The organism is Pseudomonas sp. LBUM1673 (genome assembly GCF_059695645.1).
On the sequence record NZ_CP166780.1, the window covers coordinates 456797 to 572139 of the forward strand.

At 59.9% G+C, this 115343-nt stretch carries 90 protein-coding genes and 3 pseudogenes (2 of these 93 running past the window's edge); 39 read left to right on the forward strand and 54 right to left on the reverse strand.

The window, feature by feature from the left end; translation table 11 throughout:
* The 3 genes in view from ubiB to ubiE are tightly spaced (each overlapping or abutting the next) and all read right to left on the reverse strand, a layout consistent with a single transcriptional unit that may run on beyond the window.
* Positions 1-1382: the 5' portion of a ubiquinone biosynthesis regulatory protein kinase UbiB gene (ubiB, locus tag ACA044_RS02105; RefSeq protein WP_497444952.1), read on the reverse strand. The gene continues 223 nt to the left of window position 1, outside the view; the window shows 1382 of its 1605 coding nt (coding positions 1-1382); its start codon is at positions 1380-1382; the stop codon falls past the left edge of the window.
* Positions 1379-2002 carry a ubiquinone biosynthesis accessory factor UbiJ gene (locus ACA044_RS02110; protein WP_497444953.1) on the reverse strand — a complete coding sequence of 208 codons (624 nt, stop codon included), beginning with the start codon at positions 2000-2002 and terminating at the stop codon, positions 1379-1381. The genes ubiB and ACA044_RS02110 overlap by 4 nt, the downstream gene beginning before the upstream one ends.
* Positions 2002-2772 carry a bifunctional demethylmenaquinone methyltransferase/2-methoxy-6-polyprenyl-1,4-benzoquinol methylase UbiE gene (gene ubiE / locus ACA044_RS02115; protein WP_008005057.1) on the reverse strand — a complete coding sequence of 257 codons (771 nt, stop codon included), beginning with the start codon at positions 2770-2772 and terminating at the stop codon, positions 2002-2004. Before ubiE ends, ACA044_RS02110 begins: the two co-directional genes overlap by 1 nt.
* 154 nt (positions 2773-2926) lie before the next feature.
* On the opposite strand from ubiE, the gene ACA044_RS02120 reads away from it, so the two are divergent.
* The 3 genes from ACA044_RS02120 to ACA044_RS02130 all read left to right on the forward strand — a co-directional run bounded on the left by ACA044_RS02120 (position 2927) and on the right by ACA044_RS02130 (position 4668).
* Positions 2927-3202, forward strand: a complete 276-nt coding sequence (locus tag ACA044_RS02120) for a polyhydroxyalkanoic acid system family protein (protein WP_497444954.1) — start codon at positions 2927-2929, stop codon at positions 3200-3202.
* Between the two features lie 247 nt (positions 3203-3449).
* Positions 3450-3872, forward strand: a complete 423-nt coding sequence (locus ACA044_RS02125) for a phasin family protein (RefSeq protein ID WP_497444955.1) — start codon at positions 3450-3452, stop codon at positions 3870-3872.
* 10 nt (positions 3873-3882) lie between these two features.
* Positions 3883-4668 carry a phasin family protein gene (locus ACA044_RS02130; RefSeq protein ID WP_497444956.1) on the forward strand — a complete coding sequence of 262 codons (786 nt, stop codon included), beginning with the start codon at positions 3883-3885 and terminating at the stop codon, positions 4666-4668.
* 317 nt (positions 4669-4985) lie between these two features.
* On the opposite strand, the gene ACA044_RS02135 is transcribed toward ACA044_RS02130, so the two are convergent.
* The 10 genes from ACA044_RS02135 to ACA044_RS02180 all read right to left on the reverse strand — a co-directional run bounded on the left by ACA044_RS02135 (position 4986) and on the right by ACA044_RS02180 (position 18048).
* A complete protein-coding gene (locus ACA044_RS02135; protein WP_258697947.1) occupies positions 4986-5606 on the reverse strand; it encodes a TetR/AcrR family transcriptional regulator in 621 nt (206 codons plus the stop codon).
* A 59-nt stretch (positions 5607-5665) separates the two neighbouring features.
* Positions 5666-7348, reverse strand: coding sequence for a class II poly(R)-hydroxyalkanoic acid synthase (gene phaC, locus ACA044_RS02140; RefSeq protein ID WP_497444957.1), 1683 nt, complete (start codon positions 7346-7348; stop codon positions 5666-5668).
* Between the two features lie 129 nt (positions 7349-7477).
* Entirely contained in the window at positions 7478-8332 is an 855-nt protein-coding gene (gene phaZ / locus ACA044_RS02145; RefSeq protein ID WP_497444958.1) for a poly(3-hydroxyalkanoate) depolymerase, read from the reverse strand.
* Between the two features lie 133 nt (positions 8333-8465).
* Positions 8466-10145 carry a class II poly(R)-hydroxyalkanoic acid synthase gene (phaC, locus tag ACA044_RS02150; protein WP_497444959.1) on the reverse strand — a complete coding sequence of 560 codons (1680 nt, stop codon included), beginning with the start codon at positions 10143-10145 and terminating at the stop codon, positions 8466-8468.
* A gap of 257 nt (positions 10146-10402) precedes the next feature.
* Entirely contained in the window at positions 10403-10783 is a 381-nt protein-coding gene (locus ACA044_RS02155) for a gamma-butyrobetaine hydroxylase family protein (protein WP_305424062.1), read from the reverse strand.
* A gap of 205 nt (positions 10784-10988) precedes the next feature.
* Positions 10989-12329 carry an ATP-dependent protease ATPase subunit HslU gene (hslU, locus tag ACA044_RS02160; RefSeq protein ID WP_497444960.1) on the reverse strand — a complete coding sequence of 447 codons (1341 nt, stop codon included), beginning with the start codon at positions 12327-12329 and terminating at the stop codon, positions 10989-10991.
* Between the two features lie 54 nt (positions 12330-12383).
* Complete coding sequence (gene hslV, locus ACA044_RS02165) at positions 12384-12914, reverse strand: ATP-dependent protease subunit HslV (RefSeq protein ID WP_497444961.1); 531 nt, start codon at positions 12912-12914, stop codon at positions 12384-12386.
* 232 nt (positions 12915-13146) lie between these two features.
* Positions 13147-13854, reverse strand: a complete 708-nt coding sequence (locus ACA044_RS02170; protein ID WP_497444962.1) for an SPOR domain-containing protein — start codon at positions 13852-13854, stop codon at positions 13147-13149.
* Position 13855: 1 nt separating this feature from the next.
* Positions 13856-15592 carry an arginine--tRNA ligase gene (gene argS, locus ACA044_RS02175; protein WP_497444963.1) on the reverse strand — a complete coding sequence of 579 codons (1737 nt, stop codon included), beginning with the start codon at positions 15590-15592 and terminating at the stop codon, positions 13856-13858.
* 236 nt (positions 15593-15828) lie between these two features.
* A complete protein-coding gene (locus tag ACA044_RS02180) occupies positions 15829-18048 on the reverse strand; it encodes a primosomal protein N' (protein ID WP_497444964.1) in 2220 nt (739 codons plus the stop codon).
* Positions 18049-18251: 203 nt separating this feature from the next.
* Between ACA044_RS02180 and rpmE the strand changes: the two genes are divergently transcribed.
* The 3 genes from rpmE (at position 18252) to ACA044_RS02195 (ending at position 20750) form a co-directional block, all read left to right on the forward strand.
* Positions 18252-18482 (forward strand): 50S ribosomal protein L31, encoded by a 231-nt coding sequence (gene rpmE, locus ACA044_RS02185; RefSeq protein ID WP_077747612.1) that lies wholly within the window; start codon positions 18252-18254, stop codon positions 18480-18482.
* A gap of 14 nt (positions 18483-18496) precedes the next feature.
* Entirely contained in the window at positions 18497-19297 is an 801-nt protein-coding gene (locus ACA044_RS02190; protein WP_497444965.1) for a thermonuclease family protein, read from the forward strand.
* A gap of 184 nt (positions 19298-19481) precedes the next feature.
* Positions 19482-20750, forward strand: a complete 1269-nt coding sequence (locus ACA044_RS02195) for a malic enzyme-like NAD(P)-binding protein (RefSeq protein ID WP_497444966.1) — start codon at positions 19482-19484, stop codon at positions 20748-20750.
* Positions 20751-20931: 181 nt separating this feature from the next.
* Here the strand turns inward: ACA044_RS02195 and ACA044_RS02200 are convergent, their stop codons facing one another.
* Entirely contained in the window at positions 20932-23370 is a 2439-nt protein-coding gene (locus tag ACA044_RS02200; RefSeq protein WP_497447151.1) for a penicillin-binding protein 1A, read from the reverse strand.
* Between the two features lie 218 nt (positions 23371-23588).
* Here ACA044_RS02200 and ACA044_RS02205 point away from each other — a divergent pair, with 218 nt between their 5' ends.
* The 11 genes from ACA044_RS02205 to hemE all read left to right on the forward strand — a co-directional run bounded on the left by ACA044_RS02205 (position 23589) and on the right by hemE (position 39520).
* Positions 23589-24653: a pilus assembly protein PilM gene (locus ACA044_RS02205; RefSeq protein ID WP_497444967.1), complete on the forward strand. Its 1065-nt coding sequence runs from the start codon at positions 23589-23591 to the stop codon at positions 24651-24653.
* Positions 24653-25219, forward strand: a complete 567-nt coding sequence (locus ACA044_RS02210; RefSeq protein WP_497444968.1) for a PilN domain-containing protein — start codon at positions 24653-24655, stop codon at positions 25217-25219. The genes ACA044_RS02205 and ACA044_RS02210 overlap by 1 nt, the downstream gene beginning before the upstream one ends.
* Positions 25216-25839, forward strand: a complete 624-nt coding sequence (gene pilO / locus ACA044_RS02215; RefSeq protein ID WP_497444969.1) for a type 4a pilus biogenesis protein PilO — start codon at positions 25216-25218, stop codon at positions 25837-25839. Before ACA044_RS02210 ends, pilO begins: the two co-directional genes overlap by 4 nt.
* Positions 25836-26363, forward strand: a complete 528-nt coding sequence (locus tag ACA044_RS02220; RefSeq protein WP_497444970.1) for a pilus assembly protein PilP — start codon at positions 25836-25838, stop codon at positions 26361-26363. Before pilO ends, ACA044_RS02220 begins: the two co-directional genes overlap by 4 nt.
* A 13-nt stretch (positions 26364-26376) precedes the next feature.
* Complete coding sequence (locus ACA044_RS02225; RefSeq protein ID WP_497444971.1) at positions 26377-28443, forward strand: type IV pilus secretin PilQ; 2067 nt, start codon at positions 26377-26379, stop codon at positions 28441-28443.
* Positions 28444-28447: 4 nt separating this feature from the next.
* Positions 28448-28966, forward strand: coding sequence for a shikimate kinase AroK (gene aroK / locus ACA044_RS02230; protein ID WP_201121330.1), 519 nt, complete (start codon positions 28448-28450; stop codon positions 28964-28966).
* 150 nt (positions 28967-29116) lie between these two features.
* Positions 29117-30217, forward strand: coding sequence for a 3-dehydroquinate synthase (gene aroB / locus ACA044_RS02235; RefSeq protein ID WP_497444972.1), 1101 nt, complete (start codon positions 29117-29119; stop codon positions 30215-30217).
* A 10-nt stretch (positions 30218-30227) separates the two neighbouring features.
* Positions 30228-31820: an AAA family ATPase gene (locus ACA044_RS02240; protein WP_497444973.1), complete on the forward strand. Its 1593-nt coding sequence runs from the start codon at positions 30228-30230 to the stop codon at positions 31818-31820.
* 508 nt (positions 31821-32328) lie between these two features.
* Positions 32329-36774, forward strand: coding sequence for a glutamate synthase large subunit (gene gltB, locus ACA044_RS02245; protein ID WP_497444974.1), 4446 nt, complete (start codon positions 32329-32331; stop codon positions 36772-36774).
* A gap of 33 nt (positions 36775-36807) precedes the next feature.
* A complete protein-coding gene (locus tag ACA044_RS02250) occupies positions 36808-38226 on the forward strand; it encodes an FAD-dependent oxidoreductase (protein ID WP_048396075.1) in 1419 nt (472 codons plus the stop codon).
* Between the two features lie 226 nt (positions 38227-38452).
* The gene (gene hemE / locus ACA044_RS02255; protein WP_497444975.1) at positions 38453-39520 is read left to right on the forward strand and encodes a uroporphyrinogen decarboxylase; all 1068 of its coding nucleotides are present in this window, start codon (positions 38453-38455) and stop codon (positions 39518-39520) included.
* 174 nt (positions 39521-39694) lie between these two features.
* Here hemE and ACA044_RS02260 read toward each other — a convergent pair whose 3' ends face one another.
* Complete coding sequence (locus tag ACA044_RS02260) at positions 39695-40936, reverse strand: MFS transporter (protein WP_497447152.1); 1242 nt, start codon at positions 40934-40936, stop codon at positions 39695-39697.
* 152 nt (positions 40937-41088) lie between these two features.
* On the opposite strand from ACA044_RS02260, the gene ACA044_RS02265 reads away from it, so the two are divergent.
* Positions 41089-41991, forward strand: coding sequence for a LysR family transcriptional regulator (locus ACA044_RS02265; protein ID WP_497444976.1), 903 nt, complete (start codon positions 41089-41091; stop codon positions 41989-41991).
* 45 nt (positions 41992-42036) lie between these two features.
* On the opposite strand, the gene ACA044_RS02270 is transcribed toward ACA044_RS02265, so the two are convergent.
* From ACA044_RS02270 to ACA044_RS02280, 3 genes are all read right to left on the reverse strand, one after another.
* A complete protein-coding gene (locus tag ACA044_RS02270; RefSeq protein ID WP_497447341.1) occupies positions 42037-42297 on the reverse strand; it encodes a hypothetical protein in 261 nt (86 codons plus the stop codon).
* 57 nt (positions 42298-42354) lie between these two features.
* Positions 42355-42795, reverse strand: a complete 441-nt coding sequence (locus ACA044_RS02275; RefSeq protein WP_497444977.1) for a hypothetical protein — start codon at positions 42793-42795, stop codon at positions 42355-42357.
* A 102-nt stretch (positions 42796-42897) separates the two neighbouring features.
* A complete protein-coding gene (locus ACA044_RS02280; RefSeq protein WP_497444978.1) occupies positions 42898-43422 on the reverse strand; it encodes a DUF4822 domain-containing protein in 525 nt (174 codons plus the stop codon).
* 315 nt (positions 43423-43737) lie between these two features.
* On the opposite strand from ACA044_RS02280, the gene ACA044_RS02285 reads away from it, so the two are divergent.
* On the forward strand, positions 43738-43956 hold the full coding sequence (locus ACA044_RS02285) for a hypothetical protein (RefSeq protein WP_497444979.1): 219 nt from the start codon (positions 43738-43740) through the stop codon (positions 43954-43956).
* A gap of 13 nt (positions 43957-43969) precedes the next feature.
* Here ACA044_RS02285 and ACA044_RS02290 read toward each other — a convergent pair whose 3' ends face one another.
* The 21 genes from ACA044_RS02290 to ACA044_RS02390 form a co-directional block, all read right to left on the reverse strand.
* The gene (locus tag ACA044_RS02290; RefSeq protein WP_497444980.1) at positions 43970-44416 is read right to left on the reverse strand and encodes an excinuclease; all 447 of its coding nucleotides are present in this window, start codon (positions 44414-44416) and stop codon (positions 43970-43972) included.
* A 29-nt stretch (positions 44417-44445) separates the two neighbouring features.
* Complete coding sequence (locus ACA044_RS02295) at positions 44446-45672, reverse strand: beta-ketoacyl-ACP synthase (protein WP_497444981.1); 1227 nt, start codon at positions 45670-45672, stop codon at positions 44446-44448.
* Positions 45672-46400 (reverse strand): 3-oxoacyl-ACP reductase FabG, encoded by a 729-nt coding sequence (gene fabG / locus ACA044_RS02300; RefSeq protein ID WP_038978620.1) that lies wholly within the window; start codon positions 46398-46400, stop codon positions 45672-45674. Before fabG ends, ACA044_RS02295 begins: the two co-directional genes overlap by 1 nt.
* Positions 46400-46858, reverse strand: coding sequence for a hotdog family protein (locus ACA044_RS02305; protein WP_497444982.1), 459 nt, complete (start codon positions 46856-46858; stop codon positions 46400-46402). Before ACA044_RS02305 ends, fabG begins: the two co-directional genes overlap by 1 nt.
* A complete protein-coding gene (locus tag ACA044_RS02310; protein ID WP_497444983.1) occupies positions 46855-48051 on the reverse strand; it encodes a beta-ketoacyl-[acyl-carrier-protein] synthase family protein in 1197 nt (398 codons plus the stop codon). Before ACA044_RS02310 ends, ACA044_RS02305 begins: the two co-directional genes overlap by 4 nt.
* A complete protein-coding gene (locus ACA044_RS02315; protein WP_497444984.1) occupies positions 48048-48548 on the reverse strand; it encodes a hypothetical protein in 501 nt (166 codons plus the stop codon). The genes ACA044_RS02310 and ACA044_RS02315 overlap by 4 nt, the downstream gene beginning before the upstream one ends.
* Positions 48548-49273 carry a class I SAM-dependent methyltransferase gene (locus ACA044_RS02320; RefSeq protein WP_497444985.1) on the reverse strand — a complete coding sequence of 242 codons (726 nt, stop codon included), beginning with the start codon at positions 49271-49273 and terminating at the stop codon, positions 48548-48550. Before ACA044_RS02320 ends, ACA044_RS02315 begins: the two co-directional genes overlap by 1 nt.
* Positions 49270-50517 carry an NAD(P)/FAD-dependent oxidoreductase gene (locus tag ACA044_RS02325; RefSeq protein ID WP_497444986.1) on the reverse strand — a complete coding sequence of 416 codons (1248 nt, stop codon included), beginning with the start codon at positions 50515-50517 and terminating at the stop codon, positions 49270-49272. The genes ACA044_RS02320 and ACA044_RS02325 overlap by 4 nt, the downstream gene beginning before the upstream one ends.
* Positions 50504-51664, reverse strand: a complete 1161-nt coding sequence (locus ACA044_RS02330) for a sodium:proton antiporter (RefSeq protein WP_497444987.1) — start codon at positions 51662-51664, stop codon at positions 50504-50506. Before ACA044_RS02330 ends, ACA044_RS02325 begins: the two co-directional genes overlap by 14 nt.
* Positions 51661-54000: an MMPL family transporter gene (locus tag ACA044_RS02335; protein WP_497444988.1), complete on the reverse strand. Its 2340-nt coding sequence runs from the start codon at positions 53998-54000 to the stop codon at positions 51661-51663. The genes ACA044_RS02330 and ACA044_RS02335 overlap by 4 nt, the downstream gene beginning before the upstream one ends.
* On the reverse strand, positions 53984-54586 hold the full coding sequence (locus ACA044_RS02340) for an outer membrane lipoprotein carrier protein LolA (protein WP_497444989.1): 603 nt from the start codon (positions 54584-54586) through the stop codon (positions 53984-53986). The genes ACA044_RS02335 and ACA044_RS02340 overlap by 17 nt, the downstream gene beginning before the upstream one ends.
* Positions 54583-55008 carry an acyl-CoA thioesterase gene (locus ACA044_RS02345; RefSeq protein WP_497444990.1) on the reverse strand — a complete coding sequence of 142 codons (426 nt, stop codon included), beginning with the start codon at positions 55006-55008 and terminating at the stop codon, positions 54583-54585. The genes ACA044_RS02340 and ACA044_RS02345 overlap by 4 nt, the downstream gene beginning before the upstream one ends.
* Entirely contained in the window at positions 55001-56545 is a 1545-nt protein-coding gene (locus ACA044_RS02350; protein WP_497444991.1) for an HAL/PAL/TAL family ammonia-lyase, read from the reverse strand. Before ACA044_RS02350 ends, ACA044_RS02345 begins: the two co-directional genes overlap by 8 nt.
* Positions 56526-57473 carry a lysophospholipid acyltransferase family protein gene (locus tag ACA044_RS02355; RefSeq protein WP_497444992.1) on the reverse strand — a complete coding sequence of 316 codons (948 nt, stop codon included), beginning with the start codon at positions 57471-57473 and terminating at the stop codon, positions 56526-56528. Before ACA044_RS02355 ends, ACA044_RS02350 begins: the two co-directional genes overlap by 20 nt.
* Positions 57470-58204: a glycosyltransferase family 2 protein gene (locus ACA044_RS02360; RefSeq protein WP_497444993.1), complete on the reverse strand. Its 735-nt coding sequence runs from the start codon at positions 58202-58204 to the stop codon at positions 57470-57472. Before ACA044_RS02360 ends, ACA044_RS02355 begins: the two co-directional genes overlap by 4 nt.
* A gap of 155 nt (positions 58205-58359) precedes the next feature.
* On the reverse strand, positions 58360-60042 hold the full coding sequence (locus ACA044_RS02365; protein ID WP_497444994.1) for an ApeI family dehydratase: 1683 nt from the start codon (positions 60040-60042) through the stop codon (positions 58360-58362).
* A complete protein-coding gene (locus ACA044_RS02370) occupies positions 60039-60584 on the reverse strand; it encodes a COG4648 family protein (RefSeq protein WP_497444995.1) in 546 nt (181 codons plus the stop codon). Before ACA044_RS02370 ends, ACA044_RS02365 begins: the two co-directional genes overlap by 4 nt.
* A complete protein-coding gene (locus ACA044_RS02375; RefSeq protein ID WP_007936741.1) occupies positions 60581-60835 on the reverse strand; it encodes an acyl carrier protein in 255 nt (84 codons plus the stop codon). The genes ACA044_RS02370 and ACA044_RS02375 overlap by 4 nt, the downstream gene beginning before the upstream one ends.
* Before the next feature lie 9 nt (positions 60836-60844).
* Positions 60845-61120, reverse strand: a complete 276-nt coding sequence (locus ACA044_RS02380) for a phosphopantetheine-binding protein (RefSeq protein ID WP_497444996.1) — start codon at positions 61118-61120, stop codon at positions 60845-60847.
* Positions 61101-61910, reverse strand: coding sequence for a lysophospholipid acyltransferase family protein (locus ACA044_RS02385; RefSeq protein WP_497444997.1), 810 nt, complete (start codon positions 61908-61910; stop codon positions 61101-61103). The genes ACA044_RS02380 and ACA044_RS02385 overlap by 20 nt, the downstream gene beginning before the upstream one ends.
* The gene (locus tag ACA044_RS02390) at positions 61886-62611 is read right to left on the reverse strand and encodes a beta-ketoacyl synthase chain length factor (protein WP_497444998.1); all 726 of its coding nucleotides are present in this window, start codon (positions 62609-62611) and stop codon (positions 61886-61888) included. The genes ACA044_RS02385 and ACA044_RS02390 overlap by 25 nt, the downstream gene beginning before the upstream one ends.
* 358 nt (positions 62612-62969) lie before the next feature.
* On the opposite strand from ACA044_RS02390, the gene ACA044_RS02395 reads away from it, so the two are divergent.
* The gene (locus tag ACA044_RS02395; RefSeq protein ID WP_497444999.1) at positions 62970-63740 is read left to right on the forward strand and encodes a ParA family protein; all 771 of its coding nucleotides are present in this window, start codon (positions 62970-62972) and stop codon (positions 63738-63740) included.
* A 132-nt stretch (positions 63741-63872) separates the two neighbouring features.
* On the opposite strand, the gene trxC is transcribed toward ACA044_RS02395, so the two are convergent.
* The 8 genes and pseudogenes from trxC to ACA044_RS02435 all read right to left on the reverse strand — a co-directional run.
* Entirely contained in the window at positions 63873-64307 is a 435-nt protein-coding gene (gene trxC, locus ACA044_RS02400) for a thioredoxin TrxC (RefSeq protein WP_497445000.1), read from the reverse strand.
* A gap of 84 nt (positions 64308-64391) precedes the next feature.
* Positions 64392-65606: a type II toxin-antitoxin system HipA family toxin gene (locus ACA044_RS02405; protein WP_497445001.1), complete on the reverse strand. Its 1215-nt coding sequence runs from the start codon at positions 65604-65606 to the stop codon at positions 64392-64394.
* A complete protein-coding gene (locus tag ACA044_RS02410; protein ID WP_497445002.1) occupies positions 65606-65923 on the reverse strand; it encodes a helix-turn-helix domain-containing protein in 318 nt (105 codons plus the stop codon). Before ACA044_RS02410 ends, ACA044_RS02405 begins: the two co-directional genes overlap by 1 nt.
* A gap of 188 nt (positions 65924-66111) precedes the next feature.
* Positions 66112-67575 carry a protein adenylyltransferase SelO gene (selO, locus tag ACA044_RS02415; protein ID WP_497445003.1) on the reverse strand — a complete coding sequence of 488 codons (1464 nt, stop codon included), beginning with the start codon at positions 67573-67575 and terminating at the stop codon, positions 66112-66114.
* A 48-nt stretch (positions 67576-67623) separates the two neighbouring features.
* Entirely contained in the window at positions 67624-70974 is a 3351-nt protein-coding gene (mscK, locus tag ACA044_RS02420; protein WP_497445004.1) for a mechanosensitive channel MscK, read from the reverse strand.
* Between the two features lie 34 nt (positions 70975-71008).
* Positions 71009-72751 (reverse strand): potassium/proton antiporter, encoded by a 1743-nt coding sequence (locus ACA044_RS02425; RefSeq protein WP_497445005.1) that lies wholly within the window; start codon positions 72749-72751, stop codon positions 71009-71011.
* Positions 72752-73038: 287 nt separating this feature from the next.
* A complete protein-coding gene (locus ACA044_RS02430; RefSeq protein ID WP_390176098.1) occupies positions 73039-73911 on the reverse strand; it encodes a methyl-accepting chemotaxis protein in 873 nt (290 codons plus the stop codon).
* Positions 73894-74883 (reverse strand): annotated as a pseudogene (locus tag ACA044_RS02435) (MCP four helix bundle domain-containing protein); the annotation flags it as partial. The pseudogene ACA044_RS02435 and the gene ACA044_RS02430, both read right to left, overlap by 18 nt.
* A gap of 54 nt (positions 74884-74937) precedes the next feature.
* Between ACA044_RS02435 and ACA044_RS02440 the strand changes: the two are divergent.
* The 4 genes and pseudogenes from ACA044_RS02440 (at position 74938) to ACA044_RS02455 (ending at position 77502) form a co-directional block, all read left to right on the forward strand.
* On the forward strand, positions 74938-75168 hold the full coding sequence (locus tag ACA044_RS02440; RefSeq protein ID WP_497445006.1) for a hypothetical protein: 231 nt from the start codon (positions 74938-74940) through the stop codon (positions 75166-75168).
* Complete coding sequence (locus tag ACA044_RS02445) at positions 75165-75467, forward strand: cell division protein ZapA (protein ID WP_007903196.1); 303 nt, start codon at positions 75165-75167, stop codon at positions 75465-75467. The genes ACA044_RS02440 and ACA044_RS02445 overlap by 4 nt, the downstream gene beginning before the upstream one ends.
* A 145-nt stretch (positions 75468-75612) precedes the next feature.
* A pseudogene (locus ACA044_RS02450) lies at positions 75613-76635 on the forward strand (HAMP domain-containing protein); the annotation flags it as partial.
* Positions 76636-76770: 135 nt separating this feature from the next.
* The gene (locus ACA044_RS02455) at positions 76771-77502 is read left to right on the forward strand and encodes a methyl-accepting chemotaxis protein (RefSeq protein WP_497447153.1); all 732 of its coding nucleotides are present in this window, start codon (positions 76771-76773) and stop codon (positions 77500-77502) included.
* Positions 77503-77648: 146 nt separating this feature from the next.
* Here ACA044_RS02455 and ACA044_RS02460 read toward each other — a convergent pair whose 3' ends face one another.
* Positions 77649-79451: an acyl-CoA dehydrogenase gene (locus tag ACA044_RS02460; RefSeq protein WP_497445007.1), complete on the reverse strand. Its 1803-nt coding sequence runs from the start codon at positions 79449-79451 to the stop codon at positions 77649-77651.
* 272 nt (positions 79452-79723) lie between these two features.
* Positions 79724-83677: a trifunctional transcriptional regulator/proline dehydrogenase/L-glutamate gamma-semialdehyde dehydrogenase gene (gene putA, locus ACA044_RS02465; RefSeq protein WP_497445008.1), complete on the reverse strand. Its 3954-nt coding sequence runs from the start codon at positions 83675-83677 to the stop codon at positions 79724-79726.
* 461 nt (positions 83678-84138) lie between these two features.
* Here putA and putP point away from each other — a divergent pair, with 461 nt between their 5' ends.
* The 8 genes and pseudogenes from putP to ACA044_RS02505 all read left to right on the forward strand — a co-directional run bounded on the left by putP (position 84139) and on the right by ACA044_RS02505 (position 96420).
* Positions 84139-85623 (forward strand): sodium/proline symporter PutP, encoded by a 1485-nt coding sequence (gene putP, locus ACA044_RS02470; protein ID WP_497445009.1) that lies wholly within the window; start codon positions 84139-84141, stop codon positions 85621-85623.
* A 363-nt stretch (positions 85624-85986) separates the two neighbouring features.
* A complete protein-coding gene (locus ACA044_RS02475) occupies positions 85987-88005 on the forward strand; it encodes a type VI secretion system Vgr family protein (protein WP_497445010.1) in 2019 nt (672 codons plus the stop codon).
* Entirely contained in the window at positions 87995-88732 is a 738-nt protein-coding gene (locus ACA044_RS02480) for a DUF4123 domain-containing protein (protein WP_497445011.1), read from the forward strand. The genes ACA044_RS02475 and ACA044_RS02480 overlap by 11 nt, the downstream gene beginning before the upstream one ends.
* Positions 88732-93387 (forward strand): RHS repeat-associated core domain-containing protein, encoded by a 4656-nt coding sequence (locus ACA044_RS02485; RefSeq protein WP_497445012.1) that lies wholly within the window; start codon positions 88732-88734, stop codon positions 93385-93387. Before ACA044_RS02480 ends, ACA044_RS02485 begins: the two co-directional genes overlap by 1 nt.
* Positions 93388-93389: 2 nt before the next feature.
* Positions 93390-93773 (forward strand): hypothetical protein, encoded by a 384-nt coding sequence (locus ACA044_RS02490; protein ID WP_497445013.1) that lies wholly within the window; start codon positions 93390-93392, stop codon positions 93771-93773.
* A 397-nt stretch (positions 93774-94170) separates the two neighbouring features.
* The gene (locus ACA044_RS02495) at positions 94171-94527 is read left to right on the forward strand and encodes a hypothetical protein (protein WP_497445014.1); all 357 of its coding nucleotides are present in this window, start codon (positions 94171-94173) and stop codon (positions 94525-94527) included.
* A 405-nt stretch (positions 94528-94932) separates the two neighbouring features.
* Positions 94933-95256, forward strand: a pseudogene (locus ACA044_RS02500) (hypothetical protein).
* A gap of 324 nt (positions 95257-95580) precedes the next feature.
* Positions 95581-96420, forward strand: coding sequence for a 23S rRNA (adenine(2030)-N(6))-methyltransferase RlmJ (locus ACA044_RS02505; protein WP_008009107.1), 840 nt, complete (start codon positions 95581-95583; stop codon positions 96418-96420).
* Between the two features lie 120 nt (positions 96421-96540).
* Here the strand turns inward: ACA044_RS02505 and msrA are convergent, their stop codons facing one another.
* From msrA to aceE, 5 genes are all read right to left on the reverse strand, one after another.
* Complete coding sequence (msrA, locus tag ACA044_RS02510; RefSeq protein ID WP_497445015.1) at positions 96541-97188, reverse strand: peptide-methionine (S)-S-oxide reductase MsrA; 648 nt, start codon at positions 97186-97188, stop codon at positions 96541-96543.
* A gap of 231 nt (positions 97189-97419) precedes the next feature.
* Positions 97420-100113, reverse strand: coding sequence for a sensor domain-containing phosphodiesterase (locus ACA044_RS02515; protein WP_497445016.1), 2694 nt, complete (start codon positions 100111-100113; stop codon positions 97420-97422).
* Between the two features lie 267 nt (positions 100114-100380).
* Complete coding sequence (locus ACA044_RS02520) at positions 100381-101778, reverse strand: alkaline phosphatase D family protein (protein WP_497445017.1); 1398 nt, start codon at positions 101776-101778, stop codon at positions 100381-100383.
* 479 nt (positions 101779-102257) lie between these two features.
* Positions 102258-104210: a dihydrolipoyllysine-residue acetyltransferase gene (gene aceF / locus ACA044_RS02525; protein ID WP_497445018.1), complete on the reverse strand. Its 1953-nt coding sequence runs from the start codon at positions 104208-104210 to the stop codon at positions 102258-102260.
* Between the two features lie 11 nt (positions 104211-104221).
* Positions 104222-106867 (reverse strand): pyruvate dehydrogenase (acetyl-transferring), homodimeric type, encoded by a 2646-nt coding sequence (gene aceE / locus ACA044_RS02530; protein WP_497445019.1) that lies wholly within the window; start codon positions 106865-106867, stop codon positions 104222-104224.
* A gap of 384 nt (positions 106868-107251) precedes the next feature.
* On the opposite strand from aceE, the gene glnE reads away from it, so the two are divergent.
* From glnE to ACA044_RS02565, 7 genes are all read left to right on the forward strand, one after another.
* The gene (glnE, locus tag ACA044_RS02535; RefSeq protein ID WP_497445020.1) at positions 107252-110191 is read left to right on the forward strand and encodes a bifunctional [glutamate--ammonia ligase]-adenylyl-L-tyrosine phosphorylase/[glutamate--ammonia-ligase] adenylyltransferase; all 2940 of its coding nucleotides are present in this window, start codon (positions 107252-107254) and stop codon (positions 110189-110191) included.
* Positions 110192-110504: 313 nt separating this feature from the next.
* Entirely contained in the window at positions 110505-111539 is a 1035-nt protein-coding gene (gene waaF / locus ACA044_RS02540; RefSeq protein ID WP_497445021.1) for a lipopolysaccharide heptosyltransferase II, read from the forward strand.
* A gap of 1 nt (position 111540) precedes the next feature.
* Positions 111541-112602 carry a lipopolysaccharide heptosyltransferase I gene (waaC, locus tag ACA044_RS02545; RefSeq protein WP_497445022.1) on the forward strand — a complete coding sequence of 354 codons (1062 nt, stop codon included), beginning with the start codon at positions 111541-111543 and terminating at the stop codon, positions 112600-112602.
* A complete protein-coding gene (locus ACA044_RS02550) occupies positions 112602-113723 on the forward strand; it encodes a glycosyltransferase family 4 protein (RefSeq protein ID WP_497445023.1) in 1122 nt (373 codons plus the stop codon). The genes waaC and ACA044_RS02550 overlap by 1 nt, the downstream gene beginning before the upstream one ends.
* Positions 113723-114529: a lipopolysaccharide core heptose(I) kinase RfaP gene (rfaP, locus tag ACA044_RS02555; protein ID WP_497445024.1), complete on the forward strand. Its 807-nt coding sequence runs from the start codon at positions 113723-113725 to the stop codon at positions 114527-114529. Before ACA044_RS02550 ends, rfaP begins: the two co-directional genes overlap by 1 nt.
* Complete coding sequence (locus ACA044_RS02560) at positions 114529-115263, forward strand: lipopolysaccharide kinase InaA family protein (RefSeq protein WP_497445025.1); 735 nt, start codon at positions 114529-114531, stop codon at positions 115261-115263. Before rfaP ends, ACA044_RS02560 begins: the two co-directional genes overlap by 1 nt.
* On the forward strand, positions 115260-115343 hold the 5' portion of the coding sequence (locus ACA044_RS02565) for a lipopolysaccharide kinase InaA family protein (protein WP_497445026.1). It continues 669 nt past the right edge of the window; 84 of the gene's 753 nt are visible here — the first part of the coding sequence; it begins with the start codon at positions 115260-115262; the stop codon falls past the right edge of the window. Before ACA044_RS02560 ends, ACA044_RS02565 begins: the two co-directional genes overlap by 4 nt.

The following is a 115343-nucleotide window of genomic DNA, read 5'->3' on the forward strand; positions in this document are numbered from 1 at the left end:
GCCAGGTGCGGGATCTGCTCGAACTGGCTCTGCACGTTGCCGATCAAGGCTTTGGGGCTGACGCGCTCGCGCATCCAGCGTTCGAGGAACGGCTGGGCGGTGTTCCACAGATCGAGGTCCGGGTACAGCTGACGGCCGAGACCTTCGATGTTCAACAGGGTTTTTTGCAGCAAGACCAACTGCGGCTGCACTTCCATGTTGAAGCGTCGAGCGGTCTGGAACAGGCGCATCAGCACCTGACCGAAGGAAATATCTTTTAACGGTTTTTCGAAGATCGGCTCGCACACCGTGCGGATCGCCGCTTCGAATTCGTTGAGTTTGGTTTCCGCCGGCACCCAGCCAGAATCGATGTGCAACTGCGCGACACGACGATAATCACGTTTGAAGAATGCGAACAGGTTGCGCGCCAGATAGTCCTGGTCTTCCGGGGTCAGGCTGCCGACGATGCCGCAGTCGATCGCAATGTACTGCGGGCTCCACGGTTGCACGGTGCTGACGAAGATGTTGCCGGGGTGCATATCGGCGTGGAAGAAACTGTCGCGGAACACCTGGGTGAAGAAGATCTCCACGCCACGCTCGGCGAGCATTTTCATATCGGTGCGCTGGTCGGCCAAGGTCGCGAGGTCGGTGACCTGGATCCCGTAGATGCGCTCCATCACCAACACTTTCGGCCGGCACCAGTGCCAATAGACTTGTGGCACATAGAGCAGCGGAGAGCCTTCGAAATTGCGCTTTAACTGGCTGGCGTTAGCCGCCTCGCGCAACAGGTCGAGTTCGTCGTAGATGGTTTTTTCGTAGTCTTGGACCACGTCCACCGGGTGCAGCAGACGGGCATCGGCCGAGAGCTTTTCGGCGGCCCGGGCGAGGATGAACAGCCACGCCAGATCCTGCGCGATGATCGGTTTGAGGCCCGGGCGGATCACCTTGACCACCACTTCTTCGCCGGTTTTCAGCTGCGCGGCATGCACTTGCGCCACCGAGGCCGAGGCCAGTGGTTCGACGTCGAAACGGCTGAACACTTCACTGATCTTTTTGCCGAGCTGCTCTTCGATCAGCCGGACCGACACTTGCGAGTCGAATGGCGGCACGCGGTCCTGCAACATCATCAGTTCATCGGCGATGTCTTCGGGCAGCAGGTCGCGACGCGTCGAGAGGATCTGGCCGAACTTGATGAAAATCGGCCCCAGGTCCTGCAGCGCCAGGCGCAATCGCGCGCCACGGCTCAGGTCCAGCGGCTTGCGCGGGAACCAGCGCCAAGGCAAGGCATAGCGCAGCGCCAGCAGAAACCAGGGCAGCGGCAGGGCGAACAGCAGGTCATCGAGGCGGTAGCGGATCACGACGCGCTGGATGCGCAACAAACGGCGGACGGCAAGCAGCTTCATGCGTTATCGCTTGGGTCGAGGGATCGGGAAAGGCGCTCGAAACGCGCCTCGAGACGTTCCAGATCGAGCTTGATCTGGTCCAGTTCATTGAAACGGGCTTGGGCTTCGCGTTGACCGACGAGGGTGCGTGATTCTTCGGCCAGGTATTCGCCCAGATTCTGGTTCAGGCTGGCGAACCCTTGCTGATACCAGCGTGCGCGACTGCGCAGGTGACCGCCGACCAGTTGCGTGGCCACAGGTCCCAGCACGCGTGCGAGTTCGTACTCCCAGTCCAGTTCGAGGTCCTGAAGGATCGCCGCCAGTTCCAGCAGCACGCCGCTGTCGCCGTCGAGTTCGACCTCCGGGGCATGCAGGACCGAGGCCTTGTCCTTGCTCGTCGCCAGCTTCAGCAGGCTTGAGGCCGGCGCACGCAAGGTGCAGTCGGCGCCGGTTTCCCACTGGGACGCCAGCATCAAGCCTTCGTCGCTGGGCAGGATGAACACTTGCAACGCCGGGCTGCGACAGTCGACGGCAATCACCTTGCCACCCAAATGCGCCAGCCGCGGCAGGGCCGTGCTGTCGAGACGCAGCACCCGGTTCAGACCGAGCTCAACGCTGGCGAGCAGGCCGGCCAGCAGCATCAGGGCTTGATGCCGCGGTGCAGGGCGACGATGCCTGCGGTCATGTTGTGGTACGTCACGCGGTCGAAACCGGCCTCGACCATCATCGACTTCAGGGTTTCCTGATTCGGGTGCATGCGGATCGATTCGGCCAGGTAGCGATAGCTTTCCGAATCATTGGTGATCAGCTTGCCCATCAACGGCATGAAGGCGAACGAATAGGCGTCGTAGGCTTTGGACATCAGCGCGTTGGTCGGCTTGGAGAACTCCAGCACCAGCAAACGGCCGCCCGGTTTCAGCACGCGCAACATCGAGCGCAGGGCATCTTCTTTGTGCGTCACGTTGCGCAGGCCGAAAGCGATGGTCACGCAGTCAAAATGATTGTCCGGGAACGGCAGCTTTTCAGCATCGGCCTGGACGAATTCGACGTTGCCGGACACGCCCAGATCCAGCAGGCGGTCACGACCGACCTTGAGCATGGATTCGTTGATGTCGGCCAGAACGACCTGACCGGTAGGGCCAACCAGGTGTGAGAATTTCCTGGTCAGGTCGCCAGTGCCGCCGGCAATGTCCAGCACACGGTTACCGGTGCGCACACCCGACAGTTCGATTGCGAAACGCTTCCACAGACGGTGCATGCCGCCCGACAGGAGGTCGTTCATCAGGTCGTACTTGGCCGCTACCGAGTGGAAAACCTCAGCGACTTTTTCCGCTTTCTGGCTTTCCGGAACGTTTTTGAAGCCGAAGTGAGTGGTGGGTTCGGCATCGCTGCCTTTGCGCTGATCAGTCATATCGCTGTCACCAAAAGAGAATGCGGGACATTCTAATCCCGGTGGCCTGCTTTGTCTTGGCAAGGCTGAAGGTAAGATAGGCAACCACCCGGACGTTTTGACGCAGCAACGGTCAAGATGCTTCAGGAAGTATTCATAAAGCAGGAGTCATTCGATGGCCCGTATTAGTGTTGAGCGCGCCCACGTCCTGGGTAAGGACGCGGCCCGCGAGAAGGCCGACAAGTTGGCGCAGAAATTGTCCGAACAATATGGCCTGGAACCGCAGTGGTCCGGCGACACCCTGAATCTCAGACGCTCGGGTGTAAAAGGGGCGGTGTATGTGGGCGAGGACTCGATCAAGGTCGATGTCGAACTGGGCCTGTTGATGTCCGCCATGAGTGGCACCATCAAATCGGAAATCGAAAGGGCGCTCGATAAAGCACTGACCTGATCCACTTCCATCTGTGAAATGCGGTCCCTGTGGGAGCGAGCCTGCTCGCGAAAGCGGTCTTTCAGTCGACATCAATGTTGAATGTGCCTGCCTCTTCGCGAGCAGGCTCGCTCCCACATTTGTTTGTGGTGTGCCCAAAGGTTTATGTCACTTGTTAGGGTGCCGTTTCTAATTATTCTCACTACTTTGTGCCTGAGCCCGACTCTTTGCGGGCAGTTCCTCGACCCTTCTGCGCGTGAGGTGCACCATGGCCAAAGTTATTTTGAAGAAAAAAGTCGACGTTGAAACTAACGCCCTGGGCGACGTCAAATCGTATGCCCGCAAGATCTGGCTCGCTGGCCTGGGTGCTTACACCAAGGTCGGTCAAGAGGGTAGCGAGTACGTTCAAGAGTTGATAAAAGCTGGTCAAGCTGTTGAAAAGAAAGGCAAAAAAATCGTCACTGAAAAACTTGAAGCGGCCAATGCCGAGATCGACGAAGCCAAGAGTGAAGTGAGCACTTTCAAAGGCAAAGTCGAACTTCAACTCGACAAAGTCGAAAGGGCTTTCGATACACGTATCGCAAGTGCCTTGAATCGTATCGGCATTCCGTCTAAACATGACGTTGAGACACTCTCTGCTAAGCTCGATGAGCTGACGGCATTGCTCGAACGTGTCGCGCGTAAATCTTAAGGAGAACGGGATGGCTGGTAAAAAGAATACTGAAAAAGAAGGCAGCTCGTGGATCGGGAAGGTCGAAGACTACTCCCGCAAGATCTGGCTGGCTGGTTTAGGCGTGTACTCGAAGATCGACACTGACGGCAGCAAGCTCTTCGATACATTGGTTAAGGACGGCGAGAAAGCCGAGAAGCTCACCAAAAGCGCTGTCGGTAAAAAAGTCGATGCCGCCAAGGATTCCGCTTCGTCGGCCAAGTCGCGCATCAGCGGCGTGAAAGATCGCGCGTTGGGCAAATGGGATGAGCTGGAAGGGGCTTTCGACAAGCGCCTGAACAGTGCCATTTCGCGCCTGGGCGTACCAAGCCGCAATGAGGTCAAGGCACTGCACAGCAAGGTCGATACCCTGACCAAGCAAATCGAAAAACTCACCGGTGCCAAGGTTGCGCCTGTTGCGGCGAAAACCGCGGCAGCCAAACCGGCAGCCAAAAGCACTGCCAAACCATTGACCAAGGCTGCCGCTAAACCGGCTACCAAAACTGCCGCGGCGAAACCTGCAGCCAAAGCGGCCGCAAAACCAGCCGCAAAACCGGCGGCCAAACCTGCAGCTAAAACCGCAGCGGCCAAACCCGCTGCAGCGAAGAAGCCAGCAGTGAAAAAGCCGGCAGCCCCGAAAGCGGCTGCACCGAAACCAGCAGCGGCTGCCGCCAAACCGGCAACCCCGGTCAGCACGGCGAACTCCGCCACTGCGCCGACCCCTGCTGTAACCCCGACTGCCGCGCCAGCTCCATCGACGCCAACCAGTCAGTCCTGATTTTCAGGACTCAAAAAAACGCCCGGCCTGCGAAGGTCGGGCGTTTTTGTTTGTGCATGGATTCTAGAAAGCACCACAAATCCAATGTGGGAGCGGCGGTGCGGCGATCCGACTTGCTCCTGTAGGAGCCAGGCTTGCCGGCGAACCAGCCGCCTCGGTCCATCAGGAATACCGCGTTATCGTTCTTCGCGGGCAAGTCGGATCGCCGCACCGCTCGCTCCTACAGGGTCAGATGCGATCCAGCGGATTCGCCTGACTGAACGACTCGGGCATTGGCTGCCCAATTCGGTCATGCATTAATCGCCGCTCCCACAGGGTTAGTCGTGCTCTTCGAGGTACTGCAGCGCCAACCGCTCGGTTGCGACTTTCACCGGCGGCAGCAAGTGTGGCGCCACCAGCATCATGATCTGATACACCACCAGTCGCACTTCACCTTCACGGTCGAGAATCCGCTGATAGTCCAGCGAGAACAGCAACGTCATGGTGATTTGTTCCACCAGCTGCCCCAGCGCCTGGGTGTCACTGACCAACTGACCTTGAGCTTTCAACTGTGCCAGCAATGAGGCCAGTGTGCGCTTCAACGCATTGAGCAGGTTGCGTATCCCCTTGGCCAGTTTCGGCAGGCGGCCGGCAAGGTTCGACAGGTCCTGGAACAGAAACCGGTAGTGGGCCAGGCGTTCGATGATCAGGTGCAGGAACAGCCAGTAATCATCGGGCGCCAATTCCACATCCGACGGTGGATCGAGCAAGGGCGTCAGTTCGGCCTGGAAGCGCTCGAACAGCCCGAGGATCAGTGGTTCCTTGCCATGGAAGTGGTAGTAGAGGTTACCCGGGCTGATGCCCATTTCATTGGCCACTTCCATGGTGGACACGTTCGGTTCGCCCTTCTGATTGAACAACTGCAGGGCACATTCGAGAATCCGGTCGCGGGTTTTCATCCAGTCTTCTTAATGGTCGAGTCATGCCACGGCCATTGGCGGCCGTGGTTCGTTGAACGTCAGCGCACGCGCACGTAAGTACCGGGTGCCGCCTCCATCGGTGGATAGTTCTGGTTGCCGAGGGGCATCTGGGTTTCACGTTGTGCGCCGGAGCGTTCCTGAATCCAGCCCAGCCATTGCGTCCACCAACTGCCTTCGACGCGCTTGGCGTCGTAATACCAGGCCCGCGGGTCGCTGCTCAGTTTCGGGTTCTCGACATAGTTGGCTTTCGAATTGTGGGGCGGGTTGAGAATGCTCTGGATATGCCCGCTGCTGGACAGCACGAAGCGCCGCTCGCCCCCCAGCAGTAATGTCGAGCGATACACCGCATCCCACGGGGTGATGTGATCGTTCATTCCGGCCACGCTGAAACTGTCGACGGTGACTTTCTGCAGGTCGATCGGTGTGCCGCACACTTCCAGCCCGCCAGGATGGTTCAGTGGGTTGTGCTTGAAGAAGTCCAGCAGGTCGCCATGAAGCGCTGCCGGCAGGCGCGTGTTGTCATTGTTCCAGTAGAGGATGTCGAACGCCGGCGGCTCCTTGCCCAGCAGGTAGTTATTGACGAAGTAATTCCAGATCAAATCGTTGGGGCGCATCCAGGCAAAAACCCTGGACATGTCGCGACCTTCCAGAACGCCCTTCTGATACGAGCGGCGTTTGGCCGCTTCCAGCGTCTGTTCGTCGACGAAGAGGGTGGCCGGGCTGTCGATCTGACTGTCGAGCAGGCTGACCAGGTAGGTCGCGCTGGACACTCGCCGCAGCTGTCGCTTGGCCTGCAAGTGCCCTTGCAGCGCGGCAATGGTCAGCCCGCCAGCGCAAGCCCCCATCAGGTTGACCTCGCGAGCGCCGGTGATCGCCCGGCATACATTCATCGCTTCTTCGGCGGCTTCGACGTAAGACGACAGCCCCCATTCGCGATGACGCACATCGGGATTGCGCCAGCTGATAATGAATGTCTGCAAGCCGTTTTTCAGGGCGAACTGGACGAAGCTGTTGCCGGGGCTCAAGTCGAAAATGTAGTACTTGTTGATCTGTGGCGGCACGATCAGCAACGGTTTGGAATACTGTTTTTCGCTCATCGGCTTGTACTGGATCAGCTCCAGCAGCTCATTGCGAAACACCACGGAGCCAGTGGTGGTGGCGACTGTTTTGCCCACCTCGAACGCTTGTTTGGTCACTTGTCTGGGCAGGCCGTTGTTGTGCAGAAGGTCGTCGACCAGATGGCCGATACCCCGCACCAGACTGTGGCCACCGGAGTTGAAGATTTCCTTGATCGCCAGCGGATTGAGCGGGGTGTTGGACGGCGCCATGGCGTCGTTGATCAAGGCAAAGGCAAAGTGGGCGCGGGCGCGATCGTCCGGGCTCATGTTGCTCTCGTCGATCCAGCTTTTGATCTCTTTCTGCCAACTCAAATAGGCCTGCAAGCTGCGACGATAAAAAGGATTGAGGCTCCACGTCGGGTCGGCAAAGCGACTGTCCTGCGGGTTGGTCGGGTGCAGGGTTTCACCCAACAACACGCGGCCCAGCTGGCCGCCCAGCCTCAAGGCATGCCGGGCCGTGTACACCGGGTTGCGCAGGCCGTGGGTGGCCAGGCTGCGCAAGGTCGAAAGCAGATCCCGGCCGCGCAGACCGGTGACCGCACTCTGTGCATTGATGAATGCAGCGGGAGCGGGCAAAGAGCCCTTCGCTGGTTTGTCGCGCATGAGTTAACACTCCTTCGTCATCAGGCCAAAAACAAACACCCCGAACCAGAACACCATAGACGTTGTTGCGGGTTGTTGCTCGATACGGCGTCCTGCCGACCCTTTTTCATAAACAAAAGTCGGGTTCGGTTAACTGCCCGATGGCGTCGGATGCGGATGCATCACTGCGCGAAGACGTTCTTCCTCAAGAAACTTCATGATGATCGGTGCCACCGCTTCGGCCCGGGTAATCAAAAACAGATGGCCGTCGTCGATGATGTGCAGTTGGGCGTTGGGAATTCGCCAGGCCAGCATGCGCATATTGATCAGCGGGATCAGTGGGTCGTCGTCGCCGGCCAGCACCAGGGTCGGTTGGTGGATCTTGTGCAGCCAGTGAATACTGGTCCAGCCGAGGCCGGCGAACAGCTGCCAGTAGTACCCGAGTTTGCCTGCCGAGCGGACCCTGGCAGCGTGACTGGCAGCCAGGGTCGGATCGCGACGGAACGAGCCGCCATAGATCATCGGTGCGATGCGGATCACATGGGATGGCTGGATGTAGCGTCGTGGGCTGGCCATCATCCACAGTACTTTCGGCTTGCCCGGAACCATCACCGCGCCGGCCGCGGTGGCCGCCAGCACCAGCTTCTTGCAGCGCTCGGGATAGTCATAGGCGAACTGCTGCGCCAGAGCGCCGCCCCACGATACGCCAATCACGTTGACTTGCCCGTAATCGAGATAGTCGAGCATTCGCGCCGTGAGTTTCGCCAGGCCCGAAAAGCGGTACGGTCGGTTGGGAGTCGATGAGCCGCCGACACCGGGAACGTCGAAGGCGATGACTTCCAGGTCCGGATCCAAAGCCTGGACGAACGGGAATATCAGCTCCAGGTTGGCGCCGATGCCGTTGAAAATCAGCAAGGGCGTCAAGTGAGGCTTGCCGGGGCGTACCGCGGTGCGGAGGGTTTGCCCATCCAGGTTGACGGTACGAAATACGAACGGTTGCGGCATGCACGGAGCCCTGTAGGTTTAAACGCGGATCGAGCCGTCCCGGGCCGTCGCAGAATGTTCGAGGCTGGCCTCGGGGGTTATTGATAGAGATCGCGGCACCTCCCAGTGCCGCGGACTGCGAGTTATTTGCGGCTCAACGTTCATGCACGTAAGTGCCCGGCGACGCTTCACCCGCGGGATAGGCCTTGTTGCCAAGGTTGGCGGGGGATTTCTTCAGCTTGCCCGAACGCTCGGCCTGCCACGCCTGCCAATGCAACCACCAGGAGTCGGTGTGCTTGGTGGAGTTTTCCATCCAGTCCTCGGCCTTGACCGGCATGTCGGTGCTGGTCATGTAGCGCGCTTTCGGATTGCCCGGCGGGTTCAAAATGCTCTGGATATGCCCGCTGCTGGACAGCACGAACTCGATCTTGCCACCGAACAGTTGTGCCGACTTGTAGCAGGACTTCCACGGGGTGATGTGGTCGTTGGTGCCGGCCAGGGAAAAGATATCGGCAGTGACCTGTTTCAGGTCGATCGCTGTGCCGCACACTTCCAGTGCGTTGGGCCGAATCAGTGGGTTGTTTTTGAACATCTCGATCAGGTCGCCGTGGAACGCTGCAGGCAACCGAGTGGTGTCGTTGTTCCAGAACAGAATGTCGAAAACCGGCGGCTCATTGCCCAGCAGGTAGTTGTTGACCCAGTAGTTCCAGATCAGGTCGTTGGGGCGCATCCAGGCGAAGACTTTCGCCATGTCGCGGCCTTCCAGCACGCCGGCCTGGTAGGAATGGCGCTTGGCGGCCTCGAGGGTTTGTTCGTCGACGAACAGGGCCACATCGCTGTCGAGGGTGGTGTCCAGCACGCTGACCAGCAGCGTGAGGGCGTTGACCTTCTTCTCGCCGATCGCTGCGTAGTGACCCAGCAGGGCGGTGCAGGTGATGCCGCCGGAGCAGGCACCGAGCATGTTCACGTCTTTGCTGCCGGTAATCGCTGTGACCACGTCGACCGCTTCCTTGAGCGCTTCGATGTAGGTCGACAGACCCCACTCGCGCTGCTCTTTGGTCGGGTTGCGCCAGCTGACGATGAACGTCTGCACGTTGTTGCGCAGGCAGAAGCGCGCCAGGCTCTTGTCCGGGCTCAAGTCGAAAACATAGAACTTGTTGATCTGCGGCGGCACCACCAGCAGTGGGCGCTCATGCACCTGCTCGGTGATGGGTCGGTACTGGATCAGCTCCAGCACATCGTTGCGAAAGACCACCGCGCCTTCGGTCACGCCCAGGCTCTTGCCGACTTCGAACGCGCCCATGTTGACCTGGCTCGGCATGCCGCCGTTGTGCACCAGATCCTTGGCCAGATGGGAGAGGCCGTCGAGCAGGCTTTTGCCGCCGGTTTCGAAGAAGCGTTTGATCGCCGCCGGGTTGGCCGCCGTATTGGTCGGGGCCATGGCTTCGGTCATGAGGTTGACCACGAAATGCCCGCGAGCGACGTCCTTGGGCGAGAGGTTGCTGTCATCGATCCACGCGTGGAGTTCCTTGCGCCACGCCAGATATGTTTGCAAATAACGTTTGTAGAGCGGGTTCTGACTCCAGGCGGGGTCGAGGAAGCGACGATCATCGCTTTGCGGTTGAAGCTCGGATTTACCGAACAGCACGTTCTTGAGTTCGATGCCGAAATGGGCGACATGCCTGGCACTGTGGATGGGTTGTTTGATGGCTTGGGCCAGCACCATTCGGGCGGAGCCCAGAAGATCCTTTCTACGCAGTCCAACAACAGGATTCAGCCCCAAGGTATTTTCCGAAGCCTGAAATTTCAGGTCATCGTTATGCTTGTTACTCATCTACGACGCTCCATTGTCCTGAGACGAATACCTGAGTCCAGCTGTGTAGTCACACAGCACGCCAGGTACTACTGCTCGGGTGACTGTAAATTGCGCATCGCTGCTTTTTAGTTCAGAGAGCACTGCACGGAACTTGCCAGTTCCATTGGTTACCCGAGTTTGATTTTTTTCGCAAGCAGGCCAATCATCGACCCCCGTAGCCGAGCATTCAAACAGATGGAATTAGAAAATGCCCTCTAAATAGCCAGAGGCCTGACCTAGAGCATCAGCTTGACGACTGACTCATTCGGATCACGGGTCTTTCCTGCTGCTTTGAGTTCTGCAAGATAATCGTTCCAAAGATCTTCCTGGCGCACTGCCAGTTGGTACAGATATTCCCAAGTGAACAGGCCGCTGTCGTGGCCGTCGTCGAAGGTCAATTTCAGTGCGTACTGACCGGCCGGTTCAACCTTGCTCAGGCCTACGCCGATCTTGCCAAATTGCAGGATAGGTTTGCCGTGGCCCTGGACTTCAGCGGAAGGAGAGTGCACGCGAAGGAACTCGGCGCTCAGGTGATATTCCTCGCCGGACGCGTATTTGAGCGTCAGGGTTTTCGAGGCTTTGTGGAGTTTGATGTCGGTGGGGAGTTGGGTCGTCATGGGGCCGGTCGTCCGTTTTTATGGAGGCCCTGTGTCGACGGGTGACCTGTGGCGAGGGAGCTTGCTCCCGCTCGGCTGCGCAGCAGCCGTAAATCCGGCGAATGGGGTCTTGCTGATAAACCGCATCCGACGATTTTGGGGCCGCTTCGCGACCCAGCGGGAGCAAGCTCCCTCGCCACAGAAGCCCGCTCACACAGATTGAGACCTACAGGATATAACGGGACAGGTCTTCGTTCTGCGCCAATTCGCCCAAGTGACTGTTGACGTAATCGGCGTCGATCAGGATCGCCTTGTCCTCGTGGGTGCTGGCCAGATCACCGGCGCTGAACGACACCTCTTCGAGCAGGCGCTCGAGCAGGGTGTGCAGGCGACGAGCACCGATGTTTTCGGTTTTCTCGTTGACCTGCCAGGCGATCTCGGCGAGACGCTTGATGCCGTCCGGCAGGAATTCGATGAGAAGACCTTCGGTTTTCAGCAGTGCACAATACTGTTCGGTGAGCGATGCATGCGGTTCGCTGAGGATGCGCTCGAAATCTTCCGGGCTCAGGGCCTTGAGTTCGACACGAATCGGCAGGCGACCTTGTAGCTCCGGCACCAGATCGCTCGGCTTGCTCAGGTGGAACGCACCGGAGGCGATGAACAGGATGTGGTCGGTCTTGACCATGCCCAGTTTGGTGTTGACGGTGCAGCCTTCGATCAGCGGCAGCAAATCGCGCTGCACACCTTCACGGGACACGTCGACGCCACCGGAATTGCCGCGCTTGGCGACCTTGTCGATTTCGTCGATGAACACGATGCCGTGCTGCTCGACGGCTTCCAGGGCCTTGGCCTTCAACTCTTCTTCGTTGACCAGGCGACCGGCTTCTTCGTCGCGAACCAGTTTCAGCGCTTCCTTGACCTTGAGCTTGCGGTTTTTGCGCTTGCCCTTGCCCATGTTGGCGAACAGGCTCTGCAGCTGGTTGGTCATTTCTTCCATGCCCGGTGGCGCGGAGATATCGACGCCGGACACTTCGGCCACTTCGATTTCGATCTCCTTGTCATCCAGCTGACCTTCACGCAGGCGTTTGCGGAACAGCTGACGAGTGTTGGAGTCGGCCGACGGTGCGGAGTCCTCGTTGCTGAAGCCCATGCGTGCCGGTGGCAGCAAAGCGTCGAGGATGCGCTCTTCGGCGGCGTCTTCAGCGCGGTGGCGAACCTTGGTCATTTCCTGTTCGCGCAGCAGTTTTATCGCAGCGTCAGCCAGATCGCGAATGATCGATTCGACGTCGCGGCCGACGTAGCCCACTTCGGTGAACTTGGTCGCTTCGACTTTGATGAACGGCGCGTTGGCGAGCTTGGCCAGGCGACGGGCGATCTCGGTTTTACCGACACCGGTCGGGCCGATCATCAGGATGTTCTTGGGGGTGACTTCGACGCGCAGCTCTTCGGGCAGCTGCATCCGGCGCCAGCGGTTGCGCAAGGCGATGGCGACGGCGCGTTTGGCATCGTCCTGGCCGATGATATGGCGATTGAGTTCGTGGACGATTTCACGGGGGGTCATGGGCATAATAATTGGCGGTCCTCAAGCAAAAGTGAGCCGTGGCGCTAGGCCAACACAGGCTTACTCAGCGAGATCCTGCTCCTCGATAGTGAAGGTGTGGTTGGTGAACACGCAGATGTCGCCAGCGATGCCCAGGGCGGTTTCGACGATTTCCCGGGCCGACAAATCGGTTTTCTTCAGCAGGGCACTTGCGGCAGCCTGGGCGTAGCCGCCGCCGGAACCCAAGGCGATCAGGCCTTCTTCGGGCTCAACCACGTCACCGTTGCCGGTGATGATCAGGGAGGCATCTTTGTTGGCGACCGCGAGCATGGCTTCGAGGCGGCTCAGGGAGCGGTCGGTGCGCCATTCTTTGGCGAGTTCGACGGCGGCGCGAACCAGGTGACCTTGATGTTTCTCGAGCTGGCCTTCGAAACGCTCGAAGAGGGTGAAGGCGTCAGCGGTGGCCCCGGCAAAACCGGCGATAACCTGGCCGTGGTAGAGGCGGCGAACTTTCTTCGCGTTGCCTTTCATCACGGTATTGCCGAGCGAAACCTGGCCGTCGCCGCCCATGACGACTTTGCCGTGGCGGCGAACTGAAACGATGGTGGTCAAGGGAGAGTCTCCACGCAGCGGGGCGAAAATGCCTTCTGCCAACTCATATGGGGGTGGTAGAGCGTTTTTCAACTGTAGGACGGGGCGGGGGACGAGCGGTGTGGGGCAGGGATGGGGTGTGTTGTCTGTTCGGACGCCTTCGCGGGCAAGCCTCGCTCCTACAGAGATTTAGGTGATCCTGTAGGAGCGAGGCTTGCCCGCGAAGAACGATGACGCGGTGTCTCTGACGAAATCAGCGGCTCTGGCGCTGTTGTAACAACAGGTTGCTGAAGCCGCTGCCGGCCAGTTGTTTCTGGGCGGTGGTCAGTTGTTCGCGGTTGCTGAACGGGCCGACCAGAACCCGATACCAGGTCTCGTCCTTCACGGTACCGGATTCAACCGACACGGCCTGCCCCAGCAAAATGATCTGCGCACGAACCTTGTCGGCATCGGCCTCCTTGCGGAACGAACCGGCCTGCAGGAAGAACTTGGTCACCGGTGCAGCTTTTGCCACCGGTGGCGCTGGCGGCGGGGTGATGCCGGCCAATGCCGCTTGAGCCCGGGCGGTGTCGATTTTCGCCGCTTCCGCAGGTGTTACCGGCGTGGTCGGAATGGCCGGCACTTGTGGCGTCGGCAGGGTTTTCTCCGGCACCGCGTCCGGCGGCACGATGACTTCCGATTCCGGCAGCAACGTGTAGAAGTCGTACTTCGGCTTCACCGGCTGCGTCGGGCTCGGCGGGGTCTTGTTGGCCTCGGCGATCTTGGTGGCTTTCTGCTGCTCGATTTTTTCGCGCTTGACGGTATCGCTGCCCTTGCCCGGCTCCAGCTTCATCAGGAACACAATGAACGCGCCGACCGTCAGGCCGATGGCCATCCACAACCAGCCCGGGATCGGTTGCTTTGCAGGAGCTTGGTAACGGCTGGCGCCACGCTTGGGTGCAGGTTTTTTCTTGGCAGCCAACTTACATACGCTCCAGAGTTTCCAGACCCAAGAGTTCCAGGCCTTGCTTGAGAGTGCGGCCGGTCAGCGCGGCGAGGCGCAAACGACTCTGCATTTGCGCCGGGGTGTCGGCACCGAGAATCGGGCAGTTCTCGTAGAAGCTGGAGAACAGGCCGGCAACATCGTACAGGTAGGTGCAGAGGATGTGCGGCGTGCCTTTGTCGGACACGTTGTTCAGGATCTCGCCGAACTGCGCCAGTTTCGCCGCCAGCTCATGTTCGTGCGCCGCTTCGAGGACGATCTGCCCTTCGACTTCGCTGAAATCCTTGCCGAGTTTGCGGAACACGCCGGCCACCCGGGTGTAGGCGTACAGCAGGTATGGCGCGGTGTTGCCTTCGAAGTTCAGCATCAGGTCGAAGTTGAAGCTGTAGTCGCTGGTGCGGTGCTTGGACAGGTCGGCGTACTTCACGGCGCCAATACCCACGACCTTGGCGATTTTGCGCAATTCGTCTTCGGCCAGCGTCGGGTTCTTCTCCTTCACCAGCGTATAGGCGCGTTCCTGGGCTTCGGTCAGCAGGTCGATCAGCTTCACGGTGCCGCCGTCACGGGTCTTGAACGGACGGCCATCGGCGCCGTTCATGGTGCCGAAGCCCATGTGTTCCATTTCCATCGGGTGCGTCACGAAGCCGGCCAGGCGCGCGACCTGGAACACTTGCTGGAAGTGCAGGGCCTGGCGCTGGTCGACGAAATACAGCGCGCGATCGGCCTTCAGCACGCCGCTGCGGTAGCGCACGGCTGCGAGGTCGGTGGTGGCGTAGAGGTAGCCACCGTCAGCCTTGACGATGATTACCGGCAGCGGGTCGCCATCGGCGTTCTTGAACTCGTCGAGGAACACGCATTGAGCACCGTTGCTCTCGACCAGCAGGCCAGCGGCCTTGAGGTCGTTGACCACGTTGATCAGGTCGTCGTTATAGGCGCTCTCGCCCATCACGTCGGCCATGGTCAGTTTGACGTTCAGCAGCTCGTAGATTTTCTGGCAGTGGGACAGGGAGATGTCCTTGAACTTCGTCCACAGCGCCAGGCAGTCCGGGTCGCCGGCTTGCAGCTTGACCACCAGACCACGGGCACGATCAGCGAACTCTTCGGATTCGTCGAAACGCTGCTTGGCGGCGCGGTAGAAGTTTTCCAGGTCCGACAGTTCATCGCGGGTGTCTGGGTTTTCCTGCAGATAAGCCATCAGCATGCCGAACTGGGTGCCCCAGTCGCCGACGTGGTTCTGACGGATCACGGTGTCGCCGAGGAACTCCAGAACCCGGGCCACGCCGTCGCCGATGATGGTCGAGCGCAAATGGCCAACGTGCATTTCCTTGGCCAGGTTCGGCGCCGACAGGTCAACCACGGTGCGCTGCACCGGGTCGGCCTTGCGCACGCCAATGTGGTCGTCGGCCAGCGCCGCGTCCAGGCGGGTCGCCAGGGCTTGAGTGTTCTGGAAGAAATTCAGGAAGCCAGGGCCGGCGATTTCGGCTTTGGAGACGTTCTCGTCAGCCGGCAGCGCGGCGATGATTTTTTCGGCCAGATCACGCGGCTTCATGCCGGCCGGTTTGGCCAGCATCATCGCGATGTTGCTGGCGAAGTCGCCGTGAGTCTTGTCACGGGAGTTTTCCACCTGGATCACCGGCGACAAGCCTTCAGGCAACACACCTTCGTTGACGAGTTGGGTGATGGCTTGTTGGATCAGCTGGCGAATGGTGTCTTTCATGGTCTTCTCTTTCGACCGCAAGCGCGGCGGCGCTTCGATGCGCTGGTGGAAAAACTGGGCATTATCCGTTGCGAAGGCGGGCTTGCCAACTATAGCGGGCAGGTTATGGATATGTGGTGACAAATAGACCGCCTTCGCGGGCAAGCCTCGCTCCTACGGATTTACGTCGTTCGCGGATGTTGTGTGCAACCCGGACCTTGTAGGAGCGAGGCTTGCCTGCGAAGGCAATCTTCCAATCAATACAAATCGACCGGATCGACATCCAAAGACCAACGCACCGCCCGCCCACTCGGCATCTGCTCCAAAATCAGCAACCAACTGCTCAACAATCGATGCAACGGCGCCCGGGCCGTGGCCTGCAACAACAACTGTGCGCGGTAGCGTCCGGCCCGGCGTTCCATCGGCGCAGGCACTGGCCCCAATAATTCGATACCGCTCAGATTCTGTTCGGCCAGCAAACGCTCGGCCTCGCTGCACGCCTCATCGAGGAAGCCTTCGGCCTGCCCCGGTTTATGCGCTTCGGCCCGCAGCAGCGCGAGATGCGCAAACGGCGGAAGCCCTGCGGAGCGGCGTTCGCTCAACGCCTGTTCGGCAAAGGCGAAATAGCCCTGTTCGGTCAGTTGCACCAGCAGCGGATGGTCCGCCAGGTGCGTCTGGATGATCACTTTGCCCGGCTCTTCGGCCCGCCCCGCGCGCCCGGCGACCTGGACGATCAGCTGTGCCATGCGCTCGCTGGCGCGGAAGTCACCGGAGAACAGTCCGCCATCGGCATCGAGAATCGACACCAGGGTCACCCGTGGAAAGTGGTGCCCTTTGGCAAGCATCTGCGTGCCGACCAGAATGCACGGCTGGCCCTTCTGGATGGTGGCGAACAGCTGATTCATCGCATCTTTGCGCGAGGTGCTGTCGCGGTCGACCCGCAGCACCGGGACGTCTGGGAACAGAATCCCCAGGCGTTCCTCGGCGCGCTCGGTACCGGCGCCCACGGGCCGCAGATCGACCTTGCCGCACTTCGGGCAATGCCGGGGCACTCGTTCGACGTAGCCACAATGGTGGCAACGCAGTTCGCCTGAGCGCTGGTGCACGGTCATTCGCGCGTCGCAGCGCTGGCATTCAGACATCCAGCCGCAATCGTGGCAGAGCAGTGTCGGGGCGAATCCTCGGCGGTTGAGGAACACCAGCACCTGCTGGCCGGCGGCCAAGGTCTGACCGATGGCTTGCTGCATCGGCCCGGAAATGCCGCTGTCCAGCGGACGACTTTTCACGTCCAGGCGCAGGAAACGCGGTTGCTTGGCGCCTCCGGCCCGCTCATTCAGGCGTAAGAGGCCGTAACGACCGGTGTAGGCGTTTTGCAGACTTTCCAGCGAAGGTGTGGCGGAGCCGAGAACAATCGGGATGTTTTCCTGCCGGGCGCGAACCAGTGCCAAATCGCGGGCGTGGTAGCGCAGGCCTTCCTGCTGTTTATAGGACCCGTCGTGCTCTTCATCGATGATGATCAGGCCGGGGTTCTTCATCGGCGTGAACAGTGCCGAGCGGGTGCCAATAATAATGTCGGCCTCACCATCCCGTGCTGCCAACCAGGCCTCCAGGCGCTCGCGGTCGTTGACGGCGGAGTGGATCAGCGCGATGCGTGCATTGAAACGCTGCTCGAAGCGCGCCAGGGTTTGTGGGCCGAGGTTGATCTCCGGGATCAGCACCAGGGCTTGCTTGCCGGCCTCGAGGGTTTCGCGGATCAGCTGCAAATAGACTTCGGTCTTGCCACTGCCGGTGACGCCGGCCAGCAGAAACGCGTGATAACTGTCGAATCCGGCGCGAATCGCTTCATAAGCCGCGCGCTGCTCCGGGTTGAGCGGTAATTCCGGTTGCGCCAGCCAGTGTTCGTGGCGAGCGCCGGGTGCGTGCTTGCGGATGTCTACCTGCACCAGATCCTTGGCCAGCAACAAGTCGAGGCTGTCCTTGCTCAGCATCAGTTTGCTCAGCAACTGATGGGCGACGCCGTGGGGATGCTGGGCCAGGGTTGCCAGGGCTTCACGTTGCCGTGGGGCGCGGGCAATGCGCGGATCATCAAGGCTGGCGCCCGGCGCGGCAGACCAGAAGCGTTCCTGGCGCGCTTCGGCGAGTTCGCCCTGACGCAGCAACACCGGGAGCGCCCAGCTCAACGTGTCGCCAAGGCTGTGCTGGTAATACTGGGAAGTCCACAGGCACAGCTTGAACAGCGCAGGCGGCAGCGGTGGTACGGCATCGAGCAGCGCCAGGGCCGGTTTGAGCTTTTCCGTCGGGACTTCGCTATGGTCGGTGATTTCCACCAGAATCCCGATCATCTCCCGCCGACCGAACGGCACCCGCAAGCGCATGCCCGGGTGTAGCTGGGTGCGCAAGACTCCGGCCGGGGCACGATAATCGAACAGGCGGCGCAGGGGCGAAGGCAGGGCGAGGCGCAGAATGGCGTCGGGCACGCGGGGGGATCTCTTTGGGCGGGCAATAAATGAAAGGCTGGCGCATAACCTGTGAGACGGCGCCTTGGGTCGGGAGCCTAGCAGACGGTCGGTCTCAGCGACAGCTTGCGTGATCGGCATTGTCTGGTAGAATCCGCGGCCTAATTACGTGCGGTATTCAACAATAGTGTTGGGTGGCGGCACGCTAGCCCGAGGAAGACACCATGAAAGCTGATATCCATCCAGATTATCCAGTCATTGCTGTTACTTGCAGCTGTGGCAACAAGTTCGAAACCCGTTCGACCTTCGGCAAAGCTCTGCCGATCGACGTTTGCAACGAGTGCCACCCGTTCTACACCGGTAAGCAGAAGACTCTGGACACTGGCGGCCGCGTTCAGCGCTTCGCAGACCGTTTCGGTGCTTTCGGCAAGAAAGCTCCGGCTGCTGCAGAGTAAGGCAGAAAAGCCCGATGGGCTTTTACTTGCTGATAAAAAAGGCGTCCCTCGCGGGCGCCTTTTTTGTGTCCGCGATTTGGCTCTCTGGCGCGCAGGCCTTCTGCCCGGCGCCAAGCGGGCTGACGCCAGTCGCGGTGCAGCGGGTGGTGGATGGCGACACCTTGCGTCTGAGCGATGGCCGCAGCGTACGCATGATCGGTTTGAACACGCCGGAGCTGGGCAAGCAGGGCCGTTCTGACGAGCCGTTCGCCGTGGCCGCGCGCAAACGCCTGGAAGCGCTGGTGGCCGCCAGCGACGGGCAGGTCCGTTTGCTGCCGGGTAAAGAAAGCAAGGACCATTACGGCCGCACCCTCGCCCATGTCTACGGCGTCGATGGTGCCAACTTCGAAGCGCAGATGCTCGCCGAGGGCCTCGGTTTTCAGGTGGCGGTGGCACCGAATGTCGCTTTGGTCGGCTGCCAGCAAGTGGCGGAACGCAGTGCCCGTCAGGCCGGCCTCGGGTTGTGGCGGCAATCTCCTGTACTGAAAGCGGAGCAGATCAGTGTTTCCGGTTTCGCTGTACTCAGTGGTCGTGTGAGCAAGGTTCAGCGCAATCGCGGCGGGATTTGGATCGAGTTGCAGGATTCGGTTGTATTGCGGGTTGCACCCAATGTGCTGGGGCAATTCGATGTTGCGTCGCTTGAAAAGCTCAAAGGCAAGAAAATCGAGGCTCGTGGCTGGGTGGTGGATCGTTCGCGCCGTGGCGGGCTGAAACCGGGGCAGGCGCGCTGGCTTCTGCCGCTGACCGATCCGGCGATGTTGCAGACAACGCCGTAAGAAAAAAATTGTAGACATTTTTTATATCGATTGTGAACAGTATATCCCTTGTGTTCCGTGGCTCTTGGCCCTAAGTCGTAGGGCTGGGCGCTTGACAGGGGTGACTGGTCAGTCTTGTGGGGACTTTGCGACACGCGTATCCTCGGCGGTCCGTCTGTCCAACAGTAAAAAGCGGAATGCCCACATGTCTGATCTGAAAACTGCCGCTCTCGAATATCACGCCCATCCTCGTCCAGGGAAGCTGAGTGTCGAGCTCACCAAGGCCACCGCTACCGCTCGCGATCTGTCGCTGGCCTACAGCCCCGGCGTAGCCGAACCAGTACGCGAAATCGCCCGCGATCCTGAACTGGCCTACAAATACACCGGCAAAGGCAACCTGGTTGCAGTTATTTCCGATGGCACCGCGATTCTGGGCCTGGGTAACCTCGGTCCATTGGCTTCCAAGCCGGTAATGGAAGGTAAAGGTGTGCTGTTCAAGCGCTTCGCCGGCATCGACGTATTCGACATCGAAGTCGACTCCGAAAGCCCGCAAGCCTTCATCGACACCGTTAAACGTATCTCCATCACCTTCGGTGGCATCAACCTGGAAGACATCAAGGCACCTGAGTGCTTTGAGATCGAACGCGCTCTGATCGAGCAGTGCGACATTCCGGTATTCCACGATGACCAGCACGGTACTGCGATCGTGACCGCCGCCGGTATGATCAACGCCCTGGAAATCGCCGGTAAAACCCTGCCGGATGCCAAGATCGTCTGCCTGGGCGCCGGTGCGGCCGCCATCTCCTGCATGAAATTGCTGGTGAGCATGGGCGCCAACATCGAAAACATCTACATGGTTGACCGTACCGGCGTGATCCACTCCGGCCGTGACGACCTGAACCAGTACAAGGCTGTCTTCGCTCACGCGACCGACAAGCGCACCTTGGCTGACGCTCTGAAAGGTGCTGATGTGTTCGTTGGCCTGTCCGGCCCGAACCTGCTGAGCGCTGAAGGCCTGAAATCCATGGCGGCCAACCCGATCGTGTTCGCGTGCTCCAACCCTGATCCGGAAATCGCCCCGGAGCTGGCTCACGCCACCCGTGACGACGTGATCATGGCCACCGGCCGTTCGGACTACCCGAACCAGGTCAACAACGTACTGGGCTTCCCGTTCATCTTCCGTGGTGCCCTGGACGTTCGCGCCAAGCGCATCAACGAAGAAATGAAAGTGGCTGCCGCCAACGCCCTGCGTGAACTGGCCAAGCTGCCAGTACCTCAGGAAGTGTGCGACGCCTACGGCGGCATCAAACTGGAATTCGGCCGTGAGTACATCATTCCGAAACCAATGGATGCCCGTCTGATCACCCTGATCTCCGATGCCGTAGCCAAAGCTGCGATCGAGACTGGTGTGGCGACCCTGCCGTATCCGAAGAACTACCCGCTGAAAAGCGTGGATGACGTGTTCAACGGCTAAGCCGTTGTAGCGCTTCAACCAAAAGCCCCGGCTCTCGCGAGTCGGGGCTTTTTATTGCCTGCGGTTTTTGCACACCCTGTAGGAGCGAGGCTTGCCCGCGAAGGCTGCCTGATAGGAAACCCAGCTACTAAAAAGCCCCGCCTTCCAGAGAAGAGCGGGGCTTTTAGGTGTTGCAGCGCGATCAGAACAAATCGATCGGCGCCGCCTCGTCCGCCGGCAGCGGGCTGCCCGGCACATTGCCGTTACCCAGCTCGTTCACCGACGGTGGCGTGTCTTCGGCCTTGAACAGTTCGAAGTAGGCTCCAGGCGTGCTTGGGGTGGCTGCACGACCGCTGACCGGGTCGACCCGCAGGCTGAGAATGCCTTCAGGTTCTGACTGGGTATGAGGTGGCTTGTCTTTGAGGGCGGCGCCCATGTAGTTCATCCAGATCGGCAGGGCAACGGTGCCGCCGAACTCGCGTTTGCCCAGGCTTTCCGGTTGGTCGAAGCCGGTCCAGACGGTGGTCACGTAATCGGCGTTGTAGCCGGAGAACCAGGCATCCTTGGATTCGTTGGTGGTACCAGTCTTGCCCGCGATGTCGCTACGGCCCAGTGCCAGGGCGCGGCGGCCGGTGCCGAGTTTGATCACGTCCTCGAGCATGCTGTTGAGGATGTAAGTGGTACGGCCATCGATGATGCGCTCGGCCACGGCTGACGTTTGTGGTGCTGGCTGAACGCTCGGTGCTTCGCCTGGAGTGGCGTTGACCGTGAAGGTGTTGGAGGCCGGCACGGCGATGCCATCGCTGGCTACGTCGCCTTTCGGAACGCTCGGTGGGTTGGCGACGAACAGGGTGTCGCCATTCCGGCTTTCGATCTTGTCGATGATGTACGGGGTGATCTTGTAACCGCCGTTGGCGAAGGTGGCCCAGCCGGTGGCGATTTCCATGGGCGTTAGGGTTGCCGTGCCCAGTGCCAGGGACAGGTTGCGCGGCAGGTCCTGCTTGTTGAAGCCGAACTTGCTGATGTAATCGATGGTGCGGTCGACACCCAGCGCTTGCAGCAGGCGGATCGATACCAGGTTGCGCGATTTGTAGAGTGCTTCACGCATGCGGATCGGGCCGAGGAATGTGTTGGTGTCGTTCTTCGGGCGCCAGACTTTGTCCAGGTATTCGTCGACAAACACGATCGGTGCGTCGTTCACCAGGCTGGCGGCGGTGTAGCCGTTGTCCAGGGCGGCGCTGTAGACGAACGGCTTGAAGCTCGAACCCGGCTGACGCTTGGCCTGCATGGCGCGGTTGTAGTTGCTCTGCTCGAAGGCGAAACCGCCGACCAGCGAACGAATGGCGCCGTTCTGCGGATCGAGGGAAACCAGCGCGCCCTGGGCCTGCGGAATCTGGGTGAATTTGAGCGAATTGTCCGGCTGACGCTGCACGCGGATCAAATCACCGACTTGCGCGACATCCGACGGCTGCTTCGGATTGGCGCCCATGCTGTTGGTGTTCAGGAATGGGCGAGCCCACTTCATGGTATCCCAGGCGACGTGTTCTTCACCGGTGCGGGTCAGTACCTGCACGCCGTTCTTGTCGACCTGGGTCACGATCGCCGGTTCCAGGCCGCTGATGATCCGCTGCTTGGTCAGCTCCAGGGTCCAGGCTTCTCGGGTTTTACCTGGCAGGCGTGATTCGGGGCCCCGATAGCCGTGCCGTTGATCGTAGGTCATCAAGCCTTCGTGAACCGCGGTGTTGGCCATCTCCTGCAGACCACTTGGCACCGTGGTGGTGACGCGGAAACCTTCGGTATATGCATCGCTGCCATAGCGGCCGACCATTTCGGCACGGGCCATTTCAGCGACGTACGGTGCGTTCACTTCCGGGGTCGGCACGTGGTAGCTGGCGTTCAGCGGCTCATTGATTGCAGCGGTGTAGTCGGCTTCGGTGATCTTGCCGAGCTTGTACATGCGCCCCAGGATCCAGTCGCGCCGTTCCTTGCTGCGGGCCGGGTTGGCCAGCGGGTTGAAACGTGACGGGGCTTTTGGCAGGCCGGCGATCATCGCCATCTGCGCCAGGCTGACGTCACGAATCGACTTGCCGTAATAGACCTGCGCCGCCGCCTCGATGCCGTAGGCGCGGTTGCCCAGATAGATCTTGTTGACGTACAGCTCGAGAATCTCGTCCTTGGTCAACTGCCGTTCGATTTGCAGGGCCAGGAGAATTTCGGTGGTCTTGCGCGAGAAGCTGCGTTCGCTGGTCAGGAAGAAGTTCTTCGCCACTTGCATGGTGATGGTGCTGCCGCCGGACTGAATGTGTCCGCTCTTTACCAACTGGGTGGCGGCACGCATCAGGCTGCTGGGATCGACGCCATAGTGGTTGGCGAAATTGTCGTCTTCAGCACTTAGTAACGCATTGATGAAATTGGGGGGAATGTCGGCGAAATGGATTGGCGTGCGGCGCATTTCGCCAAATTCTGCGATCAACTTGTTGTCGCTGCTGTACACCCGCAAAGGAATCTGCAACTGAATACTTCTTAGCGCCTCCACGGACGGCAATCCAGGGCTAAGGTAAAGAAAGGCGCCGCTCAGACCCAGGAGCAGTCCGCAGAAAACGGCGACGATGGACCAACCGAAAAATTTCAGCAGACGAATCAAGGCTTTTGGATATCCAGGGCAAAGAATGAATTAGGCATCAGGGTTCAGGCTATACAGAGAATGACCCGCGCTTGCAGTAAAAGCGGAAAAAACGCTCGGCATTATAAGCATTTTTCCGTCGGTAGCGTCATTTGCGCTTCTGTCAAGACGGGGGGTATTGAACGCAATGGATATTACAGAGTCCGTAACTCACGGATAGTCATAGGGAATTGGTAGTGCTAGGACTCTTCAATAAAAAAGCCAATACGCTTCTGGGGATCGACATCAGCTCCACGTCGGTGAAGCTGCTGGAGCTAAGTCGCCAGGGTGACCGCTACCGGGTCGAGGCCTATGCGGTCGAGCCGCTGCCCGCCAGTGCTGTGGTCGAGAAAAATATCGCCGAGCTCGAAGGTGTGGGGCAGGCCCTTGCGCGCGTGCTGTCCAAGGCCAAAACCAGCCTCAGAAACGTGGCCGTGGCCGTGGCCGGTTCGGCGGTCATCACCAAGACCATCGAGATGGACGCCGGTCTTTCCGACGACGAGATGGAAAACCAACTGAAGATCGAGGCCGACCAGTACATCCCTTATCCACTGGATGAAGTGGCGATCGACTTCGAAGTGCAGGGCGTGTCGGCGCGCAACCCCGAGCGGGTCAATGTGCTGCTGGCGGCCTGTCGCAAGGAAAACGTCGAGGTTCGTGAAGCGGCCCTGGCCTTGGCCGGGTTGACCGCACGAGTGGTCGATGTCGAAGCCTATGCCCTGGAGCGATCGTTCGGCCTGCTGGCAACCCAGCTGGCCGCCTCTCAGGAGCGTCTGACCGTAGCGGTGGTCGATATCGGCGCCACCATGACCACCCTGAGCGTGCTGCATAACGGGCGGATCATTTACACCCGCGAACAATTGTTCGGCGGCCGTCAACTGACGGAAGAAATCCAGCGTCGTTATGGCCTGACGGTCGAGCAGGCGAGGCTGGCGAAGAAACAGGGCGGTTTGCCGGACGATTACGTCAGCGAGGTCTTGCAGCCGTTTCGTGATGCATTGGTGCAACAGGTGTCGCGTTCGTTGCAGTTTTTCTTTGCCTCCGGCCAGTACAACTCGGTCGATCACATCCTCCTGGCCGGCGGCACCGCCTCAGTCCCTGGGCTGGACCGGTTGATCGAGCAACGACTGGGTACGCCGACCCAGGTCGCCAATCCATTCTCCGACATGACCTTGAGCAGCAAGGTCAACGCCGGTGCCCTGGCCGGCGATGCCCCGGCACTGATGATCGCCTGCGGGCTGGCCCTCAGGAGTTTCGACTGATGGCGCGAATCAATCTTTTACCCTGGCGCGAAGAGTTGCGCGAAGGGCGCCGCAAACGTTTTTTGCTGGCGCTGGCCGGTGTACTGGTGGGATCAGTGGGGGCGCTGCTGATTGCAGACCAGGTCATTAACGGTGCCGTTAATCGACAAGTCGCCCGTAACGATTACATCGGCAAGCAGATTGCCGTGGTCGACGAGCGGATCAAACAGATCAGCGACCTGAAGGCCCGTCGACAACAATTGGTCGAGCGCATGCGCATCATTCAGGACCTGCAGGGCAACCGACCGATCAGCGGGAGGGTTTTCGACCAATTGGCGCGTACCTTGCCGGATGGGGTTTATTTCACCGAAGTGAAAATGGTCGGCAAGACCTTGTCCATCACCGGCGCTGCGGAGTCCAACAATCGTGTTTCGGATTTGATGCGCAACCTTGATGCATCCGACTGGTTCGATGCGCCCAATCTCACGGAAGTCAAAGCGACCACTGCTGGTCAGTTGGATCAGGCCAATGTTTTTCAGTTGACCGTCCGTCAGACTCAGCCCGCAGTTGTGGGGGACGCTAAATGAGGCCATCCGAATGGTTAGAAGGGTTGCGCCAGATCGACATCAACGATCTTGACACCAACAACATGGGGTCCTGGCCAGCCGCGATCAAGGTTCTGGCAAGTGTCCTGCTTATGGTTCTGGTGCTGGCCCTGGGCTACAGCTTCTTGATCAGCGACCTGCAAAATCACCTCGAACTCAAGCACGAGGAAGAGTCGACGCTCAAGGAGCAGTTCGCGACCAAAGCCCATATGGCGGCTAATCTGGAGCTGTATACCCAGCAGATGAAGGAAATGGAGAGCTCCTTTGGCATGCTGCTGCGGCAATTGCCCAGCGACACTGAAGTCCCCGGCCTGCTGGAGGACATCACCCGCACCGGTCTGGGCAGCGGCCTGGAGTTTGAAGAGATCAAGCTGCTCCCGGAGGTCACCCAACAGTTCTACATCGAACTCCCTATCCAGATCACCGTCACCGGCGCTTATCACGACCTGGCCACTTTCGTCAGCGGCGTGGCCGGGTTGCCGCGGATTGTCACCCTGCATGACTTCGATCTGGCGCCGGCCAATCCAGACGGCGGTCCGAAGTTGCGCATGAGCATCCTTGCCAAAACCTACCGCTACAACGACAAAGGGGGGCAAAAATGAGCCCGAGTCGTTACCTGTCGATGGTTATGTGCCTGGTCGTCCTGGCCGGTTGTGGTGGTGACAATGATTTCAACGATCTGGACGCCTACCTGAACGAAGTGCGTCTGCGTGCACCCGGCAAGATTGAACCAACGCCGACATTCCGGTCTTACCCGACATTCACCTACAACGCTGCCAACCTGCGTAGCCCGTTCTCCCGGCAGGTCAGAGTCGATCTGGCTGGCCAGAAGCATGGCTCACGCAACGTCAAACCCGACCCCAATCGGGTCAAGCAGTACCTCGAAGGTTTCAACATCGAGCAATTTGAAATGGTCGGCACCCTCTCCAATGCAACCGGCTCCTTTGCGCTACTGCGCGGGGCGGGTGGTGTGCATCGGCTGAAAGTCGGCGATTACCTGGGGCGTAACGATGGGCGGATCGTCGCCATCAGCGGTTCGCAAGTCGAAGTGGTCGAAATCGTTCCCGATGGCGAAGGCGCCTGGCTGGAGCGGCCGCGGACCATCCCTTTGAAAGAGCACTCATAGTGGAACTCGAATAATGAACAGGATTTTTTCAACCTTCGGTATTTCGCTATGGATAGCGTTTCTGTCGCCGATGGTACAGGCGGCCAACCTCAAAGCGCTGGATGTCGCCGCGCTGCCCGGTGACCGTGTCGAGTTGAAGTTGTCGTTCGACGGGCCACCGCCGCAGCCCCATGGTTACACGACAGAGCAGCCTGCGCGGATTGCGCTGGATCTGCCGGGGGTCACCAGTCAGCTGACCAACAAAAATCGAGACCTGGGCGGCGGCAATGCCCGCAGCGCCACGGTGGTGGAGGCCAAGGACCGCACACGGCTGATCATCAGCCTGACTCAATTAACCCCGTACAACGCCCGCGTCGAAGGGAACAATCTGTTCGTGGTCGTCGGGCAGGGAGCCGGTAGCAAGGCGCCCAAGCCGATCGCCAGCGCACCGCGCGCAGCCACTGCGATGCCCGCACCCGCTAGAGCCGCTACGCCCGTGGGCAAAGCCATCCGGGGCGTGGATTTCCAGCGCGGGACCCAAGGTGAAGGCAATGTGGTCATCGATCTGTCGGATCCATCCATCGCCCCGGACATCCAGGAGCACGATGGCAAGATCATCGTCGGTTTCACCAAGACTCAACTGCCTGAACGGTTGCGCGTACGCCTCGACGTCAAGGATTTCGCCACCCCGGTACAGTTCGTCAACGCCAGCGCCACAGGCGACCGTGCCATTATCAGCATCGAGCCCAGCGGCGCTTTCGATTATTCGACCTACCAGACCGATAACAAACTGACCGTCAGCATCCGGGCGATGACTGTCGATGACTTGCACAAGCGCAACACCGAGCGCTTTGCCTACAGCGGTGAAAAACTCTCGCTGAATTTTCAGGACATCGACGTGCGCTCGGTGCTGCAACTGATCGCCGATTTCACCAACCTCAATCTGGTGGCAAGCGACACGGTGCAGGGCGGCATCACGTTGCGCCTGCAGAATGTACCGTGGGATCAGGCGCTGGACCTGGTGCTGAAAACCAAAGGTCTGGACAAACGCAAGATCGGTAACGTGCTGCTGGTGGCGCCGGCCGATGAAATCGCCGCCCGGGAGCGCCAGGAACTGGAGTCGCAGAAGCAGATCGCCGAACTGGCGCCCCTGCGTCGCGAGCTGTTGCAGGTCAACTATGCCAAGGCTGCCGATATCGCCAAGTTGTTCCAGTCGGTGACCAGCGCCGAAGCGAAAATCGACGAGCGAGGTTCAATCACTGTCGATGAGCGGACCAACAACATCATTGCCTACCAGACCCAGGATCGCCTCGACGAACTGCGCCGCATCGTTGCGCAGCTGGATATTCCGGTGCGTCAGGTGATGATCGAGGCGCGCATCGTCGAAGCTAGCGTTGATTACGACAAGCAGTTGGGCGTGCGATGGGGTGGAAGCAAGACCGGTGGCAATTGGACGGGGTCGGGCGGCGCTTCCCCCTCCAACCCCATTACAGGGCAAAGCACCAGCCAACCCTTTGTTGATCTGGGCGCTACAAGTGCCACGTCCGGGATCGGCATTTCCTTTATCACTGACAACACGCTGCTGGACCTCGAGTTGAGCGCCATGGAAAAAACCGGCAATGGTGAAATTGTTTCGCAACCCAAGGTGGTCACGGCCGATAAGGAAACCGCAAAGATCCTGAAAGGTACTGAAATTCCGTATCCGGAATCCAGTTCCAGCGGCGCGACGTCGGTGACGTTCAAGCCCGCAGTCCTTTCGCTGGAAGTGACCCCGCAGATCACCCCGGACAATCGAATTATCATGGAGGTCAAGGTCACCAAGGATCAGCCGGACTACGCAAACCTGGTCCTTGGGCAGCCGCCTATCAACAAAAACGAAGTCAACGCCAAGGTCCTGATCAACGACGGCGAGACCATCGTCATTGGTGGGGTTTTCTCAAATACTCAGAGCAAGGTTGTAGATAAGGTGCCATTTCTCGGTGATGTGCCGTATCTTGGCCGCCTTTTCCGGCGTGACGTGGTTTCGGAGAAAAAATCCGAGCTGCTGGTCTTTCTCACTCCGCGTATCATGAACAATCAGGCGATTGCTGTGAGTCATTGATTCTGTGCGAAATTTGATTCTTGTTGGACCGATGGGGGCTGGAAAAAGCACCATCGGCCGGTTGCTGGCCAAAGAGCTGCGCCTGCCGTTCAAAGATTCCGATAAGGAAATTGAATTGCGCACGGGCGCCAATATCCCGTGGATTTTCGATAAAGAAGGCGAACCGGGCTTCCGTGACCGCGAGCAGGCGATGATTGCCGAGCTGTGCGCGTTCGATGGCGTGGTGTTGGCGACCGGTGGCGGAGCGGTAATGCGCGAAGCCAATCGGCGGGCACTGCATGCCGGTGGTCGGGTGGTCTATCTGCATGCGTCTGTCGAGCAGCAGGTCGGCCGAACGGCTCGCGACCGCAATCGGCCACTGTTGCGTACCGCCGACCCGGCCAAGACCCTGCGGGACTTGCTGGCGATCCGTGATCCGCTGTATCGGGAAATCGCCGACCTGGTGGTGGAAACCGATGAGCGGCCGCCGCGGATGGTGGTGCTCGACATTCTCGACCGCTTGCAGCAGCTACCGCCCCGTTAATGCGCGGCGCGAAATGCGCTATCCTCGGCGTCCTGTCGCAGCCGCTCAAGGTTGTGGCGGATGGCTACCGAACGGCGTCACACCAGCAGACGCTGTGGAATTCGTAAACTCAAGGCAGGATGCCTGATTCCATCTTCACTGTGGGGACACATGCAGACACTCAAGGTCGATCTAGGCGAGCGCAGCTACCCGATTCATATTGGCGAAGGTTTGTTGGATCAGCCTGAGCTGCTGGCCCCGCATATCCGCGGGCGGCAGGTGGCGATCATCTCCAACGAGACCGTCGCGCCGCTCTACCTCGAGCGTCTGACCCGCAGCCTCGCACAGTTCTCGGTGATTTCCGTGGTGCTGCCCGACGGTGAAGCCTTCAAGACCTGGGAAACCCTGCAGCTGATTTTCGACGGCCTGCTGACCGCACGGCACGATCGTCGCACCACAGTGATCGCCCTCGGCGGCGGCGTGATCGGTGATATGGCCGGTTTTGCGGCTGCCTGCTACCAGCGGGGCGTCGATTTCATCCAGGTGCCGACCACGTTGCTGTCGCAAGTCGACTCCTCGGTGGGCGGCAAGACCGGGATCAATCACCCGCTGGGCAAGAACATGGTCGGCGCCTTCTATCAGCCCAACGTGGTGCTGATCGATACCGCCACCCTCAACACCTTGCCGGCCCGCGAATTGTCTGCGGGGCTGGCGGAAGTCATCAAATACGGGTTGATCTGCGACGAGCCGTTCCTGACCTGGCTCGAAGAAAACGTCGATCGCCTGCGAGCGCTGGACCAGACGGCCCTGACTTATGCTATCGAGCGTTCCTGCGCGGCCAAGGCTGCGGTGGTCGGTGCCGACGAGAAAGAGACGGGCGTACGTGCCACGTTGAACCTGGGCCACACCTTCGGCCACGCGATCGAAACCCACATGGGCTATGGTGTCTGGCTTCATGGTGAAGCAGTCGCTGCTGGCACCGTAATGGCTCTGGAAATGTCCGCGCGCCTGGGCTGGATCAGCGATCAGGAGCGTGATCGCGGTATTCGCCTGTTCCAGCGTGCCGGTCTGCCGGTCATCCCGCCGCAAGAGATGACCGAAGCCGATTTTCTCGAACACATGGCAATTGACAAGAAAGTGATCGACGGTCGTTTGCGTCTGGTGCTGCTACGCCACATGGGCGAAGCAGTGGTGACCGACGATTATCCGAAAGAGGTTTTACAGGCCACGCTGGGAGCGGATTACCGTGCCCTGGCTCAGCTTAAAGGTTAATAAGATCCCAATGACTAGTTTGCATGCCGACGAGGCTTTCCTCGGCCATTACCAGTTAAGTCATGACCCTTTCGCTCCACGGGTGCCTGGCTTCAAATTCTTCCCGGCCCAGCGCAAACCGGTGCTGGGGCAGCTGCATCATCTGGCCCGCTACAGCCAGTTGCTGCTGGTGGTCACTGGCCCTCAAGGCAGCGGCAAAACCCTGTTGCGTCAGGCATTGGTGGCCAGTACCAACAAACAGTCAGTGCAGAGCGTGGTGGTTTCCGCCCGCGGTGCCAGCGATGCAGCCGGTGTGCTGCGTCAGGTGGCTCAGGCGCTGAGCGTCGAGCAGGCTGAAATCGGCGCGATCCTGGGCCAGGTGGTGCAGCTTGCCCTCACGGGGCAGGAAGTCTATTTGCTGGTGGATGACGCCGAGCAACTTGACGGGTCCGCGCTGGAAGCCTTGCTGGCCCTGGCTGCCGGTGCGCCCGAAGGTCGCCCGCATGTGTTCCTGTTCGGCGAGTCCTCACTGATTGCCCAACTTGAAGCGCTGAGCCTCGAGGAAGAGCGTTTCCACGTCATCGAATTGCAGCCTTACACCGAAGAAGAAACCCGCGAATACCTGGATCAGCGTCTCGAAGGCGCCGGCCGAGGTATCGAACTTTTCACTGCGGATCAGATCTCTGATATTCACGAAAGCTCCGACGGCTGGCCTGGCACCATCAACCAGGTCGCCCGCGATGCAATGATCGAAGCCATGATTGCCAGCCGCTCAGCGGTCAAGCGTCCAAGTATGGGGTTCAACATGCCGAAGAAACACGTATTGGCGATTTCCGCCGTCGTCGTGGTCGCGGTAGCTGCCGCCTGGTTGATGCCGGGTCGCAGCAAAGCACCGACCACCGGCGCGCCTGCCAACGAACAAGGGCAACTGCCGCTCGGTCAGGGCGCGCCACAACCAAACAGCGGTGGTGCTCCCGCCGTGGAGTTCGCCGGTAACTCACAACCGATGCCATTACCGCTGGTCGGTAATTCGCAGCCGGTGATGCGTGGTCCGCTGGCCGAAGCGGCCGGTGGTATTACCGAAGGCGACGATGGGGTGCCGGTCGAAGGTTCCAGCGCCACGCCGCCGACTGTGACCACCGTCGCTCCACCGGCAGGCGTTCCGGCGGGACCTGCGCCAGCACCGACACCGGCTGCCAAGCCGACGCCTGCGCCAACTCAGGTTGCGACCGCCAAGCCAGCCCCTGCGCCTGTTGCCAAACCGGCTCCGGCGCCCGCCAAGCCGGCCACCGCGGTGAAACCTGTCGAGAAGCCAGTCACCGTGGCCAAAGCCGCCGGTGGCAGCTGGTACGCGGGCCAGGCACCGGGTAACTACGTGGTGCAAATCCTCGGCACCAGTTCCGAAGCGACCGCGCAAAGCTTCGTCAAAGAGCAGGGCGGCGAGTTCCGCTACTTCAAGAAAGTGCTCAACGGCAAGCCGCTTTACGTCATCACCTACGGTAGCTTCGCCAACCGCGATGCAGCCGTTACTGCCATCAAGGCCTTGCCAGCGAAGGTTCAGGCTGGTAAACCTTGGCCTCGCACTGTCGCCAGCGTCCAACAGGAACTGGCAACAACTCGCTGAAGATTCGGCGGCCTTACCCAGGCCGCCTCTCCCGGCACCTCAAAATTTCTGCAAGTGCATGCCGTCTCTAGGGTCTGTTGGCGCTTGCTGACGACCGCGTTGCGCGCCAACATGCGCGAAGCTGCGTTGCGGGATTTGCCAAGGGAAGAGCCATTGGCGGCATCCCGCGCCTTGCCTCGCGCACGTTGGCATCACAACGCGGTTCGTCAGCAAGCACCAACAGACCCTGGACCGCGTGCCTTGTGGTGTCTGCGTCACAGTAGTTTTTGAGTCGTTGCGGTCAAAACTAAAAAAAGTTTTGACTAGCACAGCATATCGCTTTAAACCTTTCACAAATGCGACATAGATTTGCGACATTTCGTCGTCAAATTTGTGAGCCTCTGTGTCGGTGTGTACAATGACCTCCCTTTTGCCCCCGCAAAGCTGGCGTACGTTCGGCGCGGATGGCAACTGGTTGAATTGAAAAGAAATTTGCCTCGACAAGAGGCAGCCTGGTGAGAAAGTGTCTATGAAAGCAGGTCTGTACCAACCAGATGAATTCAAGGATAACTGCGGTTTTGGCCTGATAGCCCATATGCAGGGCGAACCCAGTCATACCCTTTTGCAAACGGCCATTGAGGCCCTGACCTGCATGACCCACCGCGGTGGGATCAACGCCGACGGCAAGACCGGTGACGGTTGTGGTCTGCTGATTCAAAAGCCGGATGCGTTCCTGCGTGCCATCGCCCAGGAAACCTTCGGCGTCGAACTGCCCAAGCAATATGCCGTGGGCATGGTCTTCTTCAATCAGGATCCGGTCAAAGCCGAAGCCGCTCGCGAGAACATGAACCGCGAGATCCTGGCCGAGGGCCTGCAACTGGTCGGCTGGCGCAAAGTGCCGATCGACACCAGCGTCCTCGGCCGCCTGGCTCTCGAGCGCCTGCCGCAGATCGAACAAGTGTTCATCGGTGGTGAAGGCCTGAGCGATCAGGACATGGCGATCAAGCTGTTCAGCGCCCGTCGTCGCTCGTCCGTGGCCAACGCCGCCGACGTCGATCACTACATCTGCAGCTTTTCCCACAAGACCATCATTTATAAAGGCCTGATGATGCCGGCGGACCTGACCGCCTTCTATCCAGACCTGAGCGACCAGCGCCTGCAAACCGCAATCTGCGTGTTCCACCAGCGCTTCTCCACCAATACCCTGCCGAAATGGCCGCTGGCTCAGCCATTCCGCTTCCTCGCCCACAACGGCGAGATCAACACCATCACCGGCAACCGCAACTGGGCGCTGGCCCGTCGCACCAAGTTCACCAACGATCTGATGGATCTGGAAGAACTCGGTCCGCTGGTGAACCGCGTCGGTTCCGACTCCTCCAGCATGGACAACATGCTCGAGCTGATGGTCACCGGTGGCATCGATCTGTTCCGTGGCGTGCGGATGCTGGTTCCGCCGGCGTGGCAGAACGTCGAGACCATGGACCCGGACCTGCGTGCCTTCTACGAATACAACTCGATGCACATGGAACCGTGGGACGGCCCGGCCGGTATCGTCATGACCGACGGCCGCTATGCCGTCTGCCTGCTCGACCGCAACGGTTTGCGTCCGGCGCGTTGGGTCACGACCAAGAACGGCTTCATCACCCTGGCCTCGGAAATCGGTGTATGGAACTACCAGCCTGAAGACGTGATCGCCAAGGGTCGCGTTGGCCCGGGTCAGATCTTTGCCGTGGACACCGAAACCGGTCAGATCCTCGACACCGATGCCATCGATAACCGTTTGAAGTCCCGTCATCCGTACAAGCAATGGCTGCGCAAGAATGCCCTGCGCATTCAGGCGACCATGGAAGACAACGACCACGGTTCGGCGTTCTACGACGTCGATCAGCTCAAGCAGTACATGAAGATGTACCAGGTCACGTTCGAAGAGCGCGACCAGGTGCTGCGTCCGCTCGGCGAGCAAGGCTACGAAGCCGTCGGTTCCATGGGCGACGACACGCCGATGGCCGTGCTGTCCCAGCGCGTGCGCACGCCGTACGACTATTTCCGTCAGCAGTTCGCGCAGGTCACCAACCCGCCGATCGACCCGCTGCGTGAAGCTATCGTCATGTCGCTGGAAATCTGCCTCGGTGCCGAGCGCAACATCTTCCAGGAGTCGCCGGAACACGCCTCGCGCGTGATCCTCAGCTCGCCGGTCATTTCTCCGGCCAAGTGGCGTTCGCTGATGAATCTCGATCGTCCGGGCTTCGAACGCCAGATCATCGACCTCAACTACGACGAGAGCGTCGGCCTCGAAGCCGCGGTGCGCAATGTCGCCGATCAGGCTGAAGAAGCCGTTCGCGCCGGTCGTACCCAGATCGTGCTGAGCGACCGTCACATCGCTCCGGGCAAGTTGCCGATCCACGCTTCCCTGGCCACCGGCGCGGTGCACCACCGTCTGACCGAAAAAGGCCTGCGTTGCGACTCTAACATCTTGGTGGAAACCGCCACCGCTCGCGACCCGCACCACTTCGCGGTGCTGATCGGTTTCGGTGCCTCGGCGGTCTATCCGTTCCTGGCCTACGAAGTGCTGGGCGATCTGATCCGCACCGGTGAAGTGCTGGGCGACCTCTATGAGGTGTTCAAGAACTACCGTAAAGGCATCACCAAAGGCCTGCTGAAGATCCTGTCGAAGATGGGTATCTCGACCATCGCCTCGTACCGCGGTGCGCAACTGTTCGAAGCCATCGGCCTGTCCGAAGAAGTCTGCGAACTGAGCTTCCGTGGCGTGCCAAGCCGCATCAAGGGCGCGCGTTTCGTCGACATCGAAGCCGAGCAGAAAGCCCTGGCTGCCGAAGCCTGGAGCCCGCGCAAGCCGATCCAGCAGGGCGGTTTGTTGAAGTTCGTCCACGGTGGCGAATATCACGCGTATAACCCGGACGTGGTCAACACCCTGCAAGCCGCTGTGCAGCAGGGCGACTACAGCAAGTTCAAGGAATACACGGCGCTGGTGGACAACCGTCCGGTGTCGATGATCCGCGACCTGTTCAAGGTCAAAACCTTGGATACGCCGCTGGACATCAGCGAGATCGAACCGCTGGAATCGGTGCTCAAGCGCTTCGACTCCGCGGGCATCTCTTTGGGCGCATTGTCGCCGGAAGCCCACGAAGCCCTGGCCGAAGCCATGAACCGCCTCGGTGCGCGTTCCAACTCCGGTGAAGGCGGCGAAGACCCGGCGCGCTACGGCACCATCAAGAGCTCGAAAATCAAGCAGGTCGCGACCGGCCGTTTCGGTGTGACACCGGAATACCTGGTCAACGCTGAAGTGCTGCAGATCAAGGTCGCCCAGGGCGCCAAGCCGGGCGAAGGGGGTCAGTTGCCGGGCGGCAAGGTCAACGGTCTGATCGCCAAGCTGCGTTACGCAGTGCCGGGCGTGACCCTGATCTCGCCTCCGCCGCATCACGACATCTATTCGATCGAAGACTTGTCGCAGCTGATTTTCGACTTGAAGCAAGTCAACCCGAAGGCGCTGGTCTCGGTGAAACTGGTGGCAGAAGCGGGCGTCGGCACTATCGCTGCCGGTGTGGCCAAGGCTTACGCGGACTTGATCACCATCTCCGGCTACGACGGCGGCACCGGTGCATCGCCACTGACGTCGATCAAATACGCAGGCGCTCCATGGGAACTCGGCCTGGCCGAAACCCACCAGACCCTGCGTGGCAACGACTTGCGCGGCAAAGTCCGGGTACAAACGGACGGCGGTCTGAAAACCGGCCTCGACGTGATCAAGGCAGCGATCCTCGGCGCTGAAAGCTTCGGCTTCGGCACCGCGCCAATGATCGCCCTGGGCTGCAAATACCTGCGTATTTGCCACCTGAACAACTGCGCCACCGGTGTCGCGACTCAGAACGAGAAGCTGCGCAAGGATCACTACATCGGTACTGTCGATATGGTGGTGAATTTCTTCACCTACGTCGCCGAAGAAACCCGTGAGTGGCTGGCCAAACTGGGCGTGCGTTCCCTCGAAGAGCTGATCGGCCGTACCGATCTGCTGGAGGTGCTTGAAGGCCAGACCGCCAAGCAGAACCACCTGGACCTGACCCCGTTGCTCGGCAGCGATCACATCCCGGCAGACAAACCTCAATTCTGCCAGGTCGACCGCAACCCGCCGTTCGACAAAGGCCTGCTGGCCGAAAAAATGGTCGATCTGGCCACCTCGGCGATCAACGACCTGAGCGGCGCCGATTTTGCCCTGGATATCTGCAACTGCGACCGTTCCATCGGCGCGCGGATCTCCGGTGAAATTGCTCGCAAGCACGGCAACCAGGGCATGGCCAGCGCGCCGATCACCTTCCGCTTCAAAGGCACGGCGGGTCAGAGCTTCGGTGTGTGGAACGCCGGCGGTTTGAACATGTACCTGGAAGGTGATGCCAACGACTACGTCGGCAAAGGTATGACCGGCGGCAAGCTGGTCATCGTTCCACCGAAGGGCAGCGTCTACAAGACTCAGGACAGTGCCATCATCGGCAACACCTGCCTGTATGGCGCCACTGGTGGCAAGCTGTTCGCCGCCGGTACCGCGGGCGAGCGCTTCGCGGTGCGTAACTCCGGTGCTCACACCGTGGTTGAAGGCACAGGCGATCACTGTTGCGAATACATGACCGGTGGTTTCGTCTGCGTGTTGGGCAAGACCGGCTACAACTTCGGCTCAGGCATGACCGGCGGTTTCGCCTACGTGCTCGACCAGGACAACACCTTCGTTGACCGGGTCAACCACGAACTGGTGGAAATCCAGCGGATCAGCGGTGAGGCGATGGAAGCCTATCGCAGCCACCTGCAACGCGTGCTGAACGAATACGTCGAGGAAACCGACAGCGAGTGGGGTCGTAACCTCGCTGAAAACCTCGATGACTATCTGCGTCGTTTCTGGCTGGTCAAGCCCAAGGCTGCCAACCTGAAATCGTTGCTTTCCAGCACCCGTGCCAACCCGCAGTGATATGCGCCTGAAGAGTTTGATGAGGTTTTAACAATGGCTGAACGTCTGAATAACGACTTCCAGTTCATCGATGTCGGGCGCAAGGATCCGAAGAAGAAACTGTTGCGTCAACGCAAGAAAGAGTTCGTGGAAATCTACGAACCGTTCAAACCCCAGCAGTCGGCCGACCAGGCCCACCGCTGCCTGGGTTGCGGTAACCCGTATTGCGAATGGAAGTGCCCGGTGCACAACTTCATTCCCAACTGGCTCAAACTGGTGGCCGAGGGCAACATCCTCCAGGCCGCCGAGCTGTCGCACCAGACCAACACCCTGCCGGAAGTCTGCGGCCGCGTGTGCCCGCAGGATCGTCTGTGCGAGGGTGCCTGCACCCTCAACGACGGTTTTGGCGCGGTGACCATCGGTTCGGTCGAGAAGTACATCACCGACACTGCGTTCGCCATGGGCTGGCGCCCGGACATGTCCAAGGTCAAACCGACCGGCAAACGTGTTGCCGTTATCGGCGCGGGCCCTGCTGGCCTGGGCTGTGCCGACGTGTTGGTACGTGGCGGCGTGACCCCGGTGGTGTTCGACAAGAACCCGGAAATCGGTGGTTTACTGACCTTCGGCATCCCCGAGTTCAAGCTGGAAAAGACCGTGTTGAGCAATCGCCGCGAAGTCTTCACCGGCATGGGCATCGAGTTCCGATTGAACACCGAAATCGGCAAAGACGTGACCATCGAGCAACTGCTCGAGGAATACGATGCGGTGTTCATGGGCATGGGCACCTACACCTACATGAAGGGCGGCTTTGCCGGTGAAGACCTGCCGGGCGTGTATGACGCGCTGGACTTCCTGATCGCCAACGTCAACCGCAACCTGGGCTTTGAAAAGTCGCCGGAAGATTTCGTCGACATGAAAGGCAAGAAGGTGGTGGTGCTCGGCGGCGGTGACACGGCGATGGACTGCAACCGAACTTCGATTCGCCAGGGCGCCAAGTCGGTGACCTGTGCCTATCGTCGTGACGAAGCGAACATGCCGGGCTCGCGCAAAGAGGTGAAGAACGCCAAGGAAGAAGGCGTGAAATTCCTCTACAACCGCCAGCCGATTGCCATCGTTGGTGAAGACCGCGTTGAAGGTGTGAAGGTGGTCGAGACCCGTCTCGGCGAACCGGACGCCCGTGGCCGTCGCAGCCCCGAGCCGATCCCGGGTTCCGAAGAGATCATCCCGGCCGACGCCGTGGTCATCGCCTTCGGTTTCCGTCCAAGCCCGGCGTCGTGGTTCGAACAGTTCAGCATCCAGACCGATAGCCAGGGCCGCGTCGTGGCGCCGGAGCAAGGTCAGTACAAGCACCAGACCAGCAACCCGAAAATCTTCGCCGGTGGCGACATGGTGCGCGGTTCCGACCTGGTGGTAACGGCGATCTTCGAAGGCCGCAATGCCGCTGAAGGGATCCTGGATTACCTGGGCGTGTAAATCTGCTTGATCGGCGTCGCTCCATTCGCGGGCAAGCCTCGCTCCTACAGGGATCACATAACCCTGTAGGAGCGAGGCTTACCCGCGAAGAGGCCGGCCGAATCAACGCAGAATTAGCCGATGTAACCCGCGACAAATTGACCCGATAGACAAAAGGAACGGCTCTTGCCGTGCCTTTTGCGTCGCGCTCTGAGAAAATGCCCGCACTTTTTTTCCGGATGCCGACATGACTGCCCTGAAGAACGACCGTTTCCTTCGCGCCCTGCTCAAGCAACCCGTAGACGTCACCCCCGTGTGGATGATGCGTCAGGCCGGTCGCTACCTGCCTGAATACCGCGCCAGCCGCGCCAAGGCCGGTGACTTCATGAGCCTGTGCATGAACCCGGCGTTCGCGTGCGAAGTCACCATGCAACCACTCGACCGCTATCCGCAACTGGACGCGGCGATCCTCTTCTCCGACATCTTGACCATCCCCGATGCCATGGGCCAGGGCCTGTACTTCGAGACCGGTGAAGGTCCACGCTTCAAGAAAGTCGTCAGCACGATGGCCGACATCGAAGCCCTGCCGATTCCCGATCCACAGAAAGACCTCGGCTACGTCATGGACGCGGTCAGCACCATCCGCCGCGAACTGAACGGTCGCGTGCCGCTGATCGGCTTCTCCGGCAGCCCGTGGACCCTGGCTACTTACATGGTCGAAGGCGGTTCGTCGAAAGACTTCCGCAAGACCAAGGCCATGCTCTACGACAACCCACAAGCCATGCACCTGTTGCTGGACAAGCTCGCGCAGTCGGTCACCTCGTACCTCAACGGCCAGATCATGGCTGGCGCGCAAGCGGTGCAGATCTTCGACACCTGGGGCGGCAACCTCTCTGCGGCGGCCTACCAGGAATTCTCCCTGGCCTACATGCGCAAAATCGTCAGCGGCCTGATTCGCGAGCACGAAGGCCGTAAAGTGCCGGTCATCCTGTTCACCAAGAACGGCGGCCTGTGGCTGGAAAGCATCGCCGACGCTGGCGCTGATGCGTTGGGCCTGGACTGGACTTGCGACATCGGCAACGCCCGCGAGCGCGTCGGCAACAAAGTCGCCTTGCAAGGCAACATGGACCCGACCGTGCTTTACGCCAAGCCAGAAGCCATCCGTGCCGAAGTCGGTCGCATTCTCGCCAGCTACGGCAAGGGCAGCGGCCACGTGTTCAACCTGGGTCATGGCATCACCCCGGAAGTCGATCCGGAGCATGCCGGTGCGTTCTTGCGGGCAGTGCATGAACTGTCGGCGCAGTATCACGAGTGATCGCTACCCGATAACGAAAACGCCCGGCTTATGCCGGGCGTTTTTGTATGACGTTCCAGATCGTACGCGGTCAATGTGGGAGCGGGCTTGCTCGCGAAAGCGGTGGATCATTCAGCATCGATGCCGACTGACCCACCGCTTTCGCGAGCAAGCCCGCTCCCACAGGGTTGAGCATCACGCCTTCAAATTTTCCAACGGCGGCAACTTCGCCAGCTTCAACGCCACCAGCAGCGCAATCACCAGCAATCCACCAATGAACAACCCGATCCCGTTCCAGCCACCCAAGTGCCAGGCCACGCCGCCTGCCGTACCCGCAACACTCGACCCGGCGTAGTAGCTGAACAGATAAAGCGACGAAGCCTGCCCCTTGGCCTTGATCGCCCGACGCCCAATCCAGCTACTCGCCACCGAATGCGCGCCGAAGAAGCCGAAGGTGAAGATCAGCATGCCGATGATCACCACTGGCAGCGGAGTGAACATGGTCAACGCAAGGCCCGCGAGCATCAGTACGATCGTCGCCCAAAGCACTTTTCGCCGTCCCAGTCGGTCGGCCAACGAGCCGATTTTTGCCGAGCTGTAGATGCCCGACAGGTACACCACCGAGAGCAGCCCGACGAAAGCCTGGTCCATGTGGTAGGGCTCGGCCAGCAAGCGATAGCCGATGTAGTTGAACAGGGTGACGAACGCGCCCATCAGCACGAAAGCCTCGACGAATAGCAGCGGCAGGCCAGCATCGCGAAAGTGCATGGTGAAGCCGTCGAGCAAGCTGCGTGGGTGCAGCGAGCGAGCGCGGAAGTTGCGTGACTCGGGAAGGATTTTCCAGAACACCGCTGCGGCAATCAACGCCAGGCCGCCGATGACCAGCATCGCCGTGTGCCAGCTGACGAAGTCGATCAATACCCCGACGATCAACCGTCCACACATACCGCCGATAGCATTGCCACCGATGTATAAACCCATGGCCAGACCAATGTGCTGTGGGTGGATCTCTTCACTCAGGTAAGTCATCGCGACCGCCGCCAGACCGCTCAACGACAGCCCCACCAGCGCCCGCGTCACCAGCACGCCTTGCCAGCTCGGCATCATCGCGCTGGCCATGGTGCAGAGTGCGGCGGCGAACAGCGCGGCGACCATCACCGGCTTACGCCCGATGCGATCAGAGATGGGGCCGGTTATCAGCAAGCCTATGGCGAGCATGCCGGTAGCGACCGACAGAATCAGGCTGCTCTGGGCCGCATTGATGGAAAACTCGCGGGACAGCAGCGGCATCATCGGCTGCACGCAGTAGAGCAGGGCGAAGGTCGCGAAGCCGCCGGAGAACAGCGCCAGCACTGTGCGCATGAACATCGGCGTGCCTTTTTCGATGTAGATATCGTTTAGCTCAACGATGACATCGTCCGGCGCGGCGGGCGGAATTTCATGGGCGAGTGGGGCGACAGCAGTTTTCACTTCGAACCTCGGAGGGATGCAGCCGGTCAGGCAATGAAAAAATCATATAGCTGGCTAATGTTTCTATCCAATATATTGTTCGACATGTTTGATAGGTTTAACGACCTAATGGAGTTTTCATGGAATTGCGCCACCTGCGCTACTTCATCGCCGTCGCCGAAGAACTGCATTTCGGTCGCGCCGCCCAGGTGCTGGGCATCTCACAACCGCCCCTGAGCCAGCAGATTCAGGCACTGGAGCAAGAGGTGGGTGCACGTCTGTTCGAACGGACCAATCGTCGGGTCGAACTCAGTGAGGCTGGCCGGCTGTTTCTGGAAGAAGCGCGGCTGGTACTGGCTCAGGTCGACAAAGCAGCGGATGTGGCACGGCGAGCACAACTCGGCGAATTGGGCGAGTTGAAGATCGGCTTCACCTCGTCGGCGCCGTTCAACTCGACCATTCCTCAGGCGATCTTTTCGTTTCGCCAGCGTTTCCCGGCGGTGCATCTGAACCTGCGGGAAATGAGCAGCACCCAAGTGGCCGATGCATTGGTGGAGGAGTCGATCGAGGTCGGCATCATGCGGCCACTGAGCTTGCCGGACTCCCTCAGCGTGGTGGAACTGATGCGCGAGCCATTGGTGGCGGTGCTCAGCTCCAAGCATCCGCTGGTGAGCGGCAGCGAAGACGGTTTATTCCTCTCGGCGCTGGCCCTCGAACCATTCGTATTTTTCCCACGCAGCTACGGCAGCGGTCTGTACGCACAGCTGCTCAGCCTGGCGCGGGATGTCGGGTTCAGCCCGCACTTCGCGCAAGAGGCTGGCGAGGCGATGACGATTATCGGGTTGGTGGCGGCAGGTTTGGGGGTGTCGGTGTTGCCGGCGTCGTATCAGCGGATGCGTATTGATGGCGTGGTTTACCGCCCGTTGCTCGATCCGGAAGCGGTGTCGGCAGTGTGGCTGGTGCAGCGCAAGGATCAGAAATCGCCGATGGCCAAGGCGTTTGTGGAGTTGCTGACGCGTAAGGTTGAACCATTGAAGTCTTAACTACGGGTGACCCCAGTGAGGTCACCCGTTTTTCTTTACCAGGCACTACACCGAAACCTGCACCTGCAATCGTCGCCCGATGACATCCATCAAATCGCAAACATCGCGCAATGACGTCACCAACACCCGCGCTAGCTCACTGTGAACGCCCTCGCCAAACGCGAAATTTTCCAGCAGTTGGGTCGCGGTGCGAATGCGATAGGCCGCGAACTCATGCGCAACCAACCTTGCAGGACGATGAGATCGTAAGGCGTTAAAGCGAAGGAAGAAGACGGTCGGGCCATGCGCATAACCAATCCATGACATTGGGCGCACAGCATATCGTTACCGGTAGATAAATAATTAAGGCTCAGTCAACCAGCATCACTGGGCAGTTTGCGTTTGCTGTGCCTTGTTTTGTTCCGCCTGTGCTATCGCTTTGAAATCATAGGTCGGATAGAACTCGGTTTTGTAACTTCCCCACGCTGTATTTTCAAGTGCAAGGTTTACTTCAGCAAGACGGGAGGCTGGGAAGCGCACTGTGACGACTTGTCCGATACCCATCATTATGTTCCAGCTGACAATTTCTACTCCCGCAGGTGGAAATGCCTTATAGAATCCTTGTTTGGCAAGTTGAGCCTTTAATTCGCCCAATGGCCGTGATTGATCGTGCTTTAAAAATACGGTCAGCATGACGGCATTATCTGGCGTGGCAACGGCATTTTTTGCAGGGGAATTTGTTGTGGACTGCGCATTGACAGCGCCGCAGAAGGCCGAGGTTATCAATAGCGTAGATGCAATAAGTGTTTTGAGTGATTTCTGCATGTTGAAACTCCATGTTTTATTAGTAGGCAATATTGATTTCAAGCGGTAATGCTACTCCAGCGGAACTGCCTGAGTCATTTAGTGTGCTATGGGCGACTGGTTTCAGTTTGTGATATTTGTATCTGGCTTAATGGCGGACTTTATTTCTACTGTTCCGGTGTAGGGGGCATGAACTACATAGATACGCACTAGAGGGTTACTGGCTATCATGTCGCGAGGCACTTCGCGAGAATAGGTGAATTCATTTGGATTCAACTTTTCCAATCGCCTGACCACGGTTTTGGTTGGCCCGACATCGGGCACTAAAATGTGGCTTTTTTGATCGCCAGTGACAATGAAGTAACCTCCACCTCCACTGTCGTACTTTGATTTTCCCGTATCAGTGTAAAAGAACTCATAGCGATTGCGTTCGGGATCCCACGTCGATATTCCGACCACGCCAGGATAATTCGCTTTTACGTCCGTTTGTGGTGCGCCCTCTATATAGACCTTGGTTGTCAGCCATCGAGGGGAGGATGCCAGAGCCCGAGTGTCGGCAGGGGTGGGGGCTTGTTGCGCAAAACTACCCAGAGGACAGAACAATGCCGCAAGAAGTAGGCATGTAGAAGTAATATTGTTCTTTTGCATGCGGATAACTCCTTATCTGCTTTTGTTGGTTGCTCGCTATTGATTATCCAAATTCAATGCGTGAAAAGTATAGGCTGGGAGTGAGGGGGGCAATAGCGGGGTAATGAATTGTAATAGTTTGGCATTTTTTTGAAGTAATACTTTGTCGCACTTGTTTTTAAATGTGTTGGTTGTCGGAGTTTACCTATATATCGAAATTACAAGGCTGGCTGTAGGACCTTTCCGAAATGACACGCTCCGTTTCCCTATGTTTCATTTGTTTGCCGAGGACTCAGATGTGGCGAGCCCGTTACTTGATCCAGAGGTGTCGGCGATATGATTAATGCAGCGCAAGGATCAGAAATCGCCGATGGCAGGGCGTTTGTGGAGTTGCTGACGCGTAAAGCGTTTAAAAGATCGCAGCCTGCGGCGGCTCCTACGCCGATATATCCAGGAGCTGCCGAAAGCTGCGATCTTTTGATCCTGATATTCAAGGCACTGCACCAGCCCCCACGCATCAACTCAATCGGTAATACCTGGGTGTGTCGCGGCTAATCTGCGTCAGGCGTTACTGAACCTTCGCCAAATCCCCTTTCAACGCAACACCCGCCATGAGCGCCCCAGCATGGCACTCATAGGTCTTGGCATCCTTGCGCTCATTTTTCTTGTAGAAACTGACGATGTTGGTCACGGCGTTGGCGCCGGCGTTCTTCGCTGCCTGGTGCAGGCTGATGATTGCCGATTGCGCGACCCATTCGCAGGCCACTTCGTCAGACTTGTTGAAGGCGTTGGTTTTCTTGTTGGTCACGGCACCCGCGCTGACTACGGTGACGTTGCCAGTCGGTGTATTGCCTGCCAGGTAGAACTTCACACTGCCATCAATTTTGCCGGCACGGGTTGCTTCGGCGACTGCTTTGTCAAAAGGCAGATACACCGCGGTGTCACGGGCCTGGCTGATGCCCGGCAACGCGCAGATCAGCAGGGTGGCGGCGGCAGCGAGTTTCTTGAAGTGCATAGAGGTCTCCTTGACCCTGAGTAATTCGATTACGACCAGCGGCGGAAAATCAACGAGGTGTTGACCCCACCAAAAGCGAAATTGTTGTTCATCACGTACTGGTTGTTCATCTGCCGGAATTCACCGCGCAGGTAATCAAGCATGCCGCACTTCGGATCGACCTCATCGAGGTTGAAAGTGTGCACGTACTGGTCGCGGTTCATCATTTCGATGCTGAACCAGGACTCCAGCGCGCCGCAGGCTCCCAGGGTGTGACCGAGGAAACTCTTCTGCGAACTGATTGGCATGTGTTCGCCGAACAACGCGCTGGTGGCCAGTGTTTCGGCAATGTCGCCCTGTTCTGTAGCGGTGCCATGGCCATTTACATAGCCGATGGCCGAAGGCTGCAGTCCGGCGTCTTCCAGGGCGAGTTCCATGGCCCGGCGCATGGTGAGCTGCTCTGGACGGGTGGCGTGCTGACCGTCGGCGTTGCTGCCGAAACCGACAATCTCCGCGTGGATATGTGCGCCGCGTGCCAGGGCGTGTTCGAGCTCTTCGAGCACCAGCATGCCGCCGCCTTCACCGATCACCAGGCCATCGCGGGCGGTGTCGTAAGGGCGGGGGCTGGTTTGCGGGGCATCGTTTTTCAGACTGGTGGCATAGAGCGCATCGAACACCATGGCTTCGGTCGGACACAGCTCTTCGGCACCACCGGCGAGCATCAGCGGCAGGCGGCCGAACTTGATCGACTCGTAGGCGTAACCGACGCCCTGGCTGCCGCTGGTGCAGGCACTGGAGGTCGGGATCAACCGGCCAGTGAGGCCGAAGAAGATGCTGATATTCGCCGCCGTGGTGTGCGGCATCATCCGCACGTAGGAGTTGGCGTTCAGGCCTTCGGCCACCGAGTTGAGCAGCATGTTGCCGAACGCCTTGATCTCGTCGGTGCTGCCGGTGGACGAGCCGCAGGCCACGCCCATGCGCCCGTCCTTGATCGACTCGTCACCCAGTAGCCCGGCGTCCGCCAGGGCCTGTTCCGCCGCGCCCACTGCCAGCCGCGATACCCGGCCCATGCTGCGCAGCTGCTTGCGGGTCCAATGGCTTGGCACTTTGAAGTCATCGATCGGCCCGGCCAGGCGCGTGTTGAGTTCGGTAAAACGATCCCACTCGTCCATGCGGCGGATGCCGCTGCGGTTGGCCGCGAAGTTGGCGGCGATGGTGTCCCAATCGCTGCCCAGTGAGGTGATACCGGCCATGCCGGTGACGACGACGCGCTTCATCAGCACAGGCCTCCGTTGACGGCCAGAACCTGCCGGGTGATGTACGACGCTTCCGCCGACATCAGGAAATTCACCGCGCCAGCCACCTCTTCCGGGGTGCCCATGCGTTGTGCGGGGATCATTTTCATCAGTTCTTCCACCGGCACGTTTTCATCGAGCATCGCCGTGTCGATCAGGCCGGGTGCGACACAGTTAACCGTGATTTTGCGCTTGCCCAGTTCGATCGCCAGCGCCTTGGCTGCGCCGATCAAACCGGCCTTGGACGCGCTGTAATTGACCTGGCCGCGATTGCCGATCAACCCGGAAACTGAAGTGATGCAGACAATCCGTCCGGCGGCGCGACGACGGATCATCGGCATCATCACCGGGTGCAGCACGTTGTAGAAACCGTCGAGATTGGTGCGCATCACCAAATCCCAATCCTCTTCGCTCAGGGCCGGAAAAGCACCGTCGCGGGTCAGGCCAGCGTTGAGCACCACGCCGTAATAGGCGCCGTGGGTTTCGACATCGGCTTCGAGAATAGCTTTGCAACGGGCACGGTCGGACACGTCGAATTGCAGGATGCGAGCGTTGCGGCCCAGGGCCTCGACTTCGATCTTGACGGCTTCGGCATCCGCAAGGCCGCTGCGGCAATGCAGCACGATGTCATGCCCGGCCCGAGCCAGACGCAACGCAATGGCGCGGCCGATACCACGGCTGGAGCCGGTGACCAGTACGGATTCAGTCATCACTCGACTCCTTGGGGTTCATGAAGATATTGCGCAGCCTGAGGTGGGCGAAACACGTTCAGCCGGGCGGTGGCGTGGATGCCGGGGGCGGTGAGGTGGCATTCGAACACACCCATGCCGTTGTCGTCTTCCAGCGAGCGTATCCCATGGATGGTCAACTCGGTGCCGGCGGGGAAGTGTTCCACATTGCATTCGAATTTACGGGTGCCGAGCAGGAAACCCAACTCCACCGCATTGCCTTTCTGGCGCGCATGGCAGCCGGCGTACGCGGCGACGCTCTGGGCCATCAGCTCGATGCCGACCCAGGCCGGCAGGCTGCCGTCGGGGCGATTGAACAGGCCGCCGGGTTTGACGGTGAGTCGGGTGTGAATCTGTTCGTCATCGAACGACAGGATTTGCTCGACGAGGATCATGTCGCCAGCATGCGGCAGCAGTTCGGCGAGCGGCCAGGTAATCATGGGGCGTCTCCGATAATCAGGCTGACGTTATTGCCACCGAAGGCAAAGGAGTTGCTCATCAGGCGGCGAGGTGCAATGGACGTCAGGTGGTCGGTCGGGGTCACCCAATGCAGGGCCGGTAATTCGGGGTCGGGCTGGCCGTCCCAGACGTGGGGCGGCAAGGCATGTTCGCTGTTGTCCGCGCTCAGGCTCAACCAGCAGAACGCCGCCTCCAGGGCACCGGCAGCGCCGAGAGTATGGCCGGTCATCGGTTTGGTCGACGAGCAGGGCACGCCTTCCGGGAATAGCGTCGTCACGGCCAGGCTTTCCATGGCGTCGTTGTGTTGGGTGGCGGTGCCGTGCAGGTTCAGATAACCGATCTGCTGCGGTTGCAGCCCTGCGCGGCTCAAGGCTTTGCGCATCGCTTGCAGGGCGCCACGGCCGGTCGGTTCCGGCGCGGAGATATGGTGTGCATCGGAGCTGGCGCCACTGCCGAGCAGGGCAATCGGTTGGCTGTTGCCGGCGTTTTTGCTCATCAGGAACAGCACCGCCGCTTCGCCGATATTGATGCCGTTACGGTTCGCCGAAAACGGATTGCAGCGCTGCCCGGACACCGCTTCCAAGGCCGAGAAACCGTTGAGGGTCAGCTTGCACAAACTGTCGACACCGCCGCACAACACGGCGTCGCACACGCCCAGGTCGAGCAGTCGTTGGGCGCTCATCAGTGCCCGGGCGCTGGAGGTGCAGGCGGTGGAAATAACATAGGCCGGGCCGCTCAATTGCAGCCAGTCGGCGAGGAACGTCGCCGGCGCGCCGAGTTCCTGTTGCTGATAGTCATAGTCGGCGGGGAACTGATGCTCTCGAATGTAATGGGCCAGACCGCTGCTGGCCTCGTGAATGCCCGAGGTGCTGGTGCCGAGAATGACGCCGATACGGTCGCGGCCGTAAGTCTGGATCGCCTGCTCGATGTCTCCGCGAATTTGCAGCGCAGCCTCCAGCAGCAATTGATTGTTGCGACTGCTTTGATGGGCCAGCTCAGCCGGAATCGGCGCCAGCTCACCGCGCACCGCCGCCACGGGCAACGAGCGTTCCGCCACCCAGCCGGCCTCGCTGCGCATGCCCGAGCAATCGCCGGCAAACAGGTTGCGGGCGACTTCCTGCTTGTCGCGGCCCAGGGCGCAGATCATCCCGAGGGCGTTCAGATAAGCCGTCATGGCGTGTGCTCGCCTAACGGAGTGACGCGATAATTCGGGCCTTGGGACACGTTCAATTCAAAGCTCAGTGGTTGTGAGAAGCTTGGTGGTTGTGAATAGCGGATGCTCCAGCGCGGTGACAAGGACCGTTGCCCGCCATGCTGCCGGGCGGCGGGATAGTTGCCAGACAACTCGCTCGCCGGGGTCAACGCAAACAACAAAGCGGCGAACAGTTCCCGGGCTTCCGGATTGGGCGGCAACAGACCGTCGGCCTGCCATTGGCCATCGATCAGTTTCTGCCGAGCCACGGGAATCCCCAAGGGGTCCATCATCGACCAGCGAATACCAGGGCCTTCACGCTGGATCACCAGCAGCCAGTCCTGACGTTGCTCGGCCATCTGCCGTTCGATGTGCAGCTGCAGCGGCAACGCCAGATTCGGGGTTCGCTCGGGCAATGGAGCCTGGCTGGCGCAGGCGCTCAGCAACAGGACACAACCCAGAAGCAGGAAACGAATCATCAGGCACTACCTTCAAGGGGCTTGCGCGCGACCACATTGACCAGGGTTTCTTCCCGTTGGCCAAAGGGTTTCGGCTGGCGCAGGCCGAAGCGTTCGAGCAGGCCGAAATCCTTGGCGCGACTCCACCACAAGTAGGGGTAAGACACGTTTTGCGGGCCGAATTCGAAACCCTGCCGACGAAGCATGTCCAGGTAGCCCTCGGCGCTCTTTTGCACGTGCATCGGGTGGCGGAACAGCCAGCGAATCACCCACGTATCAATGTAAGCCTCGGTGGACTCGGCGAACAGCAAATAGCCGCCCGGCTTGAGCACCCGATAGAACTCGGCCAGGGCCTGATCCTGCTCGACAAGGTGATGGAAGGTCTGGTGACAGAACAGCAGATCGACGCTGGCGTCCGGTATTTTGATGCTCGCGCAGTCACTGCCGATCAGCTCTACATCCATGCCCTGGCGGGCCGCTTCTTCGCCGCTCAGGTTCAGGCTGTGAGGGTCGGCATCCAACCCGATCAGGCGCTTGGGCGCGAAGGTCTGGCGCAGGTACTGGAATGACTTGCCCTGGCCGCAACCGGCATCCAGCAATACCGGATCACCGGGCAGCGGCGTGCTGAACAGACCGCGCAAATCGTTGATCGCCACTCGCAATACATGGTGCTGCCAGGTGTGGCTGCGCAGGAACCAGAAACCGAAACGGGTTTCTTCGACGTAGTTATCACTCAAATAACTCATGTCGCATCCCTTGCGCAAAGGTCCGAGATCATCCGCAGCCGACGTTTGGGTTCGCTGACAAACGGGTTGCGTTCATCCCAGGCGTAACCCGCGAGGATCGAGCTGATCATGCGGCGGATATCCGCTGTGCCGCCCTGATAGAAAATCACATCCTGAAAGGTCCCCGCGTACCAGCCTTCGACGTAGCAACGGAAGGTGTTGACGCCGCGCTTGAGCGGTTCGGCGAACTCGGTCTGCCAGTCGACGCTTTCACCTTGCAGTTGGCGGTGCAGCACCCCGGCGGCCATGCTCGCCGAACGCATGGCGATGGTCACGCCGGAGGAGAACACCGGGTCGAGAAATTCCGCCGCATTGCCCAACAGGGCGAAACCTTGGCCGTGCAGGGTTTTGACGTTGGCCGAATAACCGCCGATGGTCCGCGCGGGCGTATCCCACACGGCATTGTTCAGCACACCGGCCAGGCTTGGGGTTTCAGCGATGAAGCCGCGCAGGCAGTCGTCCAGATTCTCGGTGCGACCTTCGAAGTGTTCGGCGGCAGCCACCACGCCCACAGAGCAACGGCCGTTGCTGAACGGGATGGTCCAGAACCAGATGTCACGTTGGGTTGGATGGGTGGTAATGAGGATTTTTTCCCGCTCGAAAGCCGGGCTGTCGATACGGTCTTCGATATGGGTGAACACCGCCTGGCGCACCGGAAAGTTCGACGGTGCCTCAAGGTCCAGCAAGCGCGGCAGCACGCGACCGTAGCCGCTGGCATCCAGCACGAAATCGGCCTCGATGCGGTATTGGCTGCCGTCTTCGCGAAGCACATCGAGCTGCGGTTTCGCCAGGCTGAAATCGACGCTGACGATGGCTTCGCCGTAACGGACGTCGACACCTTGCAACTCAGCCTGATCGGCCAGCAGCTTGTCGAAATCGGCGCGCTGGACCTGGAACGTCGTCGGCTTGCCGTTGCTGAACGTCTCGCCGAAATCGAAGGCGCTGTACTGATCGCCCCAGGCGAATGCCGCACCGTTCTTGCGCTGGAACCCGGCAGCATTGACCGCCTCGAGCATGCCGGCTTCTTCGACGAAATCCAGGCAGTGGGACAACAGGCTTTCACCGATGGAAAACCGGGGGAAATGCTGGCGCTCGACCATCAGCACGTCATGACCTTTACGCTTGAGCAGCGCGGCGGCGATGGCGCCCGAGGGGCCAGCGCCGATCACCAGTACCTGACGACATTCCATTTCAACTGTTGGCACGGGTGCTCCTTGCCGGGGCGGCGATGTTCAAAGGGATTCGGTGCATGCCGGCCAGTGCCGGCAGCAGGGTTGCGATCAGGCCCATCAACATCAGCGCGAAATACAGCGCGGGGCTGATGAGCTGTTGTTGCAGCAGCAGGTTGAGAAAGACGATCTCGCTCAAGCCGCGAATATTCAGTAAAAGGCTTTCCCGCCAGCGGCTGGCACCTTCAAACGAGGCACCAGCCCAGCCGAGGCCCAGCCAGTTTCCCAACAATTTGCTGGCGATCGGCAACAGCAGGAGCGCGGCCAGTTGCACGCCGCTGAGACTGTCGATGGCGCTATGAACGTTGATCTGCACGATGCCGAACGTGAGGATCAGCGGGATGGCGATCCAAGTCTGCAAACGGTTCATCCACGCCGCCGACAATGGCAGCACCAATGGCACCTTGAGCGCGGCCATGCACAGCAGATAGCCGATACCGAAGATCAGCGCATTGAGTTTGAAGTGTTCGGCGACCACCAGCAGCGCGAAGAAGCAGCCGCTGTGCAGCAACGGTTGGCGCAACCCGGCCAGTCGCAGCAACAACGGCAGGCAGGCGCCGGCCAGCGGCAGCAAGAGGCTGCTCAGGTGCAGGCTGCCCTGGGCGAACGCGAACAGAGTCCAGCAGGTCAGGTCGATCAGGATCGCGGTCTGCACCAGGCGTCGGGTGGCAGCGGGCGGGTAGTTGATGTGTCGCAGGTACAGATACAACACCGGAATCGCGGTGATGGCGAACAGCAGACCGACCGCCAGCGAGCTGATCCACGGCTGCGGCGGCAACAGCCAGACCGCTGTCGCCAGCCCGCAGGCAAACGGAATGCAGAAACTCGGTAAGGCGATTTTCAGGCTCTGGCGTTCCAGTCGCAGGTCGATCACGTCGCTGAGGATGTGCCCCAGCAGCAAGGCAAAGCTCAGGCTGTAGAGGTTCTTCAGCCAGTCTGGAGAGATCAGGTCGGCACCGCTGAGGTGCCAGCCCGGTTCGATCCAGAAATACATCAGCAACGGCAGGCCGAAGGTCGCCAGCAGCAACTGGCTGACGATCGGAATCAGACCGAAATGACGGCCGACGCGAGTGGCCATGGCGAACAACACCAGGGCCATCACCCAGAACACTGCGACCATCATGCTGCCGGCTCCACGACCGGGGCGGCATGGACTTGGCGTCCGGCCCACGGTGCCAGAATGAAACTGAAGGCCAGGCCAAGGCTCACCGACAGGCCGAAGTTACTCACCGCCGGCGTGCTGGATACCGCCAGCAGGCCGAACGACAGCCAAGTGGTCACCGCTGCCAGCAAGGTGCCCAGCAGACTCGCCGCGGCGCCGCCGATCTGTTCACGCATGAGGATCGCGTAATCGACGCTGATGGCCGTCACTAGCAGCAGGCCGAACAGGCTGAACAGTGTCAGCGGCTGACCGAGCCAACCGAGGCTTGCCAGACTGCACAGCGCCGCCAGCAACGGCAGAGAGACGATTCGCAGCGCGCCACCGAAACCGAATGGCAGGATCAGCACCAGCACGATCAACACGCAGGAGGCGAGTTTCAATTCGGCGGCGCTGATTTGCGTGGCGGCGAAAACCTGGTTCAGTTCGCCGAGGCGATCCACCAGTTCCACACCCGGCAAGTCCAGCGCCTGGACCCGCAACAGCGTGGGATTGTTCAAGCCTTGCAGGCTGACCATCGCAGCCACGCCGTCATCGATTGGCCCCAGCCACAGCGTGCGGTAGGGCTCGGCCAATGGGCCGGCCAGCGCGGCGTCGATGTCTTCGGTGGGCAGCGCCTGCAACGTTGCCAACTCGGCCTGCAACGCGGCGGCCGGTACGCCGAGGTCGAGCAACGGTTTCCAGAACTGCGGCAGTTTGCTCAGTGCTTCACGCACTTTGCGCTGTTCGCTCGGCTGGCTGACCAGTTGATTGAGCGACAGATAGCCCTGAAGTTTTTCCAGATTGACCAATTGATCCAGACGCTCGCTCAGTGCCGTCAGGCGTTCGAGCAACTCCTGCTGATTGGCCGCGCGCACCAGGAAAAACTGGCTGGTAGGTTGATAGCCGGTGATGCGCGCGATGGTCTGGGCTTCGTCAGTCAGTTGCTGCGGCGTGCCGACCCATTGGCGAATATCGTTTTTGCTCTGTAGCTGCAACAGACCGCCGACACAGAAGGCGATCAGCAGTGCCAGCAGTACCGGCGTGCGCAAGTATTTCAGCAGCGATTCACGCAGCTCCAGCAACTTCTCGGCGATGCGCATCGGCCATTGCGCCGGCCGCAGATCCACGCCCTTGAGCAGCGCCGGCAACAGGCACACTGCCGACAGATAGGCGCCTACCAGGCCGGCGGCGGAGAACACGGCAATTTGGGTCAGGGCCGGGAACGGCGTCCAGGCCAGGGCCAGGTAACCGATGCAACTGGTGATCAGGCTCAGCGTCAGCCCCGGCAAGGTCAGGCGCAATGCCGGCCAGCTGTGCCAGGGTTTCAGTCTCCAGCTTTTGGACAGGTAATGCAGCGGGTAATCCACCGCCACGCCGATCAGGCTTGAACCCAACACCAGCGTCATCACATGCATGTGACCGAACAGCGCTACGCAGGCGACTGCGCCGAACAGCATGCCCACCAGCACCGGGACGAACGCCAACAACACCCGCCAACGCCGGAAGGCCAGTAACAGCAACAACAAAATCCCGACCGTGGCGCCGCCGCCGACCCAGGTCATTTCGCGAGCGGCTTGGCGTTGACCGCTGGCGGCGTACAACAGGCCGCTGGCGGCGAGCAGTTGCACATCCGATCGGGCGGCTTCTTCGCGACTGTGCTGGAGCAGGTCGGCCACTTGCAGTGGCAGGTTCATGTCGAACGCATTGCCGGCGGTTCGCGCCCGCAGCATCACCCAACTCTTGCCGTCGGCATCGGCAACCAGCGTACCGCTGCCGATGTCCAGTTGCACCGAACCATGCTGTGGCTGGCTGTTCTGGATGCGCCCGGTCAGGCCGAGCCAGTCGTCCTGGCTCGGCACCAGGCTGAAGCCGGTGAACGGGTCGAACAGGGCTTGTACCCGTTGCTGAATAAAGGCGTCGGGGTGTTCGATGAGTTGCTGCCGGTCGGCCGCGGACAACATCGCCAGTCGGCCTTGCAGTAATTGTGTGCGCACCGCCGGCAGGTCGGCCTGCAGGTTCCACTTGACCCTTTCGAACACGCCGCTGGCCTGCCACTGCTCGCCGAGTTTTTGCGCCATGGCGATGGCTTGCTGGCGGTCTTTATGGCCGACCAGCACCAGCATTTCCCGGTTCAGCGGTTCTTGCATGCGTTGTTCGGCGCGCAGTTCCAGCGCGTCCGGTGCCGTGCCCGGTACCAGCTCCATCAGGTTGGCCGACAGCGGTGCACCGTCACGCCATTGCCAGCCGGCGAGCGCGAGCACCGCCAGCAGCAGGATCAGAAACAGCCGCGGCAGCATCCGTTCACTCGGCAAAGTCATGTTGCTCCGCATCGCTCAAAGGTTGTGCGCTGGTGCTGTCCTGCATGCGCAACAGGGTTCGGTCACCCTGGGTTTCGAGCAGCTCGATGCTGTGCACCAGTTCGCCGCCGTCAATGTTGATCTGATTGAACACCTGCTTGAGCAGCATCGAACGCGGGGTCAGGGTCAGCTTCCAGTTCTGTGCATCGCCGCTCAGCGAAAGCTCGAAATCCCGTTGCAGGCCAGTGCTGTCGCCTTGCAGCACCGCGAGGAACAAGCGGTTCTGCTCGGCGCCGGCGCTCTTGTTCGGCAACATTTGCCAGCCGCTGGCATCACGCCGGGCAATGCCTTTGTCGCTGATGCGGTAGTCCTGTTGCAATGGCGTTTTCAGCAGCCAGAGCAGGCCGTGATTCTTCGCCAGAACGAAGGTGCCCTTGCTGGTCAGCGGCTGGGGCAGGGCGCGCAGGTGTTTTTCCTGGATGAAATTGCCGTGGATCACATCGGGTTTGGCCAGTTGATCGCTGAGCTGCTGCAGATCGAAGGCCTGCGCCAATGATGAAAGCCCGAGCAACGCTAAAGCGCCGAGGTATTTGAACAGCGAATTCATGGCAGCACCCTTTCAACCGCGTCGGTGAACACCTTCGGTGAAGCCAACTGCATTTCGCGGCTGCTCATGTCGACGGCGACCTGGACGGAGCTGGCGCGGGTCAGGCGCTCGCCGGAGGCCAGATCGCTGATCAGGTAATTGATCTTCAGGCGGTTTTCCCACTCCACCAGGCTGGCGCGCACATTCAGCTTCTGGCCGAACACCGCACCGCGCACATAGCGCAGTTGCAAGTCGATCACCGGCCACGCGTAACCCGAAGCAACCATGGCGTCGTAGTTGTGGCCGATCTTGTCCAGCAGCGCACAGCGGGCGACTTCCAGGTATTTGACGTAATGGCCGTGCCAGACCACGTTCATGGTGTCGACGTCAAAGAACGGTACGAGGATTTCCGTGTCGGTGTGAAGCACTCCCTTGCTACGCATGCAGCCTCCAGTGTTGTTCGGCGATACGTTGCAGGCACAGGCGCAACTCGCCTTCCAGTGCACGGTCTTCGATGACCGGCGGGAAGTCCTTGGCCAATTCTTCGTGCATCGCGGCCAGTGCTGGTGGCAGTGGGCGCGCGTCTTCAGCCTGGCCGCGCAGCCAGACACCTTGGTTGGCGGCCAGCAGCGTGGCAGCAGCGACTTGTTCGGTCAGCTCCAACACGCGGATGGCGTCGCGGGCGGCGATGGTGCCCATGCTGACTTTGTCCTGGTTGTGGCACTCGGTGGAGCGCGAAAAGACGCTGGCCGGCATGGTGTTTTTCAGGGCTTCGGCGGTCCAGGCGCTGGTGCCGATCTGCACGGCCTTGAAGCCGTGGTTGAGCATCGCGCGGTCGGCGGTGGCGCCAGACAGGTTGCTCGGCAAGCCATGGTTGTAACGCTCGTCCACCAGCAGTGCGAGCTGGCGGTCGAGCAAGTCGGCGACGTTCGCCACCAGGTTTTTAAGGCTGTCCATGGCGAACGCGATGTGGCCGCCATAGAAGTGCCCGCCGTGCAGCACGCGTTCGGCTTCGGCGTCGATGATCGGGTTGTCGTTGGCGCTGTTGAGTTCGATCTCGATGAACGAGCGCAACCAGTTCAGGCTGTCGGCCAATACACCGAGTACATGCGGCGCACAACGCAGGGAATAGCGGTCTTGCAGGCGATGCAGCGGCGCGGTCGGCGCATCGATCGCCAGGTCCTTGCGCAACCACGCGGCGACTTGCATCTGCCCAGGATGAGGTTTGGCCGCGAACAGGCGCTCGTCGAAGTGCTCCGGGTTGCCCTGCAAAGCGACCACGTTCAGCGCGGTGATGCGCGTGGCCAGTTGCAGCAGGTAATCAGCGCGGGCGTAAGCCAGGCAAGCGAGGCCGGTCATCACCGCGGTGCCGTTCATCAGCGCCAGCGCTTCTTTGGGGCGCAATACCAACGGTTCCCAGCCCAGTTCGCTGTGCACATCGGCGGCTTGTCGACGCTCACCACGGAACATCACTTCGCGCTCGCCGGACAAGGTCGCGGCGACGTAGGACAGCGGCGTCAGATCACCGCTGGCGCCGACCGAACCTTCTTCCGGAATTAGCGGCAGAATGTCGTGTTCGAGGAAGGCTTGAAGACGCTCCAGCAGTTCCACGCGTACCCCGGAAACGCCGTAGCAAAGCGATTGCAAACGCGCCGCCAGCACCGCGCGGGTGGCTTGGGCGTCGAGCAGTTTGCCCAGGCCGCAACCGTGGAAGGTATACAGATGACGGGGCAGGGCTTCGACGTGGTGCAGCGGCACCGCTACCACACAAGAATCACCATAACCGGTGGTCACACCATAGATCACGCCTTCCTTGTCCAGCAGGGAATCAAGGAATTGCGGGCCCTTGGCGATGCGCTGGCGAAACTCGGGGTCGCCCTGCAACTGCGTCGGCACCTGACGGTTGGCCAGGGCCAGCACGTCTTCGATGCGCAAAGGGAGTTCGCCGAAGGTTACCGGCTCAAGCGTTGGCGTCGTCATCGGTCTTCCAGAAAGGGTAAAAGTTGAACCATTGTTGGGGCGCTTCGAGGCAATAGTGACCCAGGCGTTCGGCGTAGCGGGAGGCCCACTGATGAATGACCTGTTCGCGGTCGCTGCGTTTCCACACGATGGCGTCGGCGAACGGTTCGAGGGTCAGTCGATAGTCGCCCGTGGGTTTCTTCAGGCACAGCATCAGGTTGATCGGGCATTTCAGCAGACCGGCCAGCAACCAAGGGCCTTGCGGGAAGGCTGCCTGATGACCGAGAAAGTCCACTGTCACGCTGCGTCCGCCATGCAGCGGCACGCGGTCGCCAGCAATCGCCAGCCATTCGCCGCGTTCCAGGCGTTCATGCAGTTGCAGCATGATCACCGGGTCCAGTTCGCTGACCTGGATCAGCCGCAGATTGGTCGCCCCGGCTTCGCCCAGCAGGCGGTTGAATTGTTCGGCGTGCTTGGTGTGCACCAGCACGTTCATGGTGACTTTCTCGCCGATCTCCGCCAGCGCCCGGCAGACCTCGAGATTGCCCAGGTGTGCGCCCACCAGCATTTGCCCGCGGGTGCCGCGCAGTTTATTGCGCAGCAGCGCCGGGTCGATGATTTCGATTTGCTCGATGCTCAGCTTGCCGTTCCATACATCGAGTTTGTCGAGCATGGAGTCGGCGAAGGCCATGAACTGGCCGAACACCCGCCAATGGGTCGGGCGCAATTCGCTGCGAGCGCTCCAGTCGGCGAGCCGCTGCTGGTATTGCCAGGCGCTTTGGCGAGCGCTGCGCCCGAACAGGAAGAAGTACAGCACGATGCCGTACAGCAGCGGGCTCAATAGCCGGCGGCCCAAGACTTTTGCGCAGAGCGCGGTGAACTTCATCAGCCAGAAACTGCCGCGCTCCTGGCGGTCGGCCCAGTGCTGTTTGTCTGCGTTGTCGCTCATGCTCGCCACCGTCGCCAGAGGATTACCGGTGCCCGTAGCAACATGCCGAAGAACAGCCGGGTGTGCATGCTTGAAATCAGTACGTTGTCGTGGAACAGGCGGAAATGCGAGACGCCGTCCAGCGGGTAATGGACCCTGGTTTTCAGCCACCGCATCGGCTGATTGCGCCAGGCCAGGCGCACCAGGATGTCTGAGTCGAAGTCCATGCGTTTGCCGATCCTGGCCGAGTCGATCAGTGCCAGGGTCGGTGGTAACGGGTAAACACGGAAACCGCACATCGAGTCGCGAATCTGCAACGACAGGGTGTTGATCCAGACCATGACGTGCGTCAGGTAGCGAGCGTACAAACGACCTTTCGGCACACTGGCGTCGTATTGCGGATAACCGCAGATGACCGCCTCGGGATGGGCGCGTGAGTGTTCGATGAAAGCCTTGACGTCTTGCAAGTCATGCTGGCCGTCGGCGTCCACCTGTAGGGCGTGGCTGAAGCCCAGACGCGAAGCCTCCCGCAGACCGGTCATCACCGCGCCGCCCTTGCCTTGATTGACGGTGAGTCTGATCAGGTAAACCCGGTCACGCTGGGCCAGTTGGTCAAGCACCTTGGCGCAGGCCGGGCTGCTGGCATCGTCCACCAGAATGCATGGCAGGCCACTGGCAAGCAGCGCATCGAGCACGGCGGTGATTGCGGTTTCGTGGTTGTAGACCGGAATTACGGCGCAGGGATTATGCATGGTCAGAAACCTCCACAGAACCCTTGTTGTGAAGGCGCTTACTGTGGCGAGGGAGCTTGCTCCCGTTCGAGTGCGAAGCGCTCGCAATAAAGTCCGCGTCGGTTGATTTTGGGGCCGCTTCGCGGCCCAGCGGGAGCAAGCTCCCTCGCCACAGGTTATGCATCGCTGGCCGCCTCCAGCAAAATCCGCCCGCTGGAGCAGGTGGCGGCTTCATTGCGATAGGCGAAATACAATTTACTGCGCGCCGGGTCGAAGCGCAGGTGCAACTGGACTTCATCACCAGGGCGCACCAGTTGCTGAAATTTCAGCACTTCCATGCCGGCAAATTTTGCCGGCAGGTCCATCAATTGCTGGCCCAGGCTCAATGCCCAATCCACTTGCACCACGCCGGGCAAAACCGGCGCTTGGGGAAAGTGGCCGCTGAAATACGCCAAGTCTGGCGGGACGGCCAGTTGCAGACTCCACTCGCCATCGACTTCGACCTGTTCCAGCACTTGCGGCGTCTTTGGGCGGGGCGCCAGCAGCAAGGTTTCAACCTCGGCCTGAGGCAGTTTGCCCTGCGCGTTCAGCGGCAGTTGCCGCAGCAAGCGCCAGCGTCGTGGCAGGGCCAGCGTTTCACAATGCTGGCTCAGATGCTGACGCAAGGCTTGAGTCAGGCTGCGTCGCCCCTGATTGCGCAAGGCATGCAGGCCTTGCTCGCTGAGCACCAGCAGCGCACCCAATGAGGCGCGGTTTTCCTGAACCACGCCGAGGCGCGCTTCGGTGACCCAGGCGTGAGCCATCAGCGCTTGTTCGAGCATGGGTAGCGAGATACGTTTTTCTTCCAGTTTGACGATCCGGTCCAACCGCCCCAACAGCTCGAAACGGCCATCGGCAGCAATGCGCGCGGCATCGGCGGTGTGTTCGATATGGCCGGCCGGCAAGTACGGTGATGCGATAAGCAGGGCGCCGTCGCTGTCCTGGCTCAGTGCAACATCGGCGAAGGGTTGCCAGAGATCCTGGCCCTGACGCCAGGCGATGCCGCCGGTTTCCGAGCTGCCGAGGATCTCCGTCGGCCATTGTTGCAGGCGTTCGTACAAGCTTTGCGAGGCTTCGGCGGGCAACGCGCCACCGGAGGAGAACACTCGGCGCACCGCGCTCAGCGCTGGCCAATCGAGGTTGTCACCCATGCGCTTGAGCAGTGCCGGGCTGGCGACCCAGGCGAAGGCCGGGTGTTCGCGGCTGGCGCGTTGCAGGTCTTCCGGGAAAGCCAGTTGTTTACGCACGAACGAGCGCCCGGCGCACAACGGCCACAGCACCCGAAACAGCAGCCCGTAGATGTGCTGGGTGGCGACGCTGCCGATGATGCAGGCCTGGCCCAGATCCGCGCCCCACAATCGCTCCAGCGCTTGGACTTCATTGGCCAGTTGGCGCAGGGTTTTGTCGATGCGCTTGGGTTCGCCACTGGACCCGGAGGTGCACAGGCTCAGCTGACAGCGATCCAGATCCAGGGGGTTGGCCGGTAGCGGTGGATGCTGATAATCGCGCAGATGCGCATCATCGGCCTGATCGGTCAGCCACAGATCGACCTCGCTCGACCAGCGCTGGCGAGTTTGCACTTGCAGGTCGGCGGGCAGCAGCACGCTGACCCCGGCACGCCAGGCGCCGAGCAGGGCGATGGCCAGGTCAGCGGCGTCCTCAAGGTGCACGGCCACGCGCTGCACGCCTTGAGTTTGCAGGCCGGCCGCCAGGCTCAGGGCCTGTTCGCACAATTGCGCGTGATTCAACGCCGGCTCCACCGTCACGGCACGGTCCGGCTGAGCCTTGAGCAACAGTTGCTCAAGTTTTATCCAATTCATGGGCGGCCTCGTACCCGTTGTCGTATGAGCCATTCAATGGCAAACATCAGGCCGATCAATCCATAGGAGATCAGGCCGGTGTACAACATCCACCAGCTCAGCGGCGCCCAAAGGGTCAGGGCGGCGGCGCATAAGCCGTTGCAGAGAAAAAACACGCTCCAGGCAATCGTCACCTGGCGGGTGTAGCGAATGGCCCTGGCCGGTAATTGCGGTTCTCGCAGACGGGCCAGGCGTTCGATCATCGGCGGGCCATATTTCAGGCTCATACCGAACAGCACCAGCATGAACGCGCTGATCAGCACCGGGTACCAGCGCAGCAGCACCGGGCTGTCGAACAGCGCCAGCAGCAGGCAGAACCCGATGGCGACTGTGGCCATCCACAGACTGCCAGGCCGCCGCTCGCCGGTCAGCGCCCGCGCCAGCCACAGGCTACCCAGCAGCAGACCGAACTGCCACGGGGCGAAGTGTTCCATGCCGAAATACACCGCAAAGGGGTACAACAGGCCTGCCAGCAGCAGGCCAAGGCCGATCAGTCGGCTCATGCGGCCGGTTGAACCAGTCGGTAGACTGCCTCGACCACGTCGCTGACGGTACGCACCGATTTGAATTCTTCGGCGGCGATTTTCTTGCCAGTCTGGCGTTTGATGTGATCAATCAGGTCCACCGCATCAATGCTGTCGATTTCCAGATCCTGATACAGGTTGGATTCCAGACTGATGCGCTCGGGGTCCAGCTCGAAGAGTTCGACCAGGGCATCGCGCAGGGTGTTGAAAATGTCGTCACGAGTTTGCATGGTCCGGTCTCAAGCTGCCTGTTTTGCAGTGACGAACGCCGCAAGGCTCGCCACGTTGGTGAAGTGATTACGGGTGTCCTTGGCGTCGGCATCGATTTTTATGCCGTACTTTTTCTGGATCGCCAGGCCGAGTTCCAGGGCGTCCACCGAATCCAGGCCCAGGCCTTCGCCGAACAGCGTCTGGTCATCGCCGATGTCTTCGACGCTGATGTCTTCGAGGCCCAGGGCTTCGATGATCAACTCTTTGATTTCCAGCATCAGGCTATTAGTGTGCAGATCGCTCATCTTCGGCGAGCTCCTTGATAAAGTAAGAGTGCAAATAGTCGTTGAGCTTGCGCGAGGCCTGAGGCGCAGGTCCCTGTGTCGCGAAGGCCTGTGGGTCTATATCGGCCCCGACACGGAAACTGAAGTGCACGCGGCGTTTGGGAATCCGATACCAGGGTTCGGCCTTGGTCAATGTGGTCGGGCTGACCTTGATGATCACCGGGGTGAGGATTCTCGCACCGCGCAGGGCGATTGCCGCGCCCCCCCGATGAAAGGCCGGCGGTTTGCCGGGTTGGGTGCGGGTGCCCTCGGGAAAGATGATCAGGGTCTGACCGCTTTTCAGCGCGTCGGCAGCGGCATCGAGCATGTCCATGCTGCCATCATTGCTGATGTAATCGGTACGGCGTAGCGGACCGCGGGTGAACGGATTTTCCCAGAGGCTTTTCTTGACCACGCAGTTGGCGTGGCCCACCAGGCCGATCAGGAACACCACATCGATCAGCGAGGGGTGATTGGCGACGATCATCTGGCCTGGCCGTCCGAGCTTTTCCGCCCCTTGAATGTCATAGGTCAGCACGCCACTGCGAGCCATGAAACGAATGAAAAACCAGAAACACCGGCTGACGGTTTGTCGTGCCCGCTGACGATGGGCCTGGTCGTCTCCCGGCAGGCAGTTCAACAGCGGGAACACCACCAGGCGCAGGCATAGCCCGCCCAACCCGAACAGGGTAAAGCTTGCGGCAGTGGCCAGCAGGCGCCAGTAATAGGCGTCGCGGTTTTTATCGCTTACAGATTGCGTTGCCAGGTCCATACACGATTTTTCCAGGCATGTTGGCAGGTAGTCTGCTGGCCGAGCAGGGTACGCAACAGATTCAGGGCATGGGGCCAGTGGGCTTTGGACAACGCTTGCGAGGTGCTGTTCAGCGACAGCTGCCACTGATCACCGGGGGTGATCAACAGGCCGACCGCGTAAGGAAATGGCACATCGTCGATCCAGGCCGAGTAGGCCGCGGGCGGTTGCTCTTCGGTCACGACCAGCAATACTGCGGGAGCGCCTTCCTCAAGCAGCGCCGCAGCCTCTAGCATGCCGTGCTCAAGGCCATCGCCGGCCGCGGCGAGGGCGGTCATTTCGCTGGTTTCGCCACGCATGATCGACCACAGGCCGATGACCGCGTTGTGTACCGACAGGCTGAACTGGGTCGGCGACAACGGTTGGTCGAGCGCCAGGTCGCTGAGAATTTCGAAGGTGCGCGGTGTTTCGCCGTGGCGGGAAATAAAGACCAACGGCAGGTTCTGGCGGCCATCGGCCAACGGCCAGCCGACACTGAATGCCATCCGCGCCAGACGGCTGAGTCGTCGGCGCTGCATGGCCGGCAGAAACGACACATCGGGGGCGGCATCGCTGCGCTCGAGCACGACCGGCTGTCGGCTCCAGGCCTGCCAATCATCCACGCTTTCAAGCCCAGGGGCCCACGCGCGCCATTGGGCGATGTTGAAGTTGATCACAGACATTCATCCCGCCCCTGCGGGCTTCCTTGACGCGGTGAGTCGCAAAAAACGCGGCTGACCTTATGTGGCGCTTGACGCCGAGTGGCGCGCATTATCCCGGTGCGGCGGGCGTGTAGCAAATGCTGGTTACATTTTGCGCAACGAAATGTACCGTTCGGTTCGCAAAAAAAAGCTGTCGTTTGGCCATTATCCACATTGCATTGGACGTGTCTGTAGGCTCTATCGGCTGTCGATGGATGAATTGGCAGCTTCTTAGCCGTAGATTTGCCGATGACTGTGTAGTCCCAATGCCTGCGAGGTAGCTAAGCAGCGTCGTGGACTACTACACTCGGTCATATCTTTGATACACGGAGGTTTTGACATGCGGCGCGTGGTGTTCAATCAGAAAGGTGGGGTGGGCAAATCCAGCATTGCCTGCAATCTGGCGGCGGTCAGTGCCAGCGAAGGCTATCGCACACTGTTGGTGGATCTCGATGCTCAGGCCAACTCCACTCAGTACCTGACGGGGCTCACCGGTGATGATATCCCGATGGGAATCGCTGACTTCTTCAAACAGACCCTGTCCTCCGGGCCGTTCTCGAAGAAAACCCAGGTCGACATTTACGAAACTCCGTTCGACAACCTCCACGTCATCACCGCCACCGCCGAGCTGGCTGACTTGCAGCCCAAGCTTGAGGCCAAACACAAGATCAACAAGCTGCGCAAATTGCTCGAGGAACTGGACGGCGATTACGACCGAATCTACCTCGACACCCCGCCAGCGCTGAATTTCTATGCCGTCTCGGCATTGATTGCCGCTGATCGCGTGCTTATCCCCTTCGACTGCGACAGTTTCTCGCGCCAGGCGCTATACGGCTTGCTGGCGGAAATCGAAGAATTGAAGGACGACCACAACGAAGGGCTGGAAGTCGAAGGCATTGTCGTCAATCAGTTCCAGGCCCGCGCCAGTCTGCCGCAGCAGATCCTCGACGAATTGATCGCCGAAGGGCTGCCTGTGCTGCCTGTGTACCTGGCCAGTTCGGTGCGCATGCGCGAATCCCATCAGGCCAACACGCCGCTGATCCACCTCGACCCGCGGCACAAGCTGACTCAGCAATTCGTCGACCTGCACAGCTTGCTGGAAAAAACCTGATTCCTGCAGCCAGCACAAAACCATGTGGGAGCGGGCTTGCTCGCGAAGGGGTCATAACAGTCAACATCATCGTTGATTGATAGACCGCTTTCGCGAGCAAGCCCGCTCCCACATTTTGCATCCGTGTAGTTTTCAGATCCCCTGACTGCGCAACCAGCTCATCAACTGCGGTAACGGGAAGGCTCCGCTCTGGCGAGCCACTTCCCGGCCGTTCTTGAACAGAATCAGGCTCGGAATCGAGCGAATCCCCAATTGCGCCGACAGCTGCTGGTTCGCCTCACTGTCGAGCTTGGCCAGTCGACACTTACCCGCCAATTGCCCCGCTGCCTGTTCGAACACCGGCGCAAACGACTTGCACGGCCCGCACCAGTGCGCCCACACATCCACCAGCAACGGCAGGTCACCCTTGATCTGACTGGCGTAATCGCCTTGCTTCAATTCGAACGGCTTGTTGAGCAAGACTTCGGTCTTGCAGCGGCCACATTTGGGATGGTCGTTGAGGCGTTCGGCGGGGATGCGGTTGAGGCCGTTGCAGTGGGGGCAGGGGATGAGCAGTGGGTCGGACATCAGAGAACTCCTGAAGCAAGCAGATTCCTGGTAATTGGAGGTGGCCGGCAGAGATATCAAGCCCGTCAGCTGCCATCCCTGACGCTAGAGCATTCTGGCATTGCTGATAGCGCCAATGGCGGCTTGATAGTCCACGCCGCTGAGTTGTGCGGCGTAATGCTCACGCAGTTCGCTTTCCCACTCCAGCACCTGATCAAGAATGGTTTCGGCACCCCGCAGATCCAGTCCGAAATGCTCATGGTGGCTGAGAATGTTTTGCCGACTGATTCTCGTGCCTTCGTTTCCCAATGCCATGGCCATCGTGGCGGGCGACTCCACGGGTGACGGGACCACGTCGTACATGGGTGAAAGACGCCAGGTACCGCCACGCCAGATGATGGCCAGGTTCTTGGCATGCGCATCATCATTGCCTACCAGAACGTGGAAGCATATTTGCACGTAGAACTGCTTCAAATCTTCCAGGGGGACGCCACGCCTGCGCATTTCATCGGCAACACCGGCATAGCGCCAGCGGCTGTGATCAGTCGAGGACCAGTCAGCGTCCAGCAACGTCAGCGCAGTGAGCATGGGGATCCGGCGCATGCGACCGTCAATTTCAATCCGGTCGAAACGATCCACCAGCAACGTAGAACGCTCATCAGTGATCAACCGCGTTCTTGCGGTGTGGATACCTTTTGATGCCGCAAACGTCATACAGGCGTGTTCGATCGCCGGGATATCGACGATATCGAAACGATCCCTGGCTTTGGCCAGCACCAGCGTATGGCCATCGCGCAGTGTGCGTTTTGGCCGAGCACCGCCCAGAGAGGATCGATGACGTACCAGCAGGATTTTCTGTCGATCGGGGTCGATAAGCTGATGGCTTTGAATGATATCGGCGGTATTGACGAACTCCTCCAGCCCTTGCAGCGACGGGATATGTTCACCTCCGATACCCGGTGGCGCCGTTCGTGCTGTTCCAGCCATCAGGTTGCCGGAACGATCGTTGTTAGGCGATCTGATCAACATATCGACAGGGGTCATGGTTTGACCATGCAGAGACCTGAGCAATTGCTCCCCCCATGAATCGGGCATGCAATCGCGAATGAATCCCGGAATACCGTGATTGGTCGTTACGCGAAATACCTGATCGCTTGGGGGATAACGAATCGGATCTGGCACCCAATCGTTTTGCGCAAGGTAGGCGGGGGCGTACACGAATTCTCCGACCCCGTCGCGGGCTGTATTCAACCGACCCAAGGTGATCGTTTCGGCGGTGAGTGGGTGCTCCATGTAGATATACGCCGCAGGGATGTTCATCAGAAGCTCTCTTCGGTCACACGCTTGATGCGCACTCGTTGGCTTGCAGGCTCGGGGGCTTTTTTGCTGATCGGCTCGTCGTTGAGTACTTCTGAAAGCAGGCCCAGATGCCACAACACCAACATGAAGGTGCGCAGTTCGACGACAGGGTCACCGGCCTCGATCTTGCTCAGCGTGCCTACGGCTACGCCCACCACTTTGGCGAGGTCTTTCTGCCTGAGACCGCGTTCTTGGCGGCGATTTTTAGCCAGAAGGCCTATTTTTACGAGGCTTTCCGCACATTCAAGTGGAAAAAAGTGCTCATTAAGCCTTTCCAAAGTGATCGTTAAGTCAATTAGGCAACAGTATAGGCAGCCTTAACGATACGCAAGGGACGTTCGAAGATGGCGGGAAAAAGTACTTGGATATTGATATCTGTTGGCAGTTAAGAGCCAATAAATTGATTCTTAACCTAATTAAGCATCAGTGTGTTGACTCTTATCTGTAGCATCTCAGAATGCCTGGATTACGATGAACAACTGATCTCCAGATGCTTGCCCCACTCCGGCGGCCGCTCGGCATAGCTCTCCATCCCAGGCTGCTCCTCGAACGGATTGCTCAGTACCGCGTGCAAACGACGAACTTCTGAATAGTCGCCGCTTTGCGCTGCATCGATGGCTTTCTGCGCCAGATAGTTACGCAGGATGTACAGCGGATTGACCGCATGCATGCGCGTGCGACGCTGTTGCTGATCGTCATTGCCTTCACGAGCAACCCGTGCGACGTAGAGCTCGCCCCATGTATCAAAGCCCTTGATGTCGACGAAGTCATCGCGCAAACGGGCGACAGCCAGTTCGGGTGACTCATCCCCCAGGCGGCGGAAGAACAGGCTGTAGTCGACGCCGCTGTTCTGCATCAGTTGCAGCAGGTGCTCCAGCAGTTTCTGGTCGTCATCTTCGGCAGTGGTGAAGCCGAGACGGCGGCGCATCAGGTCCAGGTAGTGGGCCTGGAACAGTGGCAGGTACAGGCCAAGAGTTTCGCGCAGGGCTTCGACGCTGATGAACGGCGTCAGGGCCTGGGCGAGGGCGCTGAGGTTCCACTGGCCGATGGGCACCTGGTTGCTGAAGGAGTAACGGCCCTGGTCATCGGAGTGGTTGCAGATGAAGTGGGCGTCGAAGTCGTCGAGGAAGGCGAACGGGCCGAAGTCGAAGGTAATGCCGAGGATCGACATGTTGTCGGTGTTCATCACGCCGTGGCAGAACCCATAGGCTTGCCATTTGGCGATCAGCTCGGCGTTGCGCTCGACGATTTCGCGGAACATCGCCAGGTACGGTTCCGGCTGCTCCAGACAGTGCGGGAAGTGCATGGCCAACACGTGCTCGCCGAGTTCTTTCTGCTGCTCGGGGCGCTTGGTGTAGTAGAAAAATTCGAAATGACCGAAGCGCACATGGCTCGGCGCCAGGCGCAGGACCATGGCTGCGCGCTCCTGCTTTTCACGCCAGACTGGCGTGTCGGAGCCGATCACGCACAGCGCGCGAGTGGTGGGAATGTTCAGGGCATGCAAGGCTTCGGAGGCGAGAAACTCGCGGATCGACGAACGCAGCACCGCCCGTCCATCGCCCATGCGTGAGTAAGGCGTCTGACCGGCGCCCTTGAGGTGCAGGTCCCAATGCTCGCCGGCTTCGTTATAAACCTCGCCCAGTAACAGGCCGCGCCCGTCGCCCAACTGCGGGTTGTAGGAACCGAACTGATGCCCGGAATAGACCATCGCCCGCGGCTCGGCTTCGGCCCAGAGCTTGTGGCCACCGAACAGTTCGGCGAACACCGGCGTCTCGGCCACAGCTGGGTCCAGGTCCAACAACGCCATGGCGGCGGGGCTGGCGACCACCAGTCGCGGAGCGGCGATGGGCTCGGGCAACACATGGGCTGAGAACGTGTCGCCCAGGCGGGCGAAGCGATTGTCGAAGTTCAGTTCGTCGAGGGCTTTCAACGGCCATCTCCAGCAGAATGTCCGAGCATTCTGCTAGGGATAGAGCGGTTAGTCGAGTTCGACAGGCGGAGGCTCACGGCGCGATTGGCCATCGGGCAGCGGCACGATGGTTTTGGTTTCCGGCTCGACCGGAACCATTTTGTATTCCTGGCCGTGAAGGTTCTTGAGGTAAACCTCCATTTGCCGGAACGAGATGTTGATGTGCTGCTTCTTGAACTCGCGATTGATGAAGCGGTTGACCTCATCGAGCACCGGGTTGCGGTCGCCGAGGTCGCGCACGTGCATGCGCAACTCGTGGTCGAGGGTGCTTTCGCCGAAGTTCAGGAAGTACACGTGGGGTTCAGGGTCCTTCAGCACGCGCGGGTTATCGCGCGCCGCCTTGAGCAGCAGTTCTTTCACCAGGTCCAGGTCCGAGCCGTAGTCGACGCCGAGCTTGAGCGTTACCCGGGTGATGGTGTCGGTCAGGGACCAGTTGATCAGTTGCCCGGTGATGAACGTCTTGTTCGGGACGATGATGTCCTTGCGGTCGAAGTCGGTGATGGTCGTGGCGCGGATGCGGATCTTGCTCACCGTGCCCGACAGGTTGCCAATGGTGATGGTGTCGCCGATCCGCACCGGGCGTTCGAACAGGATCATGATGCCGGAGATGAAATTGGCGAAGATCTCCTGCATCCCGAAACCGAGACCGACCGACAGCGCTGCCACCAGCCATTGCAACTTGTCCCAGCTCACGCCGAGCGTGGACAGGGTCGAGACAAAACCGACACCGGCGATCACATAGGACAGCAGGGTGGTCGTGGCGTAGGCACTGCCCTGAGCCAGGTTCAGCTTCGACAGCACAAACACTTCCAGCAAACCCGGCAGGTTGCGCGCCAGCGCAAAGGTGATGCCGATGATGATCAATGCCCCGAGCATGTCGCCGATGCTGATCGGCACCATGCTCATGTTGGCGCCGGTGCCGCTGGTGTATTCGTAAAGGGTGATGTTGTCCAGGTACGAGAACACCGAGATCAGGTCCGACCAGACCCAATACAACGCCGCGATGAAACCGCCGAGCAGTGCCAGACGGATCAGTCGCAGGGATTGCTCGTTGACCTTTTCGATGTCCAGGGTCGGCTCTTCGATCACCGCTTCGCCGTCGCCGGCTTCTTTCGCGGCCTGGCGCTTGGCCAGGGCGCGTTGATAGGCCAGGCGCCGTGCCGCAACGCTGAGGCCGCGCACGAAGGTGGCTTCGATCACCAGCCAGAACATCAGCAGGTAAAGCGTGTTGATCAACCGGTCACTGAGTTTCAGCGCGGTGTAGTAGTAGCCAAAGCACACGGCGACGAACAACGCGATCGGCAGGGCGGTGAACAGAACCCCCACGGCCTTGCGGAACAGTGAAGCGTTCTGGTGAGTCGGGCTGCTAACCAGCAGGCGGCTGAGTAGCCAGGCCATCAAGGCGTAGCAGGTCAGCACCACCGGCATGCCGAGCACGTCATCGGCCAGTATCGCTGGTTGCAACTCGGCGACCGCTACCACCGCCACCAAAGCCATCACTACCAGCCCGAGTCTGCGTATCCAGCCTTGAAGGAATTCGACCTGGGGTTTTTCCCAGCGGAAATGCAGCTCGGCCACGCCGCCCGGCGCGAGGATGCGGTAGGCGGTGTAGAACACCAGCCAGGCCTGGGCCATCTGCAGCAGCGCCGCGCCCATATTGGCGTTCTGCCCGCGAGCGTCGATCTGCAAGGCCAGGCCGCACAGGGCCAAACCCAGGGACACCGGCATCGCCAGCAGGATGTTGATCAGAATCGCTTGCGGGGTGTGCCACTGGCTGTCGCGTTTGAAATGGCCAATGTCCTGGTGAACTTTGTTCAGGCGGGCATAGAGATTTTTGCGGCGCCACAGCAGCGCCCCGATCAGCAAGGCCAGCGGCAGGAACAGCAGCGGCCGCTGCGTCAGGCCATCGGCCAGTTCGCTCAGGCTCGAAGCCCACGGCAGGGTGGTGACCTGACGTTGCAGACGATCCGGCACGCCGTACATCCACTCGAAATCCAGCGGCTTGTTGCTGGGAATCCAGAACATTTGCTCGTCGAGGGTCGCCCGCAGACTTTGGGCGGTGCTGAGCAATTGCTTCTGGTTGAGTTGCAGCGTGATGGATTCGTTGAGCACCGCGCTCAGTTCGCGATTCAAACGCTCCAATAGGTCCGCGCGGGTGGTGGCCAGTTCCAGCAGGCTCTTGCGCAATTGCGGGGTGACTTGCTCGGGCGGTTGAGTGGCCAGCAGGTTGTCGACATAGGTGGTCGGGTTGCTGAGCAGTTCCCGTTGTTGGCTGACTTCGAACTGATACAGACGAATGTCGGCGATCTGGTCGGCCAGGTCGCGGTCGAGCTTGAGGCGTGGCAGGGCTTGCTTCTGTTTGTAGAGAATCTTGGAGAGCAGCAGGCTGCCCTTGAGCACGTTGATCTGTTCGTCCAGCGCTGAATCGCTCTGGGTCACGCTGTCCAGTTGCTGCTTGGTCTGCAGGTTCTGTTGGGTGACTTCATTGAGGCGGTCGGTGCTTTTAAGCAGGTAGTCGGAGAGCTTCAGGTTGGCCGCGCTTTCGGTGGCCAGCAGGCTGCTGCCGCCGGCCTTCTGCGCTTCGATGGACTGCTGGGTCACCGTTTCTTGCGACTGGGCCAGGCGTTTCTGGTTGATCAGGGTTTGCAGGTCCTGGATTTCCTGGTCCAGACGGTCGGATTTTTCCATGAGCAAGTCATGCTGGCTGTTGCCCAAATCCTGCAACTGACTGTTGCCGGCCAGTTCCTGGCGACGCAACGGGATCAGGGCATTCAGCGCCGCGAGCTCGGCGTTGAGCTGGTCGCGCTGCTCACCGCTCAACGTCTTGCCGTTGTCCTTGCCGAGCTTGAGTATGTTGTTGATCTGCTGAATGCGAGTCTGGCTGGTGGAAATTTCAGCCTGGGCGCGCTCGGGACGGGTCTGGGCAGTAATCACCAGACTGTTGGCGTCGGCCAGTGCTTTTTGCAGATCGCTCTGTTGGGTGGAGCGCTCGGTCAACAATTGCTCAAGCTGTTGAATGGTCTCTTTGGTATAGCGTTGCGCCACCGGCAGCACTTTGGTGGCCTTGAGGCGGGTCAACTCGCGCTGGTTTTCGATGTTCTGCTTTGGAGCATTGGCCAACTGCTGCTTGAGATCGATCAGCTTCTGATCGTAATCACGCTGGTTGTTGAGTTGGGTGAGCGTGCTCTGCAGGATGGTTTGCAGGGCTTTCTGATCGGCTTCCGGCAGTTTGCGGTCGGCGATCTTGTCCAGGCTTGCCTGCACGGCGGCGCGGGAAGGCGGTTCGGCGGCTTGCAGCGTGCTGATGGAAAGACTCAAGCCCAGCAGGGCCATGACGAAAAAAGTGCGCAGGGTTGACATAAAGACCGATCGAAAACGAGATGAAGGGTGGAGTTTAGAGGAACAAGCCGGGACCCGGGCGACTTCCTTCGGGGAATCTGACGCCCACTTTACCAATCTTGTTCCCTTCCATGACAGCGACGGTCCAGAGGGTGTTGTTCCATTCCACCTGGTCGCCGACTACTGGCGCGCCGCCGACTTTCTGGGCAATGAAGTGGCCCAGGGACATGCCTGGATCGATGCCTTCGACTTTCAACCCGTACAGGGCAGCAACCGCGCCCAGCTGGGCATCTCCTTCGAGTACGAAGTCGCCGAAGAAGCGCAAATCCAGCCCCCGTTGCGGTGCCTGACTGAAGAGCTTTCCGAGGGCCGGAAGGTTGTGTTCATGGCCGATTACGCAAAGCAAATCACCGACTTCGAGCACCGTACTACCCGACGGATGGAGCAGTTGTTGGCCACGAAACAGTGCCGCGATACGGGTACCTTCGGGCATTTTCAGTTCGCGAAGAGGGGATCCAATGCACCATTTCTCGGCGCCGAGGCGATAAACGAACAACTCCCACTCGCTGGTGACATGCACTTCCAGCGCCGATCGGGAGATCGGCAAGGGCTCCGGCGGGACGGTCACTTTCAAAAGCTTGGCAACCCAGGGCAGGCTTGTGCCTTGCACCAGCAGCGACACCAGGACGATAAAGAACGCCAGATTGAAGTAGAGCTGAGCATTGGGCAGCCCCGCCATCAGCGGGAACACCGCCAGAATGATCGGTACGGCACCGCGCAGGCCTACCCAGGAAATGAATGCCTTTTCGCGGCCATGGAACGCCTTGAAGGGCAACAGGCCGACCAGCACCGAGAGCGGACGAGCAAACAGAATCATCCACAGCGCCAGGCCCAGCGCCGGCAACGCAATCGGCAGCAGGTCATGGGGCGTAACCAACAGCCCCAGCACCAGGAACATGCCGATCTGGGCCAGCCAGGCCATGCCATCGAGCATGTGCAGAATGCCGTGACGGCTGCGGACCGGGCGGTTGCCGATCACCAGACCACACAGGTACACCGCCAAAAAGCCGCTGCCGTGCAGGGCGTTGGTCAGGGCAAACACCACCAGACCGCCGGCAATCACCAGAATCGGATAAAGGCCGGTGGCCAGGTTGATACGGTTGACCAGTTGCAGCATGAGCCAACCACCGCCGAGGCCGATCACACCGCCGATGCCGAACTCGCGCATCAAATGCAGGAGCAGATCCCAGTGCAGGCCGGTCTCGCCGCTGGCGAGCATGTCGATCAGGGTCACGGTGAGGAACACCGCCATCGGGTCGTTGCTGCCGGACTCGATCTCCAGGCTCGCGCTCACCCGTTCGTTCAAGCCCTTGCCGCCCAGCAGCGAGAACACGGCCGCGGCATCGGTAGAGCCGACGATGGCGCCGATCAGCAGGCCTTGAATCAAGTTGAGATCAAACAACCACGCCGCCGCCATCCCGGTCAGCCCGGTGGTAATCAGCACCCCCACTGTGGCCAGCGACAGCGCCGGCCATAACGCCACGCGAAAACTCGCCACCCGGGTGCGCAAGCCGCCGTCGAGCAGGATTACCGCCAGGGCAAGGTTGCCGACCAGATAAGCCGTTGGATAGTTATCGAAAATAATGCCGGCACCGTCGACGCCGGCCGACATGCCCACCGCGAGAATGATCACCAGAATCGGAATACCGAGGCGCGATGAAAGTGAGCTCACCAGAATGCTCGCACCTACCAGCAACGCGCCGATCAAGAACAGGCTGTTGATGGTCGTCGCATTCAAAGGCAGTACTCCAGAAAGCTAAAGGCGGGCACAAACCGACCATGCAGTCTGCGTGCCAGCGATTCTAACCTGTTGAAATGTGATGCTGTCAAAAAGCTTTTAACGGTGATCATGTACACCCGCTTGAGCTGGGTGGAGACCTCTGTGGCGAGGGAGCTTGCTCCCGCTGGGTCGCGTAGCGACCCCAAACCGGCGCTGCGGTGCGTCAGGTTCAGCGCGTGGGCCAATTGCGACTGCTGCGCAGCCGAGCGGGAGCAAGCTCCCTCGCCACAGAGGTGGTGTAGCTGTTACAGGCTAAACCGCCCAACCATGTTGTTCAGGTCCAGCGCCAGGCGCGACAGCTCGTTGCTGGCCGCGCTCGTCTGGTTGGCACCCGTGGCCGATTGCACCGACAGGTCACGAATGTTCACCAGGTTGCGGTCCACTTCGCGGGCAACCTGTGCCTGCTCTTCGGCCGCGCTGGCGATCACCAGGTTGCGTTCGTTGATTTCGACAATGGCGCTATTAATAGTGTCCAGCGACATGCCTGCACCACGGGCGATGTTCAAGGTCGACTCGGCGCGTTCGGTGCTGTTGCGCATCGAATCCACGGCGTGTTCGGTGCCGCTCTGGATGCTGCCGATCATGCGTTCGATTTCGCTGGTCGACTGCTGGGTGCGATGGGCCAGGGCACGTACTTCGTCGGCGACCACCGCAAAACCACGACCGGCTTCACCGGCACGGGCTGCTTCGATGGCGGCGTTCAACGCCAACAAGTTGGTCTGATCAGCCAGGCCGCGAATCACGTCCAGCACCTTGCCGATGTCTCGCGACTCGTTGGCCAGATCACCGATCAGGGTGGCGGTGCTCTGTACGTCGGCGCTCATGCGCTCGATGGCACTCACGGTTTCCTGCACCAGGTCACGACCGTCGCCAGCCGAAGTGGTGGCGTTTTTTGAGGCTTCGGAGGTGCTCACGGCGTTGCGGGCAACTTCTTCCACAGCGCTGGTCATTTCGTTGACGGCGGTGGCGGCCTGTTCGATTTCGTTGTTCTGCTGGGTCAGGCCACGAGCGCTTTCATCGGTGACGCTGTTGAGCTCTTCCGCGGCGGACGCCAGTTGTGTGGCCGAACCGGAAATCCGTTGCAGGGTGTCGCGCAGTTTGTCCTGCATCTTCGCCATGGCGGCCAGCAGACGACCGGCTTCGTCTTCACCGTCGACGGTGATCGGACGCGTCAGGTTGCCTTCGGCGATTTCTTCGGCGGCGCTCAGGGCATTGGCGATCGGCTTGGTGATGCTATTGGTCAGCAGCCAGGCGAACAGAACAGTCAGGCCGGTGGCGATAACCAGCAGAGTCACCACCAGGTTGAAGGCCGAGGAGTATTGGTCGACGGCTTGCTGATTGGTGTCGACGGTCTGCTGGGTGTTGATTTCCAGCAAACGGTTCAGCACGACGTTGATCGCTTCAGAGTTAGTCAGCAAATCGGTATTGAGCAGCGTGCGCAGTTCGTCGATCTGATTGTTGCGCGACAGACTCTTCATCCGGTCTTCGATCTGGCGATACTGCCCCAGCAACTGCACGTATTGATCATAGGCTGCACGTTCCTGCGGGCTGGCGATCAGCTTTTCATAGGTCGTCTGAGCCGTTCGAATCTGCTGGTTACGGGTTTCCAGCAGGCCTATGGTTTTCTGCTGGACGTCCGGCTCGCGGTTCACCAACAGACGGTAAGACAAGACGCGCAGACGCAGGGTTAGCTGAGTGAACTCGTCGAGGCTTTTAATGCTAGGTACGCTGTTTGAGGTGATTTCTTCGGCGGCGCCGCGAATCTTGCTCATCTGGTTCAGGGCGAACACACCCAGAACCAGCATCAGGCTGCCAATCAGGGCAAAACCAAGGAACGCCCGTGGTGCGATATTCATATTTCGTAGAGACATGGTGTTCACCGAAAAAAGCGCATCCGTGCGGGGCTGAGACTGCTGTATGCATGACTTATCGGTCATACGACTAAAGTCTTGAGACGCTGCGCGCTTTTGTCGCAGAAGGGCCGCGGCGACGAAGTGCAGGAACCAGATCCGCCAATCACAGTCTTTAAAACTCGCGAGGAAGGTCGCCGCCAGGAAAATCAAGGCCTTGCGCCTGCATAACCCTGGCATCTGTGGTGACTTTTCTTTATCGTACGCGCCCTTTGAAAATGCCCGGAAATCAAAATGTTGGAAGCATCCCTAAGCCAATTGGAACAGCTGGTCAGCGACCTGGTGCAACAGAACCAGACCCTGCTCGGCACCAACCAAACCCTGAGTGCAGAACTGGCCCAGGCCAAGGATGAAAACGAAAGCCTGCAACTGAGCCTGATGGAACAGGAAGAGAAACAAGGCGCCACCGCCGCACGCATTCAGGCCTTGGTTGAGCGCGTCAACGCCGGTCCTGTCAGCGCATGAGTTACGGCGCCGCAGGGGTAAAAGTCGTCTCGATTCTGGGGGAGGACTATTCGATCAAGGCGCCGGCCGGGGAAGAGCAGACCCTGCTGGACGCCGCATTAATGTTGAAGGCCGCCCTGGCCGAGACCAAAAAGAAATACCCGACGCTGATCGGTGACCGCTTGTTGGTGCTGGCGGCGATGAATCTGTGCTCGCAGCAGATCGAAATGCAAAAGCGTCACCAGCAAGAACTCGACCGTTACCAAGAGCAAGTCAGCGCCACGGTTGAAGTGATCGCCAAGACAATCAATCAGGCCTGATCAGCTTTGCGCACAACCAAAGAATAAATTGTCGTTTTAGTTGTATACAATCGGCATGGCTGTTGCAGTGTTTCAGCCTCTTATTCTTTGGGGGTGCTCCATGCAGTTCTGGCGACGCAGTATTCAATGGCAGTTGATCCTGAGCATGGGCACCGCCCTGCTGGTCAGTATTCTGATCGTGGTTGGCGTTTATACCCTCGTGGTCAACCGCCTCGCCCAGCGCTATCTGGTCGAACAAGCGCTGCCGTCGAGCATCGAAGCGATGCGCAACGACATCGAACGAATCCTCGTTCAACCCCTCACCGCCGCCAAGGACATTGCCAGCAATAGCATGGTGCGCGACTGGTTGGCCGGGGGTGAAAGCAGTGCCCAGACCGCAGGTTTTATCAGCTACCTGGAAGGCATTCGCGCCGAGCACAAAGCCTTTACCGCGCTGATTATCGGTGCCGCTTCAAGCCATTACTTCACGGAAAAGGGCCTGGACCGCACGCTCAGTCGCTCCAATCCCAACGACGCCTGGTTCTATTCGTTCCTCGACAGCAACCAGCCGCGCACCCTCAATATCGACCATGACACCGCCACCGGTGAGTTGGCGCTGTTCATCGATCTCAAGGTCGAGCAGGCCGGTAAAGTCGTGGGCGTTGCCGGGCTTGGCCTGAGCATGAAAGAGCTGTCGGAGCTGATCCACAACTTCAACTTCGGTGAGCGCGGCAAGGTCTACCTCGTGCGTTCCGACGGTTTGATCCAGGTTCACCCCGAGGCGCAGTTCAGCGGTAAACGTACGTTGGCCGAGCAAATCGGTGCCCCGGCGGCGCAAGCGGTCATGGGTCAAAAAGCTGCCAACAGCAGTTTCGTCCGCGATGACGAAGATTTTCTGGCGTTGAGCCTGCCGCTGCGGGATTTGGGCTGGACCCTGGTGGCCGAAGTGCCGCAGTCGCAAATCTATGCCGAAGCCCGCCGCGCGATGTGGATGAGCAGTGGAATCGGCCTCGCGGTGGCGTTGGTTTGCCTGATGCTGGTGGTGTTGCTGGCCCGTGGACTGGTGCGGCCGATCCGTCAGGTAACAGCGGCGCTGGTAGCAATCGGTAGCGGTGGTGGAGATTTGACCCACAGGTTAGATTCCAGTCGCGCCGATGAACTGGGTGACCTCGCTCGCGGTTTCAATCGGTTCCTGGAAAGTCAGCGGCACATGATTGGCGAAGTGCTGACCACCAGCGAGCGTTTGCGCACCGCCGTCGGTCAAGTGGCGAAGGTCGTGGACAATACTGCCGAGCGTTCCGGGCGTCAGCAGGAAATGACCGACATGGTCGCCACAGCCGTTCATGAAATGGGCCTGACTGTGCAGGAAATCGCCCAGAACGCCGGCAACGCAGCCGTCGCTTCGCAAACCGCACGGGATGAAGCGTTGCAGGCGCGGGAAGTGGTAGGCGGATCGATCAGGCATATCGAAAGCATGTCCAACGAGATTGGCATCGCCGCCGGTGCAGTGGGCGAGCTGGCCCATCAAGTGGCATCCATCGATCAGGTGTTGGCGGTGATTCGCGGGATCTCCGAGCAGACCAATCTGTTGGCGCTCAACGCCGCCATCGAAGCGGCGCGGGCCGGGGACATGGGACGCGGGTTTGCGGTGGTGGCCGATGAAGTGCGGACTTTGGCGCGGCGAACTCAGTCGTCCACCGATGAGATCCAGCAGATGATCGGCAGCCTCAAGCAGGGCGCAGAAAATGCGGTGTCTTCCATGCACTCCGGGCAAGCGGCGACCGGCACGGGTGTTGAGTCGAGTCAGCGCACCGGGGCGTCGTTGACGGCGATCACCGGGCAGGTCGAGCGCATCAGCGACATGAACCATCAGGTGGCGACGGCGACGGAAGAGCAGTCGGCGGTGACGGAAGAGATCAACCGGAATGTGCAGGGGATTTCCGATCTGGCGCGGGCTACGGCGGGGGAAGTCAGGGCTTGTCGGGAAGACTGTCAGACGTTGCAGCGTCTGGCCGATGACTTGGCGCGGCAGATGAGCAGTTTCAAACTCAGCTAAAAATTGTGTTGGCTGTGCCGACGCCATCGTGGGCAAGCCCGCTCCCACAGGATTTGTGTGTTGGACGCGTTATGTGTGAACAACAGAGATCCCTGTGGGAGCGGGCTTGCCCGCGATTGGATTTCAGCTACGCCACAGGGTTCTAATCAGAACCACTCATCCTGCATGCCCAGACACACATCATCCCGCGCCTCAAGAATCGCCAGTTCATGGTGGCAACCCGGCACTTCCCACGTCAGGAAATACCGAGCCGCCCGCAGCTTGCCTTTATAGAAGTTCACATCCGCCGCATTGCCCTTGGTCAACCCTTCCTCGGCACGAATCGCCTGTTCCAGCCAGCGCCAGCCGATCACCGTGTGCCCGAACACCTTCAAGTACAGCGCCGAGTTCGCCAGGCTGCTGTTGACCTTGCCTTGAGCCAGATCGGTCAGCAGGCCAATCGTCACGCTTTGCAGGCGCGCCACCAGTTTTTCCAATGGTTCACGTAGCACGGTCAGCGATTCATACGCCTGCGCCCGCTCGGCGGTGTTGGCGATCAGGCGGATCAATTGCTTGAGTCCCGCACCACCGTTCTGCGCCAGTTTGCGACCCAGCAAGTCCAGCGACTGAATGCCATGAGTGCCTTCATGAATCGGATTCAGGCGGTTGTCGCGGTAATACTGCTCCACCGGGTATTCGCGGGTGTAACCGTGGCCGCCCAGAATCTGGATCGCCAGTTCGTTGGCCTTCAGGCAGAACTCCGACGGCCAGGATTTGACGATCGGCGTCAGCAAATCCAGCAGTTCATGGGCTTGTTTGCGTTCGGCTTCAGTCTCAAGCGTGGTGGTGTCGTCGAACAGTCGCGCCGCGTACAGCCCAAGGTCGAACGAACCTTCGACGTAAGCCTTCTGGGTCAACAGCATGCGTTTGACGTCGGCGTGCTGAATGATCGCCACCGGTGCGGTGCTCGGGTCTTTGCTGTCCGGCACGCGCCCTTGGGGACGCTCGCGGGAGTATTCCAGTGAGTACAGGTAACCGGCGTAACCCAGCATCACCGCGCCCATGCCGACGCCGATCCGCGCCTCGTTCATCATCTGGAACATGTAGCTCAAACCATGGTGCGGCTTGCCCACCAGATAGCCGACGCATTCGCCGTTGTCGCCGAAGTTCAGCGCGGTGGACGTAGTGCCGCGCCAGCCCATCTTGTGGAACAACCCGGCCAGTAACACGTCGTTGCGTTTGCCGAGGCTGCCGTCATCGTTGACCAAAAACTTGGGCACGATAAACAGCGAAATACCCTTCACTCCGGCCGGTGCGTCCGGCAACTTGGCCAGCACCATGTGCACGATGTTTTCCGACAGCGGGTGGTCGCCGCCGGAGATGAAGATCTTGTTGCCCTTGAGCCGATACGTGCCGTCGGACGCAGGCTCGGCACGGGTACGAATATCCGACAGCGACGAGCCGGCATGGGGCTCGGTGAGGGCCATGGTGCCGAAGAAACGGCCCTCGATCATCGGTTGCAGGAAGCGCTGCTTCTGCTCATCGGTGCCGAAGCTTTCGATCAGGTTCGCCGCGCCCATGGTCAGGAACGGGTAGGAGGCCGACGCCGCGTTGGCCGACTGAAAGTGTGCGAAACAGGCTTGGGACAACAGCGTAGGAAGTTGCATGCCGCCAACGTCGAAACTGCGTGCGGCATTGAGGAAACCGGCTTCGAGGAAGGCATCCACCGCCGGTTTCACTTCCGGAATCAGAATGGCCTGACCGTCCTCATAGCGCGGTTCGTTCTCGTCGCCCTTACGGTTGTGCGGGGCGAAGAACTTCTCGGCGATGCTGCGGGCGGTGCCGATGGCCGCATCGAAGGTCTCGCGGTTGTGCTCGGCGAAACGCTCACGCTGGGTCAGGCCCTCGGCATCGAGGACTTCATACAGCTCGAAAGCCAGATTGCGGGAACTGAGCAACGTCTCGGACATGGCGGCCTACCTTTTTTTGGAATGGGCCGAGTCTAGGCGTGGGGAGTGCGGGCTGAAAGGATGATTGATGTGGGTGATGGAGGGGCAGAACGGGAGGGTGTGTCAGGAAGTACGCCTTCGCGGGCAAGCCTCGCTCCTACAGGGGCTGTACCAGTCGCGAAAATGGCGAACGACACGGATCCGTAGGAGCGAGGCTTGCCCGCGAAGGCGATCTTCAGGTCGCGTCTACCTCAAGCCAGGCACCCATTGCGGATGCCCGGTCTTATTACGGTTTAGCCGATCGTCATCAAGCTGGCATTACCACCCGCGGCAGCGGTGTTGACGCTCAACGCCCGCTCGATCACCAGGCGCTCCAGCGCAATGTTGGTTTCGCCCTGGGACAAACCATGAACCCCGACAATCGCACCGGCACGCTTGGCCACTTGCTGGCAAACCGCACGCAGCTGATCCGAATGGCCGTGATGCAGAACCGCATCAACCACCACTTCGTCCTTGGTCCAGTCGGCCACCCGCTTGATCCGCGCCTGAACTTCTTTCGGCAGGCGTGCGAACAGTGCCTTGGTCAATTCAGTTTCCGGCCACACTGCCGAACCACCCACAGCCAATACTGCGGCCAGCTGAGTCAGCAGATCGCCTTCGACTTCCGCCAGGCACAGCACGTGTTCGCGCGGCAGGATGGCGTAGCTGTTGCGCTCGCCGGTCGGGCCCGCCAGTACACGGGTGATCCCGCTCTGCGATTGCGCCGCGAACTGTACGCACAGGGTGCTCAAGTCCGCGAACTGGTTGCTGTCGGCCCAGGCTTTCAGAGCGGTCAGCGGTTTGCTCATGGCATCACGCAGACGGACGTCGGGTGCAGCGATGGCGTCGCCGCGAGCGAAGGATTGTTCGATCGCATCGGTAGGACGCGTCGACAGCAGACGGTACAGGTACAGCGGACCACCGGCTTTCGGACCCGTACCCGACAGGCCTTCACCGCCGAACGGTTGCACGCCGACCACGGCACCGACGATGTTGCGGTTGACGTAGACGTTACCGGCGTTGACGTTGTCGATCACCTTAGCGATGGTCTCGTCGATGCGAGTATGTACTCCCAGGGTCAGGCCGTAGCCGGAAGCGTTGATCTGGCCGATCAGTTGGTCGATTTCTTTGCGCTTGTAGCGAACCACGTGCAGCACCGGGCCGAAGATCTCCCGTTGCAGCTCGTCGAAGCTTTCCAGTTCGATCAGGGTCGGCATCACGAAGGTGCCGCGTTTGACTTCTTCGCTGTTGGCGATTGCCACCTGGTACACGCTGCGACCTTTGTCGCGCATGGCCTGGATGTGCTTCTCGATGCCGGCCTTGGCTTCGGCGTCGATCACCGGGCCGATGTCCACGGACAGGCGCTCTGGATTACCGAGCCGGCATTCAGCCATGGCGCCCTTGAGCATTTCGATGACACGGTCGGCGGAATCTTCCTGCAGGCACAGTACCCGCAGGGCCGAGCAACGTTGACCGGCACTGTCGAAAGCCGACGACACCACGTCAATGACCACCTGTTCGGTCAGCGCCGAGGAATCCACGATCATCGCGTTCTGGCCGCCGGTTTCGGCGATCAGCGGAATCGGGCGACCTTGCGCATCCAGCCGACCGGCGACGTTGCGTTGCAGCAAGCGAGCGACTTCAGTGGAACCGGTGAACATCACGCCTTTGACTCGTTCGTCGCCGACCAAGCGAGCGCCGACGGTTTCGCCACGGCCCGGCAGCAGTTGCAGCACGCCTTCCGGAATCCCGGCTTCGAGCAGCAAGCGCACGGCTTGAGCGGCCACCAGCGGGGTTTGTTCGGCAGGCTTGGCCAGTACCGGGTTACCGGCGGCCAGGGCAGCAGCGACCTGACCACTGAAGATGGCTAGCGGGAAGTTCCACGGGCTGATGCAGACCACCGGACCCAGTGGGCGGTGGGCATCATTGGTGAAATCGTTGCGCGCCTGCACTGCGTAGTAACGCAGGAAGTCCACGGCTTCACGCACTTCGGCGATGGCGTTGGCGAAGGTTTTGCCGGCTTCGCGAGCCAACAGGCCCATCAGCGGCTGGATCTCGCCTTCCATCAAATCGGCGGCACGTTCAAGGATCGCGGCGCGCTCGGCGGGCGGCGTGGCCTGCCAGATCGGTGCAGCGTTCAGGGCACACTGGATCGCGTTGTCGACGTCTTCGACGGTCGTTTCCTGTACATGGCCGACTACGTCACGCAGATCGGACGGGTTTAATACCGGTGCAGGTGTTTCCGTGCTGGATGCGCAACCGAGCATCGGCGCGGCTTTCCAATTGTTATGAGCGGTGGCCAGCAGGGCACACGACAGGGAAGCCAGGCGATGTTCGTTGGCCATGTCGATGCCGCTGGAGTTGGCGCGCTCGGCACCATACAGGTCACGCGGCAGCGGGATGCGCGGGTGCGGCAGGCCGAAGCCGCCTTCCAGCGTCGCCATCTGCTCGATGCTGGCCACCGGATCGGCCACCAGCTCCTGAATGGAGATGGACTGGTCGGCAATACGGTTGACGAACGAGGTGTTCGCGCCGTTTTCCAGCAGGCGACGCACCAGGTACGCCAACAGCGTTTCGTGAGTGCCGACCGGTGCGTACACGCGGCAAGGACGGTTCAGCTTGCCTTCGGAAACTTTGCCTACAACCTGTTCGTACAGCGGTTCGCCCATGCCGTGCAGACACTGGAACTCGTACTGGCCGGGGTAATAGTTCTGACCGGCGATGTGGTAGATGGCCGACAGGGTGTGGGCGTTGTGTGTGGCGAACTGCGGATAAATGACTTCCGGCACCGACAGCAGTTTGCGTGCGCAGGCGATGTAGGAAACGTCGGTGTACACCTTGCGGGTGTAGACCGGATAGCCTTCCAGGCCTTCGACCTGGGCGCGCTTGATTTCGCTGTCCCAGTACGCGCCTTTTACCAGGCGAATCATCAGGCGATGACGGCTGCGACGAGCCAGGTCGATCACGTAATCAATCACATACGGGCAACGCTTCTGGTAAGCCTGGATCACGAAACCGATGCCGTTCCAGCCGGTCAGTTGCGGCTCGAAGCACAGGCGCTCCAGCAGATCCAGCGACAGCTCGAGGCGGTCGGCTTCTTCGGCGTCGATGTTCAGGCCGATGTCGTATTGCTTGGCCAGCAGGGTCAGCGACAGCAGGCGCGGATACAGCTCGTCCATCACGCGCTCGTACTGGGCGCGGCTGTAACGCGGGTGCAATGCGGACAGTTTGATCGAAATGCCCGGGCCTTCATAAATCCCACGACCGTGAGAGGCTTTGCCGATCGAGTGGATGGCTTGTTCGTACGAGGCCAGGTACTTCTGGGCGTCGTGCTCGGTGAGGGCGGCTTCACCGAGCATGTCATAGGAATAGCGGAAGCCTTTGGCTTCGAACTTGCTGGCATTGGCCAAGGCTTCGGCGATGGTTTCACCGGTGACGAACTGCTCGCCCATCAGGCGCATGGCCATGTCGACGCCCTTGCGGATCATCGGCTCGCCGCTCTTGCCGATGATGCGGCTCAAGGACGACGTCAGGCCGGCTTCGTTGTGGGTGGCGACCAGTTTGCCGGTCAGCAGCAAGCCCCACGTGGCAGCGTTGACGAACAGCGACGGGCTGTTGCCCAAGTGCGGGTGCCAGTTACCGGTGCTGATTTTGTCGCGTATCAGTGCGTCACGGGTGCCTTTGTCCGGGATGCGCAGCAGCGCTTCGGCCAGGCACATCAGTGCCACACCTTCCTGGGAAGACAAGGAAAATTCCTGCAACAGGCCCTGAACAATCCCGGCACGGCCGCCGGCGCTTTTCTGATTGCGCAATTTCTCGGCAATCGAGGCAGCGAGCTTGTTGGTGGCTTCGGCCATCGGGGCCGGCAGGCGTGCCTGCTCGATCAGCATCGGCACCACTTCAGGTTCCGGACGACGGTAGGCGGCAGTGATGGAAGCGCGCAGCACCGACTGCGGCAGGATGCTTTCAGCGAATTCCAGGAAGCACTGATGCGCGTGATCGGTGTGGACTTCGCCGGCGTCATCCGCGTCTTTGCCGGACAAACCGCTCAGCTCGGTCAGGGTTGCACCACCCTCGAGTTTTTCCAGGTAACTGAAAATTGCCTGCTTGATCAGCCAGTGCGGCGTGCGATCAATCGAGGTCGCGGCGGCCTTGAGGCGTTCGCGGGTCGGGTCGTCAAGTTTGACCCCAAGGGTGGTGGTAGCCATATTTTTATCCTCATGTTTGCCACGACCGAGTGGCATCAGCTGGCGGCAAGATTAGCTGTGCGTTGATCGAGGTGCAACCGGGTGCAACCCTTTTTTTGTCGAAATAATAAGCAGCTCGTCAGGAAATAAATTCTGGTACACACGTCCCGCGCCTGCTTGGTGCTTTTGCTTATAGCAAAACCCGAAAAGCGCTCTAAAAAGGAGCAAAAACCGACCCTTTTCAGGAAAATCCGACTAGGTGCAACTTATTCTCACGAAACTGGTTGCACCTTATTTGCTTTGTTGAATAGCATTCGCGGCCAAGGTGCAACCGGTCAAAAAGATCGGTGTGCCGGCTGATGGCTTTCCTGGGGAAACATCAGTCATAAATGCGCGGGATCCGGAATCGTCTGTCAAACGTCGTCGTTTGCGAGCGGTTCACTAGCCGCCGCTACATAAAAACAATGCCAGGGCGTAACTCAATGAGCGTAAGCAATCCAACCCTGATCACGTTCGTGATCTACATCGCAGCAATGGTGCTGATCGGCTTCATGGCCTATCGCTCCACCAACAACCTTTCTGACTACATTCTGGGCGGTCGCAGCCTGGGCAGCGTCGTGACTGCACTCTCCGCGGGTGCTTCCGACATGAGCGGCTGGTTGTTGATGGGCCTGCCGGGCGCTATCTACATGTCCGGTCTTTCCGAAAGCTGGATCGCCATCGGCCTGATCATCGGTGCTTACCTGAACTGGCTGTTCGTCGCCGGCCGTCTGCGCGTGCAGACCGAGCACAACGGCGATGCACTGACCCTGCCGGATTACTTCTCCAGCCGTTTCGAAGACAAAAGCGGCCTGCTGCGGATCATCTCCGCGGTCGTGATTCTGGTGTTCTTCACTATCTACTGCGCTTCCGGCATCGTGGCCGGCGCCCGTCTGTTCGAAAGCACCTTCGGCATGTCCTACGAGACAGCGCTGTGGGCCGGTGCTGCGGCGACAATTGCCTACACCTTCGTCGGTGGTTTCCTGGCAGTGAGCTGGACTGACACCGTACAAGCCACGCTGATGATTTTCGCCCTGTTGCTGACGCCGATCATCGTGCTGCTGGCGACCGGTGGCGTTGACACCACGTTCCTGGCCATCGAAGCGCAAGACGCCAGCAACTTCGACATGCTGAAAAACACCACTTTCATCGGCATCATCTCGCTGATGGGCTGGGGCCTGGGCTACTTCGGCCAACCGCACATCCTGGCGCGTTTCATGGCGGCGGATTCGGTCAAGTCGATTGCCAAGGCACGTCGGATTTCCATGGCCTGGATGATCCTGTGCCTGGGTGGCACCGTCGCTGTAGGTTTCTTTGGTATCGCTTACTTCTCGGCGCACCCTGAACTGGCCGGTCCTGTGACCGAAAACCACGAACGTGTGTTTATCGAACTGGCGAAGATCCTGTTCAACCCATGGGTTGCTGGCGTGCTGCTGTCGGCCATCCTGGCGGCGGTAATGAGTACCCTGAGCTGCCAACTGCTGGTGTGCTCGAGCGCCCTGACCGAAGACTTCTATAAAACCTTCCTGCGTAAAAGCGCTTCCCAGATGGAACTGGTCTGGGTCGGCCGCGCCATGGTGTTGCTGGTTGCTCTGATCGCCATCGCTCTGGCGGCTAATCCGGAAAACCGTGTATTGGGTCTGGTCAGCTACGCCTGGGCTGGTTTCGGTGCCGCTTTCGGTCCAGTCGTCCTGATCTCCGTGATCTGGAAAGACATGACCCGCAACGGCGCACTGGCCGGCATCCTGGTCGGCGCGATCACCGTGATCGTCTGGAAACACTTCGAACTGCTGGGTCTGTACGAAATCATCCCTGGTTTCATCTTCGCCAGCCTGGCCATCTTCTTCGTCAGCAAAATGGGCGCACCGACTACCGGTATGCTTCAGCGCTTTGCTGCGGCCGAGAAAGATTTCCGCCTGAACAAGTGATGGGGATGAGCTAATGCTCTGACCTTTCGCTGAACATGAAAACGGCCCGCTTCCTTTTGGAAGTGGGCCGTTTTTTTTGGTTTGCGGGGAAGGGGTTGGTGTTTTTGATGCCGCCTTCGCGGGCAAGCCTCGCTCCTACAGGATTTATGATTCGCCGCAGAACTGTAGGAGCGAGGCTTGCCCGCGAAGAGGCCATCCGCTGCAACACACTACTTTTGCAGGGAATGTCTGTAGCCAAACATCCCGATTTTTGAAGGAAAAATCCCTTAAAAAGCAGGGCAAATCTGATTTCCTTGTCCCTCCGTCAACACCCCTTGTCGCTCATGCAGAATCGCCCGCCTTCATTCTGCAGAGACACATCGGATGTTCGCGCCTGCCAATCAACCGCGTTTCACGTTGACCCTCGACGGCGTCCAGAATGAGCTCAAGGTACTTGAGTTCACGGGCAAGGAAGCCATCAGCCAACCCTACCGCTTTGACCTGGAGCTGGTCAGCGAACGGCCCGATATTGAACTCGAAAGCCTGCTTCATCGTCAGGCGTTTCTGAGTTTCGATGCGCAAGGTTCCGGTATTCATGGTCAGGTTTATCGGGTCGGCCAGAGCGATTCCGGTCAACGTCTGACGGGCTACCAAATCAGTCTCGTACCGCGTCTGGCGTATCTCGGTCAGCGCATCAATCAGCGGATTTTCCAGCACAAAAGCGTGCCGGCGATCGTCGCGCAAATCCTCAAAGACCACGGTATCCAGCGCGACGCCTTCGAGTTCCGGCTCGGCAGCGACTACCCCGATCGCGAGTATTGCGTGCAGTACGCCGAAAGCGATCTGGCGTTCATCCAGCGACTGTGCGCTGAGGTCGGTATTCACTACCACTTCCAGCACAGCCTCGACGGGCACCTGTTGGTGTTTGGCGATGATCAGACGGTTTTCCCCCGCCTGCCCGAACCGACGCTGTACCTGCCGGGCAGCGGAATGGCGGCGGAGGCGCCAGCGATCAAGCGCTTCAACCTGCGGCTGGAAACCCGGTCTACAGCAGTCACCCGCCGGGACTACGACTTCCACAAACCGCGCCTGCAACTCGAAAGCCGCGTCGACAGCGAGCAGCGCCCGGTGCTTGAGGACTACCACTTCCCCGGCCAATTCACCGATCGCGAACATGGCAAACATCTGGCTCAACGGGCCTTGGAGCGCCACGCTGCAGATTTCCGCCAGGCCGAAGGTCTCGGCGACGAATCTGCTTTGGTCAGTGGGCATTTCCTACACCTCGCCGAACACCCGCGTCAGACGTGGAATGACCTGTGGTTGATCACCGCAATTGAGCACCGTGGCCGGCAGCCGCAGGTGCTGGAAGAGTCGGCCACCAGCGACAGCCCGGATGATTTCCAGGGCTATCGCAATACCTTTCTGGCGACGCCGTGGGACGTATCCTTTCGCCCGCCGCTGGGGCCAGAAAAGCCGCGCATGCTTGGCTATCAACCCGCCGTGGTCACTGGCCCGACTGGCAGCGAAATCCATTGCGACGAATACGGCCGGGTCAAGGTTCAACTCGCCTGGGACCGTGACGGTCAGCGCAACGAACACTCCAGTTGCTGGCTGCGTGTCGCTTCCGGTTGGGCCCACAACCGCTACGGCAGCGTACTGATTCCGCGCGTCGGCATGGAGGTGTTGGTGGGGTTTGTCGATGCCGATGCCGACAAACCGCTGGTGATGGGTTGCCTGCCCAATGCAGCGACCCCGGTGCCCCTCGATCTGCCGGCCGACAAGACTCGCAGTATTTTGCGCAGCCAAAGTAGCCCCGGTGGCGGCGGTTACAACGAATTGCGCATCGAGGATCGCAAAGGCGCCGAGGAAATCTACCTGCGCGCCCAGCGAAACTGGACCCAGCATGTATTGAACGATCAACAAGTGCAGGTCGACAACCAGCGCAGCATCGTCGTCACCGGCACCGCCCGCCATGAACTGAAGGCCGACGAAAAACGCATTACCCATGGTCAGCGCCAGACCGAAGTACGGCAGGACGATCACTTGGTGGTGATCGGCGACCGGCACATTCGCGTGTCCAGTCAGGCCCTCAGCGCCACTCAGCAATTCCATGTCAGCGCCGGCCAGCAAGTGGTCATCGACGGCGGCGCCAGCGCGACCATTCAGGCGGGCGGGCAGTGGATCAACATCGGCCCCGGCGGGATTTTCAGCAGCGTACCGATTCAGGTCGGAGGCGCGCCGATGGCGGCCATGGCTGCTGCGCCGAGCCTGCCGGATGTTCCGTTGAAACTCGCAGCCGCCCCGGCCGCGCTGCTCAGTGCTGCGCAAATACTCAGCCTGCAAAGCGACGCGCCGTTCTGCGAAGAATGCGAGCGCTGCAAGGACGGTGTTTGTGACGCCTGATCTCTTGTCACCTCTCGCCTGGCTTGAGCGCCAACCGCTGAAATCGACGGAGCAACTGTTTGCGATTTTCAGCAGTGCCAGTGCTGCTGAACCGTTCAAAGCCTGGCAACGCTCGATCTCCGCTCAAGCACCGAGCCCGATTTGGGCTGATACCACTTACGCCGAGTGGGAAGCGGTGATGCCCTATGTCGGAATCGTCGCTGCTGGCAGTGAGTTTCTGGAGTGGGTTGCCGTCACTGAGTCTCGCGATTGGGGTTGGCTGGCGGTTTCTTCTGCCTCTCATGAAGTGCTGCTCGAGCATTTGCGCAGCCTCTCTCAAGTTCTTTTGCCAAACGGCAACGTGGTGTTTTTCCGTTTTTGGGATGGGCGTTATTTGTTGCCGATTCTGCGGTCGGCTGAGGTTGATGCCGCGCAATTGATACCGGTAATCGGGCGCTGCCTGATTAATGGCCAGGCTCTCGAAATCGGTGGCAGTGCGTTGAAAACCTCCAGGGTTTTTCCGTGGTGGGACGTTTCTGAGTCGCTGCTCAAACACCTCGCCACCGAGTCCGCGACAACACACATCAACAACCTGCTGAAGTGGTTGAGCGAAGACCGCCCAGACCTTTACGAGGCGTTTTCGATGAGCGTGTTGCGGCACAAAGTCGCGAGCTTTCTTGAGATGCCCGACCTGCCTCAAGCGCCGAAATCAGCCTTGGTGGATTACCTGATGACGGAGCTGGGCTGATGGATCAGATCGTACGGATTGAGCAGGAGCTCGACGGTTTTCCAGACACCCTGAAGCTCTACCGCGAACAGCTCAAGCACTGGTTCAGCCAGGCCGCAGACAAGGCCAGCCACATGGCGGATCTGCCGTCGCTGATGGGCATGGAACGGATCATCAGGTTCGGAAGCTCCAGCACCGCTGTCAGCAGCGGCGATGATAGTTTTCTCTCCACCGTTGTCCAGTGCCCGCAAGGCGGAATGCTCGAAATCGAGAGTAAGTTCGAGTCGGTTTACGACATTCCGTTGGGGAACATTCAGGTCGATGTGATTGCGGTTGAGGGCGGGGCATCGAAGTCGGTCACGCTCGATGAAAACGGCAAGGGAACGTTCCGAGGGGAAGAGGGCAAGTCCTACCGCGTTCACGTTCACAACGAAGTCACGCTGCAGCAGGTTGATGAGCTTTTTTCTTCCTATGACGGCCTGACCACGGAGCTCGACAACTGGCTGCGTGAGGAATGGAAAACGTTCAAGCCGCAATGGTCGCAGCAGTCGGCGGCCGCGTCGCTGGCGGCGGTGGGCAACGGGATGTTGGCCGGGAGTTGGGCGGCGATCGAGGGCGTGTGGGACAGCATCAGCCTGCTGTCGGACATCCTCAAGGATCCCGGCCGGTTCGCTGAGCGGTTGGGCAGCGGTGCCGATCAGTTGCGTGAGCTGGCGGAACAATCACCGGAGGTGATGCAAAAGATCCAGCTGCTGGCCAGTGACGAGGCAGCCCTGTGTTTACTGCTGCGCACCGCCAGCCTTTGGCTGGAAATGCTGCCACCCAGCGAGATCGCCGGTAAAACCGCTGAAGCGGTGTCGGCGGGCGTGGTGCAGTTGCTGATCGACATCCTGATCGGGATTGTCCTGACGTTCGCCGGGGCTGGCGCCGGGATCGCCTACCTGAGCATGCGCCTGGTCAATTACGGCGCACGGATCATCAATGCCGTTCTGCGCTTGGTCAAAGCGATCTTCACGATCATCGACAGCGTCATGGGCTACGTCGACCGCTACAAAAAGATTGCGGCCCGGGGTGTGGCCGCGGGCCTGAAAAAAGGCCGGATGCAACTGCGCTGGGACGCCAAACGCAACACCACGCTCAAGCAAAATGAACACCACGACGACGTCTCGAAACAAGCAACAAACCCCAACGGCGACAGCGCCGATTCCGTCAATAAAACCGCGACCAACAAATGCCCGGTATCGATGGTCACCGGCGAAGAACTGCTGACCCTCACCGACGGTTCGCTGGACGGGATTCTGCCGTTCGACTTCTCCCGGCTCTATCGCACCAGCGCTGCCGAGATCGACTGCGGACTCGGATTTGGCTGGAGCCATTCGCTCACCCATCGACTGGAAATCGACGGCGACACCGTCCTCTGGATCGGCCACGAAAACCGTCGCACCACCTTTCCAGTGCCGAACCGCGAACGCCCGGCGATCCACAACAGCCTCTCGCGCGCGGCGATTTATCTCGGCGATGACCCCGAGGAACTGATCCTCGCCCAGGCGGGCGACGACACGCGTTTCTACCACTTTCACAACGGCCGGCTGACGGCGATCAGCGACGCGTACGACAACCGCTTGCGCATCACCCGCGACCGCCAGGAACGCATCCAGCGCCTTGACAACGGCGCCGGCCGCGCCTTGCTGTTGCGCTATGACCGCGCTCATCTGATCGCCGTCGACTATCAGGTTTTTGTCCCGGCGCAGACCCTCGCCGAGGCCTGGCACACCGAGCAAACGCTGGTCAGTTACCGCTACGACGAATGCGCTCAACTGATCGAAGCGAGCAACGCCGCCGGGGAAAGCGAGCGTTACGACTACGACGATCAACACGTGATTCTGCAGCGGCAACTGGCCGGTGGGGCGAGTTTCTTCTGGGAGTGGGAACGGTCTGGCAAGGCGGCCCGCTGCGTTCGGCATTGGGCGTCGTTTTCGCAGATGGATGCGCGCTATGTCTGGGAGGACCAGGGCAGCGTCACGGTCCAGAACATTGATGGCAGTGAAGAGGTTTACGTCCACGACGACCGGGCGCGGCTGGTGCGCAAGGTCGGGTTGGATGGCGGCGAACAGCTCAAGGCCTATGACGACAATGGCCGGTTGGTGGCCGAGCAGGACCCGTTCGGGGCCGTCACCGAATACCGTTACGACGACGTCGGACGGCTGGTGGCGCTAATTCCGCCGGAAGACGAACCGACGGCCTACGAGTATCGCAACGGTTTCCTGCATGCGCGCTATCGCGGTAAAGCGGTGTGGAAGTATCAGCGCAATACCCAGGGGGATGTCACCGAGGCGACCGATCCCGACGGCCATGTCACCCATTACCACTACGACCCTCAGGGGCGCTTGCTGTCGATCCGCTATCCGGACACCAGCCGGCATGTGTGCGTCTGGAATGCCTTGGGGCAATTGCTCGAAGAGACCTTGCCGGACGGTAGTCAGCGGCGCTTTTCCTACGACGCGCTAGGGCGGCAGATTACCCGTCAGGACGAACACGGTGCGCTCACCCAGTACCAATGGGATGCCATCGGTCGACTGATCCAGACGACTTTGCCTACCGGCGCCAGCCGCGGGTTCAGCTACAACGCCTACGGAAAAATCACCGCCGAACGCGATGAACTGGGCCGCGTCACCCGCTACGAATACGCCGACGATTTGCACCTGGTCAGCCGCCGGATCAACCCCGACGGCACCCAGCTCCAGTACCGCTACGACAACGCGCAGCTGCTGCTGACGGAAATCGAAAACGAATCCGGTGAAAAATATCGGCTGGATTACACGCCCAACGGCCTGATCCGACAGGAAACCGGTTTCGACGGTCGCCGTACCGCTTACGCCTATGACCTCAACGGTCAGTTGCTGGAGAAAACCGAGTTCGGCGATGACGGTTCGCAGCTGGTTACGAGGTATCAACGGGATTCGACCGGGCGCTTACAGGTCAAGACGCTGCCTGACGGCATCAAGGTCGAATACCGCTACGACTCGTTGGGCCGACTGGTCGGCGTCGACGACGGCCACGATCATCCGCTGGAGTTCGAGTACGACCAACAGGACCGCCTGATCACCGAACACCAGGGCTGGGGCACGCTGCGTTATGCCTACGACGCCTGCGGCCAGCTCAAGCGCCTGCGCCTGCCGGATGGCAGCAAACTCGACTATCACCACGCCAAGGGCGGTGCGCTGACCGCCATCGACCTCAATGGCGCACGTCTTACCAGTCACACATACAAATCCGGCCGCGAACAGCAGCGCCAGCAAGGCCTGCTGCTCAGCGAGTTTGCCTACGACGACCAGGGCCGTTTGAAGGCCCATGCCGTCAGCCAACAGCAAAAGAACCTGTACCGCCGCGACTATGCCTACAGCCTCAACGGCAATCTCGACCACATCGCCGACACCCGCCACGGCCAGCGCAGCTACCAGTACGACCCGCTCAACCGCCTGACCCGCGTCCGCCACACCCGCGACGACCCAGCGGAAACCTTCGCCCACGACCCGGCCGGCAACCTGTTGATGCAGGATCGCCCCGGCGTTGCGAAGGTGCTGGGTAATCGCCTGCTGATGCAAGGCGACCGCCACTACGACTACGACGCCTTCGGCAACCTGATCCGCGAACGCCGCGGCATCGCGCAAAAACTCGTCACCGAATACCGCTACGACTGCCAGCACCGCTTGGTCGGCGTCACCACTCCAGACGGTCGTTGTTCAAGTTACCGCTACGACGCCTTCGGCCGCCGCATCGCCAAAACCGTCGACGGCCACACCACCGAGTTTTTCTGGCAGGGCGACCACCTCGTTGCTGAAAGCAGCCGCGAGCACTACCGCAGCTACCTCTACGAACCCGGCAGCTTCCGCCCGCTTGCCATGCTCGACGGCAAAGGCCCGAAAAAGGCCTGCCCATTTTATTACCAACTCGATCATCTCGGTACGCCGCAGGAACTGACCGATTTCGGTGGCGAAATTGCCTGGTCGGCGAAGTACAACGCCTACGGCAAGGTCACGCATCTGGCATTCGGTGGGGGCGAGCAGCTCGATCAGCCTCTGCGTTTCCAGGGGCAGTACTTCGACGCCGAGAGCGGTCTGCACTACAACCGCCATCGCTACTATGATCCGGAGGTTGGGTGGTATTTGACGCCGGACCCGATCAAGTTGGCGGGTGGGCTGAACCAGTACCAGTACACCCCGAATCCGACGAGGTGGGTTGATCCGTTGGGGTTGAGTACTTGCCCCGGCGGCGATGGTTGTGAAAAGCCGTCGTTTGGAGAGCAGGATCCGTCGGATACGGCGGTAGCTGATGGGGAGCCTCAATTGCCGGAGGTGTCTCGTGATACGCCTCGGATGGGATATCACGAAGAAACTTATGCGAGTAAGCCAGTTAAATCCCAGGATGCCACCAATAAGTGGGAAGAGTTTTTAGGTGAGGGTCCCTATACAAACAATCACCCAAGGACGAATCTCCCGGATTCCGACAGATTGGTTTCAGCCGACGGTAAGAGAAGCATTCGATACGGAGCGCATGAAATGGGTGGCAAGCCGAGTAAGCATCATTACCACGAGGAGAAGTGGATACTCCAGTTAAAGGAGAATGTTATGAACGTTGAAAATACCGTTGTCCGCGTCCCATTACCGAAGAAATAAGTATGAAAATAACCATAGATCTCGTGACTCTTGTTGCTAAAAAAGTTCTAGTTGGGTTTTCAACCAATGTCGGGTCCGCAACCGCAGTTTGGCGTGCTGCCCCACCGAAAATTGGTGAACAGTATGATGTCGAATTAGAAATCGATGATGAGTTTGTTTGGGGAGAGAATGCTTGTTCTTCGCTCAATAATGCTCACTCTATTGGAGAGATGGATGACATCGTAACTATGACGGGGACTTTAATTTCAAATGATATGGAGGGCGGCGCAGTTGTTGACGTGGGTGGATCAATAATATTTATTGAGTTGATTGGATGTGCGGAAGCTGACTCGGTGTTCGTGGATTTAAAGGTTAAGAATGTGAATGTTTTTCCGACAGGTGTCTGAAGAGATTCAGCAGTTTTCAATTGTTGTCGCGAAAAATAGTTGGGAGGATGAGCAGCTACAAATAAATCCGTCCCCTTTTTGAATAGGCGACGACAGGAAGGAATCCAACTACGGGAGTGATTGAAAGGTACACAAAAGGAAAGAAGGCTGGTCAGCCAAAAATACCTAGCGCCGCGACACGCTTTATTAGCTATAGGGATCAATTGAACGCTATTCATCGTGCTCAGCTAATATTCAGACGAAATGGTCACGCCGCCTCTAAGGAGCCAATGAATATGGGTAAACAAATTGGTGAAGGATACAAGCGAGGCGGATTGGAGTATGGGAAGCAAACAGAAGCGGTTGCCATATTAAATGGAGCTGGTGCTCCAATAACGACTTATGCGGATTTTTGAAGATGAAGCGTCCTCCTAAACTTTCTATTTTACGCGGCCTGCTTTTTTTGTTTGATATTGATAATGTCGATAGCGATGAAAGAGAAGAGATCATAGTTTCTAAGGATGTTAATGACGAGGTCGAGCTCGCTGAGCTGTTCGACATACTTATGAGGCCGGAATTTACTTCCTATAGTGACAGTGATCGCGAGTGGTATATCGACACGTTGATTTACTATTTGGAGGTGGGTGAAAGCTTCGATTCTATTTTTGAAAAAATAACAACTTATTTTGATGATGAGGTTGACGATCGGCGGAAATTTATGCGGGTTCTTTTGGACTGTTTGTTGCGATATCAAGCTGAAATTGTAAAGCTCTAGCGTTATGTCTTAGTTGCTGTAGATCTTAGATGAAAGCTATTAGGTTAAAATTCTGTCCTACTTTTGGCGAATTTTCTGGGCAAGCTCGTCGGAAGTTTCCTTCACTTCGTATCGGTTTCCATGAACTGGTGTGAAATGTTTTCCATCGATAGTCTCTGGTGGTCACTGAGAATTCAGTGGCAGGGCGTAGGAACCCTTCGAAACCGTTAGAGCTACATTGGCGTCGATGCTTGTTTGCGGCCGTTAACGTGCGTCCGTAAGATCAGTTACGGCGGCTATGCGCGGGCACGCTTCGGCGTGGTCGAGTTTTCCCAAAGGTCTCGATATTCCTACCTCGCGTATAGCTGCCACCCCTAGCCTGTAGGAAGGCTGATGGTAGCTCCTATTATTCTTTGGGAGTCTCTAATGAAAACGCTTACACCCGATCCACCCTACGAAAAACCAGTTCCCCACCCCGACAACCGCTTCATGGCGCTCACCAGCAACTGCAACGACATGCCCACCCTGTTCGTCGATACCCACGCACCACTCGATATCTTGACCGATGCGGCCAGCTACCGAATTCGCGCAGTCACTTAGGTGCTGGAAAACATGTCGATGCGTGGTTCGGTCGAGTGTGAGTCCTTCATCCTCAGCGACTTTGCCTTGCTCTGCGCCATTCCGTTGCGGGATGGGTGTGATGTGCTGGATGTGGTGGGGCGGCGGTTGCGGGCTCGGTCTTCGGACTAAGCGCCGGACGGCTTTTGTGGCGAGGGAGCTTGCTCCCGTTCGGCTGCGCAGCAGTCGCCAAGCCTAGCCCTGCGGTGTGCTAGACAACTCCGAGTTGCTGGTTTTGGGGCTGCTGCGCAGCCCAGCGGGAGCAAGCTCCCTCGCCACAGGGTTATGGGTTGGTCTGGATATTTTGGGGCTGCTTCGCAGCCCAACGGGGGCGAGCCCCCTCGCCACAAGGTTTGGTTGGCCGGGATATGATCGTTCCTAGTTGCCCGCTCAGCCGCGAACCCCTGACGTTCTGCGCCGTACAAGGTAAACTTCCCGGCCTTCGCAGGAGCAATCATGAATTATCGTCACGCCTTCCATGCCGGCAATCACGCCGATGTGTTCAAACACCTGACTTTGACCCGCCTCATCGCCTTGATGTCGCGCAAGGAGCAGCCGTTTGCCTATCTCGACACTCACGCCGGTATTGGTCTGTATGACCTGCAGGGTGATCAGGCCAGTCGTACCGGTGAGTACCTGGAAGGCATCGCGCGGTTGTGGGATCAGCCGGATTTGCCGGCGCTGACTGCCGATTACATGAAGGTGTTGCACGACATGAATCCGGATGGCCAGTTGCGCTATTACCCGGGGTCGCCGGAGTTGGCGCGGCGTCTGACGCGGCCGCAGGATCGGTTGATGCTCAACGAGAAGCACCCCGAAGATGGCTTGCTGCTCAAGGACAACATGGCCGGTGATCGTCGGGTGAAGGTTCACTTGGGCGAAGGCTGGCATGTGCCGCGTGCGATGTTGCCGGTGCAGGAGAAGCGGGCGGTGATGTTGATTGATCCGCCGTTCGAGCAGCTCGATGAGATGCAGCGTTGTGCGGCGTCGTTGAAAGAGGCGATTGGCCGGATGCGCCAGACGGTGGCAGCGATCTGGTACCCGGTGAAGGATCAGCGCATGTTGCGTCGTTTCTATCAGGACCTGGCCGGCACGGGTGCGCCGAAGTTGTTGCGGGTGGAGTTGTTGGTGCATCCGTTGGATACGCCCAATAGCTTGAATGGCTCGGGGTTGGCGATTGCCAATCCGCCGTGGGGGTTGGAAGAGGAATTGCGTGAGTTGCTGCCGTGGTTGTCCAAGAAGCTTGGGCAGACCCAGGGTGGGTGGCAGATGGATTGGTTGATTGCCGAGAGTTGATTGCTGATCAGATGGATTGATGGCGTCTGACAGGACGCATTCGCGGGCAAGCCTCGCTCCTACAGGTCGGTATGACCGTAGGAGCGAGGCTTGCCCGCGAAGCTTTTCAGGGCCCGAAAGTCAGATCGGGCAAGTCACGCCTGTACCGCCAATCCCGCAATACCCTTCAGGGTTTTTCGCCAGGTATTGCTGGTGGTAAGCCTCGGCGAAGTAGAACGTCGGGGCTTCTTCGATTTCGGTGGTGATGGTGCCTTTGCCAGCCTTGGTCAACTCGGCCTGGAATACTTGCTCGCTGTGCTTGGCTGCGGCCAGTTGAGTCGGGTTGGTGGCGTAGATCACCGAACGGTACTGGGTGCCGATGTCATTGCCCTGGCGCATGCCTTGCGTCGGGTTGTGCAGTTCCCAGAACATCTTCAGCAGCGCATCAAAGCTGACTTTTGCCGGCTCGTAGACCACCAATACCACTTCGCTGTGGCCGGTCAGGCCCGAGCAGACTTCTTCATACGTCGGGTTCGGCGTAAAGCCGCCGGCGTAACCCACCGCCGTACTGACCACGCCTTCACGCTGCCAGAACTTGCGTTCCGCGCCCCAGAAGCAGCCCAGGCCGAAGATCGCGAAATCCACGTCCATCGCAAACGGGCCCAGCAGCGGGGCGTCGTGGACGAAGTGTTTTTCCGGCACGGTCATCGGGGTTTCGCGGCCAGGCAGGGCTTGTTCTTTAGTCGGGAGCACGTTTTTGTTCACCAGAATTTCCGAGCGCAGAACCATGATCAGTCCTCTCAGTCAGGTTGAGATGTAGGTAGTCAGACCGTCAGTTTGCCCAATGCCGTCCAGTTACGCACTACCTCTGTGGGAGCGAGCCTGTGGCGAGGGGGCTTGCCCCCGTTTGAGTGCGTAGCACTCACAAGATCTTTGGTACATCAGAGATTTTGGGGTTGCTTCGCAGCCCAACGGGGGCAAGCCCCCTCGCCACAGGCTCGCTCCCACAGGGGGGCTCAGTCAGGCGAGTGGGCCGCGCGGGTAGCGTTTGAGCTTTTCGATCAGCTCGGAACCCGGGATCGGTCGGTCGAACAGGTAGCCCTGGCCGACGTCGCAGCGGTGGCGGCGCAGGAAGGCCAGCTGCTCGGCCGTCTCGATGCCTTCGGCCACGACCTTGAGTTTCAGGTTGTGGGCCATGGCGATCACCGCGGAGGTGATTTCCATGTCGTCCTGGTTGTCCGGGATTTCATGGATGAAGCTTCGATCGATCTTGATGATGTCGATCGGGAATTTTTTCAGGTAACTGAGCGACGAGTAACCGGTGCCGAAGTCGTCCATCGCCAGGGTCAGGCCCAGACGCTTGAGCTGGTCGAGTTGCAGGTGCGTGTCTTCGGTGGCTTCCAGCAGCAGGCCTTCGGTCAGTTCCAACTCCAGCAGGTTCGCCGGCAGCGCTTCTTCCTTGAGGATGTTGGCGATGGAAGCAACGAGGTCCGGGTCGGAGAACTGCTTGGGCGAGAGGTTGATCGCCACTTGCAGGTTGCCCAGGCCGGCGGCGGTCAGGTCTTTGCTCATGCGGCAGGCCTGGCGGGCGATCCATTTGCCGATCGGGATGATCAGCCCGGTTTCTTCGGCGACGCTGATGAACTGGTCCGGGCGGATCATGCCTTTTTCCGGATGGTTCCAGCGCAGCAGCGCTTCCATGCCCAGCAAGCGGCCGCTGCGCAGGCACAGCTTGGGTTGGTAGAACACGTCCAGCTCGTTCTGGGTCAGGGCGCGGCGCAGGTTGTTTTCAACGAACAGTTTGTAGCTGGCCTCGGCGTTCAGCGCTTCGGTGAACACCTGCACCTGGTGTTTGCCGTTGGCCTTGGCCTTGTGCAGCGCCAGGCCGGCGTTGCGCATCAGCGTCTGTGGGTCGCGGCCGTGCAGCGGTGCGCAGGCCAGGCCGACGGAGCCGGTGACGCTGATCAACTGGTTGTCGACGAACATCGGTTTATCAAGCGTTGCCAGCAATTGGTTGGCGACTTGCTGCCCAACCGAGAGGTCGGTGCTGTCGAGCAATACGGCGAATTCGTTACTGGCAAAGCGCGCCAGGCTTCCGCTCGGGCTCAGGCTATTGCGCAGGCGCCGGGCCAGGCTGATCAGCAGTTTGTCGCCGGTCTGGTGGCCGAGGCTGTCGTTGATCCGCTTGAAGTTGTCGATGTCCACCAGCAGCAGGCTGATCGGTGTATCGCTGTCTCGGGCGAAGCGTTCGTCGAGGTTGCGAATGAACGCCGGGCGGTTGCCGAGGTTGGTCAGGTTATCGGTGTAAGCCAGGCGCTCGATACGCTGTTGGGCGAGCTTGGTGTGGGTGATGTCTTCGTAGATGCCGATGTAGTGGGTCAGTTCACGGTTGTCGCCGTAGACCTTGGAGATCGACAACTGGCCCCAGTACGGTTCAAGGTTTTTGCGCCGGCTCTTGAACTCGCCTTGCCAGCTGTTGCTCTTGGCCAGCGCCGACGGCGCGTCGAACAGCAGTTCGCTGAGGTTTTCCAGTGCCGGCAGTTCCGACAGCCGCTGGCCGTGGACTTCTTCGGTGGTGTACTGGGTGATTGCGGTGAAGCTTGGGTTGACGTACTCCACCACGCCGTCGCAATTGACCAGCAGAAAGGCGTTGGCGCTTTGCTCCACCGCACGCTGAAACAGGTGCAGGGCGCTAGTGGCGATGCGGCGGTTGTGGTTGTTGATGACTTGGGCGAACTGATCCGCCAGCTCGCCGGCAAAGGCGATTTCGTCCGACTGCCAGGCGCGGGTCGCACCTATCTGCTCCAGGCAGAGCACGCCGACTACTTGGCCATCGATACGGATGCTGGCGTCGAGCATGGCGTTGATGTCGCGGGGGCGCAGGCTCTCGGCCATGTGCCGGGTGCGCGGGTCACGCATGGCGTTATGGGCATCGATGGCGCGGCCGGTGTGCAAGGCGTCGAGGTAATCGGGAAAACTACTGACGTCGATCGGCTCTGGCAGTTGGTGATCCCGGATGGCGCGGTGATAGGCCGAGATTGGCGACAGTAGCGAACCCTCGAGGTTCCACAGGCTGGCGCAGTCGACTTCATAGATATCGCAGGCACTGCGGGTGATCAGCTCGGCGGCTTCTTGCAGGGAATTGTTGGTGCTGTAGCGCTGGCGGGTCAGCAGCAGAATCAGGTCCTGCTGGGCGCGCACCCGGTCCAGGTGCTGTAGTTGTTCCTGCTGTGCGCGTTGATTGAGTTCCAGGGCGATCTGCAGGCGTGAGTTCTGGGTTTCCAGGTCCAGCGCTGACAACAGCGGTTCATTGATGAACAGGCCGTCTACTACCATCAGGTAGCCGCGCAGCAGGTGTCGATTGTGTTGTTTGTAAGCTTCGCCCAGTTCCAGCAGGCTCAGTACGCCTGCAGCGGTGTGCAAGGTGTAGCGGATCAGGTAGTGCGGGCTTGCGCTAAGTTGCTGCTGGATTGTGTCGTGCAGTTGATAGCGCGCTTCGGGCTCCATCAGGCTGGCATAGGGCGAGCCGACCAGGGCACAGAGCTCCACGGCCGGCAGGCCAAACTGTCGTTCGCAATTGGGGTCGAGAAACAGCAGCGCCCAGCTCGGTTCATTCAGCCGTTCGAAACGCAGCATGCCGAGCCGCGAGGGCACAGGCAACTGCGTCACTACCTCGGCCACCATACGGCTGGCGGCATCGGGTTGGCTTTTCATGGAGGGAAACTCGCTTCGAATATGCTGATCGCGCCGGGCTCTCGCCCTCTTTACTGTTGCCTGCGGCAAGGTTGCATCATTGCGGCACCGACTGACAAGAGAGATGAAGGCCAAGTGCTATAAGAATATGTCGGCAGGCGAGAAGAATTCTCCAGCGAGGCGTCAAAAGTAGTGTATTCGGCCGAAAAGATCGCGGCCTTCGACAGCTCCTGCAAAGGTATGGCATACACCCTGTGGAGCTGCCGAAGGCTGCGATGTTTTTCGGGGTCAACGCAACTTGATGCTTGTCGACTGTATCTGTTTACCCTCCCGGTCGTGATAACTGACGCGAATTTGCTCGGCCTCAACGATCAGGTGGGCAAAATTGTCCTGGCTGATCACGTGGCTGGTCAGCTCATGCCGATAGTCTCCCGCGGCTGTTCGAGCCAAGGCTTGATCGAGGATGAAGGTGGATGCCTTGGCGTACGGCAGCAGTTTGCTGTTGCACAGTGGTGAAGACACGATGGTGTGAACTTCGAAATCCGGATTCTCGCTGTGGGTCAGACGACTGGTCAGGGAGCCGTGGACATCGCCGGAAATGATGAAGACATTCTTGATGCCGCGCGTGCGAATCGTCTCCAGCAACCGTAGCCGTTGTTCCGGGAAGGCTTTCCAGGCGTCATCGCCGTGAAGTTTGCGGTCGGGGTAGAACATGACGCTGGTGACCACGAATTTGACCCGGGCAGGGCTGTTGATCAGCCATTTGAGCAGCGCCTGTTCCTGTTCTTCGTTAAGGATGCGCCGGTCGTTGGCCGACAGATTGCGTCGGGTTCGGCTGTCGGTAATAAACCATTCGATATCGCCATCGGTGAATTGATACCAATAGTGCGGCAGCTGCGTTCTGTTTACTTGCCCGTTGGCAAGAAGCTCATGTACGGGGCTGTGACTGACTTGATATAGCTCATACGCCGCCATGGCGTTTCTGTATAAGTAAGTATCGCTCTTGCTTTTATTGGCGGGCCAGTTGTCCTCAATTTCATGGTCGTCGAGGATCATGTAAGTCGGCGTGCCGGACATTAACTTCGATATATGAGGTTGCGAAAAGGCCGTGCGGTACTTGCTGAGGATGTCCTTGTATTCCCGGTCAGGGGCCACGAGATTCAGGTCATCGACGTAGATTTGGTCGCCGGTCATCAGCATGGCGCTGATGGGCGGCTCGGCGTGTTCCGCCAGGCGGGTGATCGAGGCAAAAATCCGGTCGCCCAAATGCGGGGCCGACGCAATGCCGGCGGTCAGTCGCAGGTAGCGACATGAGCCGACCACATAGGCCCGAGGCTGGGTGGTTTTGCTGGATTGCGTGCGAAAACGGTAGAGCTCCCGCGGCCATTGCAGCGGCAGTTCCTGAACCGTCTCCACGGTATGCACCGGGCTCATGGGGCTGAACCAGCCGGCCTGGTATTCATAGTCGGTATCGCTGGCAAGATCGTTGAGTGCAATCACATCAGACATATCACGCACGATGGTCAGTTTTGCAAACAGGCCTTTGGACCAGTGTTCCTCGCCAGTGCGTCGATAACGGATGCCTGCAAATACCAAGGCATTGTCCTGTAATGCTCCGCGCAAGAAAATACGGGCATGGTTAGTTGTGGTGTGGCCAATGATAGGGCCGACAGTCGGTTTGAACATGTTCGAATCCGTTCGAATTAATGCTAACTAAGCAAGTTAAGTTTTCGAAGTTTCTATTAGGAATCCTCGTAACTAAGACTAGTTATTGGCTCGCGAAAAATATCGGGCGGAAGTGGACTTGAGTTGTAGGCAGCGTAAGCCTTGGATGTAGGAATAAAACTCGGAGAAGGGCCCAATTCCAGTCAGTTCAGCCGTAATGCGATCTGTAGCAGCTGCCGAAGGCTGCGTTCGGCTGCGTAGCAGCCGTGAGTCCAAGTTATGGTTTGACGACTGCTGCGCAGCCGAACGCAGCCTCGCAAGCTCGACAGCTGCTACAGCCGAACGCAGCCTTCGGCAGCTGCTACATAGAATGCTGAAACGCGGAGGGCTTTCTTCAGGGCAAAAAAAGCCCCGCCAAATTGGCGGGGTTGAGGTACGAGCGTGGCGCTCGGAAAACATGGAACGCGACAGGCCCTCCGGTGAAGGAGGGCCGGCCGGTGTTACAGCAGGATGGTGCGGATGTCCGCCAGCAGGTCGCTCAGACGCTTGGTGAAGCGTGCAGCAGCGGCGCCGTTGATCACACGGTGATCGTAGGACAGCGACAGCGGCAGCATCAGCTTCGGCTGGAAGGCTTTGCCGTCCCAGACTGGCTGGATGGTTGCCTTGGAAACACCGAGGATCGCCACTTCCGGCGCGTTGACGATAGGCGTGAAGCCGGTGCCGCCAATGTGGCCGAGGCTGGAAATGGTGAAGCAGGCGCCTTGCATGTCGTCAGCGGTGAGCTTTTTGTCGCGGGCCTTGGCGGCCAGCACAGCGGCTTCGGCTGCCAGTTGCAACAGGCTCTTCTGGTCGACGTTCTTGATGACCGGTACCAGCAGGCCTTCAGGGGTGTCGACCGCGAAGCCGATGTTCACGTACTTCTTGCGAATGATCGCCTTGCCGCTTGGCGCCAGCGAACTGTTGAAGTCCGGCAGTTCCTTGAGCAGGTGCGCGCAGGATTTGAGCAGCAGCGGCAGGATGGTCAGCTTGACGCCAGCCTTCTCTGCAACGGCTTTCTGAGCAATACGGAACGCTTCCAGCTCGGTGATATCAGCCGAATCGAACTGAGTCACGTGAGGAATGTTCAGCCAGCTGCGATGCAGGCTCGACGCGCCGATTTGCATCAGGCGAGTCATCGGCACTTCTTCGATTTCGCCGAAGCGGCTGAAGTCCACGACCGGAATCGGCGGGATGCCCGCGCCGCCGGTTGCGCCGCCAGCGGCCGGTGCTTCCTTGGCCTTCTGCATCATGGCTTTGACGTAAACCTGCACGTCTTCTTTCAGCACGCGACCGTGCGGGCCGCTTGGGCTGACCGCGCTCAGCTCGACGCCGAATTCACGGGCCAGTTGGCGCACCGCAGGGCCTGCGTGAACCTTGGCGCCCGGCTTGGCCGGTGCAGCCGCAGGTGCGGAAGGTGCCGGAGCAGCAGGTGCGGCGGCTGGAGCAGAAGCAGCAGGTGCAGCAGCGGCTGGCGCCGGAGCCGGAGCCGCAGCAGGCGCAGCGCCTTTGACTTTCAGCTTCAGGATCAGGTCGCCGGTACCGACTTCGTCATCCAGCTTGATGGAAACGCTTTCCACCACGCCGGCGGCAGGCGATGGAATTTCCATGCTCGCCTTGTCGGATTCCAGGGTGATCAGCGACTGGTCGGCGGTGACGGTGTCGCCAGCCTTGACCAGCACTTCGATGATCTTGGCCTTGCCCGCCGAACCGATGTCCGGGACGTGAATGTCCTGAACGGTGTCGGCAACTGGAGCCGCCGGAGCCGCAGCGGCTGGCGCCGGAGCAGCGGCAGCGGCCTGGGCTGGCGCGGCCGCGGCCGGTGCAGCAGCACCCGCCACTTCCAGGTCCAGAATCAGGTCGCCGGTGCCGACTTCGTCATTGAGCTTGACGCTGATGGCCTTGACCACGCCAGCGGCAGGCGATGGAATTTCCATGCTGGCCTTGTCGGATTCCAGGGTGATCAGCGACTGATCAGCCGCGACGGTGTCGCCGACCTTGACCTGGATCTCGATGATCTGGGCCTTGCCCGCCGAACCGATGTCCGGCACGTGCACTTGCTGAACGCTGGCAGCAGCAGGTGCTGCGGCTGGAGCAGCTGGCGCTTTCGCGGCAGCAGGAGCAGGCGCAGCTTCAGCCTTGGCGGCTGGCGCAGCGGCAGCTGCAGGGGCCGCAGCTGCGGCACCTTCGACTTCCAGTTCCAGCAGTTCGTCGCCTTCTTTCAGGCGATCGCCCAGCTTCACTTTCAAACTCTTGATGATGCCGGCCTTCGGCGCAGGCACTTCCATGCTCGCCTTGTCCGACTCAAGTGTCAGGATGCTCTGGTCGGCTTCGATACGGTCGCCGACCTTCACAAACAGTTCAATTACTTCACCTTCACCGCTGCCGATGTCAGGTACGCGAATGAGTTCGCTCACAGAGTGTCTCCTCAGCAGTCCAGTGGGTTGCGTTTTTCCGGGTTGATACCGAACTTGGCGATGGCTTCAGCCACCACTTTAGGTTCGATGTCACCACGGTCAGCCAAGGCTTCCAGGGCTGCCAACACCACGAAATGACGGTCGACTTCAAAGAAGTGACGCAGCTTCTTGCGGCTGTCACTGCGGCCGAAACCATCGGTGCCCAGGACTTTGAATTCCTTGGACGGGACCCACTGACGAATTTGTTCAGCGAACAGCTTCATGTAGTCGGTAGACGCGATGACCGGACCTTTACGGCCGTTCAGGCACTCTTCGACGTAGCTCAGTTTAGGCTTCTGGCCCGGGTGCAGACGGTTGCTGCGCTCGACGGCCAGGCCATCGCGACGCAGTTCGTTGAAGCTGGTAACGCTCCACACGTCAGCGCCGACGTTGAACTCTTCACGCAGGATCTTCGCCGCTTCACGGACTTCACGCAGGATGGTGCCGGAGCCCATCAGCTGAACGTGGTGCGCCGCTTCGCGGGTGTCTTCCTCGAGCAGGTACATGCCCTTGATGATGCCTTCCTCGACACCGGCCGGCATGGCTGGTTGCTGGTAGGACTCGTTCATCACGGTGATGTAGTAGAAAACGTCCTGCTGCTCTTCGGTCATCTTCTTCATGCCGTCCTGAATGATCACCGCCAGCTCGTAGCCGTAGGTTGGATCAAAGGTGCGGCAGTTCGGGATGGTGGCAGCCAGGATGTGGCTGTGACCGTCTTCGTGTTGCAGGCCTTCGCCGTTCAGCGTGGTTCTGCCTGCGGTACCGCCGATCAGGAAGCCACGGGTGCGGCTGTCGCCAGCGGCCCAGGCCAGGTCGCCGATACGCTGGAAGCCGAACATCGAGTAGAAGATGTAGAACGGCAGCATTGGCTGGTTGTGGCTGGAGTACGAAGTACCGGCAGCGATGAAGGAGCTCATGGCGCCCGCTTCGTTGATGCCTTCTTCGAGGATCTGGCCCTTCTTGTCTTCTTTGTAGAACATCACCTGGTCTTTATCGACTGGCTCGTAGAGCTGGCCGACGGACGAGTAGATGCCCAACTGACGGAACATGCCTTCCATACCGAAGGTACGGGCTTCGTCCGGGATGATCGGGACGATGCGCGGGCCGATTTCCTTGTCCTTGACCAGTTGCGCGAGGATCCGCACGAAGGCCATGGTGGTGGAGATTTCACGGTCGCCCGAACCGTCGAGGATAGCCTTGAGGGTATCCAGCGATGGGGTCGGAACGCTGAAGCTTTGCGCGCGGCGCTGCGGCACGAAACCGCCCAGTGCAGTGCGGCGCTCGCTCAGGTAGCGGGCTTCGGCGCTGTTTGGCTCTGGCTTGAAGAACGGCAGGTTTTCCAGTTCGTCGTCTTTGACCGGAATGTCGAAGCGATCGCGGAACAACTTCAGGCTGTCGACATCGACTTTCTTGGTGTTGTGCGCAGTGTTTTTCGCTTCGCCGGCACCGGTGCCATAACCCTTGATGGTTTTGGCCAGGATGACGGTCGGTTGTTCTTTGTGGTTGACCGCTTCGTGGTACGCCGCGTAGACCTTGTACGGGTCGTGGCCGCCACGGTTGAGTTTCCAGATCTCGTCGTCGGACAAGTCTGCAACCATCGCCTTGAGTTCTGGCGAGTTGAAGAAGTGTTCACGCACGAACGCGCCGTCTTTGGCTTTGTAGTTCTGGTACTCGCCGTCGATGACTTCGTCCATGCGGCGTTGCAGGATGCCGTCGACGTCTTTGGCCAGCAGTGGGTCCCAGAAACGGCCCCAGATGACTTTGGTCACGTTCCACTGAGCACCGCGGAACACGCCTTCGAGTTCCTGGATGATCTTGCCGTTGCCGCGAACCGGGCCATCAAGGCGCTGCAGGTTGCAGTTAATGACGAAGATCAGGTTGTCCAGCTTCTCGCGGCCAGCCAGCGAGATGGCACCCAGGGATTCCGGCTCGTCGCACTCGCCGTCGCCCAGGAAACACCAGACTTTTTGCTTGCCTTCAGGGATGAAACCACGGGCTTCCAGGTACTTCATGAAGCGTGCCTGGTAGATCGCCTGGATCGGGCCCAGACCCATGGATACGGTCGGGAACTGCCAGAAATCAGGCATCAGCCATGGGTGCGGGTAGGACGACAGGCCCTGACCGTCCACTTCCTGGCGGAAGTTGTTCATCTGGTCTTCGGTGATGCGGCCTTCCATGAACGCGCGGGCGTAAACGCCTGGCGAGGTGTGGCCCTGGAAGTAGATCAGGTCGCCGCCGTGTTCGTCGCTCGGGGCCTGGAAGAAGTAGTTGAAGCCGATGTCATACAGAGTTGCACTGGAGGCGAAGCTGGAGATGTGACCGCCCAGGTCAGAATCTTTCAGGTTCGTGCGCATAACCATGGCCATCGCGTTCCAGCGTACCAACGAGCGAATGCGGCGTTCCATGAACAGGTCGCCAGGCATGCGTGCTTCGTGGGTGACGGGGATCGTGTTGCGGTATGGCGTGGTGATGGCGTAAGGGAGCTGCGAGCCGCTACGGGTCGCGAGTTCGCCCATACGGGTCATCAGATAGTGAGCACGGTCTTCGCCTTCTTTGTCGAGAACCGATTCCAGGGCGTCCAGCCATTCCTGGGTTTCGACGGGATCGAGGTCTTGCATGGCTTGCTCCAGGGCGGAAAGGCTTCCAGAATCGGTTGCCTGAGTTTGCGACTGGCCTTGTGGGCAGACGATTATAAATTCTTGGATTGCCGATAGGTTGTTCCGGCGGCGTGTAGTTTTACTACAAATCTTCGGGCATTTCAGCCTTTCGAATGTATAGACGAGTAGTAAAACTACAGATGATTGGCTTGTAGCCTCCGGCTGCGTTGTGAGAATAATCGTTAAGGTTGGTCTTTTGCCAACCAGAAAAGGTGAGAGCTTGATGATCGCTGCCAAAAATAAAGAAATTTCAGCTATTTCTAACCTTTGTTCGACACTCAGTCAGGTAGCGTGTTTTCACGAATCACTACATGCAGCCTTTCGCACGCCGATCAAGGATAGACCATGAGCCTGCCTTCGCTTGCCGAACTGCCCGATGTTCTCCTGCCATTGGTCACCCGTGCCGAGCAGTCGTTCCGTACGGCCGTCTCGGTTTTTCCCCACGATCATGGCCTGTCCACCTGGACGCCTGAGCACTGGGCGCAATTTGCCCGCGTCACCGCTGCCAGCGATTTTGTCATTGAACAGAGTCTGCGTGACCCTTTGATGTTGTTGGAGCTGGTGCAGTCAGGTGAACTGGACCGCGCCTTTGCGCCGGGCGAGTTGTGCGCACAGATTGCGACGGCGGTGAACGCAGCCGAAACCGACGACCAACTTGGCCGTGCCCTGCGTCGCCAGCGTACCCGCCAGCAAGTGCGGATCATCTGGCGCGACCTGACCCGCCAGGCCGATCTGATCCAGAGCTGTCGCGACCTCTCGGACATGGCCGATGCCAGCATCGATCAGGCCTATCAGTGGTTGTATCAGCGGCATTGCCAGCAGTTCGGCACGCCTACCGGGCGGCGCAGCGGTGCGCCGCAGCAGATGGTCATCCTTGGCATGGGCAAGCTCGGCGCCGTGGAGCTGAACCTGTCGTCGGACATCGACCTGATCTTCGCCTACCCCGAGGGCGGCGAAACCGTCGGCGTGAAACGGTCGCTGGATAACCAGGAGTTTTTCATTCGCCTCGGCCAGCGCCTGATCAAGGCCCTGGACCCGATGACCGTCGACGGTTTCGTGTTCCGCGTCGATATGCGCTTGCGCCCTTACGGTTCGTCCGGCGCGCTGGTGCTGAGTTTCAATGCGCTGGAGCAGTATTACCAGGATCAGGGCCGTGACTGGGAGCGCTACGCGATGATCAAGGCGCGAGTGGTGGCCGGCGATCAGGTGGCCGGCGCCCAGTTGCTCGACATGCTGCGACCGTTCGTTTACCGGCGTTACCTGGACTTCTCGGCCATCGAAGCGCTGCGCACCATGAAGCAGCTGATCCAGCAGGAAGTCCGGCGCAAGGGCATGGCCGACAACATCAAGCTCGGCTCCGGCGGTATCCGCGAAGTCGAATTTATCGCCCAGGCCTTCCAGCTGATTCACGGTGGCCGCGATCTGAGCCTGCAGCAACGTCCTCTATTAAAAGTACTGAGCACCCTGGAAGGTCAGGGTTACTTGCCGGCGGCGGTGGTCAGCGAATTGCGCGAAGGTTACGAATTCCTGCGTTACACCGAACACGCGATCCAGGCGATTGCCGACCGCCAGACCCAGATGCTGCCGGATAGCCCGCAGGATCAGGCGCGCATTGCCTTTATGCTCGGGTTTGTCAATTGGACGGCGTTCCACGAACAACTGATGTACTGGCGTGGCCGGGTGGCCTGGCACTTCGGTCAGGTGATCGCCGATCCGGATGAAGAGCAAGGCACCGAGAGCGAAGTGGTGGTCGGCGGGGAATGGCTGCCGCTGTGGGAAGAGGCTCAGGATGAAGGGGCTGCGTGCCGTCAGCTGGAAGAGGGCGGTTTCGCCGATGCCACCAAGGCGCTGAAAGCCTTGGCCAGCCTGCGCGGCAGCCCGCAATTGCGCGCCATGCAGCGCTTGGGGCGTGAGCGCCTCGATGCTTTTATTCCGCGCTTGTTGGCTCAGGCCGTGGAACATGCCAACCCCGATCTGGTGCTGGAGCGGGTGCTGCCGCTGGTGGAAGCCGTGGCGCGTCGTTCCGCTTATCTGGTGTTGTTGACCGAGAACCCCGGCGCCCTGCGCCGCTTGCTGACGCTGTGTGCTGCGAGCCCGTGGATTGCCGAGCAGATCACTCGCTTCCCATTGCTGCTCGACGAATTGCTCAACGAGGGCCGGTTGTTCAAGCCTCCGCTGGCGCCGGAACTGGCCGCCGAATTGCGTGAGCGGTTGACGCGGATCCCCGAAGACGACCTCGAACAACAAATGGAAGCTCTGCGGCATTTCAAACTGGCGCACCGCTTGCGCGTTGCCGCCTCGGAAATCGCCGGCAGCCTGCCATTGATGAAGGTCAGTGATTACCTGACCTGGCTCGCCGAAGCGATCCTCGAACAGGTGCTGGCTCTGGCCTGGCGCCAGACTGTGGCCAAGTACGGTACGCCACTGTGCACCGATGGCACCTTGTGCGATCCGGGTTTCATCATTGTCGGTTACGGGAAAGTCGGCGGTCTGGAGCTGGGGCACAGTTCGGACCTGGACCTGGTGTTCATTCATGACGCGGATCCGCAAGCGGAAACCGACGGCCCGAAACCCATCGACGGCGCACAGTTCTTCACCCGGCTGGGGCAGCGAATCATTCACTTGCTGACGGCCCAGACCAACTCCGGTCAGCTGTATGAAGTAGACATGCGCCTGCGGCCGTCCGGTGCGTCCGGTTTGCTGGTGAGTTCCCTGGGGGCATTTGCCCGGTATCAGGAAAACGAAGCCTGGACCTGGGAGCATCAGGCGCTGGTACGGGCGCGGGTGCTGGTGGGCAGTCAGAATGTCGGCCAGGCGTTCGAGAAGGTTCGCGCGGCGGTGTTGGCCAAACCGCGGGACCTGTCGACCTTGCGCCAGGAGGTCAGCGAGATGCGCGCCAAGATGCGCGATAATCTGGGCAGCAAGAGCACCACTGCGGGCACCGCGGCAAATGCCTTCGAGGCCACGGCGCCGTTCGATCTCAAGCAGGACGCCGGAGGTATCGTCGATATTGAATTTATGGTGCAATACGCGGCTCTGGCGTGGTCTGAAGCGCATCCGTCATTGCTGCGCTATACCGACAATATCCGCATTCTGGAAGGGTTGGAGGAGGTCGGGCTGATGCCTGCCGAAGATGCCAGCCTGTTGCGTGAGGCCTATAAAGCCTATCGCTCCGCTGCTCACCGGGAGGCCTTGCAGAAGGACGCCGGCGTGATACCGGGCGACCAGTTTGCGGATGAACGACGGCAGGTAATGCGAATCTGGCGCGAGCTGGGGTTAAGCTGATCGACGAGATTCAAATGTGGGAGCGGGCTTTTGTGGCGAGGGAGCTTGCTCCCGCTGGAGTGCGAAGCGCTCCCAAATCAGCTTGTGCGGTCTGTCAGATGAGAATGTGGTGGCAAGTTTTGGGGCTGCTGCGCAGCCCAGCGGGAGCAAGCTCCCTCGCCACAGAGGTTTATGCTGATTGACATGAATGTGTATTAAATTGATCCGACGAGCCCTGATCGGCTCGTCCAAATGACCTGACGGTTCACCCCGCAGGTGCTGGATTCTCGAGGCGGGGAGGCGTATGCCTCCCCTGCTCGTTTTTGGAAACCACATGAAAATTCTGATCGTTGGGCCCAGTTGGGTCGGTGACATGGTGATGGCGCAGACACTTTTTCAGTGTCTCAAACAACGCCACCCGCAGTGCGAAATCGACGTGCTGGCCCCCGAGTGGAGCCGGCCGATCCTCGAGCGCATGCCCGAAGTACGCCAGGCCTTGAGCTTCCCGCTCGGCCACGGCGTGCTGGAGCTGGCGACGCGTCGGCGCATCGGTAAATCCCTGGCCGGTCAGTATGACCAGGCCATCCTGCTGCCCAATTCCCTGAAGTCGGCACTGGTGCCGTTTTTTGCCGGCATCCCGAAACGCACCGGCTGGCGCGGCGAGTTCCGCTACGGCCTGCTCAATGACGTGCGCACGCTCGAAAAAGAACGTTACCCGCTGATGATCGAGCGCTTCATGGCGCTGGCCTTTGAGCCCGGCGTCGAGCTGCCGAAGCCGTATCCACGGCCGAGCCTGCAGATCGAGCCGGTGACCCGCGACGGCGCACTGGCCAAGTTCGGTCTGGCCCTCGACCGTCCGGTGTTGGCGCTGTGCCCCGGCGCCGAGTTCGGTGAGTCCAAACGCTGGCCATCCGAGCATTACGCCAAGGTCGCCGAAGCGAAGATCCGTGAAGGCTGGCAAGTCTGGCTGTTCGGTTCGAAAAACGATCACGGGGTGGGCGAAGACATTCGAGCGCGGCTGATTCCGGGGCTGCGTGAAGAGTCGGTGAACCTCAGTGGCGGCACTTCCCTGGCCGAGGCCATCGATCTGCTGTCTTGCGCTGACGCGGTGGTCTCCAACGACTCGGGCCTGATGCACGTGGCCGCTGCGCTGAACCGCCCATTGGTGGCGGTGTACGGCTCGACGTCGCCGGGTTTCACACCGCCACTGGCCGAGCACGTCGAAATCGTGCGCCTGGGCATCGAATGCAGTCCATGCTTCGATCGCACCTGCCGTTTCGGTCATTACAATTGCTTGCGCCAACTCATGCCGAAAGCGGTGAACGAAGCCTTGCAGCGGTTGCTGGGCACTGTGGTCGAGGTCAAATAGTTTGCGGGTACTGTTGATCAAGACTTCTTCGCTGGGCGACGTGATTCATGCGTTGCCAGCGTTGACCGACGCGGCGCGGGCGATCCCCGGCATCACATTCGACTGGGTGGTGGAAGAAGGTTTCGCCGAGATTCCGACCTGGCACCCGGCCGTGGGCAAGGTGATTCCGGTGGCGATCCGTCGCTGGCGCAAGAACATCTGGCAGACCATCAAAAGTGGTGAGTGGAAGCGTTTCAAGCAAAGCATACGCGCGACGAAATATGACTTGGTGATCGATGCCCAGGGCCTGCTGAAAAGCGCGTTGCTGACCCGCTATGCCAAAGCGCCGGTGGCCGGGCTGGACAAGAACTCGGCCCGCGAACCCATTGCCGCGCGTTTCTATTCCCGACGTCTGGCCGTGGCCCGTGGGCAGCACGCGGTAGAGCGAGTGCGTCAGTTGTTCGCGGTGGCCTTGGGTTACGACCTGCCAAAAGGGCTGGGCGACTACGGCTTGAACGTCGAGCGACTGGTGGAGTTGCCGCGCAAGAATCCTTACGTGGTGTTTCTCCACGGCACCACCTGGGACACCAAACACTGGCCCGAAGCCTACTGGCGTGAGCTGGCCGAGCGGGTGGGGTATCTCGGCGTGGCGGTGAAGCTGCCGTGGGGCAATCCGATCGAAAAGGCCCGTGCCGAGCGCATCGCCAAAGACATGAAACACGTCGAAGTGCTGCCCAAGCTGAACCTGGCGGGGGTCGGCAAAGTCCTGGCCGGGGCGCAAGCCTGCGTGGCGGTGGACACCGGTCTCGGTCATCTGGCCGCAGCGCTGGATGTGCCGACCCTGTCGCTGTTCGGCCCGACCAACCCGGGCCTGACCGGTGCGTACGGCAAGTCGCAGATTCACATCGCCAGCGACTTCCCCTGCGCGCCGTGCCTGCAAAAGAAATGCACCTATCAACCGACGGCCGACGATGCCCGTCGGTTCGACCTGAAACGCGAGTGGCCCCTGTGCTTCACGCGTCTGAATCCCGAGCGTGTCGCGAGCCGACTGAGCACGTTGTTACTGGCTGAGGAGCTGCGCTGATGCAATTGGCATTTGTCCTGTACAAGTACTTTCCCTTTGGTGGTCTGCAGCGCGATTTCATGCGCATCGCCCTGGAGTGTCAGCAGCGCGGCCATCGGATTCGCGTCTACACGCTGATTTGGGAAGGCGACATTCCGCCGGGTTTCGAGGTGCTGGTGGCACCGGTGAAGGCGTTCTTCAATCATCGGCGCAACGAGAAACTCACCGAGTGGATGGAGGCCGATCTGGCCAAGCGCCCGGTGGACCGCCTGATCGGTTTCAACAAAATGCCGGGCCTGGACGTTTACTACGCCGCCGACGGCTGCTTCGAAGACAAGGCGCAAAACCTGCGCAACTCGCTGTACCGTCGCTGGGGTCGCTACCGGCACTTCGCCGAGTACGAGCGCGCGGTGTTCGCCAAGGACGCAAAAACCGAAGTGCTGATGATTTCCGAAGTGCAGCAGCCACTGTTTATCAAGCATTACGACACGCCGACCGAACGTTTCCACCTACTGCCACCGGGCATCGCCCAGGATCGTCGTCGCCCGGCGAACGCGGATGACATTCGCGCCGGGTTCCGCGCCGAGTTCAACCTGAAGGACGATGAACTGTTGCTGGTGCAGATCGGCTCCGGGTTCAAGACCAAAGGCGTGGACCGCAGCCTCAAGGCACTGGCCGCGTTGCCCGTCGAGCTGAAAAAACGCACCCGACTGTTTGTAATTGGCCAGGACGACCCCAAAGTATTCCAGTTGCAGAGCGCCACATTGGGGCTCGGTGACAACGTGCAGTTTCTCAAGGGTCGCAGCGATATCCCGCGTTTCCTGCTCGGCGCCGATCTGTTGATCCACCCGGCGTACAACGAAAATACCGGGACGGTGCTGCTTGAAGCCTTGGTGGCCGGCTTGCCGGTGCTGGTGAGTGCGGTGTGCGGCTACGCCCATTACATCGCCGAGGCAGATGCGGGTCTGGTGCTGGATGAGCCTTTCGATCAGGCGCAACTGACTCAATACCTGACCGGCATGTTGAACGATGCAGATGCACGGGCGGCCTGGGGTCGCAACGGCGTGGCTTTCGCCGAGACGGCCGACCTCTACAGCATGCCGCAGCACGCGGCCGATGTGATTCTGGCGGAGCACGCTTAATGAAGTTGATGCTGGCTGAACCGTTCAAGAGCCTCTGGGCCGGACGCGACCCGTTCGCCGAAGTCGAGGGCCTCAAGGGCGAGGTGTACCGCGAGCTTGAAGCACGCCGGACACTGCGTACTGAAGTGGACGGCCACGGGTTTTTCGTGAAGATCCACCGTGGCATCGGTTGGGGCGAGATCTTCAAGAACCTGCTGACCGCCAAGCTGCCGGTGCTTGGCGCAGGCCAGGAGTGGAAGGCTATTCAGCGCCTGCAAGAAGTCGGCGTGCCGACCATGACCGCCGTCGCTTACGGCGAAAAGGGCAGCAACCCGGCGGACCAGCATTCGTTCATCGTCACGCAAGAGCTGGCGCCCACCGTCAGCCTCGAAGATTTCAGCGTCGACTGGGTCAAGCAACCGCCCGAGCCGAAACTCAAGCGCGCCTTGATCGCCGAAGTCGCGCGCATGACCGGCATGATGCACCGCGCCGGGGTCAACCACCGCGACTGCTACATCTGCCACTTCCTGCTGCACACCGATAAACCGGTGACCTTTGATGATTTCAAATTGTCGGTGATCGATCTGCACCGTGCTCAGACCCGTCCGACGATTACCCAACGCTGGCGCAACAAGGACCTGGCGGCGCTGTATTTTTCGGCGCTCGACATTGGCCTGACCCGTCGCGACAAACTGCGCTTCCTCAAGGGTTATTTCCAACAGCCCCTGCGTCAGATTCTGGTTGAAGAAACGGGGCTGCTGGCATGGCTCGAAGGCAAGGCCAACAAGCTCTACGAGCGTAAACAGCGATACGGGGATGCGCTCTGATGTCGGGTTGGACACTGGAACCTGCTTACAGCGATCTGGCAGCAGACTTCGGCAGCCTTGACGCGGTGTTTGCCCTCGAGGGCGAGCGACTGACCCGCGACCCACTGTCCGAGGTCATTCGCGTCCAGCGCAATGGCGTCAACTATTACGTCAAACGCTACGTCGGTGCCGGCAAAGGCCTGCGTCGTTACCTGGGCAAGCCCCGGGTGAAAGCCGAGTGGCAGAACCTCAAGCGTTTCGCCAAGTGGGGCATTCCCACCGCCGAAGTGGTGGCCTGGGGATTGGAGCGACGCGGCGCGGCATACGACCGTGGGGCGATGATCACGCGCGAACTGCCGCATACCGAAGACTTGTCGGCCCTGGCTGACCGGCATGATCCGAAACTGGCGGACCGCGCCTGGGTCGACAACATCAGTCGACAACTGGCGGGCTATACCAGGACCATGCACGACCACCGCTTTACCCATAACGATTTGAAGTGGCGCAACCTGCTGATCGACGATGAGGCCCGGCTGTTTTTGATTGACTGCCCCAACGGTGATTTCTGGCGCGGCTTCTGGCTCAAGTACCGGATCACCAAAGACCTGGCTTGCCTCGACAAAGTCGCCAAGTATCATCTATCGGCCACCCAGCGCCTGCGCTTTTATCTGCAATATCGCCAATGCACCCGGCTCGATGCCGCCGACAAGAAACGGATTCGGCACGTGGTGAGATTTTTCGAGGGACGCGAATGACTGATTTTCTGGCTGCTGAAGACCGTGCGCTGCTCGAACGTCATGGCCTCGGCACCTTCGACGCACTCTGGGCCAAGCAG

Bases quoted from the DNA above. Each gene is read 5' to 3' on its own strand.
- ACA044_RS02110 (WP_497444953.1), bottom strand. From the start codon at position 2,002: ATGCTGCTGGCCGGCCTGCTCGCCAGCGTTGAGCTCGGTCTGAACCGG.
- ubiE (WP_008005057.1), bottom strand. From the start codon at position 2,772: ATGACTGATCAGCGCAAAGGCAGCGATGCCGAACCCACCACTCACTTC.
- ACA044_RS02120 (WP_497444954.1), top strand. From the start codon at position 2,927: ATGGCCCGTATTAGTGTTGAGCGCGCCCACGTCCTGGGTAAGGACGCG.
- ACA044_RS02125 (WP_497444955.1), top strand. From the start codon at position 3,450: ATGGCCAAAGTTATTTTGAAGAAAAAAGTCGACGTTGAAACTAACGCC.
- ACA044_RS02130 (WP_497444956.1), top strand. From the start codon at position 3,883: ATGGCTGGTAAAAAGAATACTGAAAAAGAAGGCAGCTCGTGGATCGGG.
- ACA044_RS02135 (WP_258697947.1), bottom strand. From the start codon at position 5,606: ATGAAAACCCGCGACCGGATTCTCGAATGTGCCCTGCAGTTGTTCAAT.
- phaC (WP_497444957.1), bottom strand. From the start codon at position 7,348: ATGCGCGACAAACCAGCGAAGGGCTCTTTGCCCGCTCCCGCTGCATTC.
- phaZ (WP_497444958.1), bottom strand. From the start codon at position 8,332: ATGCCGCAACCGTTCGTATTTCGTACCGTCAACCTGGATGGGCAAACC.
- phaC (WP_497444959.1), bottom strand. From the start codon at position 10,145: ATGAGTAACAAGCATAACGATGACCTGAAATTTCAGGCTTCGGAAAAT.
- ACA044_RS02155 (WP_305424062.1), bottom strand. From the start codon at position 10,783: ATGACGACCCAACTCCCCACCGACATCAAACTCCACAAAGCCTCGAAA.
- hslU (WP_497444960.1), bottom strand. From the start codon at position 12,329: ATGCCCATGACCCCCCGTGAAATCGTCCACGAACTCAATCGCCATATC.
- argS (WP_497444963.1), bottom strand. From the start codon at position 15,592: ATGAAAGACACCATTCGCCAGCTGATCCAACAAGCCATCACCCAACTC.
- rpmE (WP_077747612.1), top strand. From the start codon at position 18,252: ATGAAAGCTGATATCCATCCAGATTATCCAGTCATTGCTGTTACTTGC.
- ACA044_RS02190 (WP_497444965.1), top strand. From the start codon at position 18,497: ATGGGCTTTTACTTGCTGATAAAAAAGGCGTCCCTCGCGGGCGCCTTT.
- ACA044_RS02195 (WP_497444966.1), top strand. From the start codon at position 19,482: ATGTCTGATCTGAAAACTGCCGCTCTCGAATATCACGCCCATCCTCGT.
- ACA044_RS02210 (WP_497444968.1), top strand. From the start codon at position 24,653: ATGGCGCGAATCAATCTTTTACCCTGGCGCGAAGAGTTGCGCGAAGGG.
- pilO (WP_497444969.1), top strand. From the start codon at position 25,216: ATGAGGCCATCCGAATGGTTAGAAGGGTTGCGCCAGATCGACATCAAC.
- ACA044_RS02220 (WP_497444970.1), top strand. From the start codon at position 25,836: ATGAGCCCGAGTCGTTACCTGTCGATGGTTATGTGCCTGGTCGTCCTG.
- ACA044_RS02225 (WP_497444971.1), top strand. From the start codon at position 26,377: ATGAACAGGATTTTTTCAACCTTCGGTATTTCGCTATGGATAGCGTTT.
- aroB (WP_497444972.1), top strand. From the start codon at position 29,117: ATGCAGACACTCAAGGTCGATCTAGGCGAGCGCAGCTACCCGATTCAT.
- ACA044_RS02240 (WP_497444973.1), top strand. From the start codon at position 30,228: ATGACTAGTTTGCATGCCGACGAGGCTTTCCTCGGCCATTACCAGTTA.
- gltB (WP_497444974.1), top strand. From the start codon at position 32,329: ATGAAAGCAGGTCTGTACCAACCAGATGAATTCAAGGATAACTGCGGT.
- ACA044_RS02250 (WP_048396075.1), top strand. From the start codon at position 36,808: ATGGCTGAACGTCTGAATAACGACTTCCAGTTCATCGATGTCGGGCGC.
- hemE (WP_497444975.1), top strand. From the start codon at position 38,453: ATGACTGCCCTGAAGAACGACCGTTTCCTTCGCGCCCTGCTCAAGCAA.
- ACA044_RS02265 (WP_497444976.1), top strand. From the start codon at position 41,089: ATGGAATTGCGCCACCTGCGCTACTTCATCGCCGTCGCCGAAGAACTG.
- ACA044_RS02270 (WP_497447341.1), bottom strand. From the start codon at position 42,297: ATGTCATGGATTGGTTATGCGCATGGCCCGACCGTCTTCTTCCTTCGC.
- ACA044_RS02275 (WP_497444977.1), bottom strand. From the start codon at position 42,795: ATGCAGAAATCACTCAAAACACTTATTGCATCTACGCTATTGATAACC.
- ACA044_RS02280 (WP_497444978.1), bottom strand. From the start codon at position 43,422: ATGCAAAAGAACAATATTACTTCTACATGCCTACTTCTTGCGGCATTG.
- ACA044_RS02285 (WP_497444979.1), top strand. From the start codon at position 43,738: ATGATTAATGCAGCGCAAGGATCAGAAATCGCCGATGGCAGGGCGTTT.
- ACA044_RS02290 (WP_497444980.1), bottom strand. From the start codon at position 44,416: ATGCACTTCAAGAAACTCGCTGCCGCCGCCACCCTGCTGATCTGCGCG.
- ACA044_RS02295 (WP_497444981.1), bottom strand. From the start codon at position 45,672: ATGAAGCGCGTCGTCGTCACCGGCATGGCCGGTATCACCTCACTGGGC.
- fabG (WP_038978620.1), bottom strand. From the start codon at position 46,400: ATGACTGAATCCGTACTGGTCACCGGCTCCAGCCGTGGTATCGGCCGC.
- ACA044_RS02305 (WP_497444982.1), bottom strand. From the start codon at position 46,858: ATGATTACCTGGCCGCTCGCCGAACTGCTGCCGCATGCTGGCGACATG.
- ACA044_RS02310 (WP_497444983.1), bottom strand. From the start codon at position 48,051: ATGACGGCTTATCTGAACGCCCTCGGGATGATCTGCGCCCTGGGCCGC.
- ACA044_RS02315 (WP_497444984.1), bottom strand. From the start codon at position 48,548: ATGATTCGTTTCCTGCTTCTGGGTTGTGTCCTGTTGCTGAGCGCCTGC.
- ACA044_RS02320 (WP_497444985.1), bottom strand. From the start codon at position 49,273: ATGAGTTATTTGAGTGATAACTACGTCGAAGAAACCCGTTTCGGTTTC.
- ACA044_RS02330 (WP_497444987.1), bottom strand. From the start codon at position 51,664: ATGATGGTCGCAGTGTTCTGGGTGATGGCCCTGGTGTTGTTCGCCATG.
- ACA044_RS02335 (WP_497444988.1), bottom strand. From the start codon at position 54,000: ATGACTTTGCCGAGTGAACGGATGCTGCCGCGGCTGTTTCTGATCCTG.
- ACA044_RS02340 (WP_497444989.1), bottom strand. From the start codon at position 54,586: ATGAATTCGCTGTTCAAATACCTCGGCGCTTTAGCGTTGCTCGGGCTT.
- ACA044_RS02345 (WP_497444990.1), bottom strand. From the start codon at position 55,008: ATGCGTAGCAAGGGAGTGCTTCACACCGACACGGAAATCCTCGTACCG.
- ACA044_RS02350 (WP_497444991.1), bottom strand. From the start codon at position 56,545: ATGACGACGCCAACGCTTGAGCCGGTAACCTTCGGCGAACTCCCTTTG.
- ACA044_RS02355 (WP_497444992.1), bottom strand. From the start codon at position 57,473: ATGAGCGACAACGCAGACAAACAGCACTGGGCCGACCGCCAGGAGCGC.
- ACA044_RS02360 (WP_497444993.1), bottom strand. From the start codon at position 58,204: ATGCATAATCCCTGCGCCGTAATTCCGGTCTACAACCACGAAACCGCA.
- ACA044_RS02365 (WP_497444994.1), bottom strand. From the start codon at position 60,042: ATGAATTGGATAAAACTTGAGCAACTGTTGCTCAAGGCTCAGCCGGAC.
- ACA044_RS02370 (WP_497444995.1), bottom strand. From the start codon at position 60,584: ATGAGCCGACTGATCGGCCTTGGCCTGCTGCTGGCAGGCCTGTTGTAC.
- ACA044_RS02375 (WP_007936741.1), bottom strand. From the start codon at position 60,835: ATGCAAACTCGTGACGACATTTTCAACACCCTGCGCGATGCCCTGGTC.
- ACA044_RS02380 (WP_497444996.1), bottom strand. From the start codon at position 61,120: ATGAGCGATCTGCACACTAATAGCCTGATGCTGGAAATCAAAGAGTTG.
- ACA044_RS02385 (WP_497444997.1), bottom strand. From the start codon at position 61,910: ATGGACCTGGCAACGCAATCTGTAAGCGATAAAAACCGCGACGCCTAT.
- ACA044_RS02390 (WP_497444998.1), bottom strand. From the start codon at position 62,611: ATGTCTGTGATCAACTTCAACATCGCCCAATGGCGCGCGTGGGCCCCT.
- ACA044_RS02395 (WP_497444999.1), top strand. From the start codon at position 62,970: ATGCGGCGCGTGGTGTTCAATCAGAAAGGTGGGGTGGGCAAATCCAGC.
- trxC (WP_497445000.1), bottom strand. From the start codon at position 64,307: ATGTCCGACCCACTGCTCATCCCCTGCCCCCACTGCAACGGCCTCAAC.
- ACA044_RS02405 (WP_497445001.1), bottom strand. From the start codon at position 65,606: ATGAACATCCCTGCGGCGTATATCTACATGGAGCACCCACTCACCGCC.
- mscK (WP_497445004.1), bottom strand. From the start codon at position 70,974: ATGTCAACCCTGCGCACTTTTTTCGTCATGGCCCTGCTGGGCTTGAGT.
- ACA044_RS02430 (WP_390176098.1), bottom strand. From the start codon at position 73,911: ATGGCGAAGATGCAGGACAAACTGCGCGACACCCTGCAACGGATTTCC.
- ACA044_RS02440 (WP_497445006.1), top strand. From the start codon at position 74,938: ATGTTGGAAGCATCCCTAAGCCAATTGGAACAGCTGGTCAGCGACCTG.
- ACA044_RS02445 (WP_007903196.1), top strand. From the start codon at position 75,165: ATGAGTTACGGCGCCGCAGGGGTAAAAGTCGTCTCGATTCTGGGGGAG.
- ACA044_RS02455 (WP_497447153.1), top strand. From the start codon at position 76,771: ATGGTCGCCACAGCCGTTCATGAAATGGGCCTGACTGTGCAGGAAATC.
- ACA044_RS02460 (WP_497445007.1), bottom strand. From the start codon at position 79,451: ATGTCCGAGACGTTGCTCAGTTCCCGCAATCTGGCTTTCGAGCTGTAT.
- putA (WP_497445008.1), bottom strand. From the start codon at position 83,677: ATGGCTACCACCACCCTTGGGGTCAAACTTGACGACCCGACCCGCGAA.
- putP (WP_497445009.1), top strand. From the start codon at position 84,139: ATGAGCGTAAGCAATCCAACCCTGATCACGTTCGTGATCTACATCGCA.
- ACA044_RS02475 (WP_497445010.1), top strand. From the start codon at position 85,987: ATGTTCGCGCCTGCCAATCAACCGCGTTTCACGTTGACCCTCGACGGC.
- ACA044_RS02485 (WP_497445012.1), top strand. From the start codon at position 88,732: ATGGATCAGATCGTACGGATTGAGCAGGAGCTCGACGGTTTTCCAGAC.
- ACA044_RS02490 (WP_497445013.1), top strand. From the start codon at position 93,390: ATGAAAATAACCATAGATCTCGTGACTCTTGTTGCTAAAAAAGTTCTA.
- ACA044_RS02495 (WP_497445014.1), top strand. From the start codon at position 94,171: ATGAAGCGTCCTCCTAAACTTTCTATTTTACGCGGCCTGCTTTTTTTG.
- ACA044_RS02505 (WP_008009107.1), top strand. From the start codon at position 95,581: ATGAATTATCGTCACGCCTTCCATGCCGGCAATCACGCCGATGTGTTC.
- msrA (WP_497445015.1), bottom strand. From the start codon at position 97,188: ATGGTTCTGCGCTCGGAAATTCTGGTGAACAAAAACGTGCTCCCGACT.
- ACA044_RS02515 (WP_497445016.1), bottom strand. From the start codon at position 100,113: ATGAAAAGCCAACCCGATGCCGCCAGCCGTATGGTGGCCGAGGTAGTG.
- ACA044_RS02520 (WP_497445017.1), bottom strand. From the start codon at position 101,778: ATGTTCAAACCGACTGTCGGCCCTATCATTGGCCACACCACAACTAAC.
- aceE (WP_497445019.1), bottom strand. From the start codon at position 106,867: ATGCAAGACCTCGATCCCGTCGAAACCCAGGAATGGCTGGACGCCCTG.
- glnE (WP_497445020.1), top strand. From the start codon at position 107,252: ATGAGCCTGCCTTCGCTTGCCGAACTGCCCGATGTTCTCCTGCCATTG.
- waaF (WP_497445021.1), top strand. From the start codon at position 110,505: ATGAAAATTCTGATCGTTGGGCCCAGTTGGGTCGGTGACATGGTGATG.
- ACA044_RS02550 (WP_497445023.1), top strand. From the start codon at position 112,602: ATGCAATTGGCATTTGTCCTGTACAAGTACTTTCCCTTTGGTGGTCTG.
- rfaP (WP_497445024.1), top strand. From the start codon at position 113,723: ATGAAGTTGATGCTGGCTGAACCGTTCAAGAGCCTCTGGGCCGGACGC.
- ACA044_RS02560 (WP_497445025.1), top strand. From the start codon at position 114,529: ATGTCGGGTTGGACACTGGAACCTGCTTACAGCGATCTGGCAGCAGAC.